This window comes from Streptomyces sp. RK62 (genome assembly GCF_018070255.1).
GTDB classification, from domain to species: domain Bacteria; phylum Actinomycetota; class Actinomycetes; order Streptomycetales; family Streptomycetaceae; genus Streptomyces; species Streptomyces nigra.
This window is the reverse complement of the sequence record NZ_JAGPYD010000020.1, coordinates 1-107,301: the sequence shown is the minus strand read 5'-3', so window position 1 is coordinate 107,301 and position 107,301 is coordinate 1. Positions and strand designations below refer to the sequence as shown.

Sequence of the window (107,301 nt, the reverse complement as noted above, 5' to 3'; positions counted from 1 at the left end):
GGTGGGGTGGGCGCGGTTGTCCACAGGCCCTCGCGTCCGGAGCCCGGCGGGGTGATCGTGGGTTGTCCACAGGCTCCGACGTCCGGGTCTGTGGCGACGTACGCTGGAACACCCGGCCCGTCCCCACGTGTCGGGCCCTTCGTGTTGCCCATCCCTTTGGACGGAAAGCGCCCTCCATGAGTCTGCACGGTCTGCTCGACGCCGTAGTCAAGGACACCGCCCTGGCGGAAGCGATCACGGCGGCCGCGGACGGCAACCGCATGCACGTCGACCTGGTCGGCCCCCCGGCGGCCCGCCCCTTCGCGATCGCGGCCCTCGCGCGCGAGTCCGGCCGCACCGTCCTCGCCGTCACGGCGACCGGCCGGGAGGCCGAGGACCTCGCGGCGGCGCTGCGCTCCCTGCTGCCCGAGCAGGGCGTCGTGGAGTACCCGTCCTGGGAGACCCTGCCGCACGAGCGCCTCAGCCCCCGCAGCGACACCGTGGGCCGCCGCCTGGCCGTGCTGCGCCGGCTCGCCCACCCCCGGCCCGACGACCCGGAGACCGGACCGGTCTCCGTGGTGGTGGCGCCCGTGCGCTCCGTGCTCCAGCCGCAGGTCAAGGGCCTCGGCGATTTGGAGCCGGTCGCGCTGCGCAGCGGCCAGACCGCCGATCTGAACGCCGTGGTGGACGCCCTGGCGGCCGCCGCCTACGCGCGCGTGGAGCTCGTCGAGAAGCGCGGCGAGTTCGCCGTGCGCGGCGGCATCCTCGACGTCTTCCCGCCCACCGAGGAACACCCCCTGCGCATCGAGTTCTGGGGCGACGACGTCGAGGAGATCCGCTACTTCAAGGTCGCCGACCAGCGCTCCCTGGAGGTCGCCGAGCACGGCCTGTGGGCGCCGCCCTGCCGTGAGCTGCTGCTCACCGACGAGGTGCGCGAGCGGGCGCGGGTGCTCGCCGAGCAGCATGCGGAGCTGGGCGAGCTGCTCGGCAAGATCGCCGAGGGCATCGCCGTCGAGGGCATGGAGTCCCTGGCGCCGGTCCTCGTCGACGACATGGAGCTGCTGCTCGACGTCCTGCCCAAGGGCTCCATGGCCGTCGTCGCCGACCCCGAGCGGGTCCGCACCCGCGCCGCCGACCTGGTGGCGACCTCGCAGGAGTTCCTGCAGGCGTCCTGGGCGGCCACCGCGGGCGGGGGCGAGGCCCCCATCGACGTCGGCGCGGCCTCCCTGTGGTCCATCGCGGACGTCCGCGAGCGGGCGCGCGAGCTGGACATGATGTGGTGGTCGGTGTCGCCGTTCGCCGCCGACGACGAGCTCGACACGGACACCCTCAAGCTGGGCATGCGCGCCCCCGAGGCCTACCGCGGCGACACCGCGAAGGCGCTCGCCGACACCAAGGGCTGGCTCGCCGACGGCTGGCGCACGGTCTTCGTGACCGAGGGCCACGGCCCGGCGGCCCGCACGGTCGAGGTGCTCGGCGGGGAGGGCGTCCCGGCCCGCCTGACCATCGACCTGGACGAGATCTCCCCGTCCGTCGTGCACGTCGCCTGCGGCTGCATCGACTACGGCTTCATCGACCCCGCGCTCGGCCTGGCCGTCCTCACCGAGACCGACCTGACCGGGCAGAAGGCCGCCGGCCGCGAGGGCGCCCGGATGCCGGCCCGCCGCCGCAAGACCATCGACCCGCTCACCCTGGAGACGGGCGACTACATCGTCCACGAGCAGCACGGCGTCGGCCGCTACATCGAGATGGTGCAGCGCACCGTGCAGGGCGCCACCCGCGAGTACCTGGTCGTCGAGTACGCCCCGGCCAAGCGCGGCCAGCCCGGCGACCGGCTCTACATCCCCACCGACCAGCTGGAGCAGATCACCAAGTACGTCGGCGGCGAGGCGCCCACGCTGCACCGGCTCGGCGGCGCCGACTGGACGAAGACGAAGGCCCGCGCGAAGAAGGCCGTGAAGGAGATCGCGGCCGACCTGATCAAGCTGTACAGCGCGCGCATGGCCGCGCCGGGGCACGCGTTCGGCGGTGACACCCCGTGGCAGCGCGAGCTGGAGGACGCCTTCCCGTACGCCGAGACCCCGGACCAGCTGACGACGATCGCCGAGGTCAAGGAGGACATGGAGAAGTCGGTCCCGATGGACCGCCTGGTCTGCGGCGACGTCGGCTACGGCAAGACGGAGATCGCGGTGCGCGCGGCGTTCAAGGCCGTCCAGGACGGCAAGCAGGTCGCCGTGCTCGTGCCGACGACCCTGCTGGTGCAGCAGCACTTCGGCACGTTCTCCGAGCGCTACTCGCAGTTCCCGGTGAACGTGCGCGCGCTGTCCCGCTTCCAGACCGACACCGAGGCGAAGGCGGTCCTGGAGGGGCTGCGCGAGGGCTCGGTGGACGTCGTCATCGGCACCCACCGGCTGTTCTCGTCCGAGACCAAGTTCAAGGACCTGGGCCTGGTCATCGTCGACGAGGAGCAGCGCTTCGGCGTCGAGCACAAGGAGCAGCTGAAGAAGCTGCGCGCCAACGTCGACGTCCTGACGATGTCCGCGACCCCGATCCCGCGCACCCTGGAGATGGCGGTCACCGGCATCCGTGAGATGTCCACGATCACCACCCCGCCGGAGGAGCGGCACCCGGTCCTCACCTTCGTCGGGCCGTACGAGGAGAAGCAGATCGGCGCGGCGATCCGCCGTGAGCTGCTGCGCGAGGGCCAGGTCTTCTACATCCACAACCGCGTCGAGTCGATCGACCGGGCCGCCGCCCGGCTGCGCGAGATCGTCCCCGAGGCGCGGATCGCCACCGCCCACGGGCAGATGTCGGAGCAGGCGCTGGAGCAGGTCGTCGTGGACTTCTGGGAGAAGAAGTTCGACGTCCTCGTCTCCACGACGATCGTCGAGTCCGGCATCGACATCTCCAACGCCAACACCCTGATCGTCGAGCGCGGCGACAACTTCGGCCTCTCCCAGCTGCACCAGCTGCGCGGCCGTGTCGGCCGGGGCCGTGAGCGCGGCTACGCCTACTTCCTGTACCCGCCGGAGAAGCCGCTCACGGAGACCGCGCACGAACGGCTGGCCACCATCGCCCAGCACACCGAGATGGGCGCGGGCATGTACGTGGCCATGAAGGACCTGGAGATCCGCGGCGCCGGAAACCTGCTGGGCGGCGAGCAGTCCGGGCACATCGCGGGCGTCGGCTTCGACCTCTACGTCCGTATGGTCGGCGAGGCGGTGGCGGACTACCGGGCCTCGCTGGAGGGCGGTGTGGAGGAGGAGCCGCCGCTGGAGGTCAAGATCGAGCTCCCCGTCGACGCGCACGTCCCGCACGACTACGCGCCCGGCGAGCGGCTGCGCCTCCAGGCGTACCGCGCCATCGCCTCCGCCAACACGGAGGAGGACATCAAGGCCGTCCGCGAGGAACTCGTCGACCGCTACGGCAAGTTGCCCGAGCCGGTGGAGAACCTGCTGCTGGTGGCCGGGCTGCGGATGCTGGCGCGTGCGTGCGGGGTCGGCGAGGTCGTGCTGCAGGGCAGCAACATCCGGTTCGCGCCGGTGGAGTTGCGCGAGTCGCAGGAGCTGCGCCTCAAGCGGCTGTACCCGGGCACGGTCATCAAGCCGTCGGTGCACCAGGTGCTGGTGCCGCGCCCCAAGACCGCGAAGGTCGGCGGAAAGCCGCTGGTCGGGCGGGAGTTGCTGGGCTGGGTCGGGGAGTTCCTCACGTCGGTGCTGGGGTCCTGACCCAGGGGGATCCGGTCTGGCTGCCTGGCTGCCTGGCTCAGTCGGTGTGACGGAAGAGGGTCGCCGCGAGGGCCGCCCTCGCCTCCGCCCCCGCTGGCGCCGGCGCTCCCGCTCACGCGAAGCCGTCCGCGGAAGTCGACTGGGTCCGCGGACGGCTCTCTCGGGCTGGGCGTGGGTCTACGGCCTCACGGCTGGTCGGGCTTGTCGCGGTCCATGCCTGCCTGGCGCTCGATCCGCTGCTGAGCGTCGTCGACCTGGCTCTCGTACTTGTCGCCCGTCTTCTCGTTGACCTTTCGCTCCGCGGCGTCGGACATGCCCCCGGCCTTGTCCTGCGCCTGGCGGTTGCTCTTGAACCTGTCGAAGATGCCCATCCAGAGCTCCTTCCCGAGTGACTCACGATCGACGATACGCCCGACTTGCGTGCAATGCGCATTTGGCCGGTTTCTGGTCTGGACCTCCCGGATACCCCGATGCGCCGGGCGGTTACCGTGTGCACGCCCGGAAATCCGGGGAAGAGAGTCATGGCCCCGGGGCGTCCGGGCAGGCCAGGGGAGGGACCGCACGGTGAGGCGTCTGAGGGGTGGGGCGGCGACCGCCGCGGCGGTGCTCGGCACGGCACTGCTGCTGGGAGGCTGCGAGAACGTCGAGCTGCCCGCACCGGACGGTACGTCCGGCGCCGGCCCGGCCGCGGGATCGGGCCGCGCCACGAGCCCGCTGGACAACCCGGACGGCACGAAACCGGGCCTGGCGCCTCTCACGTCGGACGCGGACCGGGCCGAGGCCCGCGCCCTCATCGAGAAGGTCACGACCAAGGGCCGCGGCCCGAGAACCGGCTACGACCGCGAGGCGTTCGGCTACGCGTGGATGGACTCGGCGCCCGGCGGGGTCCCGTTCTCCCGCAACGGCTGCGACACCCGCAACGACCTCCTGAAGCGCGACGGCCAGGATGTCCGCTTCCGTTCCGGCTCCGACTGTGTGGTGATGTCGATGACGCTGGACGACCCGTACACGGGCCGGACCATCGAGTGGACCAAGTCCAAGGCCACCAGTGTGCAGATCGACCACGTCATGCCGTTGTCCTACGACTGGCAGATGGGCGCCTCGCGGTGGCCGGAGGGCAAACGGCAGGACATCGCCAACGACCCGCTCAACCTGCTCCCGGTCGACGGCCCCACCAACAGCTCCAAGGGCGACTCGGGGCCCGCCTCCTGGCTGCCGCCGAGCAGGCCGATCCGGTGCTCGTACGCGGTCCGCTTCGCCCAGGTCTCCCTCAAGTACGAACTGCCGGTGACGAAGGCGGACAAGGAGATGATGCTGCGCCAGTGCGGCGGCTGAGACGGCCCTGAATCAGCCCCTGAAACGGCGCCGCGGAAAAGGACTTTGCCGCCCTCATCCCCCGCCTTACCGTGACCCGCATGGAGACCAAGGTGTGGAGTCTCGCCGAGCGGCCCGAGCGGGTGGCGGCGGTGCTGGGGATGGCGGACAGCTGGCCGGAGGTCGTGCTGCACGATCTCGTGGGGAACAGCCATTACGGGCGGATACTCGCCGAGTTCCCCGAGTACGTGCTGTTCGCCGAGGACGAGGGGGGCGAGGTCGTCGCCCACGCCTTCAGCGTGCCGTTCGCGCTGGATGTCGAGGGGCGTGGCGCCCTGCCGGCGCGTGGCTGGGACCAGGTGCTGGCGTGGGCCTTCTCCGACCTGCGGTCCGGGACCCGCACCGACACGGTCAGCGCCATCTCCGTCGTCGTCGCGCCGCAGGTCCAGGGCGGCGGGCTGTCCGCCCGGATGCTCGGCGCGATGCGCGACCAGGCCCGTGCGCACGGCTTCACCGAGGTCGTCGCGCCGGTCCGCCCCAGCGCCAAGCACCTCGAACCGCGCACCCCCATCGAGGAGTACGCGCACCGTGTACGCCCCGACGGGCTGCCGTACGACCCGTGGATGCGCGTCCACGCCCGCGCCGGGGCCACCGTGGAACGCGTCGCGCCCGCCTCGATGACCGTCGTCGGGTCGCTGGAGATGTGGCGCGGCTGGACCGGGCTGCCGTTCGACACCGAGGGGGACGTGGAGGTGCCGGGGGCGCTGGTGCCGGTGCGGTGCGAGCCCGAGCGGGACCTCGCGGTGTACGTCGAGCCCAACGTGTGGATGCGCCACGCGCTCTGAACCGGCGCCCGGAAGCCCCGCCTCCGCCACCTGCGCCGTCGTACGAGGTGATCAGCACGACAACGATCCGGTACAACCGGTGACCGGACCTCGGTGTCGACCTATACGCTCGAAGCGACCCTCACACGACCGGGATTGCGCCATCGGGCAGGATCGGTCGGGTCCGTCCACCTCGTCAGGCATCAGGAGCAGCCATGCAAGGCCACGGCTACACACAGCCGGTGAAGCAGCCGCCGTCCAACGGGACGCTGGTCTTCCTGCGCGTGCTGTTCGTCGCGGTCACCGTGTTCAGTTTCGGCCTGCTGACCTTCGCGATGATGCTGCGCCTGGCCATCGTGACCCGCCGGGCGCTCGACTGGTGCCTGTTCGTGGCCTCGATCGTGGTGCCCTACTTCGGGTTCTACCTCATCGGCTCCGAGCCCGGAGACGAGATCAACACCGGGGGCGGCTACTTCGGCCTCCTCCTGGTGCTCGGCGGCATCGTGGCCGGAATCGCCTACTACCTCGCCGCGGACATCCGCCACTTCCAGCAGGCCCGTCTCACCGGCGGCTACGTCCAGCGGCCGCCGGTCGGCCCGGCGTACGGCTATCCGCGGCCCGCGTCGCCGTACACCGCGACGACCGTGCCGTCCACGCCCCATACGCCGGTGCCGTCGACGCCGCACACCCCGGTGCCGCCCGTTCCCCGCGACACTCCCGTGCCGCCGCCCCCGCAGCGCCCCGCGCCCGCCCGTATCGACCAGGTGCGCGCCGAACTCGACGAGCTCAGCGACTATCTGCGCCGCCAGGACGGACGGCCCGACGACACCCGTGAGGGCGGGCAGTGACCGCGACGACCGGACATGTCGTCTCCGGCCGCTACGAGCTGTCCACCCTCATCGGGCAGGGTGGCATGGGCCAGGTCTGGACGGCCTACGACCAGCGGCTCGACCGGCGCGTGGCGGTGAAGCTGCTGCGCCCCGACAAGGTCGCCGGGCAGGAGGCGGACGAGCTGCGCCGCCGCTTCGTGCGCGAGTGCCGGGTGACCGCGCAGGTCGACCACCCCGGCCTGGTCACCGTGCACGACGCGGGCAGCGAGGGCGAGGAGCTGTTCCTCGTCATGCAGTACGTCGACGGCGTCGACCTCTCCGCCCACCTCGCCGAACGGGAGGCGTACCCGTGGCCCTGGGCGGTCGCGGTCGCCGCGCAGCTGTGCGCCGTGCTCAGCGCCGTGCACGCGGTGCCGATCGTCCACCGCGACCTCAAGCCGCGCAACGTGATGGTGAAGCAGGACGGCACCGTCACCGTCCTCGACCTGGGCGTCGCCTCCGTCATGGACACCGACACCACGCGCCTCACCCACACCGGCTCCCCGATCGGCTCACCCGCCTACATGGCTCCCGAGCAGGCCATGGGCGGCGCCGTCGGCCCGTACACCGACCTGTACGCGCTCGGCGTCCTGATGCACGAACTGCTCAGCGGGGACGTGCCGTTCTCCGGCTCGACCGCGCTCGGCGTGCTGCACCGGCATCTGTACGAGCCCCCGCAGCCGGTGCGCCAGTCCCGCCCCGAGGTCCCCGAGGCCCTGGAGGCACTGGTCCTGCGCCTGCTCGCCAAGGACCCCCAGCACCGCCCGGCCTCCGCTCAGGAGGTCTACGAGTCCCTGGCGCCGCTGCTGCCCGCGCGCGGCATACCCAGCGGGGAGCCCCTCGACCCCACCCGCCCCTTCCTGCGCCCGCACGCCCCCTGGCCGGACCGCGCCCGCACCCCCGCGCCCCAGCCGGCGCCCGCCGCCCCGGCGCCGCCCGCCGACGAGAAGGCCGACGTGGCACGGGCCGTCGACGAGGTCAAGCGCCTCCTCGGCGAGGGCCGGATCACCCAGGCCGTCGACATCCTCGGCGCGATCCTGCCCGTCGCGGCCGAACAGCACGGCGGCAACTCGCCGGTCGTGCGCACCCTGCGCAAGCAGTACGCGGCCACGCTCATGGACGACGGCCAGTACCGGCGCGCCCTGCCCGAGCTGCGCCGCCTCGCCGACGAGCGGGCCTCCGAGGCCGGCCAGGCCGACCCGCAGTCCCTGCGCTTCCGCTACGACGTCGCCCAGTGCCTCGAACAGCTCGGTGAACCGGCCGCCGCCCTCGCCGAGTACCGCTCGCTGCTGCCGTACTACGAGAACCAGTACGTCTCCGGCGACCCCGTGCTCGCCCACGACGTGCGCCGCCGTATCGGGCATCTGCTGCTCGCCCTCGGCGACCGTCCCGCCGCCCACGACACCCTCGCCCGGCTCCTGATGGACGTCGAGCGCCTGCACGGCCCCGCCCACCCCCTCGCCGCCGAGGTCCGCCGCACCCTCCAGTGGCTGGGCCAGGTCCGAGGCTGACCACGCGGAGATCGCGCCGCGCCGGGTGGCGGGTGCCCGAAGCGCACGCGAATCGTTGGTCGAATGGGTTGGCCAGAGCTTGCCCACTGCCTACCATCGATCACCGCAAGACTTTGTGCACCGACGCACAAGCGCCCCTCGGGAGGTCTCCTTGCACCGCCGCCGTCGTACCGCGCTCCTGCTCTCCGCCGTGCTCGCCGCGGCACCCCTGCTCACCGCGTGCGGAAGCGACGCGCATCCGGGCGCGGCCGCCGTCGTCGGAGACCAGCGGATCACCGTCGCCCAGCTGGAGAACCGGGTGAGCGAGGTACGCGACGCCCAGCGCGCCGCCGTCCCCGACGAGGCCGCCTACGCCCAGGTCATCGCCAAGTCCGGCACCCTCCCGCGCGACGTGCTGCACACCATGGTCCTCGACCGGGTGCTGCACCGGGCCGCCCTCGACCACGGCGTGAGCGTGACCCGCAAGGAGGTCCAGGAGATGCGGGAGGGCCTGGAGAAGCAGGTCGGCGGCGCGAAGGCGCTCGAGACGTCCTGGCTCCAGCAGTACGGCGTCCCGCCGCAGCGCCTCGACGACAACCTCCGCCTCCAGCTGGAGGCCCAGAAGCTCGCCACCGCGCTCGGCACCGACACCGGCAAGCCCGCCTTCTGGGACGCGCTGGCCGCGGCCTCCAAGAAGCTCGACATCGACCTCAACCCCCGCTACGGCACCTGGGACACCCGCCAGAGCGCCCGCACCGACGCCAAGGCCCCCTGGCTGCGCGAGGTCACCGCGCCGCAGCAGCCCGCGTAGCCGGCCGGACCGGGGACGGCCGAAGAGCCGCACCCGGGACGTGGGTTACGTTCGGAGCGTGAACGCAACCAGTCCCGAAGCCGCCCCCGGCCGTATCGTCCTGCTCACCACCAGCCACCGCGTCGCGCCCGGCCTGCTGTCCTGGCCCGCCTGGCAGGCACTGCGCACGGCCGACCGGGTGCTGTGCGCGGACGGCGCGCACCCGCAGCTGCCGTATCTGCGCGAGGCCGGGATCACCGTCGACGAGGCCGCCCCGACCGCCGAACAGCTGGTCGAGGCGTGCTCCGGCGGCCGGACCGCCGTCGTCGTGGCCACCGGCGAGGGCGAGCCCGCGCTCACCGACGGCCTCGCCCGTCTCGCCGGGACCGGCAGGGTCCGGATGCCCGAGCTGGAGTTGCTGCCCGCCTCCTACGACCTGCCCGGTGCCCGCCTCCTCGACCTGGTCCAGGTCATGGACCGCATCCGCGCCGAGTGCCCCTGGTCCTCCCGGCAGACCCACGAGGGCCTGGCCAAGTACGGCATCGAGGAGGCGTACGAACTGGTTGAGGCGATCGAGGACGGCGACCGCGACGAGCTGCGCGAGGAACTGGGCGACGTCCTGCTCCAGGTCGTCTTCCACGCCCGGATCGCCGAGGAGCACCCCGACGCCCCGTTCTCCATCGACGACGTGGCCGGCGGCATCGTCGCCAAGCTGATCCACCGCCACCCCCATGTCTTCGGCGACGCGACCGCGACGACCCCCGAGGAGGTCCGCGAGCACTGGCTGCGGACGAAGGCGGAGGAGAAGCGGCGGGAGTCGGTCACCGACGGCATCCCGCTCGGCCAGCCCGGCCTCGCCCTCGCGGCGAAGCTGGCGTCCCGCGTCCACACGGCCGGACTCGACGTCCCGCTGCCCGCCGGGGAGGGGGTCGGCTACGACCTGCTCGCGACGGCGGTGCGGGCGGCGGAGGCCGGCGTCGACCCGGAGGCCGCCCTGCGGGTCGCCGCCCGGGCCTACCGGGACGCGGTCCGGGCAGCGGAGGGCGTGTCGGCGTAGGCCGGTACGGCCTATACGGTCGAGGCGTGACCGACCAGCCCCGATGCCCCGCCTCCGCTCCCGAGCTGTTCACCTGGGAGTTCGCCACCGACCCGTACCCGGCGTACGCCTGGCTGCGGGAGCACGCGCCCGTGCACCGGACCCGGCTGCCCAGCGGCGTGGAGGCCTGGCTGGTCACGCGGTACGCCGACGCCAAGCAGACGCTCGCCGACAACCGGCTCTCCAAGAACCCGGCCCACCACGCCGAACCGGCCCACGCCAAGGGCCGCACCGGCATCCCCGGTGAGCGCAAGGCCGAGCTGATGACGCATCTGCTGAACATCGACCCGCCGGACCACACCCGGCTGCGGCGCCTGGTCAGCAAGGCGTTCACACCGCGCCGCGTCGCCGCGTTCGCGCCCCGGGTGCAGGAGCTGACCGACCGCCTCATCGACGGGTTCGCCGGGAAGGGGGAGGCCGACCTCATCCACGAGTTCGCCTTCCCGCTGCCCATCCACGCCATCTGCGACCTGCTCGGCGTCCCCCGCGAGGACCAGGACGACTTCCGGGACTGGGCGGGCATGATGATCCGGCACCAGGGCGGCCCGCGGGGCGGCGTCGCCCGGTCCGTGAAGAAGATGCGCGGCTATCTGGCCGACCTCATCCACCGCAAGCGCGAAGCGCTGCCCGACACCCCGGCCCCGGACGAGGACCTCATCTCCGGTCTCATCCGGGCCTCCGACCACGGCGAGCACCTCACCGAGAACGAGGCCGCCGCCATGGCCTTCATCCTGCTGTTCGCCGGTTTCGAGACCACCGTCAACCTCATCGGGAACGGCACCTACGCCCTGCTCACCCACCCCGGGCAGCGCGCCCGCCTCCAGGACTCCCTGACCGCCGGCGACACCGCCCTGCTGGAGACCGGCGTCGAGGAACTCCTGCGCTACGACGGCCCGGTGGAGCTGGCCACCTGGCGGTTCGCCACCGAGCCGCTGACCATCGGCGGGCAGCACATCGCCGCCGGTGATCCGGTCCTGGTCGTCCTGGCCGCCGCCGACCGGGACCCGGAGCGGTTCGCCGACCCCGACGTCCTCGACCTTTCCCGCCGGGACAACCAGCACCTGGGCTACGGCCACGGCATCCACTACTGCCTCGGCGCCCCGCTGGCCCGGCTGGAGGGACAGACGGCCCTCGCCACCCTCCTCACCCGGCTCCCAGACCTCCGACTGGCCGCCGATCCCGCCGAGTTGAGGTGGCGGGGCGGTCTCATCATGCGGGGGCTGCGCACCCTGCCCGTGGAGTTCACCCCGGTCGGAGTCAAGAGTTCCGCTCCGCAAACATGACATGCGCTCATGTCTGTGATCTTCACGTGATCTGCGCGGCATTAACTTGTGACAAGTGATCGTCTGCCTATACGTTCACCCATCAACGAAGGGACGCGGATTCCGCATCCCTTGGTCACCGCTGTCTCGCGAAAGGTCCCCGCATGCTCTCCGGGAACGGTCGTCACCGTCGCCCCCGCCAGGCTCCGGCTCTTCTCGTCGCGGCCGGAGTGACCGGCTCCGCCATCGCCATCCCGCTCCTCGGCGCCTCGGGCGCGAGCGCGGCGGACGGGAACGTGTGGGACAAGGTCGCCGAGTGCGAGAGCGGTGGCTCCTGGAGCGCGGACACGGGCAACGGGCACTACGGCGGGCTCCAGTTGACCCAGGCGGACTGGGAGGCCTTCGGCGGTCTCGACTACGCCGCGAGCCCGGATCTGGCGAGCCGCTCGCAGCAGATCGCCGTGGCGCAGAAGGTCCTCGCCGAGCGCGGGACGGCCCCCTGGGGCACCTGCGCGGTGCTCAACGGGCTCAGCAAGAAGTCGGGTGCCATCGACCTCGACACCGGTGTCTCCGGGGACTCCCCGAGCGAGGTGTCCGGGTCGTCCGGCTTGCTCGATTCCTCTGATTCCTCCGACTCGTCCGATTCTTCCGGTTCTTCGGACGGTTCGGGCTCCTCCGGCGGTGCGTCGAGCACCCCGAGCGGCTCGTCGTCCGCGTCGCCGGAGAGCTCCGCCCCGTCCTCACCCGAGGCGGAGAAGTCCGGAAAGCCCGAGAAGGCCGAGAAGTCCGGCGCCACCGCCACCGCCTCCCCGGACAGCTCCCCGGTGGAGAGCCCCGAGATCACGAACCAGGACAACTCCGGGCAGAGTGCCGGATCCTGGAGCCTCGTCGACACCGCCGCGATCGAGGACGTACCGGCCGGTTCCGGGCGGCACCGCGGCGCCAGTGCCGAGGAGACCAAGTCCGCGGACGGCGACTCCGCCTCCTCCGGCCGCCACGCCTCCTACCGGGTCCGCGCGGGTGACACGCTCGCCTCCATCGCCGACTCCCTTGACGTCGACGGCGGATGGCGCGCGCTGTACGAGGCGAACAAGGCGGCCATCGGCGCCGACGCCGACAACATCGCTCCCGGTCAGACGCTGGACGTCCCCACCGAATAAGGGCCGAACAGGGCCAAATGAAGCGGCAGTTCATGCCCCGCTTTCATGGTGAATGTCCGTTTTAGATGGACTGAGAGATAGATCTCAGAAGCCTTGATCGTCTTTGAAAATCCCCGAGCGGCGTGTCTACGGTCGTGACCGCTCGCCTCCAGTGCGAGCCCCGACAGCCGTCACGCCGAATCCTGCCGGCGGCCGTCCGGGAACAGTCGTCGCGTCATGCGCCGTAGGCAGGAGCGGGGGACCCAAGGTAAGCGCCGGGTCCGGAAGTCGAGGCCCTCCGGGGACTCACGGCCGGAACCGGCTTGGGGTGAAGTCGCGCACCACGCACCAGTGGTGGGCGACCGGGCAACTCAACCGGCCCGAACCCGACAGCTCACCTCGTAGGCGTCGGTGAGGGGATCTCTCCATGCTGTTCTCCAGCAAGGGCAAGCACCGTCGTCCGTCCAAGGCCGCCCGCGCCATCGCCGTCGTCGGCGTCACCGGCGCCGCCGCCGTCGCCGGCCCGCTGATGGCCGCCGGCAGCGCCTCGGCCGCCACCGCCTCCGAGTGGGACACCGTCGCCCAGTGCGAGTCCGGCGGCAACTGGTCGATCAACACCGGCAACGGCTACTACGGCGGTCTGCAGTTCTCCGCCTCGACCTGGGCGGCCTACGGCGGCACGCAGTACGCCTCCACCGCCGACCAGGCCACCAAGGCCCAGCAGATCGCGATAGCCGAGAAGGTCCTCGCGAGCCAGGGCAAGGGCGCCTGGCCGCACTGCGGCACCGGCCTGTCGAGCGCGGCCTACAACGGCTCCGCCGCCACCGGTGGCGAGCAGAGCACCCGCTCCACCGAGGAGAAGCCGGCCTCCCGCTCCGCGGACCGTCCGGCCGCCGAGAAGAGCACCAAGACCGTCACCACCCCGACCGGCAAGAAGGTCAAGAAGGGCGACGGCGAGTACAAGGTCGCCAAGGGCGACACCCTCAGCACCATCGCCGCCGACCACGACGTCAAGGGCGGCTGGGAGAAGCTCTTCGAGCTGAACAAGGACATCGTCCAGGACGCCGACCTGATCTACCCGGGTCAGCAGCTCCACCTGAAGTAGGACCCCCACAGGCTCCCCGCCCCGGCGCGTGTTCCCCCGTGCGCGCCGGGGCGGGGTTCTGTGTAGATGTACGCGCCCGCTTTTTGTTCCGTTCGGAAACAATTCGCTCTCGGTTCCGTCCACAGGGCGGTCGACCGCTGGCCGAACCTCCGGAGCCGGTTAGGCTCGTCTCGCAGCACCCACGCGGGCTGCGTAAAGGCTTCACATCCACGAAGGAGATGCTCGTGCCGTCCATCGACGTCGTCGTAGCCCGGGAAATCCTGGACTCCCGAGGCAATCCCACGGTCGAGGTCGAGGTCGGCCTCGACGACGGCAGCACCGGTCGTGCCGCCGTCCCGTCCGGCGCCTCCACCGGCGCCTTCGAGGCCATCGAGCTGCGCGACGGTGACACCAACCGTTACCTCGGCAAGGGCGTCGAGAAGGCCGTCCTCGCCGTCATCGAGCAGATCGGCCCGGAGCTCGTCGGCTACGACGCCACCGAGCAGCGCCTGATCGACCAGGCCATGTTCGACCTGGACGCCACCGACAACAAGGGCTCCCTCGGCGCCAACGCCATCCTCGGCGTCTCGCTCGCCGTCGCCCACGCCGCCTCCGAGGCCAGCGACCTGCCGCTCTTCCGCTACCTGGGCGGCCCCAACGCGCACCTGCTCCCGGTGCCGATGATGAACATCCTGAACGGCGGCTCGCACGCCGACTCCAACGTGGACATCCAGGAGTTCATGATCGCCCCGATCGGCGCGGAGTCCTTCTCCGAGGCCCTGCGCTGGGGCGCCGAGGTCTACCACACCCTCAAGAAGGTCCTGAAGAACAAGGGCCTGGCCACCGGCCTCGGCGACGAGGGCGGCTTCGCCCCGAACCTCGGCTCCAACCGCGACGCCCTCGACCTCATCCTCGAGGCGATCAAGGAAGCCGGCTACACCCCCGGCGAGCAGATCGCCCTGGCCCTGGACGTGGCCGCCTCCGAGTTCTACAAGGACGGCGTCTACACCTTCGAGGGCAAGGAGCGCTCGGCGGCCGAGATGACCGAGTACTACGCGGAGCTCGTCGACGCGTACCCGCTCGTGTCCATCGAGGACCCGCTGTTCGAGGACGACTGGGACGGCTGGAAGACCATCACCGACAAGCTCGGCGACAAGGTCCAGCTCGTCGGCGACGACCTGTTCGTCACCAACCCGGAGCGCCTCGCCCGCGGCATCGAGGAGGGCGCCGCCAACGCCCTGCTGGTGAAGGTGAACCAGATCGGTTCGCTCACCGAGACCCTGGACGCCGTCGAGCTGGCCCAGCGCAACGGCTTCAAGTGCATGATGTCCCACCGCTCCGGCGAGACCGAGGACGTCACCATCGCCGACCTGGCCGTCGCCACCAACTGCGGCCAGATCAAGACCGGCGCCCCGGCCCGCTCCGAGCGCGTCGCCAAGTACAACCAGCTGCTGCGCATCGAGGAGATCCTCGACGACGCCGCCGTCTACGCCGGCCGCAGCGCGTTCCCCCGCTTCAAGGGCTGAGGCACGCGCCTGTAGGAAGCGTCGTACGTACGTCCCCGTACTCGGTCCCGTACCGTGTGCGGGGACGTACGCGCGTTGAGACGGGAGGCGGGACATGGCCGTGAAGGACCGGGACCGGTTCTCCACCGCGACCAGGATCCGGTTGCTCGGGGAGCAGACGGCGGCCCGTGTCTACCGTTCCCAGACCAAGCGGCAGGCCCGGCGCTCCCGGCTCACCAGCCGCGCCGCGCTGCTCGCGCTGGTCGTCTGCACCCTCGTCGTGGCGATGGCGTATCCGATAAGGCAGTACGTCTCCCAGCGCGCCGAGATCGCCGACCTCCAGCGGGAGAAGGCGGCGACCGCCCGGCGCGTCGAGGAACTGCGCGACCTCAAGGCCCGCTGGCAGGACGACGCCTACGCCGAGCAGCAGATCCGGCTGCGGCTGCACTATGTGATGCCCGGCGAGACCGGCTACGTCGTCGTCGACCCGGACGCGGCCAGGCAGTCCCGGACCGACCTGGGCGCGGCCCACCGCCCCTGGTACACGAACCTCTGGGAGGGCGTCGACAAGGCCGACGCCGCCCGCAGCGAACAGAGACGATAGAAAGACAGGCATGGAAACGCCCCCGCCGCCCACCCCGCGCACCGAGCCCACCGACGCCGACGTCGAGGCCTTCAAGCAGCAGCTCGGCCGCCCCCCGCGCGGGCTGCGCGCGATCGCCCACCGGTGCCCCTGCGGCCAGCCGGACGTGGTCGAGACGGCCCCCCGCCTGCCCGACGGCACGCCCTTCCCGACGCTGTACTACCTGACGTGCCCGAAGGCGTCGTCGGCGATCGGCACGCTCGAGGCCAACGGCGTGATGAAGGAGATGACGGCGCGGCTGGAGAGCGACCCCGAGCTGGCGGCCGCGTACCGCGCGGCGCACGAGGACTACATCCGGCGCCGGGACGAGATCGAGGAGCTGAAGGGCTTCCCCAGCGCGGGCGGCATGCCCGACCGCGTGAAGTGCCTGCATGTGCTGGTCGCGCACTCGCTGGCCGCCGGACCCGGCGTCAACCCGCTGGGCGACGAGGCGCTGGCGATGCTGCCGGAGTGGTGGCGCAAGGGCGCGTGCGTGACGCTGCCCGCCAAGGAGGAGGACCGATGACCCGGGTCGCGGCCGTCGACTGCGGCACCAACTCCATCCGGCTCCTCGTGGCCGACGTGCACCCGGACTCCGGTGAACTCGTAGAGCTGGACCGGCGGATGACGATCGTGCGGCTCGGCCAGGGCGTCGACCGCACGGGCCGGCTGGCGCCCGAGGCGCTGGAGCGCACCTTCGCCGCCTGCCGCGCGTACGCCTCCGTCATCGAGGAGCACGGCGCCGAGCGGGTCCGCTTCGTCGCCACCTCCGCGTCCCGGGACGCCGAGAACCGCGACGACTTCGTCCGCGGTGTCGTGGACATCCTGGGCGTCGAGCCCGAGGTCGTCACCGGCGACCAGGAGGCCGAGTTCTCCTTCACCGGCGCCACGCGCGAACTGACCGGGCGGGCCGACCTGAAGCGGCCGTACCTCGTCGTGGACATCGGCGGCGGCTCGACCGAGTTCGTCGTCGGCGAGGAGCATGTGCGCGCCGCGCGCTCCGTGGACGTGGGCTGCGTGCGGATGACGGAGCGTCACCTGGTCCGGGACGGCGTGGTCTCCGACCCGCCCTCCGCCGCGCAGATCGCGGCCATACGGGCCGATATCGAGGCGGCCCTGGACCTCGCCGAGGAGACGGTGCCGCTGCGCGAGGCGAGGACGCTGGTCGGGCTGGCCGGCTCGGTGACCACGGTGTCGGCGATCGCCCAGGACCTGCCGGAGTACGACTCGGCCCGTATCCACCACTCCCGGGTCACCCTGGACCGGGTCCGCGAGATCACCGAGTGGCTGCTGCGCTCCACGCACGCGGAGCGGGCGGCCGTGCCCTCCATGCACCCGGGCCGGGTCGACGTCATCGGGGCGGGCGCCCTGGTCCTCCTGGCGATCATGGAGCGCGTCGGCGCCGACGAGGTCGTGGTCAGCGAGCACGACATCCTGGACGGCATCGCCTGGTCGCTGGTGCGCTGAGGCGTCGCCGCTTTTCCTTGGCGTTGAGTTGGGTTCCGAGGGCGTCGGCGGCCAGAGGTGCCGGCGCCCGTCGGACTGCCGGGGCGGATACCCGTACCGGTGAACGACGCTGGTCAAACCGCCTCCGCTGAGCGCCGGACGGCACGGTTGAGCGGGGTATCGGGCGCCCTGAAGTCCCACCCGGGGACCCTCTTCGAGAAAGTTCGTGAAGTTCTTCACAAGGATTTCCGTCAAGTCCGGGGGTGAAGAGGGGCCGGTTGGCCCTTCCGAGGGGTGAACAGGCCCTTGAACATGTTCAGATAAACGGTGTAAGCAGGGTGTCGACAGGTCGTTCCGGGTGGTGTTTCGGACCCCTCACGGGAGGCTCCCAGGGGTAGAGAGGCAGCTCACGCGGCATTGACAACGGGGCACAGTGGACCCGGGTTCCCTCTCGCGGGCATGACCTGCGTCACGCGGGCCGGGGAGTGTAGCACAGCCCCTGCAAGAGCTTGTGAAGGGGCGCACGAGCGACCCCCCTGAGGCGGGTGGATACTCGATGGCATGAGCACCACGGAGCGTCCCAGGATCCTCGTAGTAGGCGGTGGGTACGTAGGCCTGTACGCAGCTCGGCGCATTCTCAAGAAGATGCGCTACGGCGAGGCGACCGTCACGGTCGTCGACCCCCGGTCGTACATGACCTACCAGCCCTTCCTCCCCGAAACCGCCGCCGGCAGCATCTCCCCGCGCCACGTCGTCGTCCCGCTGCGACGCGTGTTGCCGAAGGCGGAGGTCCTCACCGGCCGGGTCACCACCATCGACCAGGACCGCAAGGTCGCCACGATCGCCCCCCTCGTGGGCGAGGCGTACGAGCTGCCGTTCGACTACCTGGTCATCGCGATGGGCGCGGTCTCCCGCACCTTCCCGATCCCCGGCCTCGCCGAGCAGGGCATCGGCATGAAGGGCATCGAGGAGGCCATCGGCCTGCGCAACCACGTCCTCGAGCAGCTGGACAAGGCCGACTCCACCACCGACGAGGAGATCCGCCGCAAGGCGCTCACCTTCGTGTTCGTCGGCGGCGGCTTCGCCGGTGCCGAGACCATCGGTGAGGTCGAGGACATGGCCCGCGACGCGGCCAAGTACTACTCCAGCGTCAAGCGCGAGGACATGCGGTTCATCCTCGTCGACGCCGCCGACAAGATCCTCCCCGAGGTCGGCCCCAAGCTCGGCCAGTACGGCAAGGAGCACCTGGAGGCCCGCGGGGTCGAGGTCTACCTCTCCACCTCCATGGACTCCTGCGTCGACGGCCACGTCGTGCTGAAGAACGGGTTGGAGGTCGACTCCAACACCATCGTGTGGACGGCCGGCGTCAAGCCCAACCCGGCGCTCTCCCGCTTCGGTCTGCCCCTCGGCCCGCGCGGCCACGTCGACTGCGAGCCGACCCTCCAGGTCGTCGGCACCGACTACATCTGGGCCGCCGGCGACAACGCCCAGGTCCCGGACCTCGTCGGCCGCAAGGCCGGCAACCCCAACGCCTGGTGCCCGCCGAACGCCCAGCACGCGCTGCGCCAGGCCAAGGTCCTCGGCGACAACGTGATCTCCGGTATGCGGGGCTTCCCGCAGAAGGAGTACAGCCACGCCAACAAGGGCGCGGTCGCGGGCCTCGGCCTGCACAAGGGCGTGGCGATGATCGTCATGGGCAAGATGAAGATCAAGCTCAAGGGACGTCTCGCCTGGTACATGCACCGTGGCTACCACGGCATGGCGATGCCGACGTTCAACCGCAAGATCCGCGTCTTCGCCGACTGGACCCTCGGCATGTTCCTCAAGCGCGAGGTCGTCTCCCTCGGCGCCCTGGAGACTCCGCGCGAGGAGTTCTACGAGGCCGCCAAGCCCGCTCCGGTGCCCGCCGCGAGCGCCGCCGACAAGGGCGAGAAGGCCAAGGCCTCCTGACCCTCCCGGTCGTCCACCGACCCCCGGGCCGACCGAAGGACCTCCCGCCATCCGTGGTGCGGGAGGTCCTTCGGCGTTTGCGGACTCCGTAGCGGTTGTTTGCCCAGCCGTGACGCGCGTGGGGGACTGCGCACGCCCCCCTCAGGTGTTTACGTGGTGTTGGACATTCCGGGATTCGGAGGTGTGCGCCATGGCTGACGCCGCGCTGCGGCTGCAGGTCCTTCTGGAACAACTGCTGGGAACGCCCCTCCCGGTGCGCATCCGCGCCTGGGACGGCTCCCGGTCCGGGCCGCCGGGAGCCCCGGCGCTCGTCGTCCGCAACCGCCGCGCCGTGCGCCGTCTGCTCTACCGGCCCGGCGAACTCGGCCTGGCCCGCGCCTGGGTGGCGGGGGACCTGGACATCGAGGGCGACCTCTACACGGCCCTCGACCTGCTCGCCGGACTGGTCTGGGAGCGCGGCGAGGACGCCCGGGGCACGCTGGAGATCCTGCGTGATCCCGAGGCGCGCGCCGCGGTCGCGGGACTGGTGCGGCTCGGCGGTCTGCCGCTGCCGCCCGCGCCCCCGCCGGAGGAGGTGCGCCGGCCCCGGCACCGCCACACCAAGCACACCGACCGGCGCGCCATCAGCCACCACTACGACGTGGGCAACGACTTCTACGAACTCGTCCTCGGCCCGTCCATGGTCTACTCCTGCGCCTACTGGCAGGCCCCGCCCCCCGAGGGCACCCTCGAGGACGCCCAGCGCGACAAGCTCGACCTGGTCTGCCGCAAGCTGGGGCTGAGAGCCGGGATGCGGCTCCTCGACGTCGGCTGCGGCTGGGGCTCGATGGCCCTCCACGCCGCCCGCGAGTACGGCGTGGAGGTCGTCGGCATCACCCTCTCCCAGGAGCAGGCGGCGTACGCCCGCAAGCGGGTCGCCGACGAGGGGCTGACCGACAAGGTGGAGATCCGCGTCCAGGACTACCGGGACGTCTCCGACGGCCCCTACGACGCCATCTCCTCCATCGGCATGGCCGAACACGTCGGCGCCGAGCGGTACCTGGAGTACGCGGACGTCCTGTTCCGGCTCCTCAAGCCCGGTGGACGGCTGCTCAACCACCAGATCGGCCGCCGCCCGCAGCGCGACGAATCCTCGTACCAGGTCGACGAGTTCATCGACGCCTACGTCTTCCCCGACGGGGAGCTCCAGCCGATCGGCGTGACCGTCGCGCAGCTGGAGCGCGCCGGGTTCGAGGTGCGGGACGTGGAGGCGCTGCGGGAGCACTACGCCCTGACGCTGCGCCGCTGGGTCGCCAACCTGGAGGAACGGTGGGACCGGGCGGTGAAGCTGACCGGGCCGGGGCGCGCCCGGGTCTGGCGGCTCTACATGGCCGCCTCGGCGCTGGCGTTCGAGCGCAACCGCATCGGCGTCAACCAGGTGCTGGCGGTACGCACCCCCGACTCCGGCGAGTCCGGGATGCCGCTGCGCGCCCGCGTCTGGGGCGGCTGAACCGCACACGGCAGACGGAAGGGCCGGGCTCCCCGTGACGGGGGCCCGGCCCTTGCGGTGCCGCTGGTGCCGTACGGCTACTCGGCCTTGATCGCGTTCAGCATGTTCAGGCGGGCCGCGTTGCGGGCCGGCCACATCGCGGCCAGGACGCCGACCAGACCGGCCAGGACGAGGAAGACGCCGATCCGGTCCCAGGGCAGGACCAGGGCGTACCCCGGCACCTGGTCCGCGAAGGTCTCGCCGATCGCCCAGCCGAGGAACGCGCCGAGACCGATGCCGACGACCGCGCCGAACACCGAGATGACGACGGCCTCCAGACGCACCATCCGCTTCACCCGGCGCCGGTCGAGACCGATCGCGCGGAGCATGCCGATCTCCTGCTGCCGCTCGAACACCGACATCGCCAGGGTGTTGACCACACCCAGCACCGCGATGATCAGAGCCATCGCCAGCAGGCCGTACATGACGTTCAGCAGGGTGTTGATGGCGCCGCCGAACTCGTCGCGGATGTCCTGCCGGTCCATGACCGTGATCGCGGGGTTGTCGCCGAGCGCGTCGATGAGGACCTGCTCGTTGGCGCCGGTCTGGCCGCCGTCCATCTTCACGAAGATCTCCCGGATGTACGGCCGGGTCTCGTGCGGGCCGACGACGTCCGTGGAGACGACGACGGGGGAGAGGAACTCGCTGTCCTTGAAGACGGCGCCGACCTTCAGGGTCTGCTTCTTCTCGTCGCCGAAGGTGACGGGGACGCTGTCGCCGGGCTTCCAGCCCTTGCCGCGGGCCGTCTTCTCGGCGACGGCGAGCTGCCCGTCGCCGAGGGTGCCGAGGTCACCGCTGACCAGGTCCATCCGCAGGACCTTCTCGATGTCGCCCGGCGTGACCGCCGAGACGGAGACGAAGTCGTCGTCACCGGCCTGGAAGTAGACGCTCTGCTGCGGCGAGACCGCCGAGACGCCCTTGGCCTTCTTGAGCGCGGTCAGCGCGGACCGGTCGAGGTCGCCGCCGTTCGCCATCGAGACCATGTAGTCGGCCTTGATGTTGTCCGTGGTCATCTTGTCGATGGCGGTGCCGACCGTGATGCCGAGCACCGACAGGCCGGTGACCAGCGTCAGCCCGATCGCCAGCGCCGAGGCGGTGGCGCCGGTGCGGCGCGGGTTGCGGACCGCGTTCTGCCCGGCCAGCTTGCCGGCCACGCCGAACGGGCCGGCGAGCAGCGGACGGACGAGGGCGATCACGGGCCGCGACAGCAGCGGGATCAGGACGATCACACCGATCAGCGCGAGGAACGCGCCCGCCCCGATGAGCATCCGGCCGTCGTCGCCGCCGGAGGAGGCGCCCGCGACGATGCCGGCGGCACCGACGGAGGTGATGGCCGCGCCCAGCGAGTTGCGCAGCACCAGCGACTTGGTGGTGGCCACCGCGTGGACGCTGTTCATGGCGGCCACCGGCGGGATCTTCGCGGCCCGGCGGCCGGGCAGCCAGGCGGCGAGCATCGTGATCAGCACGCCCACGCCGAGCGCGGAGAGCACCGGGGTGGCGGTCACGACCAGCGGGCCGTCCGGCATCTTCATCTCGAACGCGGCCATGCCGGAGCGCAGCCCGACCGCGAGCCCGATGCCGAGGACGAACCCGACGACCGAGGCGACCAGGCCCACCAGCGCGGCCTCCGCCAGCACCGAGCGGGTGATCTGCCGGCGGGACGCGCCGACCGCCCGCATCAGGGCGATCTCCTTGGTGCGCTGGGCGACCAGCATCGTGAAGGTGTTGGAGATCAGGAAGATCCCGACGAACAGCGCGATGCCCGCGAAGCCCAGCAGCACCTGCTTCAGGTTGCTCATGCCGCGCTCGATGTCGTCGGCCTGCTCGTCCGCGAGGGCCTGGCCGGTACGGGCCTCGGCGTGCTCCGGCAGCAGCGGCTTCACCGCGGCGAGGATCTTCGCGTCGGACGCGCCGGGCGCGGCGGTGACCGTGACGCTCTCGAAGTAACCGGGCTTGAGGTACTGCTTCTGGGCGACGGCGGTGTCGAACAGGACCAGGCTGCCGCCGGCGTTCACGGCGCCGTCCTCGGTGGTGAACACCCCGCTGAGGGTGTACTCCTTCACCGGGCCGTTGGTCGCGACGCGCACCCGGTCGCCGACCTCGTACTCGCCCTTGGCCGCGGACTCCTCGTCCAGGGCGATCTGGTCGTCCTTCACCGGGCCGGAGCCCTCGGTGAAGGTGTACGCGGCGTCCTTGCCGTCCTTGCCGGGCGAGAAGTTGGAGCCCTTGTTCGACCAGCCGACGCCGATCAGCTTCCCGTCGGGGTCGGCGACCCCGGCGAAGCCCTCGACCCGGCCGTGGGCGGCGGCGACACCGTCCACGGCGGCGATCCCGTCGAGCGTCTTCCGGGACAGTCCGGGTTCCTGCTCGGGGTCGTCCGTGGAGGCGTAGGAGGTGACGGCGACGGCGACGTCGTCGTAGCTCTTCGCCGACTGGTTGCGGAAGGCGTTGGAGAGCGTGTCGGCGAAGACCAGGGTGCCGGAGACGAAGGCCACGCCGAGCATCACGGCGAGGACGGTCATCAGCAGGCGGGCCTTGTGCGCCAGTACGTTGCGCAGGGCGGTGCGGAACATCAGGAGGTGCGGCCCTTCGCGTCGAACTGCTTCATGAAGTCCAGCACGTTGTCCGCGGTGGGCTTGTACATTTCGTCGACGATCCGGCCGTCGGCGAGGAACACCACGCGGTCCGCGTAGGAGGCGGCGACCGGGTCGTGGGTCACCATGACGACCGTCTGCCCCATCTCCCGCACCGAGTTGCGCAGGAAGCCGAGCACCTCGGCGCCGGAGCGCGAGTCCAGGTTGCCGGTCGGCTCGTCACCGAAGATGATCTCCGGCTGGGAGGCGAGGGCGCGGGCCACGGCCACCCGCTGCTGCTGGCCGCCGGAGAGCTGGGCGGGGCGGTGCTTGAGCCGGTCGGCGAGGCCGACCATGCCGATCACCTTGTCCAGCCACTGCTTGTCCGGCTTGCGGCCCGCGATGTCCATCGGGAGCGTGATGTTCTCCAGCGCCGTGAGCGTCGGCAGCAGGTTGAACGCCTGGAAGATGAAGCCGATCTTGTCCCGGCGCAGCTGGGTGAGCTGCTTGTCCTTCAGGGAGCCCAGCTCGGTGTCGCCGATGCGCACCGATCCGGAGGAGAAGGTGTCCAGGCCCGCCACGCAGTGCATCAGCGTCGACTTGCCGGAACCGGACGGGCCCATGATCGCGGTGAACTCGGCCTGCCGGAACTCGACGGAGACCCGGTCGAGGGCGACCACCTGGGTCTCGCCCTGTCCGTAGATCTTCGACAGATCCGTGGCACGTGCGGCCACGGCGGTGGCGCGGCCGGCGATGGATGCGGTGGTCACGAGAAGGACGCTCCTGAGGGGGTGACGGGTGTTCGAAGGACACGTCCATCGTCCCGGCCGTCCGGGGCCGTGTAGTCCATCGCTGTTCCGGTTCCGGGGGCAGACTGCGGATGGACCGGAGGCCGTCGCGTCATACCTGAGGATGACGGGGCGCCCCGAGGAGCGGGTCGCGCGAGAACAGGTGGGGCGTCCTTGTTCGGACGGTGAAATTCCGTCATTCCGCATACGGCGCCGGCGCCCGCACGCAAGGCTATTGGCAAGTGCGGATGGCCCGTTCCACGGGCTGATGCTCCCTCAGACGCCAATAAAATAAGACAACATCGGTCCGCCCGGGCCCTGTTGGTCAGGCGTCTCCCGATAGGCTCGGGACTTCGATGCGGAGCCCATGGCCTGCCCAGATGGTGGAATGCAGACACGGCGAGCTTAAACCTCGCTGCCCCTTCGCGGGCGTGCCGGTTCAAGTCCGGCTCTGGGCACTTCCGATCTTCCTCGTCCCCACCCCTCGCTCTCCGTGGGCGCACCCCGAGCCGTGCCCCGCCCCGCGCCGACGCCGGGCGCAGGGTGAAGCGGACGCCACCTCGCGAACGCTCCGGACGGGTGTCCGGCAAGCGGGTGATCTCCGTCCGATCCCGGGCACGTGTCAGTCTGGTCATGAACGCTCACGGTCATGGCCGGGAATCACCCGGACGCGTAGCGTGTTGGCCAGCACGAAGAGGGAAAGATCCTCCCCAAGTATTAGGGTCAATCCTTTGCCAACCTATTACTCTTGAGCCAAGGCCGCGCACGGCGGCCATGGAGGAGTGAAATGAGGAGCAGCAACCCGGTCTTCTCGCGACGGGGGTTCAGCCGCGACAACGGCTACGCGGGCTTCAACGCCGCGCCGCAGGCCGGGGGCGCCGCTGTCGGCACGCAGGGCAACCCCTACGCCCAGCCGCAGGCCGGCAACCCGTACGCGCAGAACCCTTACGCCCAGCAGGACCTTCAGTACGGGGCGCCGCAGGCCCCGGCCACCGCCGACCGCATGACGATGGACGACGTCCTCATGCGCACCGGCACCACGCTCGGCGTGCTGATCGTCACGGCGGCCCTCGCCTGGGCGACGCTGCCCGTCGACGACGCGAACATCAGCCGTTCCTACGGCATCGCCATCGGCGCCGGCCTCATCGGCATGGTGCTGGGGCTCGTCCAGTCCTTCAAGCGCAAGGCCTCGCCCGCGCTGATCCTGGCGTACGCCGCGTTCGAGGGTGTCTTCCTCGGCGTCGTCTCCAGCGTCGTGGACAACCGCATCGCGAGCGGTGCGGCCATGCAGGCGGTGCTCGGCACCATGGCGGTCTTCGCCGCGGTCCTGGTGGCCTACAAGGCCGGCTGGATCCGGGTGAACCGGCGCTTCGTCGGCTTCGTGATGGCGGCCGCCCTCGGCTTCATCGCGCTGATGGCGATCAACCTGCTGTTCGCGGTGTTCGGCGGCGGTGACGGCCTCGGCTTCCGCAGCGGCCCGCTCGGCATCCTCTTCGGCGTCATCGGCATCCTGCTCGGCGCCTGCTTCCTCGCCCTGGACTTCAAGCAGGTCGAGGACGGCATCGCCTACGGCGCGCCGCGCGAGGAGTCCTGGCTGGCGGCCTTCGGTCTGACGCTGACGCTGGTCTGGATCTACATGGAGTTCCTGCGGATCATCGCGATCCTCAACAGCAACGACTAGCGGTAACAGCAACGACCAGCCGTCTTCGCGTGCGTACAAGTGCCCGGGCCTACGGCCTCAGAGCAGGTTGCGCGCGGCCCTCCTCAGGTCGTACTCGTGGATGATCGCTTTCGCGTGGCCGTACGCGAGGTTGTGCTCATGGCGGAGCCAGCTGACCTTCTCCTCGAAGTTGAAGAGGGCCGGGCCCTCCTCGACGGCGCGGAGCCAGTCGGACACTTCACGACCGGTGCAATGGGGGATACGGGCGAGCAGGTTGCGATGGGTCTCCTCGGAGAAGACTTGGGACATCGGCGCCTCCGAACGCAGGGGATACAAGCCGGTCCTTCAGGTCACCGTGCCTGAGCGTCCGCGTGTTGGCAACAGTCCCGTCGCGCCGCGTAGGTTGGGGGCGTGGTTGATACGACGCCCCTCACCCGTGCCGTGGATCACTTCGCCGATCGTCTGAGGGCCGCTCCGCAGAGCCGGCTGCAGCGGGGGGCGGCGAGCGAGGCCCTCGGCCTGGCCCGGGAGCTGTCCCGGCGGGCCCAGCTGCTGGAGGAACCCGGCGCCGAGCCCCGGGAGATGCCGGACGCCGGCATGTTCGCCGCGGCCGACCAGATCACCGTCGCCGTGCACGACCTGGAGGTCGTCCTGACGTCCGACGCCGAGGTCGAGGACGCGGTACGGCTGGTGGAGGAGGCGCAGAAGCGCGCGGGCGTCTGAGACGCGCCCTACAGGGACGCGATGACCCGGTCGGCCAGGATGTAGACGTTCTCGTCACCGCAGGCGAACGTCAGCGTGTACGCCCCGGAGACGCCCGAGCCGCCCAGCAGGACCGGGGTCTCGCCGGCGCGCAGGGCCGCCGCCAGCCGTTCGGCCGTCTCACGGTGACCCGGGGTCATACAGAGCGTGGTGCCGTCGGCGAAGACATAGACGTCCAGCGTGCCCAGCGGGCCGGGGCGGACGTCCGTCAGCTCGATGGCCGAGGCGGCCAGGTCCTCCAGGGTGGCCACGGTGCGCTCGTGGTCGTTGACGACCGGGGACTGCACCGGGACGAAGTCCGGGTGGGAGGGGTGCCGGCGGCGGGCGGCGGCCAGCTCGGGCGACTCGGTCGGGGTGCCCGGCTGGACGAGGTCCTTGGCGGAGAACTCCTCGGCGTCCGCGGCGGGCTCGGCGACCGGCTCCAGATGGTCGAGACCCGCGAGGTCGGCCTGCCGGGGCAGGAACAGCTCGCTGTCGGCCAGACCCAGCAGCGTCGGACCGTCGGAGCCGTCACGGGCCTCCTGCGCCGCCCAGAAGGCGCGCGCCTCGGCCAGCTCCCGCTCCCGCTCCTCGGCGAGGGCCTCGGCGACCGCGGCGCGTATCTCGTCGGCGTCGGCGGCGAGCCGGGCCTGCGGAATGCGGCCCGCGGCACGCGCGGCATTGCCCTGGGCGAGCTCGGCGTGCAGGGCGGCGACCTGTCGACGCAGCACCATGAGGGTGCGCAGGACGGCGACGCCCACGGCGCCGGTGGCGGCCGTGATGAGCAGCAGGGCGATCGGCATGGCGCTCACTGACGTACTCCCGGTTCAAAGTCGACCCCCGACTTCCTACATCAGCTTGAAGGGCGGACCATCCAGCTGTCAGTGCGTAACGTCACGAACCGGACAGGTCTTTGGGTCGGGGGTCAGGTGGTGCAACGGCTCTGAGCTGCGAGAATCCCTCAACCGAGGGAGATAGGTCACATCCTGAGGGAGATTGGATCACAAATCGGCCCAGAACCAAGGGGTTTCCCGGGTTCTGGGCCGACGGCTCACAGTGGGTCGTGAGGCGACTACGCAGGGGTCGTCGGCGGGGTCAGCTGAGGCGCTCGATGACCATGGCCATGCCCTGGCCACCGCCCACGCACATCGTCTCCAGACCGAACTGCTTGTCGTGGAACTGCAGGGAGTTGATCAGCGTGCCGGTGATGCGCGCGCCGGTCATGCCGAAGGGGTGGCCGACCGCGATGGCGCCGCCGTTGACGTTCAGCTTCTCCAGCGGGATGCCCAGGTCGCGGTAGGAGGGGATCACCTGCGCGGCGAACGCCTCGTTGATCTCGACCAGGTCGATGTCGTCGATGGTCAGGCCGGCGCGGCGCAGCGCCTGCTGGGACGCCTCGACCGGGCCGAGGCCCATGATCTCGGGGGACAGGCCCGAGACGCCGGTGGAGACGATGCGGGCGAGCGGGGTCAGGCCCAGCTCGCGGGCCTTGGTGTCGCTCATGATGACGAGCGCGGCGGCGCCGTCGTTCAGCGGGCAGCAGTTGGCGGCGGTGACCATGCCGTCGGGGCGGAAGACGGGCTTGAGGCCCTGCACGCCCTCCAGGGTGACGCCGGCGCGCGGGCCGTCGTCCTTGCTGACGACGGTGCCGTCGGGGAGGGTCACCGGGGTGATCTCGCGCTCCCAGAAGCCGTTCTTGATGGCTTCCTCGGCGAGGTTCTGCGAGCGGACGCCGAACTCGTCCATGTCCTGACGGGTGACGCCCTTCCAGCGGGCGAGGTTCTCGGCGGTCTGGCCCATCGCGATGTAGGCGTCCGGCACGAGGCCGTCCTCGCGCGGGTCGTGCCAGGTGGTGCCCTCCTGCTGGGCGACCTCGGCGGTGCGGGCCTCGGCCTCGGCGAAGAACGGGTTGTGCGTGTCCGGCAGGGAGTCGGAGTTGCCCTTGGTGAAGCGGGAGACCATCTCGACACCGGCCGAGATGAAGACGTCGCCCTCGCCGGCCTTGATGGCGTGCAGCGCCATGCGCGAGGTCTGCAGCGACGAGGAACAGTAACGGGTGATCGTGCAGCCGGGGAGGTGGTCCATCCCCATCTGGACGGCGACGATCCGGCCGAGGTTGTTGCCCTGCTCGCCGCCGGGCAGACCGCAGCCGAGCATCAGGTCGTCGATGTCACGCGGGTCCAGCTCGGGCACCTTGGCGAGGGCGGCCTGGATGATCGTGGCGGTGAGGTCGTCGGGACGGAGGTCCTTCAGGGAGCCCTTGAAGGCGCGGCCGATGGGGGAGCGGGCGGTCGAGACGATGACGGCTTCGGGCATCACGGCTCCAGTCGAAGGGCGCGGCGCGCGGCGCCTCGTTTGCGGGGGCGTCGGCGGAGGGTGCGCGTACCGGTGGGTCGGGCAGGGCTGTGAGGGAAGTTACCCGTCCGTACGCAGAGGGTCACGGGTGTCGGGGTGTGACCCTGACCGCAATTTTCTAAGCGCTTGCTTGGCTCGCGGGGCCGCTGCGTGGTTTCACGGCCCCGCCTGGCTCACGGAGCCTCGTGCACACCGGCCGGGCCGGCCGGCGAGGGCTCCGCCGTTTCCAGCCTGCGCCTGCGCCGGCGCTTGAGCAGTGCCCAGGGCCCCTTCGGTCCGGTCGGCATCGCCGCCGTGACCTCCGTGCCCGCCTCCGACGCGGCCTCGGCGGCGGCGCGGGCGACCGGCAGGAAGCCCTCGCGGCGGGTGGCGTCCGGGCGCTCCTCCTCGGCCGGCCACAGGCCGAGCGCCGCGCACACCGTCGGCAGGACCGCCATCGCCGCCGTGGCGTACCCCTCCGCCGAGGGGTGGTAGTGGTCCGGGCCGAACAGCTCGCGCGGGTTCGCCTCGAACTCGGGGCCCAGCAGATCGCCCAGCGACACCGTGCGCCCGCCCTGTTCGACCACGCCGATGGTCTGCGCGGCCGCCAGCTGACGTGAGGCCCGCCGGGCCAGCCACCGCAGCGGCTGCTGCACCGGCTCGATCGTGCCCAGGTCGGGACAGGTGCCCACGACGACCTCCGCGCCGGCCGTGCGCAGCCGCCGTACCGCCGCGGAGAGATGCCGGACCGAACGCGTCGGCGGCATCCGGTGGGTGACGTCGTTGGCGCCGACCATGATCACGCAGATGTCCGGCGGCGCGGACGGGTCGGCGAGCAGCAGGGCCACCTGCCGGTCGAGATCGTCCGAGCAGGCCCCCGGCAGCGCCACGTTGCGCAGCACCACCGGGCGCTCCGCCACCGCGGCCAGCCCCGACGCCAGCAGCGCCCCCGGTGTCTGTCCCGCCCGGTGCACCCCCTGCCCGGCGGCCGTCGAGTCGCCCAGGAGCGTCAGGCGCAGCGCGGTCTCACCCGGGGTGTCGTACAGGCGGCCGTACCGGCCGTCGGCGCTCGGGACGTGGTTGTTCGTGCCGTTGCCCACATGGCGCCTGGCCATCCGCACCTCGGCGAGCAGCAGACCGACCGTCGCCGCCCCCGCCAGACCGATGCCGCCCCCGCCGTACGCGGCGCCCGCCGCGATCCGTCGGGCCACCCGTGCCCTGGACATGCTCGTCATGCGTCGCCGCCACCTCCTCGTAGCCGTACATCAACTGCTTGCCCCGCACGGACGGTGGCCCAATCCCCACGGGGCGTGAACGACCTTCACGGGTCTCGTGCAGGCCATAGGCTGGCGGAACCACTACGACCGCATCTTTTGCAGCTACCGGAGACAACGGTGCATTTCCACGACTCGATGATCAGCCTCGTCGGCAACACCCCGCTGGTGAGGCTCAACCACGTGACCAAGGGCATCCAGGCCACCGTCCTGGCCAAGGTCGAGTACTTCAACCCGGGCGGCTCCGTGAAGGACCGCATCGCCCTGCGCATGATCGAGGCGGCGGAGCAGAGCGGCGAGCTGAAGCCCGGGGGCACCATCGTCGAGCCGACCAGCGGCAACACCGGCGTCGGGCTGGCCATCGTGGCCCAGCAGAAGGGGTACAAGTGCATCTTCGTGTGCCCCGACAAGGTGAGCACCGACAAGATCAATGTGCTGCGCGCGTACGGCGCCGAGGTCGTCGTCTGCCCCACCGCGGTCGACCCCGAGCACCCCGACTCGTACTACAACGTCTCCGACCGGCTGGTGCGCGAGACGCCGGGCGCCTGGAAGCCGGACCAGTACTCCAACCCCAACAACCCGCTCTCGCACTACCACTCGACCGGCCCCGAGCTGTGGGAGCAGACCGAGGGGCAGATCACCCACTTCGTGGCGGGCGTCGGCACCGGCGGCACCATCTCCGGCACCGGCCGCTATCTGAAGGACGTCAGCGACGGCAAGGTCAAGGTCATCGGCGCGGACCCGGAAGGCTCGGTGTACTCCGGCGGCTCCGGACGGCCGTACCTGGTCGAGGGCGTCGGTGAGGACTTCTGGCCGAGCGCCTACGACCGCACGGTCGCCGACGAGATCGTGCCGGTGTCCGACAAGGACTCCTTCCAGATGACCCGCCGCCTCGCCAAGGAGGAGGGGCTGCTCGTCGGCGGCTCCTGCGGCATGGCGGTCGTCGGCGCGCTGCGGGTCGCCGAGCGGCTCGGTCCGGACGACGTCGTGGTGGTGCTCCTGCCGGACAGCGGCCGCGGCTATCTGTCGAAGATCTTCAACGACGAGTGGATGGCCGACTACGGCTTCCTGGAGGACGAGGGCCCCAACGCCCGCGTCGCCGACGTCCTCAACGACAAGGAGCACGGCGCCATCCCGTCCCTCGTCCACATGCACCCCGACGAGACGGTCGGCGAGGCCATCGAGGTGCTGCGCGAGTACGGCGTCTCGCAGATGCCGATCGTGAAGCCGGGCGCCGGTCACCCGGACGTCATGGCCGCCGAGGTCGTGGGCTCCGTCGTGGAACGCGAACTGCTGGACGCGCTGTTCACCAAGCGGGCCTCGCTGGAGGACCCGCTGGAGAAGCACATGTCGGCCCCGCTGCCCCAGGTCGGCTCCGGCGAGCCGGTCGGCGACCTGATGTCGGTGCTGGGCGCGGCGGACGCCGCGATCGTGCTCGTCGAGGGCAAGCCGACCGGAGTGATCAGCCGTCAGGACCTGCTGGCCTTCCTGGCCAAGGGCGGGAAGTAGCGGCGGATCCACGGCGAACGGGCCGGGCCGGCGGCGAACCTTCGGTCACCGGCGGCCCCGGCCGTCGCCGAAGTGGTACGAGGGTGTCACGTCCACGCAGCACACGCTTAACACGCGTCCGGCACATTGATGGGTGTCGGCAAGCGGGCGGGAGCGGCTCCCCGCCCGAGCCGGCACCGAACGTCCAAGGACCTCCGGAGCGGCTCCCGGACCTCCAAGGACGCTGGACGCGGCCAGGCCCTGACCCGGTCGACGTCCCTCGCGGGGACCGCCGTCGTCCCGCCCCCCGGCAACGGGGGTGCGGCGGTCCCCGCGCAATCCCTCTCAGTCCTCCCAGGCGTCGTCGCCCTTGCCGGACTTCCCGCGTCCGCCCCGGAACAGCCCCGGGTGGGTGCGTGCGACCTGCACGACGTTCACGCCGACGATCCCGGCCCAGGCCACCAGCAGCCCCGGCAGATGGGCGACACCGCCGCCGATGGCGGACAGCGGGATCGCCAGCACCAGGGAGACCAGGCCGAAGCCGAAGCGCTCGCCCCAGGTGTCCGTCGCCCTCGGCGACCGGGCGTCCCGGGCCGCCGCCATCTGCTGCTCGGCCAGATGCCGGCGCAGCCGGCGCTCGACCGCGCCGTCGATGCGCTGGTCGACCTTCTCCAGGAACGAGTCGACCAGCGCGGACTCGTACTCCTCACCCAGCTCCCTGCGGGCCTGCAGCGTGGCGTCGAGTTCCTTCTTGAGCTCGGGGCCCTGCGCGTCCATTGCCGTCATACGCCCACGGTAGGGAGCGGCGGGGGCCGTACGCACTGGGGACAACCCCCGTTTCCCGGCGGGGGCAGCCCCGCCCGCCGCCCGGGCGCACGAGCCGGGCCGCGAGACGTCCCTTGCCCGGCTGCATAGCGTCATGCAGAGTTCTTTCTAGCTGAATAGCGGCGTGAGGGGAGTGCTGGTCGATGGGGTCGCGGTTCGTGGACCTGCCGGGTGTCGCGTCTCCCGGGCACGCCGGGCCGGTCGTCCTCGACGGGGCCGGGCTCGGCGTCGAGGACGTCGTGCGCCTCGCCGACGCCGCCGCGCGCCCGGTGCCCGCGCCCGAGGCGCTGAAGCGGGCCGAGGTGTCCTGGGACGCCGCCCGTCTCATCGCCGCGACCGGACGCGTCTACGGCCGCTCCACCGGCGTCGGCGCCAACCGCAACGAACCCGTGCCCACCGAGGCCGCCGCCGAGCACGGGCTGCGGCTGCTGCGCAGCCACGCCGGCGCCATCGGCGAGCAGGTGCCCGCCCGGCAGGTGCGGGCCATGCTCGCCATACGGGCCAACCAGGTGCTCGCGGGCGGCGCCGGACTGCGCCCCAGCGTCGTCACCGCCCTGTGCGAGGCCCTGGAGAGCGGCGCCCACCCGGTCGTCAACGAGTTCGGCTCCGTCGGCACCGGGGACATCGCCGCCCTGGCGCAGGCCGGGCTCGCCCTCGCCGGCGAGCACCCCTGGCGCGGTCCCGGGGCGCCCGCGCCGCAGCCGCTCGACAACAACGACGCCCTCGCGTTCATCAGCAGCAACGCCCTCACCCTCGGCCAGGCCGCCCTCGCCCTGCACGAGCTGCGCGGACTCGTCGGCGCCACCGAGGTCGTCGCCGCCCTCTCCCTGCTCGCCGTCGACGGCTCCCACGAGGCGTACGCGGCCCCCGTGCACGCCGCCCGGCCGCACCCGGGCACCGTCGGGGTCGCCCGCCGGATGCGCCGCCTCGTCGGCGCCGACGACCGGCCGACCCCGCCGCTCGGCCGCATCCAGGACCCGTACGGCTTCCGCTGCCTGCCGCAGATCCACGGCCCCGCGCACGACGCCGCCGACGCCCTGGAGCGGGTGCTGACGGTGGAGATGAACGCCGCCGCCGAGAACCCCCTCATCAGCCCCGAGGACATGGCCGCCTACCATCACGGCGGCTTCTACCAGGCCCAACTCGCCCTCGCCCTCGACCACTTCCGGCTCGCCCTCACCCAGGTCGCCCGGCTGTCGACGTCCCGGCTCTCCACCCTCAACGAACCCGCCTACACCCGGCTGCGGCCGTTCCTCGCCGACTCCGCGCCCGCCGCGTCCGGCGTGATGATCCTGGAGTACGCCGCCGGGGCCGCCCTCGGCGATCTGCGCGCGTTCTCCGCTCCCGCCTCCCTCGGGCACGCTGTACTCTCCCGGGGCGTGGAGGAGCAGGCCAGCTTCGCCTCGCTCGCCGCCCGGCAGACACTGCGCGCCTGTGCCGCGTACCGTCTCGTCGTCGGCTGTGAACTCGTCGCCGCCGTACGGGCGTTGCGTCAGCGCGACCTGCGGCCCGACCCCGCGCTGCCGGCGGGCCGGGCACTGGCGCTGGCCGAGGCGGTGCTCGACGACGACCCGGCCGACCGCCCGCTCACCGACGACGTGACCGAGGCGGCGGCACTGCTCGACCGGTTCACCGAGATCTGGAGGGGAAGCGCGGCATGAGCGCCGACAGGAACACGACGGGGACGGACAGTCCCGCCGCGCGGCTCCAGACGCTGTTCGAGGGGCACCGGCTGACCCCGACCCAGCGGCGCATCGCGCACAGCATGGTCCGCCGGGCCGCCGACGTGCCGTTCCTGTCCAGCGTGGAACTGGCCGAACTGGCAGGGGTCAGCCAGCCGTCCGTGACCCGCTTCGCCGTCGCCCTCGGCTTCGACGGCTACCCGGCGCTGCGCCGCCATCTGCGGGAGGTCGCGCCCGCCGAACCGGCCCCGGACACCGGTGCCTACAACGAGTACCAGCAGGCCGTCGAGGCGGAGATCGAGAACCTGCGGCATCTGGCCGAGGTACTCGCGGACCCGCGTCCCGTGCAGCGCGCCGGGCGCGTCCTCGCCGCCTCCCGCCCGCTGCCCGTGCTCGGACTGCGCGCCGCGGCCGCCCAGGCGTACGGCTTCTCCTACTTCGCCGCCAAGGTGCACCCGGACGTCCGGCTGCTCGACGAGGGCGGCACCATGCTCCAGGACCGGATCGACGCCGCCGTACGGGCCGGTGCGAGCGCCCTGCTCTGCTTCGCGCTGCCCCGGCATCCGCGCGAGGTCGTCGACACCCTCGTCTACGCGAAAGAGTCCGGGCTGACCACGGTGACCGTGGCGGACTCCGCGTTCGCGCCCGTCGCCCGCGCCTCCGACCTGCTGCTGCCCGCGGCCGTCGGCACCGGTCTCGCCTTCGACACCGCCTGCGCGCCGATGCTGCTGGGCCGGGTCCTGCTGGAGGCCATGTGCGACGACCTGCCGGACGCCCAGGCGCGTCTGGAGGAGTTCGACACCCGGGCGGCGGCGCGGGGGCTGTTCGTCGAGTGAACCGGTCCCCGCGTTCTTAAGGCTCATCTCACGTTGGCTGGCTAATCTGCCCGCAACGGACGTCTGGACGACACGAGACGGGAGGCTGAACGTGGTGCGCGGTGGAGGACATGGGCTGGCTCGGGTGGCCGTCGTCGTACGGGCCGGGGCCGCGCCCCTTTTCTGGGCCGGGGTGTGCGCCGCCGGGATCGGGGCGCTGGTGCCGGGTCTGACGGGGCGCCGGATCGGCGGGCTCGCCGGGGCGGCGCTGTTCCTCGTCGCCCTCGCCGTCGTCTTCTATGCCCGCCGCGGCCGCTATGCCGCGCTGGTCGGGTCGGCCACGCGGGCCGCCAAGCTGGACGTGCTGCAGGACCGGGCGGTGAGCGTGCGCGCCTGGCGCCGGGGCCACCGCTGGTGGCTGCTGCTCGCGCCGGCCGCGGCGGTGGCCTCCGCGTTCGCGGTGCCGATCGCCGGTGGGCTGCTGCTGGCGGGCTGCGGGGCGGGGCTGTGGCTGAAGGCGGCCTGGGTGGGCCGCCGGGAGCTGGCCGGCGGGGTCCTGCTGTGGGTGCGGGTCGACTGGCTGGACGCCCGCGCGGGCCGCCCGGCCGGCAAGACCGTGAAGGGCTACCGCACCACCGGTATCGCCGCGGGCGACGCGGCCCCGGGCGGGGCCCGCCGCCGCACCGCGGCGCTGGTGTAGAGATCCTCCGGGGCAGGCTCTAGACCTCCAACTCCTCCTCGATCTTCTTCAGCTGGTGCCGGGCCATGGCCAGGTTGGCGCGCTTGGCGTCGAGCACCAGGTACATGAAGAGACCGTTGCCGCCGCGTCCGGTGAGCAGCCGGATCAGGTGGTACTGGTCGCTGAGGGTGATCAGGATGTCCTCGATGCCGCCCTTGAGGCCGAGGTGCTCCATGGTGCGCATCTTGGCCCGGATGACGTCGGTGTTGCCCGCGGCGGCGACGTTGAGGTCGAAGGTCTTGGTGCCGCCGAGGGTGCCGAGGGCCATTCCGCTGGTGTAGTCGACGAGCGCGACGCCGGTCGCCCCCTCGATCGACGCGAGGCATTCCTTCAGAGCGGTCTCGGTGTTGGCCATGACGTGGTGTCCTCTCAACTTTCGGTAGTGGTGCGCGCGTTCGCGGCGGTGCGCGCGGCGCGTGTGCTTCTCGTACGGGTGGGCATGGGTTTGGCGGGCTCCTTCGCGGAGCCCCTGGCCGGACTCGGCTTCGGCAGCGCCGCGTCGTCGTCGACGAGCTCGCCGATGCGGGCGCCGGCGCGGCGGCCCTCCAGATGCAGCCGGCCGACGTTGACGCCGTCCTGGGCGAGCAGCGTCAGTACGGCGGTGCGTCCGGCGGCGTAGGTGGCGACATAGCCGTCGGTGCCGCGCATGAGCAGTTCGCGGAAGTCGCCCCGGCCGGTCGCGTCCGTCACGCGCATGGCGACGCCGAGCGCCGCCGCGGTGAGCGCGGCCAGACCGTCCGGCTCGACGCCGGGGGTGTCGTGGGCGAGGACGAGGCCGTCGACGCCGGCCGCCAGGGCCCCGGTCAGCTGGGGCACCCGGGCTCTGAGCCGGCGGAACTCGTCGAGTAGAGCGGCCTCGGCCGCCATCAGTTTTCTCCTCTCGGCACGGGACCGCTGGGGCGGGCGGGGCAGCCCGTCCGCCGTGTCGCGGTCCTCGAAGGGTTTGCGGTCAAAGGGCCTCCAGCGCATCCCTGACCCTCTTCAGCAGCGCGACATAGGGATCGCCGGCGGCGTCGGACGGATGGTCCTGGTGGGGCGGTGTCCGGGTGGCGACGAGGCCCGCCGCGGCCAGCCGCCGCAGATGCACCAGGGTGTGGAAGGCGGGCCTGCCCAGCTCCCGCGCGATGTCCACGGCCTTGCGGACGCCGTCCACCCGGGCCAGTACGGCCGCCTGCCGGGACGGCACCGCGGGCGCGGCGACCGGGTCGGCCCGCACCAGCGGCGCGCCGTCGATCGCCGGGTCCGGCCAGATCCGGCGCAGCAGCGCCCGGCGGCGCAGCGTCTCGCGCTCCAGATCGTCCACCGGTACCGGGTGCACGGCGGCGAGCCAGTGCGCACCGCCGTACCGGAAGCGGCCGGGCGTGCTGCTCGGGGCGAGCGCGAAGTACGCCGCGTCGTACAGGGCGCTGACCTGGGCCAGCTCCAGCACGCCCGGGGTGAGGCCGTGCCGCAGCAGATGGGCCTCGTCGGCGCTGTCCTCGGCGTCCCGCCACGCGGTGGCGTCGAGACCGCCGTGGGCGGTCAGCAGGGTGCCGAGGCTGGGGGCGAGCGGGCTCTCCGCGTGCACCACCCGGCCCTGGACGAGGTGGAGCGTGCCGTGCTCGCGGTGCAGGACACCGGTGGCGCGCTCGTCCGCGAGCCGGGTGAGCATCGGGGAGACCACCCCCCGGGCCTCCCGGAGGGCGGCCTGCCGGTCCCGGACCGGCAGCCGGGGCGGCGGGGTGCCGGCGACGACGGTCATCCCAGCACCAGCCGTTCGGCCATCTCGCCGAGCCGGATACGGGCCAGCGCGAGATTGCCGTCCGAGCGGGCCAGCCACAGGTACAGGCACACGCTGCTGTCGAACGACGTCGGCACGAACCGCAGCACGTGATAGCTGTCGCGGTTGCTGAGGATCACGTCCTCGACCGGCGGATCCGCGGCGTCGCCGCCGTCCTCCGGGCCGAACGCCTGCTGCTCGGCGGCCAGCCTTGCCAGTTCCGCCGCCTCGGCCGCCGCCGTCTCATGGTCACCGCCCGGAGGATCGCCCACCGTGCCCAGGGCCAGCCCGCTCGTCCAGTCCACGAGCGCCGCTCCCCGGGCACCTGGCAGTCGCATCGTCTCCAGCAAGCACTCGTCGATTCCGGGCACCGTCGCTCCCCTCCCGCCTGGGGTCCGGCTGAGTGACCGCCAAACTACGCAACGTGTGTGCGGCGAGTGAGCGTTCGGGCATTTTCCGGTGGAACATGCGCCGAGTGGCTAGGGTGGGTCAACTGACCTCATGCACGGGCGGGTTGACCTCCCCTGTTCACAGCGTGCAGCGGGGGTGCGTCAACGGCGCCCGGGCTCGGTGAGGGTGGTGAGCGCCGAGGCGTGCGCCCCTCCGGACTCGGCGACGATCTCCTCGACGGACTGCGGCTCCCGCACGGTCGCGAACGCGACCTCCCCGTCGGCGCCGGCCGCGTAGCCGTACACCCCGGGCCGGGCCAGCGAGTTGTACGCGTAGTGGTGCGCGAAGTAGTACGCGCCGGTGTCCAGCGCCGCCGCGAGATCCCCCTGCTCCAGCAGCGGCAGCGAGGCCCGCTCGGCCAGCAGGTCGCCGGAGAAACAGGCCGGTCCCGCGACGTCCTGGACGACGTCCGGCCCCTCCTTGGGACGCCCCTTGGCGTCGTACGCGGCGATCCGCAGCGGCCAGCTGCCCGGCATGTAGACCGTCCGGGTGGCGACCTGCACGCCCGCGTGCGTGATCGCGACCGGCCGTCCGCCCGCGCTCTTGGCGTACTCGACACGGGCCACGATCGTGCCGTGCTTGGCGAGCAGGGACCGGCCGAACTCGGTGACCAGCCCGTAGCGCCCGTCGAACAGCCCCGGCACCGACTCCGCGAGCAGCCGCGCGTACTGCGCGTAGGTCGGTGTCGTCGCGTCCGACGCGAAGTTCACCGGCAGTCCGCCGCCGATGTCGAGGGTGTCGATCTGCTGCCGTCCCACCGCCCGGTTGATCTCCTCCGCCAGCGCGTACGTCTCCGCCACACCCCGGGCCATCAGGGACAGCGGGACTCCCTGCGACCCGGTGTGCGTGTGCAGCCGGGTCAGCCACGGACGGTCCCGGTACGCCTGGACGACCCACTCGCGCGCCCCCGGATCGCGCAGCGCCACCCCGAACTTCGAGGTCGGTGTCGAGGTCGACGTCGCCCCGATGGAACCCCCGCCGACCTGCGGGTTCACCCGCAGCCCCAGCGGGGAGCGGCTCGTGGCTGAGCGTGTGAGGGCGTCGAGCCGCGCCAGCTCCTGCGGATTGTCGGCGTTGACGGCGATGCCCAGGGCGAGCGCCTGCCGCAGCTCGGCCGGCGTCTTCGCGGGCGAGTCCAGCACGGTCGCCTCCGGACGCAGCCCGGCAGCCCGCGCCAGCGCCAGCTCACCGGGGCTGGCCACCTCGGCGCCGATGCCCTCCTCGCGCAGCAGCCGCAGCACCGGCACCAGCGGGCTCGCCTTGACGGCGAAGGCGTGCAGCACGGGCGTGCCCGGCGCCACCACGTCCTCGAAGGCCGCCCGCAGCGCCGCCGCCGACTCCCGTATGCCCGTGACGTCCAGCAGGCCGACGACGGGGGAGTCCGGGCCCAGCAGCCCCCGCTCCACCGCCGCCCGCACCGCCTCGTCCCGCCGTGCCGCCCGCCGCCCGTCGTCCGCCGCCGTCCCCGCTGCCTCGCCCACCGCGTCCTCCGTCCTCTCGTCGTCCGTACCGATGCATCCAGCCAAACACCGACCGCGCGCCCGTGCTGGCGCGCGCATGTATTGACTAGCTCTATTCATGAAGCCAGGATGTGAATAGCAACCTCAACAGTCACCGTCGTCCGCTGGAGGCAGACCATGTCAGGACCCCGCACCGTCCGAGCCCCGCGCGGTACGGAACTGAGTGCCCTGGGATGGCAGCAGGAAGCCGCCCTGCGGATGCTCCAGAACAACCTCGACCCCGAGGTCGCCGAGCACCCCGACAAGCTCGTCGTCTACGGCGGCACCGGCAAGGCCGCCCGGGACTGGCGCTCCTTCGACGCCATGGTCCGCACGCTGAGGACCCTCAAGCAGGACGAGACGATGCTGGTCCAGTCCGGCCGCCCCGTCGGCGTCATGCAGACCCACGAGTGGGCGCCGCGCGTCCTGATCGCCAACTCCAACCTGGTCGGCGACTGGGCCAACTGGGAGGAGTTCCGCCGGCTGGAGGCCCTCGGCCTCACCATGTACGGCCAGATGACCGCCGGCTCCTGGATCTACATCGGCACCCAGGGCATCCTCCAGGGCACCTACGAGACCTTCGCCGCCGTCGCCGCGAAGAAGTTCGGCGGCACCCTCGCCGGGACGATCACCCTCACCGCGGGCCTCGGCGGGATGGGCGGCGCCCAGCCCCTCGCCGTCACCATGAACGACGGCGTCGCCATCTGCATCGACTGCGACCCGCGCGCCATCGAGCGCCGTATCGAGCACCGGTACCTGGACGTGAAGGCCGACAGCCTCGACCACGCGCTCCAGCTCGCCACCGAGGCCCGCGACGCCCGCCGCCCGCTGTCCATCGGCGTCCTCGGCAACGCGGCCGAGCTGGTCCCGCAGCTCCTCGCCATGGGCGCGCCCATCGACATCGTCACCGACCAGACCTCCGCCCACGACCCGCTCGCCTACCTGCCGCTCGGCATCGCCTTCGAGGACATGGCCGACGCCGCCGCCAAGGACCCGGCCGGATTCACCACCCGGGCCCGCGAGGCGATGGCCCGGCACGTCGAGGCCATGGTCGGCTTCATGGACGCAGGGGCCGAGGTCTTCGACTACGGCAACTCCATCCGCGGCGAGGCCCAGCTCGCCGGGTACGACCGGGCGTTCGCCTTCCCCGGCTTCGTCCCCGCCTACATCCGCCCCCTCTTCTGCGAGGGCAAGGGCCCCTTCCGCTGGGCCGCCCTCTCCGGCGACCCGGCCGACATCGCCAAGACCGACAAGGCGATCCTCGACCTCTTCCCGGAGAACGAGTCCCTCGCCCGCTGGATCAAGATGGCCGGCGAGCGCGTCCACTTCCAGGGCCTGCCCGCGCGCATCTGCTGGCTCGGCTACGGCGAACGCGACAAGGCCGGCGAGCGGTTCAACGACATGGTGGCCTCCGGCGAGCTGGCGGCGCCGCTCGCCATCGGGCGCGACCACCTCGACTGCGGCTCCGTCGCCTCCCCGTACCGCGAGACCGAGGCCATGCTCGACGGCTCCGACGCGATCGCCGACTGGCCGCTGCTGAACGCCATGGTGAACGTGGCGTCCGGCGCCTCCTGGGTCTCCCTCCACCACGGCGGCGGCGTCGGCATGGGCCGCTCCATCCACGCGGGGCAGGTGACCGTGGCGGACGGTACGAAGCTGGGCGGCGAGAAGATCCGCCGGGTGCTGACGAACGACCCGGGGATGGGCGTGATCCGGCACGTCGACGCCGGCTACGACATCGCGGAGTCGGTCGCGGACGCCAAGGGTGTGCGGGTGCCGATGCGTGAGGGTGACTCCGCGTGACCTTCCACAGCATGTGGGCGGAGCTGCTGCCGATCGGCCGCAGCGCCGCCTCCGGCGGCTACCGCCGCTACGCCTGGACCGGGGCCGATCTCGAGTGCCGGGCCTGGTTCGAGGAGCAGGCGCGGACCCGGGGTCTCGCCTACGAGGTGGACCGGAACGGGAATCAGTGGGCGTGGCTGGGCGACCCCGCCGCCGGGGACGCCGTCGTCACCGGGTCGCATCTGGACTCCGTGCCGGACGGGGGCGCCTTCGACGGCCCGCTCGGCGTGGTGTCGTCATTCGCCGCGCTCGACGAACTGCGCGCCCGCGGCACGGACCTCGCCAAGCCGCTCGCCGTCGTCAACTTCGGCGACGAGGAGGGCGCCCGCTTCGGGCTCGCCTGCGTCGGCTCCCGCCTCACCGCCGGAGCGCTCACCACCGAGGAGGCGCACCGCCTCACCGACGCCGACGGCACCAGCCTGCCCCGCGCCATGGAGGCCGCCGGATACGACCCCGACTCTCTCGGCGCCGACCCCGAACGGCTCTCCCGTATCGGCGCTTTCGTGGAGCTGCACGTCGAGCAGGGCCGCGCCCTGGACCTGACCGGCGACCCGGTCGGCATCGCCAGCGCCATCTGGCCGCACGGTCGCTGGCGGTTCGACTTCCGGGGCGAGGCCAACCACGCCGGGACCACCCGCCTCACCGACCGGCGCGACCCCATGCAGCCCTACGCCGAGACGGTGCTCGCCGCCCGCCGCGAGGCCGAGCGCGCCGGCGCGGTCGCGACCTTCGGCAAGATCGCCGTCGAGCCCAACGGAGTCAACGCCATCCCCTCCCTGGTGCGCGGCTGGCTCGACTCCCGCGCCGAGGACCAGGCCTGCCTCGACACCGTCGTCGGCGGCATCGAGAAGGCGGCCCGCGCCCACGCCGACGCGCACGGCGTCGCACTCGACGTGGTCCGCGAGTCCTTCACGCCCGTCGTCGAGTTCGACCACTCCCTGCGTGACGAACTGGCCCGCATCCTCGGCAAGGACACCGGCACCGGCATCACCGTGCCCGTCCTGGGAACCGGTGCCGGACACGACGCCGGAATCCTCTCCGGGCGCATCCCGACCGCCATGCTGTTCGTACGCAACCCCACGGGCGTCTCGCACTCCCCGGCCGAGTTCGCCGCCGAGGACGACTGCGTGGCCGGGGTGCTCGCACTCGCCGACGTACTGGAAGGGCTGGCCCGCAGGTGACAGCGAAGACGTACTGGCTGGAGCACGCGTGGCTCGACCCGCAGGTCGAGCCGGGCGTGGCGCTGGACGTGGCCGACGGACGCATCGCCGCCGTCCGTACCGAGGTCCCCGCCCCGCCGCCCGGCGCGGAGGTGCTGCGCGGGCTCACCCTGCCCGGCCTCGCCAACGCGCACAGCCACGCCTTCCACCGCGCCCTGCGCGGCACCGTCCAGGTCGGCTCCGGCACCTTCTGGACCTGGCGCGAGGTCATGTACTCGGTCGCCGAGCGGCTGACCCCGGAGAGCTACCACGCGCTGGCCCGCGCGGTGTACGCCGAGATGGCGCTCGCCGGCGTCACCGCGGTCGGCGAGTTCCACTACGTCCACCACGCGCCCGGCGGCACCCCCTACGCCGACCCCAACGCGATGGGCGAGGCGCTGATCGCGGCCGCCGCCGAGGCCGGCATCCGGATCACCCTCCTCGACACCGCCTACCTCTCCTCCGGCTTCGGCCGCCCGCCCACCGCCCACCAGCTGCGCTTCTCCGACGGGGACGCCGACGCCTGGGCCGAACGCTGTTCACTTCTCAAGGAACACGATCACGCGCGGATCGGCGCGGCCGTCCACTCCGTGCGGGCCGTGCCCGCCGGGCAGCTGTCGACCGTCGCCCACTGGGCCGAGGAGCGGCGCGCGCCGCTCCATGTGCATCTGTCCGAGCAGACCGCCGAGAACGACGCCTGCCGCGAGGCCCACGGGTGCACGCCCACCCAGCTGCTCGCCCTGCACGGGGTCCTCGGTCCGCGCACCACCGGTGTGCACAACACGCACCTCACGCCCGAGGACATCTCGCTCATCGGCGGCAGCGGCACCGGCACCTGTATGTGCCCCACCACCGAACGGGACCTCGCCGACGGCATCGGACCGGCCACCGCCCTCCAGAACGAGGGCTCCCCGCTGTGTCTCGGCTCCGACAGCCACGCCGTCATCGACCTGCTCGAAGAGGCCCGCGCGATGGAGCTGAACGAGCGGCTGCGCACCCGCACCCGGGGCCACTGGACGGCTGCGGCCCTGCTGCGGGCGGCCTCCGCCGACGGCCACGCCGCCCTCGGCTGGGACGGCGCGGGCACCCTGGAGCCCGGTGCGCTCGCCGACTTCACGACGATCGCGCTGGACTCCGTCAGGACGGCAGGGCCGCTTCCGCGGCTCGGGGCCGAGACGGCCGTATTCGCCGCGTCGGCAGCGGACGTGTCGCATACGGTCGTGGCCGGCCGGCACGTCGTGCGGGACGGGGCCCACACCCTCGTACCGGATGTGCCGCGGGCCCTCGCGGACGCCGTCGGAGCCCTGCGCGGATGACCCCGGGCCGCTCCGCCCCCCACCCCACCGCAGAGAAGGCAACCGAGGACGCCATGAGCAACGCGACGACCGTCAGCCCCGCCCACTCCGCGAGCACCGCCAGCACGCTCATCACCAACATCGCCGCCCTGGTCACCAACGACCCCTCCCTAGGTGACGGTTCCCCCCTCGGACTGGTCCACGACGCGGCGGTCGCCATCGAGGGCGACCGCGTCGTGTGGACCGGTGATCAAAGGAAAGCACCCGCCACTGACAACCGGGTCGACGCCGGCGGCCGGGCGGTGATCCCGGGCTTCGTCGACTCCCACTCGCACCTCGTCTTCGCGGGCGACCGCACCGAGGAGTTCAACGCCCGGATGTCCGGGCGGCCCTACAGCGCGGGCGGCATCCGCACCACCGTCACCGCCACCCGCGCCGCGAGCGACGCCGAGCTGGAGGCGAACCTCACCCGGCACCTCGCCGAGGCCCTGCGCCAGGGCACCACCACCTTCGAGACCAAGTCCGGCTACGGCCTGACCGTCGAGGACGAGGCCCGCGCCCTGCGCATCGCCGCCGCCCACACCGACGAGGTCACCTACCTCGGCGCCCACATCGTCTCCCCGGACCACGCCGACGACCCGGCGGCCTACGTCGACCTCGTCACCGGCCCGATGCTGGACGCCTGCGCCCCGTACGCCCGCTGGATCGACGTGTTCTGCGAGAAGGGCGCCTTCGACGGCGACCAGGCCCGCGCGATCCTCACCGCCGGCAAGGCCAAGGGCCTGCACCCGCGCGTCCACGCCAACCAGCTCTCGTACGGCCCCGGCGTCCAGCTGGCCGTCGAGCTGGACGCGGCCAGCGCCGACCACTGCACCCACCTCACGGACGCCGACGTCGACGCGCTCGCCCACAGCCGTACCGTCGCGACCCTGCTGCCCGGCGCCGAGTTCTCCACGCGGGCCGAGTGGCCGGACGCCCGCCGGCTGCTGGACGCGGGGGTCACCGTGGCCCTGTCCACCGACTGCAACCCGGGCTCGTCGTACACCTCGTCGGTGCCGTTCTGCGTGGCGCTCGCCGTGCGGGACATGGGGATGACCCCCGACGAGGCGGTCTGGTCGGCCACCGCGGGCGGCGCGGCGGCCCTGCGCCGGGACGACGTCGGCCGGCTCACCCCGGGCGCCCGCGCCGACCTGCTGCTGCTCGACGCCCCGAGCCATGTGCACCTGTCCTACCGGCCCGGCGTGCCCCTCGTGAGCGAGGTGTGGCGGCGCGGCGTGCGCGTGGCCTGATCAGGCCGCCCCGGCCCGCCACCGCTGGCCGGCGCCGCCGCCCACGGGCTCCAGGGCCAGCCCGTCGCCCACGCCGCCGTCCGGGGTGAGGGCCGTCCCGAAGGCGATGACGGGGCGGATCAGGCCGTCGCCGTCCACCACGAACCTCAGGTTCCGCCCGTTGCGGCCGTCGACCGAGTCGCAGTCCCAGATCCCGACGCCCCGGTCCGTGTCACCCCGGCTGTCCAGGCAGAAATCCGGGTCGGCGGCGGACTGGAGCACACCGCGGTCCCTGTCGACGCGCCAGCGCTGGGTGCGCGACCCGGAGCAGCGGGTCGTGATCACGTCGGTCCCGTCGAAGAACGCGCCGCCCACGTCCAGGCACAACCCCGAACCGGCGTTCACGACCTGCGCGAACGACGAGGACGGCGGACGCGCGTCGGCCGTCGGCGACTTCGAGGGCGACGAACTCTTCGAAGGCGACGGGGACTTCCGCGAGGGGGACGGCGACGGAGACGGAGACGGAGAGGCCGATTTCGACGGCGGAGGGGACGACGTGGAGGAGGTCGTCGGCTCGTTCACCGCGCTCGTCACCGCCACCGGGGGAACGCTCACGCCCGCGCCGGCCGGGTCCCCCGCCTCCGAGCCCGTCTGGGCCGCCAGGAACAGCACCAGCGGCAGGAGCGCCACCCCGAGTGCCGCCGACACCAAAACCACCTGACGCCGGTCCGGGCGTGGCTCCCGGGCGCGCCCCGGCCGTGCCCGCTGGGCCCCGACGGACGCCGTCCGCCCTTCCGCCGCGCCACCGGTGTACGCCGTCCCGCCCCACGGCAGCAGCCCTTCCGCGAGGGCCGCGCGCGGGGTGTCCCGCAGCGCCGACAGCTCGGCGTGCGCGGCGGCGCAGTGCGGGCAACGCGCTCTGTGCGCCTGCAGATCGGCGCTGTCGCGCGGGTTGTCGGGCCGTACGGACTCCTCGATGAGACGGCCGAAGTCGGGGCAGTCGGGGTCGTCGGACGCGGCGAGACGGGTGCGCAGACAGGCGCGGGCGAGCTGCTGGAGCGCCGGGCCGGTGCCGTATGTGACGTCCTCGGGCGTGAGGCCGAGCAGGGCCGCCGTGCGCGCGGGCGGCTCCTCCTCGACGATCCCGTACCAGATCAGGCCCTGGGTGCGGTCGGGCAGCGACGAGAAGGCGGTGAGCATGGGCGGCACGGGACCGTCGGGGCCGGTCGAGCGCAGCAGGAGCAGCAGCGCGGGGTCGAGGCCCGCCGCCCGTTCGTCCGTCGCCCAGGTCCTCGCCGTCTTGGCGGCGAGGAGCAGGAGGTGGTGCCGCCAGGGCAGGCCCGGGTCGAGGCCGCGCGCGGTCCGCCGGGCCGCCGACGTGACGGCCTCGGCGGCCAGTTGGCGGGCCAGGGCGTCGTCGGGGGCGCACAGCCGCGCGTACTTGAGGACGTGCGCGTGGTGGCGGGCGCGCAGCTCCTGGAGGGCGGGGTACGCCGTCGTCGTGTGACCCCGCAGGAGCTCGGCCAGCCGGGCGTCGGAGACGTCCGCGTGGATCCGGTGACCGGGGTCCTCACGGTCGGGGCCTGTGTCGTCGTCCCCAGCCATCACGCCGCCTCCTCGCAGCCGTACGACCCGCACGGTGAACGGGCTACCGGCGGGTTCGACGGCTCATAGTGGAGGAACGGAGGCGTCGGGGAAAGGGTTTCTGACGGTAACCCCCGACGGTCCCCAGACCCGCACAGCACTGTGCCCGGTGCCCGGCCGACTGGTTTCGGCGGGGCACCGGGCACAGTCCCGGTGTCGTCAGAGGCGCGAGGACGGCCTCCGACGGACCGTCACTCCTCGACCGTCAGACCCTTTCTGAGCCGCACCAGCGTGCGCGACAGCAGACGGGAGACGTGCATCTGGGAGATGCCGAGCTCTTCGCCGATCTCGGACTGGGTCATCCCGGCGACGAAGCGCAGGGACAGGATCTTCCGGTCGCGTGGCGGCAGTTCGGCGATGAGCGGCTTCAGGGAGGCGACGTACTCGATGCCCTCGATGCCGTTGTCCTCGTAGCCGATCCGGTCGGCCAGAGCGCCCTCGGCGTCGTCCTCCTCGGGCTGGGCGTCCAGCGAGGAGGCGGTGTAGGCGTTCGACGCGGCCATGCCCTCGACGACCTCGTCGCGGCTGAGACCGAGACGCTCGGCGAGCTCGGCCACCGTGGGGGCGCGGTCGAGCTTCTGGGCGAGTTCGTCGCCGGCCTTGGCCAGGTCGAGCCGGAGCTCCTGCAGTCGGCGCGGGACGCGCACGGACCACGAGGTGTCCCGGAAGAAGCGCTTGATCTCGCCGATGATGGTCGGCATCGCGAACGTGGGGAACTCCACGCCGCGGCTGAGCTCGAAGCGGTCGATCGCCTTGATCAGGCCGATCGTGCCGACCTGGATGATGTCCTCCATCGGCTCGCTGCGCGAGCGGAAGCGGGAGGCGGCGAACTTGACCAGGGCGAGGTTCAGTTCGACCAGGGTGTTGCGGACGTACGCGTGGTCGTGGGTCCCTTCCTCCAGCGACTCCAGCCGCTCGAAGAGGGTCTTCGACAACGCCCGCGCGTCCACGGGTCCCACCTCGTCGTACGGGGGGATGTCCGGGAGGTCGGCGAGTACGTCGTCCGGGGCGTGGTCGTGAGCGAGGTCCTGGCCGGGGGCCAGTTCGGCGGGTACGTCGCCGCGCTCGATGGGATCCAGATGTTCCGGTCGGGGTGCCGACGTCGCGACATGGGTATGCGATGCGTCGAGCCGGGGTGACATGATGTCCTCCATCGTTCTCGGCATATGGCTGCCGAAGCCTTTGCGTGCACTGCGGTGTGCGGCGCCTCCAAAGCCGGCCGAGTCGGTTGCGTGTCTCTACTAGCCCTATCGGCTTTCCGGAGCCCACCGCAAGTGCGTTCTGTTCCGAAATGTCCGTTTGTGGGTGGATGTTCGGGTGTTGGAGGGCGTAGGGAAGGCGTAGTGTTCGACAGCGTCAGTCAGCAGCCACGACGTCGGGAGTGAGAGACGGCATGGACCGCGGGACGGTCGGCAGCGCACAGTCTGGCCGACTTCTGGTGGAGGTTCGCGAAGAGGGCTCCAGTGCCGTCGTGACCCCGGTGGGTGAGTTGGACCACCACACGGCCGATTTGTTGCGTGAGCCACTCGAGGAGTGCCTCACGAAGGGCTTCAGCCGGCTGGTGGTCGACTGCTCCCGGTTGGAGTTCTGCGACTCCACGGGTCTGAACGTCCTGCTCGGGGCGCGCCTGAAGGCGGAGGCCGCCGGCGGTGGCGTGCACCTGGCCGGGATGCAGCCCGTTGTCGCGCGCGTGTTCGAGATCACGGGCGCCGAGGCGGTCTTCACGGTCCACGACACCCTCGAGGACGCCCTCGCCGACGGGTCGGCCGGCTCCGGCTGACCCCGTATGTCGCCGGCGCAACGGACGTCACATCATTCGGCCGAAGAGAAGGGGTGTTCCCCCGCCCGGGTCGGGCAGGAGACATCCTGGAACAGTCGGCTGTGACGTCGGCCACCTGCGCTGGGGCGGTGACCGGGCGCACCGGGCAAGGATCGTGTACTGGTGTACTGACTCTGCGTACAGACCAAGAAGAGTTGAACGTTGAACTGGTGAATCGGTGAGGTGAAGCGCTGATGAGCACCACCCGGCCTTTCTCGCCGGGCGACCGCGGCCCAGAGCCCAGCGGCGCTTCCGGGGTGTCCGGGGCCGCCGCTCCGGCGCCGGAGGGCTCCTCGGGGGACTCGGCGGCCGCGGAGGCGCCCACGGGGGGCATCGCGCCGCCCCTGGCGCCCGTGGAGCCCGCACAGCCGTCCGGCGGGCGTCAGGCCCGCACGCTGGACTTCGCGGACCAGAGCGGCGTCGTCCCGCTCGCCCGCGACTTCGCCCGTCAGGCGCTGTACGCGTGGGGCTGGCTGCCCGCCCCCTCCGCCGACAAACGGGCGGCCGCCGAGGACGTCCTGCTGGTCGTCTCCGAGCTCGTCACCAACGCCTGCCTGCACGCCGAGGGCCCCGACCGGCTGCTGATCGCCTGGGACAACAAGGTCATCCGCGTCGAGGTGGCCGACAAGGGCACCGGCCAGCCCGCCCCGCGCACCCCGCACCGCGCGGGCCGCCCCGGCGGACACGGCATGTTCATCGTGCAGCGGCTGTGCCTGGACTGGGGCGTGCAGCGCGCGCCGGGTCAGGCCGGCAAGACCGTGTGGGCGGAGCTGGGCGCACCCGCCTAGCCCTGTGAGACCGCGGGAAGAATCGGTTCCTCCCGCGGACGGCGGCCGACCTCCGCCCTCGCCTCCCTTCTCCGGCCCCTCGGTTTGCCTCTCCGGAAAGCACCCCCTTCTCCGACCCCGCCTTACCCGGGGTCACTCCCTTCATCCGGCGCGCCCAGGATCGCCACAACTCCGGTGTGCGCCGTGTCTTCCTTCCTCACGGCCCCGGGCGTACCTTGACGGCCGATCTGATACGCCGTCAGGAATGAGGGGACCGTGTCGAAGCAGAAGCGAACCGCCGCGCTCGCGACGGCCGCGGCCCTGGCCGGCTCGGCGGTGCTGCTGGCCGCCCCCGCGGCCCGGGCCGAGGTCGTCGACGTCGACTACGCCTGCAAGACGCCGATCGGCGACAAGAGCGCCGTCTCGCCCATCGACATCAAGGGCGTCCGCAGCGGCTCCGGTTACCGGATCACCATGTCGTGGCAGAAGGGCGTCTCCTCCAGCCCGGTGGAGCTCGGCAAGGGCGCGATGAGCCCGAGCGCGACCATCAAGGTGGGCGGCGCGGACAGCGGCACCCTGAAGGTGACCGGCCCGGCCAACCAGGAGGCCATCCCGGCCAACACCCCCATCAAGATCAACGACCTGACGGGTACTTACACACCGGGGAAGAGCGGCAAGGTCACGTTCACCGCGGGCGTGCTCACCATCAAGGCACTCGGCACGACCACCACCTGCACGCCCACCAACAATCCCGGACCCTCGCTCACGCTCGACGTGAAGGCCGCGGGCGGCGGGGGAGGGGCCGGCACCTCCGGTGGCACCTCTTCCGGCGGCTCCGCGTCCGGCGGCGACAGCGCGACCGGGCTGCCGCGCACCGGCCCCGAGGACTCGGCGATCGCCCTCGGCACGCTCGGCGCCACCGTCCTGCTGACGGGCGCGGCGGGCGCCCTGTGGCTGACGCGGCGGCACCGGCCCGCCGGCCGCTGACGGCTCGCCCGAGAGGCCCGGAGCCCCCGATGCCGTCAGCCGTCCGCGTCCTGTGCCTGTCCCTGCTCGCGCTGACGGCGGCCACCCCGCCGGCCGCCGCCGACGCGTCCTGGTCGGTCGCGCCCTCCGGCGGCGGACGGCCCTCCTTCTACGCCGAGGGCGCGCCCGGCACGGTCCTGGAGGACACGGTGTCCGTGACCAACCGGGGCGGCCGGCCGCTCACCGTCCGGCTGACCGGCGACGGAGTCCCGCTCGCGTTCGCCGGGCGGACGGTACGGATCCCGGCCCGCACCCGCGCCGACGTCCCGTTCACCGTCACCGTCCCGGCGTCCGCCGCCCCCGGTGTCCGCTCCGGCACGGTCGTCGCCCGCGACCCGGACGGCCGTACCCGGACCGTCCCGCTCCGGCTGCGCGCCACGGGCCCGGAACTGACCGCGCTGACCGTCGAGCGCGTGACGGTGGACCGCGACGGCATCACGTACGACCTGGTCAACCGGGGGACCGTCCCCCTCGTCCCCCACCTGGCGATCCGCGCCGACGGCCTCTTCGGCCCCCTCCTCGACCGCCCCGCACGCCCCCTCGACACCACGTTGCTCCCGGCGAGCCGCACCCGCCTCACCGAGCCGTGGCCCGACCGCCCCGCTCTCGACGCGGTCGACGTGCGCCTGACGGTGACCGCCGAGGACGGGACGGCCGACACGGCGAGCGCGTCCGCCCGGTTCGTGCCGTGGGGCCCGGTGACGGGGACGGCGGGGGCCCTGACGGCGGGGCTCGCTCTGGGGGTCGTACGACGGCACAGGCGGGCGGGGCTGAGGGGAGTGAGGGGATGAGCGGCACAGGGCGGTGGGCCTCGGTCGGGGTGGTGCTCGGGCTGCTGCTCGGGGCGATGGTCGGGGCGGCTTCGGCGGCCGACTCGCCCACCGTGCGGCTCTCCGCGTCGCAGGCCGGCACCGGCGGGTCCGTCACCGTCACCGGCGGCGGGTGGCGGCCACGCACCCTGCTGATGCTGCTCGTGTGCGGGCAGGCCGTGCCGTCGACCGGGGTGCGCGGCGGCACCAACTCCTGCGCCAACGCCGACGGCAGGGCCGTCACGACCGACGTCGAGGGGAGCTTCCGGCGGAAGCTTCCAGTGGCCGAGCCGCCGGTGCCGTGCCCGTGTGTGGTGCATGTGGCGACGGCGACCGGGCCGAAGGAGGAGGCCGACGCCGTCTTCCAGGTCGCCGGGCACGCCGTGGAACCGCTGCCCGCCGAACCGCTCGGCGGGCGTCTGTCGGTGCTCACCGACACCCGTCTCGACGGCTCGGACGGGCTGCTGACCTGGTTCGGCGCCCCGGCGCAGCGCACGCTGGTCTTCACCGTCGGCAACGTGGGCACCACGCCCGTGCGCGACCCGGTCTTCCAAGTGGGCACCTCCCACGGCGTGTTCGCCCCGCAGTGGGAGGAGCAGCGGTGGCGCGGCACGATCCGGCCCGGCGCCAAGGCCCGGATCGAACTGCCCGTGGAACTCGCCGCCGGGGCGCACGGCGCCTACACGGTCTCCCTGAAGTACGGCGGCCGGGTGCTGGCCGAACAGCCCTGGGACGTGGGCCGCCCCTGGGGCGTGACCCTGTTCTGGATCCTCACCGCGATCGTCGTACCGGCGGCGCTGTTCCGGGCCGGGATGGCCGTCGTGGACCGGGTCCGGCCTCGGCGGACCGCCCGTCGGCCCCAACTCGCCCTCCACCTGCCACTGTTCCGGCCGCGCGCACAGGCGCGGCACTCCTCGCACCCGCCCTCGGCCCTGCCGTGGTTCACCCCGGACCGCGATCCGGGCACGGCCGGCCGGCGGCTCTCCGCACCGCGCGACGACAGCCCGACGAGTCCTGCGACTCCCACCAGGAAGGGACCCCCGTGAGCAAGCCGAGGAGAGTCACACCGGCCCGGCCCCGAAGAGCGGGCGCGGCGGGCGCCGCCCTGATGCTCGGCGGCGCCGGCCTGCTGCTGGGAGTGTCCGCCGCCCCCGCACAGGCGGCCGAGGTGTCCTACGCGACCGAGTGCGTCCCGCCCCCGATCTCGGGGCTGCCGCCGGTCCAGGGCACCACGGCCGTGGCGATCACCGCGCCCGCGCGGGCGAAAACGGGGGACGAGGTGGAGATCGTCTGGACGTTCGTCAAGGCGGCGTCGAAGAACCCGGACATCCTCGACCTGGGCGAGGACACCGTCCAGCCGACGGGCACCCTGAAGGCGGCCGGCGCGCAGACGGCGGACGTCGTCCTGCGCGGGCCCCGGGAGAACCCGCCGATCCCCAAGGGCGGCGAGATGAAGCTGTCCGCGATGAAGGGCACGCTGAAGCTGACGTCGCCCGGCGAGGTCACGCTGACCCCGGACGCGTACACCATCAACGTGAACAAGCCGATCTCGACGGACACCGCGTGCGCGCCGAAGGAGGCCGTACGGCCCGCGGCGACGATCACCGTGACCGACGGCGGCGAGCCCACGGACGACCCGACCGACCCGACCGACGAGCCCACGGACGAGCCGACCGACCCGACGGGCGAGCCCACCCCGACGCCCAGCGAAAGCACACCGGGCGCGGTCACCGGCAAGGAGGTACGGGTCCCCTACGCCTGCAAGACGCCCATCGGGGACAAGAACGCCACCTCGCCGGTCCGTATCGACGCCAGGCGGGACGGCGGCGGCTTCGCCCTCACCGTCCGGTTCCGCGGATCGGTGATGGACAGCCCCGCCGACATCCCCAGGGGCTCGGTGAAGCCGTCGATGCAGGTGGTCCTGGGCGGCGCCGACCGGGGCACGGTCCGGGTGGAGGGACCCGCCAACGCCGAGGACATCAAGGCCGGCGACCCGATCGAGATCCCCGACCTGGCCGGCGTGTACCGGCCGGGCGCGAGCGGGAGGTCGACGCTGTCGCCGGGCGTGCTGACGGTGGAGGCGCTCGGCACGACGACGACCTGCACGCCGGAGAAGTCCGAGGTCTCCCTGACCCTCGACACCACGCAGCAGGAGGGCGGCGCCTCCGGCGGCGGCTCGGCCGGGGGCACCGCGGGCGGAGCGGGCGCAGCGGCGGGCGGTGCCGCGGCGGCCGGCGGACTCGCCGCGACCGGCGCCGACGACCACGGCACCCTCAAGGCCCTCGGCCTGGTCGCGGGCACGGCCCTGCTCCTGGGCGGCGCGGTGTTCACGTTCCTGCCGGGGCGCCCGCGCTGAGCCGGACGTCCCGGAAACGCCGGAGGGCCACCGCACGCGATGCGCGCGGTGGCCCTCCGGGCGGACTCGGGGACGGGCGTCAGTTGACGCTGCCCATGAGCTCCTTGACCTTGCGGCGGTACATCCAGACCGCGAAGCCCGCGACCACGGCGAGCGTGGCCTCCAGGGCGACGATGCCGGTCTTGTTCAGGTCGACACCCGCGATGGAGAGCAGACCGGTGGTGGCGTCACCCGCGGTGACGGCGAGGAACCAGACACCCATCATCTGGGAGGCGTACTTGGCCGGGGCCATCTTCGTGGTGACCGACAGGCCCACCGGGGAGACCATCAGCTCGCCGACGGTCTGCACGAAGTAGATGCCCGCCAGCCACAGCGCGGCCGCCTTGTGACCGCCGTCGGCGATCGACAGCGGGGCCAGGAAGAGGAAGAAGGACGCGCCGACCAGGATCAGGCCCATGGCGAACTTCGTCGCGGTGCTCGGCTCCTTGCCCCGGCGGGCCAGCGCGAGCCACGCCCAGGCGAAGACCGGGGCCAGCGCCATGATCATGACCGGGTTGACCGACTGGTACCAGGAGACCGGGAACTCCCAGCCGAAGACCGAGTTGTCGGCCGAGGACTCCGCGAACAGGGAGACCGTGGAGCCACCCTGGTCGTAGATCATCCAGAACACGGCGGCGGCGACGAAGAACCAGATGTAGGCGGTCAGCTTCGACTGCTCGCCGCGGTCGAGCTGCTTGTCGCGCTTCATCCGGCCGATGACCATGACCGGGATGATCAGACCGGCGACGGTGATCGGGACCAGCAGCCAGTTCAGCGTGTAGACACCGGAGAACCCGACGATCGCGTAGAACACGGCGGCGACGGCGGCCCAGAAGAACGCCTTGCGCAGGGTCGTGGCCTTCTGCTCGGCGGTCAGCGGCGTGGGGACGACGTCCGACTGGGGGCTCAGGTGACGGCTGCCCAGCAGGAACTGCGCCAGACCCAGGGCCATGCCGAGCGCGGCGAGCGCGAAGCCCAGGTGCCAGTTGACGTTCTCACCGATGGTGCCGATGACCAGCGGGGCGGCGAAGGCACCGAGGTTGATCCCGATGTAGAAGATCGTGAAGCCGCCGTCGCGGCGCGGGTCCTCGGGGCCCTTGTAGAGGTGCCCGACCATCGTCGAGATGTTGGCCTTGAGCAGGCCGGACCCGATCGCCACCAGGCCGAGGCCGGCGAAGAAGCTGCCGGACCAGGGGAGGGCCAGCGTCAGGTGGCCGAGCATGATGACCGCACCGGCCACGGCCACCGTCTTGCGCGGGCCGAGTACACGGTCCGCGAACCAGCCGCCCGGCAGGGCGAGCAGGTAGACGAGCGAGAGGTAGACCGAGTAGATCGCCGTGGCCGTCGTGGCACTGAGGCCCAGGCCCGCGGGGGCGACGAGGTACAGCGGGAGCAGAGCCCTCATGCCGTAGTAGGAGAAACGCTCCCACATCTCGGTCATGAAGAGAGTGGCCAGTCCGCGGGGGTGGCCGAAGAAGGAGCGCTCGGAACCGGGGATTCCGGTGGGGGCCGAGTCCTTCGTCAGGCTGGACGCCATGGTCGTTCCTTGCTGTCGGGACGCGCATGCGACATGGAGGGGTCACGCGCCCGGTGGGGGGCGGCCGGCACCGGCGGACGAGACCGTCGCCCCCACGCCCTCGGGGGGTCCGCCCTGATGCGGAGCGGAAGACGGCGACCGCCGGGATCCACGCCCCCGCCTTCGGGGGCCCGGCCACAGGTCATCGCTGCTGCGGGGCCTGAGCGGCCCCGACGCAAGAGAGACCCCCGGCGTCAAGTGGCCGGAGGTCCCGCAGTGCTAATGCGTGGATTCACCATACGTCACGACACCGCCCCATATGGAAGGACTTGAGACGCGAATCACAGGTTTCACTGCAACCGGACAGCGGTTTCGAAGGTCTCTCCAGGGTCGCACCCGTAGAGACGTGGTCTGTACCACGCCCCCGAGAAGGTAAGAAGTGCGACGGAGAACGGTAAGAACCCAAGGGGCCGATCCCACACCGGCGCCCGACGTGGGCGGACTACCATCAGCTCATGACCCGAGTACTGCTCGCCGAGGACGACGCGTCCATTTCGGAGCCGCTGGCCCGCGCACTGCGCCGGGAAGGGTACGAGGTCGAGGTCCGTGAGGACGGGCCCACCGCCCTCGACGCCGGGATGCAGGGCGGCATCGACCTCGTCGTGCTGGACCTCGGGCTCCCCGGCATGGACGGCCTCGAGGTCGCCCGCCGGCTGCGGGCCGACGGTCACGCCGTGCCCATCCTGATCCTCACCGCGCGCGCCGACGAGGTCGACACCGTGGTGGGCCTCGACGCGGGCGCCGACGACTACGTCACCAAGCCGTTCCGGCTCGCCGAGCTGCTCGCGCGCGTCCGGGCCCTGCTGCGGCGCGGCTCCGCCGAACCCCAGCAGCCGCCCGCCACGCACGGCGTGCGGATCGACGTCGAGTCCCACCGGGCCTGGATGGGCGACGAGGAACTCCAGCTCACCGCCAAGGAGTTCGACCTGCTGCGGGTGCTGGTGCGCGACGCCGGCCGGGTGGTCACCCGCGACCAGCTGATGCGCGAGGTCTGGGACACCACCTGGTGGTCCTCCACCAAGACCCTCGACATGCACATCTCCTGGCTGCGTAAGAAGTTGGGCGACGACGCGGCCAACCCGCGCTACATCGCGACGGTGCGGGGCGTGGGCTTCCGCTTCGAGAAGAGCTGAGCCACGGGCCCGTACCGGTTCCCGAGCCCGACAGGTGAGTAACACGCCATGCGCCGCCGACTGATCCAGTCCACCCTCGCCGTCGTCCTCGTCGTGATCGCCGTGTTCGGTGTGTCGCTGGTGATCGTGGAGACGCGGACGATCACCAGCACCGCGCAGGAGCGGGTGGACACCGAGGCGGTACGGCTGGCCAGCATCGTCGACAGCCGGCTGCTCGGCGACGAGACCGTCAACGCCTCCGTGCTGCGCGAGCAGATCCAGGGCGACCGCTACGCCGAGATCCGCATCCCCGGCAAGCCCGTGATCCAGGTCGGCGACAAGCCCGACGGCGACGTCATCAGCGCCCGGGAGCGGGGCGAGGAGGGCGAGACCGTCACCGTCCAGGAGCCCCGCTCCTCCGTGACCCGCGAGGTCGGCCGAACCCTGCTGATCATCGCCGCGGTGGCCCTGCTCGCCGTGATCGCCGCCGTCCTGCTCGCGGTGCGCCAGGCCAACCGGCTGGCCTCGCCGCTCACCGACCTCGCCGAGACGGCGGAACGCCTCGGCTCCGGCGACCCGCGCCCCCGGCACAAGCGCTACGGCGTCCCCGAGCTGGACCGGGTCGCGGACGTGCTGGACGCCTCCGCCGAGCGCATCGCGCGGATGCTGACGGCCGAGCGCCGCCTGGCCGCCGACGCCTCGCACCAGCTGCGCACCCCGCTGACCGCGCTGTCCATGCGGCTGGAGGAGATCACCCTCACCGACGACCCGGACACGGTGAAGGAGGAGGCGACCATCGCGCTGACGCAGGTGGAGCGGCTGACGGACGTGGTGGAGCGGCTGCTGACCAACTCCCGCGACCCCCGCAGCGGCTCCGCCGTCACCTTCGACCTCGACGAGGTGATCCAGCAGCAGCTGGCGGAGTGGCGCCCGGCGTACCGCAGCGCGGGCCGGGCCATCGTCAGCTCGGGCAAGCGGCATCTCACGGCGGTCGGCACCCCGGGCGCGGTCGCGCAGGTACTGGCCGCCCTGATCGAGAACTCGCTCATGCACGGCGGGGGCACGGTGGCGCTGCGCACCCGTGTCACCGGCAACCAGGCGGTCATCGAGGTCACGGACGAGGGGCCGGGCATTCCCGCCGACCTGGGCGCCCGGATCTTCGAGCGGGCCATCAGCGGCCGCAACTCCACCGGCATCGGTCTCGCCGTCGCCCGCGACCTCGCCGAGGCGGACGGGGGACGGCTGGAGATGCTGCAGACGAACCCGCCGGTCTTCGCGCTGTTCCTGTCCCGCACGGCCCCGCCGAAGAAGTCCGGGGGCGACTCGGGGACGACGGTCCGGTAGCGGGCCGCGGGGGAGGGCCGGTCAGCCGACGGTCCGATGACGGGCCGCCGGGGGAGGCCGGTCAGCCGACGCGCTGGCGGGCCGCCTTGTCCGCGCCGCGCCGGGTCTCCAGGAACGATTCCCCACCGGCCACGGGGTCCTCCCGCACCGGCAGCGCGCGGAACACCCAGGTGCGGTAGGACCAGAAGCGGAACAGCGTCGCGATGCCGATGCCGAGGAACTTGAAGATGTTGCTCTGCAGCGGGCTGTCCCAGCCGAACCCGTACGTCGCCGTGTAGAGCACGCCGTTCTCGATGACCAGGCCCGCCGCGCTGAACAGCAGGAAGAGCGTCATCTCCTTGGTGCGCCGGCTCTTGTCGCGGTCGCGGTAGGTGAAGTACCGGAAGCCGATGTAGTTGAAGATGATCGCGACGACGGTCGCGATGACGCTCGCCCGCACCACCTGCAGATCGGTGACCTGCCGTACGAGGTTGAACACGAGCAGGTTGACCAGCAGCCCCGCCCCGCCGACCGCGCCGAACTTGGCGACCTCGCGGCCGAGGCGGTCCAGGCGCTGCCGCACCGAACCGCGCGCCGCAGGCGCCTCCTGAAGCCCCGAGGAACCACGTTCCATGGTCGTGAAGGCTCCTGTCGGTCGGTGGTCGTCAACTCAGCCATGCTAACCACCCCCCTCTGTGATCGCCCGTGCGTGACGTCCCGGGTCGGGAAGAGCCCCGGAAAAGTCCGGTAAGAGGGGTCACCCCGAGCGGCCGATACCCTAGGGGCGTGACGTTCCCGGTAGTCGGCATGGTCGGCGGGGGTCAGCTCGCTCGTATGACACACGAGGCGGGCATCCCGCTCGGCATCAGATTCAAGCTCCTCAGTGACACCCCGCAGGATTCCGCGGCGCAGGTCGTCGGTGATGTCGTCGTCGGCGACTACCGCGATCTGGACACGCTGCGCGAGTTCGCGCGCGGGTGCGATGTGATCACCTTCGATCACGAACACGTACCCACCGAGCACCTCAGGGCCCTGGAGGCGGACGGCATCCCCGTGCGCCCCGGCCCCGACGCGCTCGTGCACGCCCAGGACAAGGGCGTGATGCGGGCGAGGCTCGACGCGATCGGGGTGCCCTGCCCCCGGCACCGCATCGTGAGCGACCCGCAGGACGTCGCCGCGTTCGCCGCCGAGGGGGACGGCTTCCCCGTCGTCCTGAAGACGGTCCGCGGCGGCTACGACGGCAAGGGCGTCTGGGTCGTCGACTCCGCCGAGGAGGCCGCCGAGCCGTTCCGCGCCGGCGTCCCCGTCCTCGCCGAGGAGAAGGTCGACTACGTCCGCGAGCTCGCCGCCAACGTGGTCCGCTCCCCGCACGGCCAGGCCGTCGCCTACCCGGTCGTCGAGTCGCGGCAGGTGAACGGCGTCTGCGACACCGTCATCGCCCCGGCCCCCGGCCTGGACGAGAGCCTCGCCCTGCACGCCGAGGAGATGGCGCTGCGGATCGCGAAGGAGCTCGGTGTCGTCGGGCACCTCGCGGTCGAGCTGTTCCAGACCCGCGACGGCCGCGTCCTCGTCAACGAGCTCGCGATGCGTCCGCACAACTCCGGCCACTGGAGCCAGGACGGCGCGATCACCAGCCAGTTCGCCAACCACGTCCGGGCCGTCCTCGACCTCCCGCTGGGCGACCCGCGCCCCCGTGCCAAGTGGACCGTCATGGTCAACGTCCTCGGCGGCGACTACCCGGACATGTACTCCGCGTACCTGCACTGCATGGCCCGCGACCCCCAGTTGAAGATCCACATGTACGGCAAGGACGTGAAGCCCGGCCGCAAGGTCGGTCACGTGAACACCTACGGCGACGACCTCGACGACGTGCTGGAGCGCGCCCGTCACGCTGCCGGCTATCTGAGAGGCACGATCACCGAATGAGCCCTGTTGTTGGCATCGTCATGGGGTCGGACAGCGACTGGCCCGTCATGGAGGCCGCCGCCAAGGCCCTCGACGAGTTCGAGATCGCCTACGAGGTCGACGTCGTCTCCGCGCACCGGATGCCGCGCGAGATGATCACCTACGGCGAGCGGGCGGCCGGGCGCGGACTCAAGGTGATCATCGCGGGCGCCGGCGGCGCCGCCCATCTGCCGGGCATGCTCGCCTCCGTCACCCCGCTGCCCGTCATCGGTGTCCCCGTCCCGCTGAAGTACCTGGACGGCATGGACTCCCTGCTGTCCATCGTGCAGATGCCGGCCGGCGTGCCCGTGGCCACCGTCTCGGTCGCCGGCGCCCGCAACGCCGGTCTGCTCGCCGCCCGCATCCTCGCCGCGCACGACGAGGAGCTGCTGCAGCGGATGAGCGAGTTCCAGCAGGAGCTGAACGACCAGGCCACCGAGAAGGGCAAGCGTCTGCGCTCCAAGGTCGAGGGCGCGGCCGGCTTCGGCTTCGGCTCCGGGAAGTGACGCCGATGAGCTCCCTGGAGACCGCCCGGGACCTGCTGCGCGAGTTCCCCGTCGTCGACGGCCACAACGACCTGCCGTGGGCGCTGCGCGAGCAGGTCCGCTACGACCTCGCGGCCCGCGACATCGCCGCCGACCAGAGCGCCCATCTGCACACCGACATCCCGCGGCTGCGCGAGGGCGGCGTCGGCGCCCAGTTCTGGTCGGTGTACGTCCGCTCGGACTACGCCGGCGACCAGGCGGTCAGCGCCACCCTGGAGCAGATCGACTGCGTACGGCAGCTGCTCGCCCGCCACCCCGCCGACCTGCGCCCCGCGCTGACGGCCGCGGACATGGAGGCGGCCCGCGCGGAGGGCCGTATCGCCTCCCTGATGGGCGCCGAGGGCGGCCACTCCATAGCCGACTCCCTGGCCACCCTGCGGGCGCTGTACGCGCTCGGCGTCCGCTACATGACGCTCACGCACAACGACAACATCGCGTGGGCCGACTCGGCGACCGACGAGCCCGGCGTGGGCGGCCTGTCCGCCTTCGGACGCGAGGTCGTGCGGGAGATGAACCGCGAGGGCATGCTGGTCGACCTCTCGCACGTGGCGGCCACGACGATGCGCGACGCGCTCGACACCACGGCCGCCCCGGTGATCTTCTCCCACTCCTCGTCCCGCGCGGTCTGCGACCACCCGCGCAACATCCCGGACGACGTCCTGGAGCGCCTGCCCGCCAACGGCGGCGTCGCCATGGTGACGTTCGTGCCGAAGTTCGTCCTCCAGGCGGCCGTCGACTGGACCGCCGCGGCCGACGAGAACATGCGGGCGCACGGCTTCCACCACCTCGACACCACCGCCGAGGCGATGAAGGTGCACCGCGCCTTCGAGGAGAGCAACCCGCGCCCGGTCGCCACCGTGTCCACGGTCGCCGACCACCTCGACCACATGCGCGAGGTCGCCGGGATCGACCACCTCGGCATCGGCGGCGACTACGACGGCACCGCGTTCACGCCCGACGGCCTGAACGACGTCACCGGCTACCCGAACCTGATCGCCGAGCTGCTGGACCGCGGCTGGTCCAAGGCGGACCTGGCCAAGCTGACCTGGCGCAACGCCGTCCGCGTGCTCGGCGCCGCCGAGAACGTGGCCCGCGACCTGCAGGCCACCCGCGGACCGTCCAACGCGACCCTCGCGGACCTGGACGCCTGAGCATGGGAGGGCGGGGCCGGCCGGCCCCGCCCGCTACCCCCGAACGCCCGCCCCACCAGGAAGCCCCCGCGCCCCCGTGCGACGGTGACCGTACTGCTGATCAGGACGCCGATCACCTACGGAGACCGCCATGGCAGAGCTCAAGTACGACGCCGGTGCCGGGGCCGGCGCGACGGACGATCTGCCCGCGCCCCTCACCGGGGACGGTCCCGCGCCCGCCCCCGGACCGGTCCACGACCCCGCCGCGGCCGACCTCCTGGCACGCGCCCGCACGCTGCTCGACGCCCACCCCGTAGCCGACGGCTACAGCGGCCTGCCGTGGGCACTGCGGCACCTGTCCTGGTTCGACCTGGACCTCGGCGAGAGCGCCGTCGACACCGATGTGCCGCGGCTGCGCGAGGGCCGCGTCGGCGCGCTGTTCTGGGCGCTGCACCTGCCGGAGGGCCTGACCGGCGACCGGGCCGTCGGCGCCACCCTGGACCAGCTGGACCTCGTCAGGACCGTCGTCCGCGCCCACCCGGACGGGCTGCGCCTGGCCTGCGACCCCGGGCCGATCACCGACGTCCACCACAGCGGCCGGATCGCCGTCCTGCCCGGACCCGCCGGAGCCGCCGCCCTCGGCGACTCCCTCGGCATCCTGCGCTCCCTGCACGGGCTGGGGCTGCGCGCCCTGACGCTCACCGGGGTGTCCTGGGCCGGCGAGACCGGCCTCACCCGGTTCGGCGAGGAGGTGCTGCGCGAGATGAACCGGCTCGGTGTGCTCGCCGACCTCTCCGGCGCCGGCGCCGAGACGGTCCGCCGGGCCTGCGCGGTCTCCAAGGCACCCGTGCTGTGCACCCGCTCCGCGGCCCGCGCCCTGCGCCCGCATCCCACGAACCTCCCCGACGACCTGCTGGCCGTGCTCGGCGCCGCCAAGGGGCTGTGCATGGTGCCGCTCACCGCCGAGCAGACCGGCCCGTCCGTCCGGGATGTCGCCGACCACCTCGACCATGTGCGCGCGGTGGCCGGGGCGGACTGCGTCGGCCTGTCCGGCACCTACGACGCAGGACCCGCCCACCCCCAGGACCTGCCCGACGTCTCCGGCTACCCGCGACTGATCGCCGAGCTGCTGCGCCGCGACTGGTCCGAAGCCGATATCGCACTGCTGACCTGGGGCAACGTCCAGAGGGTGCTGCGCGAGGCCGACTTCGCGGCCCGAGAGGCGCAGCGCCGCAGGGAGCCGTCGACGGCGACGATCACCGACCTGGACGGCTGAGGCGCCGGCCGGCTCAGCCCTGGATGCCTCTAGGCCCTTTCGTTTGGATCATGCCGGGCTCGCGGGGTCTGGGGCCGCACCTCGCCGCGTTGTCGTCGGTTGCCATGGCTCCGCCATGGCGCCCTCCTCCGCCTTGCGATGCACGGCCCCAGACCCCGCTCCCTGATCCGGCCTGATCCAAACGAAAGGCCCTAGTCGATCCGGCACAGGCAGAACGGATGGCCCACCGGGTCGGCGTACACCCGGAAGCCCTCCTCGTCCTGGGCCTGAAGCAGCCGCGCGCCCAGCTCCAGCACCTTCTCCTGGGCCGCGTCGACCTCCTCCCAGGTCGCCCCGGCGTCGAAGTCGAGGTGGAACTGCTGGGAGTCGCGGTCGGCGCGCGGCCAGTCCGGCGGGGCGTACCCCGGCGCCCGCTGGAAGGCCAGCCGCGGCCCGTCCGGGAGCCGCAGCACGACCCAGTCCGGGTCCTCGTCCTCCGGGGTGCCGCCGCCGACGCCCGCGTAGAAGCGGGCGAGAGCCCGCGGGTCGGGGCAGTCGACGACGACGGAGCGCAGACGCGCCGCGGGTGCCATGGGAGTCCTCCTCGCTCAGCAGGCGCACAGGCAGAACGGGTGCCCCGCCGGGTCCGCGTAAACCCGGAAGGTCCGCTCGCGGTCGTCGGTCTCCAGCGGCCGGGCGCCCAGCTCCAGCACCGCCTTCTCGGCCGCGTCCAGGTCCTCGACCGTCAGGTCCAGATGGAACTGCTGCGAGTGCTCCGCCGACGGCCACCGGGGCGGCACATGGCCGGGCGCCGCCTGGAAGGCCAGCGTCGGCCCGCCCGGCACCTTCAGGTCCACCCACTCGCCCTCGTCCACGATCGTGCCGTCCAGGAGCTGGGCGTAGAACTCCGCGAGCGCGCGCGGGTCGGGACAGTCCAGGACGACGGAGCCCACTTCGGCGATGGCCATGACTTCCTCCTCGAAGCCTCGGTTACCTGCAGACCGTGTTTACCGGTAACTGCGTTACCCCATGCTTGCCTATAGGAGGTAACGTCGCAAGGGGATATGCGGAAGCGGGGATAGCGTGCAGCCATGAGTGACAGATCGCCCGCGCCCGGGGCCCTGGAGCTGGTCGAGGCCCTGGTCAACACGGTGGACCTGGAGTCCGGCGCCGACGCGCTCGACACGGTCGAGGGCCGGGCGCGCTTCGGGCTGGCCGAGGCCGACCTGGCGGGCGCGCGCGAACTGCGGGAGTCCCTGCGGGCGGTCCTCCTGGCGCACGCCGGGCATCCGCCGCACCGCGCGGTCACCCCGCTCGGCGAGCTGCTCGCCGCCGCCCCGCTCGTGGTCGCCGTCGACACCGCCGACGGCTCGGCCGCCCTCACCGCCGCGTCGGGCGGGCCCCTGGCCTCCCGGGTGGCCGCCGCCGTCGCCCAGGGCCTCGTCGACGGCACCTGGATGCGCCTCAAGGCCTGCGAGGCGGCCGACTGCCACTGGGCGTACTACGACCGCAGCCCGGCGGGCCGTGGCCGCTGGTGCTCGATGCAGGTGTGCGGGGCGCGCGCCAAGATGCGCCGTTACCGCGCGAAATGAGCCACCGGGCGCACCTTTTAGCAAGGTTGTTGAAGATTCATTCGGCAATGCGCGGTGGTGTGCGGCAGAATGCGAAGGACGCCGTTTCGGCCGACTGAGCCTCGGCCGAAACGGCGTCCTTCGTCTCCAGGTCGTGAAGGGTCAGGCTGTCGGCCGGCCCATCGCCCGGTACGTCCAGCCCGCGCCCCGCCACAGCTCCGGGTCCAGCGCGTTGCGGCCGTCCAGGATCAGCCGGGTCGCCGCGACCTCGCCGAGCTCCCGCGGGTCCAGCTCGCGGAACTCCCGCCACTCCGTCAGATGCAGCACCACGTCCGCGCCGCGCACCGCCTCGATCGCGGTGTCCGCGTATCCGAGCGTCGGGAACAGCCGGCGGGCGTTGGTCATGCCCTTCGGGTCGTACACCGTCACCTGGCCGCCCTGCAGATGGATCTGCCCGGCGACGTTCAGCGCCGGCGAGTCCCGCACGTCGTCCGAGTCGGGCTTGAACGTGGCGCCGAGCACCGCGACCCGCTTGCCCAGGAAGGGCCCGCCGCCCAGCGCCTCACGGGCCAGCTCCACCATCTGACCGCGCTGGCGCATGTTGATCGAGTCGATCTCGCGCAGGAACGTCAGCGCCTGGTCCGCGCCCAGCTCGCCCGCGCGCGCCATGAACGCCCGGATGTCCTTGGGCAGGCAGCCGCCGCCGAAGCCGATGCCGGCCCGCAGGAACTTCTTACCGATCCGGTCGTCGTGCCCGATGGCCTCCGCCAGCTTCGCCACATCGCCGCCGGCCGCCTCGCAGACCTCCGCCATCGCGTTGATGAAGGAGATCTTCGTGGCCAGGAAGGAGTTCGCCGAGGTCTTCACCAGCTCGGCCGTCGGGAAGTCCGTCACGACGAAGGGGGAGCCGGCCGCGACCGGCGTCGCGTACACCTCGCGCAGCAGCTTCTCGGCGCGCTCGCTGCGCACGCCCACCACGATCCGGTCCGGGTGCAGGGTGTCCTGCACGGCGAAGCCCTCCCGCAGGAACTCCGGGTTCCAGGCCAGCTCGACCTCGGCCCCGCCCGGCGCCAGCTCCAGCAGCCGCGCCGCGAGGCGGTCCGCGCTGCCCACCGGCACCGTCGACTTGCCGACGACCAGGCACGGCCGGCTCAGATGCTTGGCCAGCGACTCGACGGCCGCGTCGACGTAGCTCATGTCGCAGGCGTACTCGCCGTGCTTCTGCGGGGTGTTCACACAGACGAAGTGCACATCGCCGAACTCGGCGACCTCCGCCCAGTCCATCGTGAACCGCAGCCGTCCCGTCGAGCCCTCGATCCCGGCGACATGCTTGCGCAGCAGGTCCTCCAGGCCCGGCTCGAACATCGGCACCTCGCCGCGGCCCAGCATCTCGATCTTCTCGGGCACCACGTCCAGGCCCAGCACCTCGAACCCGAGCTCGGCCATGGCCGCGGCGTGGGTGGCGCCGAGATAGCCGGTGCCGATCACGGTGATCTTGAGGGCCATGGGGGGACTCCGTAAGTGAGGACGGGCGGTGCGCGCCCGAGCATAGTCAACGGGCCCGGCGGGCAGATTCCCCGCTGTCGCCAAGCTCACGTATCAGTCCTCGGGGGCGACCTCTAAAATTTGAGTTACTTAACGGTAATTAGCGTCGGCATCACCCTTGCCAACACGAGCGTCCCTGGAGCGTGAGAGACCTTGGCCGGATCGGCTGACTTCGACCTGTACCGCCCGACCGAGGAGCACGACATGCTCCGCGACGCGATCCGCTCGCTGGCCGAGGCGAAGATCGCGCCGTACGCCACGGCGGTGGACGAGGAGGCGCGCTTCCCGCAGGAGGCGCACGACGCCCTCGTGGCCAACGACCTGCACGCCGTGCACGTCCCCGAGGAGTACGGCGGCGCGGGCGCCGACGCCCTCGCCACGGTCATCGTGATCGAGGAGGTGGCCCGCGTCTGCGCGTCCTCCTCCCTCATCCCGGCCGTGAACAAGCTCGGCTCGCTGCCGGTCATCCTCTCCGGCTCCGAGGAGCTGAAGAAGAAGTACATGGCCCCGCTCGCCAAGGGCGACGGCATGTTCTCCTACTGCCTGTCCGAGCCCGACGCGGGCTCCGACGCGGCAGGCATGAAGACCAAGGCCGTCCGTGACGGCGACCACTGGGTCCTCAACGGCGTGAAGCGCTGGATCACCAACGCCGGCGTCTCCGAGTTCTACACGGTCATGGCCGTCACCGACCCGACCAAGCGCTCCAAGGGCATCTCCGCCTTCGTGGTCGAGAAGGGCGACGAGGGCGTCTCCTTCGGCGCCCCGGAGAAGAAGCTCGGCATCAAGGGCTCCCCGACCCGCGAGGTCTACCTGGACAACGTCCGCATCCCCGCCGACCGCATGATCGGCGAGGAGGGCACCGGCTTCGCCACCGCGATGAAGACGCTGGACCACACCCGCATCACCATCGCGGCCCAGGCCCTCGGCATCGCCCAGGGCGCCCTCGACTACGCCAAGGGCTACGTCCAGGAGCGCAAGCAGTTCGGCAAGCCGATCGCCGACTTCCAGGGCATCCAGTTCATGCTCGCCGACATGGCGATGAAGATCTCGGCCGCCCGCGCCCTGACCTACCAGGCCGCCGCCGCCTCCGAGCGCGGCGACGCCGACCTCACCTACCTCGGCGCCGCGGCCAAGTGCTTCGCCTCCGACGCCGCCATGGAGGTCACCACCGACGCCGTCCAGCTCCTCGGCGGCTACGGCTACACCCGCGACTACCCGGTGGAGCGCATGATGCGCGACGCCAAGATCACCCAGATCTACGAGGGCACCAACCAGGTCCAGCGCATCGTGATGGCGCGCAACCTGCCGTAGCCCCGCGGGACTTGACGAGGAAGGGCGTCCGGGTGCTCCGGGCGCCCTTCACTCGTTCGGGCCCGAAGAGACGGGGACGGTGGAATGGGGGAGTGTGCACCCTGTGCGCGTTCTGTCGGGAATTGTTGCGGTCGGTCCGATGGCGCCCCGCTTCGGGCGGGCGTAGGACAGAAGGGCACGGGGCCCGCCCCGGGCTCCCGCGTCCCCAGGAGGAGTCATGACCCAGCCCGGAACCATGCCCGCCATGACCAAGGAGATGCAGGACTGCGTCGACGCCTGCATGACGTGCCACAGCGTCTGCGAGGAGACCATGAGCTCCCTCATGCAGATGGGCGGCCAGGGCCAGATGCAGGTCATGCGGGCGCTCATGGACTGCGCCGAGACGACCCGCATGTGCGCCGACATGATGATGCGCCGCTCGCCGATGTCGGCCGAGATGTGCGCGATGTGCGCCAGGGCGTGCGAGATGTGCGCGGAGGCGTGTATGTCCATGCCGGACGATCCGCAGATGATGCGGTGCGCCGAGGCGTGTCGCCGCTGCGCCACGACCTGTCGCGCGATGGCCGGCGCCACCATGTGACACCGCCCGGCACACGCACGAGGGCACCCCGGCCGGGGTGCCCTCGCTCGCGTGCGGGTGCGCTACTTGCCGGTGACGGTCACCGTCTCGTCGTTCTTCAGCTCCTGCACCAGCTTCTTCACCTTGGCGGTGTCCCACTGGAGGTTGCCGTTGCCGGCGTTCCCCGAGATCGGCATGTTCATCGAGGTGCCGTCGCCGCCGCTGACGCCCTTCATCGCCCAGAACATCGAGGCCAGGTCCCACAGGCCCATGTCCTCGTCGACGATCAGGGAGTCCAGGCCGGCGCCCATCGTCGGGTAGAGCTTGAAGGGGTTCAGGACCGTGCCCGGCGTCGCCACCTGGTTCGCCAGGGCCGACAGGAACTTCTGCTGGTTCTTGGTGCGGTCCAGGTCGGAGCCGGGCAGTGCGTACCGGGTGCGGACGAAGGCCAGGGACTCCTCGCCGTTCAGGGTCTGCTTGCCCTTCTTGAAGTCGGCGCCGGACTTGGTGTCCTTGATGTCCCGGGGGATGTCGATCTCGACGCCGCCGACCGAGTCCACGATGTTCGCGAAGCCCGCGAAGCCGATCTCGACGTAGTGGTCGATGTGCAGCCCGGTGTTGGCCTCGACGGTGCGGACCAGCAGCTCGGGGCCGTCCTCGGCGTAGGCCGCGTTCAGCTTCGTCTGCCGCCCGGTGCCCTGGTAGAGCTTCCCGGAGTCCGAGCCCTTGTACGAGGGGATCGTGACGTTGGAGTCACGCGGCAGCGATATCAGCGTGGGGCTGCCGCCGCCGGTGTGCAGGATCATCATCGAGTCCGTGCGCTTGCCCTCGGCGGACCCGGTGTGCAGGTTCTTCTTCTGCTCGTCGGTCATGCCCTCACGGCTGTCGGAGCCGACGATGAGGTAGTTGGTGCCCTCGCCCGCCTCCGGCCGGTCGATGACCTTGGACAGGTCGACGTCGCGGTTCAGCTTGGAGTCGGCCCAGAAGTACGTGGCGACGCTCGTCACGACCAGCAGTGTGACCAGGGTGATCGAGGTCACCTTGATCCGGCGCCGCCAGTTCGGCGCGGGCCGCCCACCGCGGGGTCCGCCGCCGTCCCCGGCGCCGCCTCCGCCGCCGTACACCTGTCCGGTGTTGTAGCCGCTGTCGTACCCGTCGTCATAGCCGCCGTGGCCCTGTCCGTCCACGTACGAGGGCTGGCGCGGCACACCGCCGTAGCCCTGGCCGGGCGGCGCCCCCTGGCCGCGGCGGACCTGCCGCATCACGCGGGCGCTCTCCGGCTGCGCGTCAGCGCTGCCGCGCCCGTACCGGGTGCCGCGGTCGTCGTCGGACCATCGCTGGGGCCAGTCATTCATGGGCTTAAGTGTGCAGGGCGCGACCGGGTCCCCCACAAGGTTCGAAGGAAAATAGAGGCACGGCTGTTGCGAACCCAACACAAAGTCCGCGATTCCCACCTCGGCATAAGGTGGAGGACATGACAGACCAGGCCACCACCGCGGAAGCGGACACCGAGGAGATCCCGGGCAAGCCGATCTCCGCGTCCCGCACCACCCTCAGCCACATCATGACCCACAGCGACACCAACCTCCTGGGGACCGTGCACGGTGGCGTGATCATGAAACTGGTGGACGACGCCGCGGGCGCGGTGGCCGGCCGGCACAGCGGCGGTCCCGCCGTCACCGCCTCGATGGACGAGATGGCCTTCCTGGAGCCGGTCCGCGTCGGCGACCTGGTCCATGTGAAGGCGCAGGTCAACTGGACGGGCCGGACCTCGATGGAGGTCGGCGTACGGGTCCTGGCCGAGCGCTGGAACGAGTCGACGCCGCCCACCCAGGTGGGCTCCGCCTACCTCGTCTTCGCCGCGGTCGACGCCGACGGCAAGCCGCGCCGCGTCCCGCCGGTGATACCGGAGACGGACCGCGACCGGCGCCGCAACCAGGAGGCGCAGATCCGCCGCACCCATCGTCTGGCCCGTCGGCGGGCCATCATGGAGCTGCGCGCGAAGCGGGCGGCGGAGGGCTTCGACGACTGACCCCCGGCCGGGCCCGGCTCAGGCGCAGCCGGCCTCGTCGCCCCTGAGGACCACGGTGTCCCGGGTGGGGTCCGCGGCCCGCACCTTGCGGACCGTGCCGAAGTCCGTGCCGACGATCACCTTCAGGGTCGGGCCCAGCCCCTTGACCGCCCGCAGCTCGCTGCCGGGCAGGGCCGCGGCGAGCGACTTCGCCGAGCGGTCCCAGCCGGGGTCGTGGGCGACGACCGTCCGCTTCACCGAGCGGTCGGCCGCGTCCACCGGCTGTCCCGTCGTACGGAACCCGGCGGCCGCGAGCGCCGTGTCGGCGCGCTTTCCGAGGCCGGTGCGATGGGTGCCGTTCTCCACCTGGACACGGATCTGCTGGGGGGCGACCTCGACGGTGACGGCCTTGCGCTTCGTGCGGTGCGCGGCCAGCGGGCGGTCCTCGCGCAGCGCGCGGAACAGGCGCTCGGCGCGTGCGGTGTCCCACTTCACGGTGGAGCCGAGGCCCTTCACCAGGTAGCCGAGCTGCCCGATCGGGACGGTGGCGAACTCCGACGACGACGGGGAGAAGTTCCGCATCGCCCGCCCCAGGTCCAGCAGCTCGCCGGTGCCGAAGCCTTTGTCGGCGCGGACCGAGCCGAGCACGGCGCGGGTCACGTCCCGGAACCGGATGGGGTTCAGCAGGATGCCGGACGACGTCGCCCGTTCGATCAGGGCCGCCATGAAGCGCTGCTGGCGCTGGACCCGCCCCAGGTCGGCGTCGCCGTCGATGTGCCGGGCGCGCACGAACTGCAGCGCCTCGCCGCCCCTCAGCCTGTGGTCGCCGGCGGGCAGATCCAGGCCCGTGTAGGAGTCCTTCAGCGGGGTGGAGGTGCAGATCCGCACCCCGCCGAGCACGTCGACCGTCTTCATGAAGCTGGTGAAGTCGACCTCCAGATAGTGGTCGATCTTGACGTGGGTCATGTGCTCGACCGTGCGCACGGTCAGTCGCGGGCCGCCCTCCGCGTACGCCGCGTTCAGCTTGATGGGGTGGGCGGGCCGGCCGTCGGCTGCGGGCACCTCGGCGTAGGAGTCGCGGGGCAGGCTCACCACGCTCGCCCGCTCCCGGTCCTCCGAGATGTGCACGAGCATGATCGTGTCGGTGCAGTGGCAGGGGGCGCCGCCCAGCCGGTACTTGCGCCGCTCCTGCGGGGTGATGCGGTCGCGGCCGTCGGTGCCGACCAGCAGGACGTTCATCCCGTGCCCGCCCTGCGGCCGGTTCTTCATGTCCTTGAACGGGTCCACCCGCGCGATCTTCGCGTCCAGGCTGGTCACCACCGCGTGCCCGATCCCGGCGGAGGCCAGGACGACGACGGAGAGCGTGGTCACCGCCCGCATGGCCCAGCGGGGCCGCCTGCGCCGAACGGGCGCGACCGGCCGCGCCCCGCCGCGGGACGGCTGCGGGCTGCGCTGCGGGGAGCCGGAGGAGCGGCGGGGCGGCGTGGGCATGAAGGGATACCTCCGCTGGGGCGTGCCCTGGGGGCCGTACGTGGGATCCGTGAGCACCGTAGGCCCATACGATCTGCTGCCCGGTGCACCGGACACGGCGGGGCGCACCCGTGTCCCCCGTTCGCGGTAACGTGAGCCCCCTATGAACGCCAATCCCGACGTGCAGCTCCCCGCCGTGTCCGTCATCATGCCCGTCCTCAACGAGGAGCGGCATCTGCGCGGAGCCGTCCAAGCGATCCTCGCGCAGGAGTACGCCGGCGAGATGGAGGTCGTGATCGCCCTCGGTCCGTCCACGGACCGCACGGACGAGATCGCCGCCGAGCTCGTGGCCGAAGACCCGCGCGTTCACACCGTCCCGAACCCGACCGGCCGGACGCCCGCCGCCCTGAACGCGGCGATCAAGGCGTCCCGCCACCCGATCGTCGTCCGCGTCGACGGGCACGGCATGCTCTCGCCGAACTACATCGCGACCGCCGTACGGCTCCTGGGGGAGACCGGCGCGCAGAACGTCGGCGGCATCATGCACGCCGAGGGTGAGAACGCCTGGGAGCAGGCCGTCGCCGCCGCGATGACGTCGAAGATCGGCGTCGGCAACGCCGCCTTCCACACGGGCGGTGAGGCGCAGGCCGCCGAGACCGTGTACCTGGGTGTCTTCCGGCGCGAGGCGCTGGAGCAGCAGGGCGGCTACAACGAGGAGTTCATCCGCGCCCAGGACTGGGAGCTGAACTTCCGGATCCGCGAGGCGGGCGGCCTGATCTGGTTCTCGCCCGAGCTGAAGGTCTCGTACCGCCCCCGTCCGTCGGTGAAGGCCCTCGCCAAGCAGTACAAGGACTACGGCCGCTGGCGCCATGTCGTCGCCCGCTACCACGCCGGTTCCATCAACCTGCGCTATCTGGCCCCGCCGACGGCGGTCTGCGCGATCGCGGCGGGCCTGGTGCTGGGCGCCGCGGTGACCCCGTGGGCGCTGGTCGTCCCCGGCGGCTACCTCGCGGCCATCACCGCGGGCTCGCTGCCGGCCGGCAAGGGCCTGCCGCTGAAGGCCCGGCTCCAGATCCCGGTCGCCCTGGCCACCATGCACATGTCCTGGGGCTACGGCTTCCTGACCAGCCCGCGCTCCCTGGCCCGCAAGGTCATAGCCTCCCGCCGCCCGGCGGTCCACAACGCCGAAGCGACCTCCTGACCCAACGGCCTTTATGCGAACGAGGGTTGCCGCAGCACTGCGGCAACCCTCGTTCGCATACGGACGTCAGCCGCAATGGAACCGGCCCGACGGCGGGACGTGGTCCTGCAGGAAGTCGGCGCCGCCGTTGGGACGCCCCATGTCCAACTCGAAGTTGATACGGGTGTTCTCTCGGGTGGGGGCGGTGGCCGGTGGCTACCAGCGGTACGGTGCGTAGACCTCCATGCACTGGTCCTCGTCCGAGCCGTTGATGGCGTCGGAGTTCTCCGGGAGGCTGCCCGCCGACGGCTTGGACTCCTTCGGGTACGCCGTGCCCGTACGCCAGTCGGAGCCGACGACGACCGTGACGCCCGAGACGTCCGTGGTCCGGCGTACCGAACTCTCCGGGATGCCCAGCGCCTTGGCGACCTGCAGCGCCTCGCCCTTGAGGTCCTCGCTCGGGTAACGCACCACCGTGCGCTCCACGGAGACCGCCTGTGACGAGTCCTGCAGCGCCTGGGTGAACCCCTGGCCGACCAGGTGCCGGGCGATCGCGTGGGCGCGGCCGGAGACGGGGGCGAGGGTGGCGGTCCGGGTGCCGTTCACCACGGAGACGCCGATGCTCTCCGGGGCGGACGTGGGGGCGGCGGAGGCCGCCTTCTCCTCGCCGGCGTCCTTGCCGGCGTCCTTGCCCTTGCCGTTCTTGTCGAAGGGCACGTCCTCGCGGAGCATCTGCCACATCTTGTCGGCACCCGACCCCGGGACCAGATGGTTGGCGTTCTGCGGATCCTGGACGTTGGGCATCGTCGTCATCGTGATCCGGTCCGTCGGCACGGACTTGAGTTGCATACCGAGGTCGTACAGCTTCTTCACGGTGCCGATCTCCTCGGACACCGTCAGCGACTTCGTCGCCGCCTCGGCCAGGTCCATCAGGCGCCCGGTGTCGGTGAAGACGTTCTGCTTCTTCAGCGTGCGGATCATCGAGTTCATGTACATGTGCTGGGCGCGCGCCCGCAGCGGATCGCTGCCCCACGCGTGCCGGGTGCGCAGCCACTGCAGCGCCTGCTTGCCCTCGACGTCCTTGCGGCCGGCCTTCATCTTCAGCCCGGAGCCGCCGGGCACGCCCGGCAGCGGACGGTCCCACACGTTCTGCTTCACACAGACCTCGACGCCGCCGATGGCGTCCGCCATGCTCACCACGCCGGCGAAGTCGATCGTCATCCAGTGGTCGATGTAGACCCCGGTGAGGTTCTGCCAGGTGGCCAGGGTGCAGCCGGCGCCGCCGCGGGCCAGCGACGAGTTGATGATGTCGTTGGTCGCCGGGTACTTCTTGCCCGTCTCGGGGTCGGTGCACGCGGGGATGTCCACGCGGGTGTCCCGCGGGATGCTCACCACCGCGGCGCTCTCGCGGTCCGCGGACAGATGGATGAGCATCTGCACATCGCCCAGCGGCGGATTGCCCCGGTTGTCCCGGCTGCCGCCCAGCGCGACGTTCGCGTCGGAGTTACGGCTGTCCGAGCCGATCAGCAGGATGTTCACCGGGGTCTGGCCGGCCGCGTTGGGCTCGGCCTTCTTCGCCTTGGAGTCGCCGCTGGTGCGCTCGCCCTTCTCGATGTTGGCGTTCAGATGCCGGTAGTACAGATACCCGGCACCGGCCGTCCCGAGTATGACGACCGCCAGGATCGTCGCCGACCAGCGCAGCGCACGCCGCTTGCGGCGCCCGTCGCCGGGCCGCCCCGAGCCGCCCTCACGTCCCCCGCCGTGCAGCCCGCCGCCCGAGCCGTCCGGTTCGGCCGGCGTGCCCTGACCGGGCTGCCGGGTGAGCGACATCGTGTCGTCCACAGCGGGGACCTCCCCCCGCACACCGCTCTGCGCCAACTCTCTGCCCTTCCCCACCCCTGGCCCGCACACCGTCGCTCCGCGCCGGACCTCCCTGTCCGCGGCGGAGCGAACCTCTGTATCGAGCCAACCTGTCCGACATCCGGTCCGCGAACTGTCAGACCGCTCGGGGCCCGATCAGGGTTCGCCATGTGTCGGCAAAATCACGTCCGGCACGGCCGCACGGTGTGCCGGGCGACACCGCCCGGCACACCACGTCCTGTGTCAGACCAACGAGAGCCCGGCACAGTTGCGTTCCCGGCCGGAAACCGTGGCTACTTCGCGCACTGCACCTGGTCCGCGGTGGACTTCTCCACGTCCGGCGCCTTGGTCGGAGCCGTCAGGGGGACCCCCGCCCCCTTGAAGTCCTTGCCCAGCGTCAGCGTCATCGTGGGCAGGCCCTGGGAGTTCTCCACGCTCTCGCCGGGCTTCATCGCCGACCCGGAGAGCCCCATGATGGCGGCGAGCCGGCGGGCCTGGTCGGCCTGGTCCGGCGCGTACTCCAGCGTCGTCTTCTTCAGCTCCGCCGGGGCGTTGCCCGCGTTCTCCGACTTGGTCACGTTCTCCTCGGTCTGCAGCCAGGAGAGCGTCTCCTGGGCGCTGCCCGCGGGGGCACCGCCGTTGAAGATACGCACCCGGACCTCGGAGGCGTCGGCCTTGGAGCCCTTGAGCCGGGCCGCCACCGCGGACGCCTCCTTCTTCTTCTGCTGCTTGATGTCGGAGAAGGAGACGTCGTTCTGGATCGCCTGGAAGACCTCCGGCGCCTTCGTCGGGTTGAGGACGACGGTCACCTTGACCTTCTCGGCCGGGTTGTCGATGACCGGGACCGTCGTGAAGGTCAGATTCTTGACGTTGAGCTTGCCCAGCTCCAGACCGAGGTCCTTCAGCTTGTCGATGCTGTCGAGCTGCGAGTCGACGGTGAGCGCCTTGGTGCCCGCCTCGGCCAGCTTGAACATCTTCGTCGGGCTCGTGAGCGTGTCGTTGGACTTCAGCTGGCGCATCAGCGCGCTCAAAAACTGCTGCTGGAGCCCGATCCGGCTCAGGTCGCCGCCGAGACCGACGGAGTGCCGGGTGCGGACGAACGCCAGCGCCTGCTCGCCCTCGATGATGTGCTTGCCCTTCGGTAGATCCAGGTGCGAGTCCGGGTCGTCGATGTCCTTGGCCAGGCACACCTCGACACCGCCCACGGCCGACGTCAGCGTCTTCACCGCGTTGAAGTCGGCCACCATGAAGTTGTCCGGCTTGACCCCGGTCAGCTCCGTCACCGTCCGCATCGTGCAGCTGGGCGTACGGCCCGACTGGCCGAGGCTCTCGTTGAAGCGGGCGCCGGCCTTGCCCTGGATGACCTTCTGGCTGCCGTCCTCCTGCTCCGTGGGGCAGTCGGGGATGTCGACGATCAGGTCGCGCGGGATGCTCAGCGCGGTCGCGTTCGAGCGGTCCTTGGAGACGTGCAGCAGGATCGTGGTGTCGGCGTGGCCGGCGCTGCCGGAGTCGCCGTACTTGTCGTTGCCCGCCCCGGTGCGCTTGTCCGTGCCGATCAGCAGGATGTTGATGGCCTTGTCCTTGCTGAAGCCACCGGTGCTCGCGCCGTCGTCGGAGACGGACTGGATGTTGTCGTTGAGGTGCTCGAGATAGAGGTAGGCACCGGCCGCGGCGGCGACCACCACGAACGCCATCACGCCACCCGTCCACAGCACGGCCTTCTTGGCCCGGCTCTTCTTCTTCAACGGCCGCCGCGAACGGCGTCCCGGTGGCGGCTCCTCCGACTCGCTCCGGCGCCTGCGCTGGACCGGGACCTCACGGCCCGGCGCAGGGCGCTGCTCGGGCGCGGCCGCGCGGTCGCGGACGGCACCCCCCGGCCGCCCGCCGCCACCGGGGCCCGCGGGCCCTCCGGCGCGCGAGGCAGGCCTGCGCGGCCCCGGGACCGGTGATTGCGGTCCGGAAGGGGTCAGTCGCAGTTCGTATTCACCGGTGTTCGGATTGAGCACCCACTGGTCTGCGGGGTCGATGTCGTCCGCCCGCCCACGGCCTTGCGCGTCCACGGTTGTCTGAATCCTCCGTCGGGGCCACGCGGCGCCTACCCCTCCAAGGCGCTCGGGTCTCTCGGTCAAACAGTGCGCGAGCCTAAGTACGGCAGGGTGCACCGGATCGCTCACACTATCCGCCCAGTTCAGCGTCGAGCGAGAACGGTGACAAATTCCACGTCCCTACAACTGGGCAATTCCGCCCAATCCCCTGGACAGGCCTCCTTGACTTGGGAAGCGCTTTACTCGCAGGAGTTCTCGGCGGCTGTGTTGCCGCGGAACGTGGGGGCCGGGGAAGCGGGTCCGGCGGGTTCGTCCGGGCGCCCCGGAACGGCTTTCGCGTCGCCGTCCGCGGAACTCCCCTGGGTGGATTCGCCCCGGGAAGCCGGGGATTTCCCGCGTGAATCCGCGACCGCCACCGGCAGATCGAGACGCAGCCGCTCGAAGAGACGCTGCGCCTCGGGTTCCACCAGCTGGTCACGATTGGCGTTGTAGACGTAGGACTCGCGCGGGACGGTGAGGAATTGCACGCGTTCGGTGGGGATGTCACGCACGCTGCGCACGAGGTCGTACAAACCGCGCAAACTGGCCAGCGCCGGGTCGGTGGTGAGGGAGGACGTCGCCGCGTCCAGCACCGGATAGAGCCGCACCGGGTTCAGCAGGACGTCGTTGCTCCGCACCTTGTGCACGAGGGCCGCGAGGAAGCGCTGCTGGCGCTCCATGCGGTCGGTGTCGCTGCCGTCGCCGAGGGACTTGCGGGCGCGGACGTAGCCGAGGGCCTGCTCGCCGTCGAGCGTCACCTTCCCGGCCGGCAGGCGGAGCTTGGCCGCCTTGTCGCGGATGGGCTTCGTCAGGCAGATCTCCACGCCGTCGACGGCGTCCACCATCTCCTTGAAGCCGTGGAAGTCCACGACCATGTGGTGGTCCACACGGATGTTGGTCATCCGTTCCACCGTGCGGATCGTGCAGGCCGAACCGCCCACTTGGAACGCGTAGTTGAACATCGCGAACATGGGCCGGCTGCGTCCGCCCTCCGTCCGCCGGCAGCCGGGGACGTCGACCATCAGGTCCCGGGGTATCGACATGGCGGTCGCGCTGCGGTGGTCGGCGGACAGATGCAGCAGGATCGTGGTGTCGGACCGCTCGGTGCCCGAGTCGCGGCCGTAGCGCCGGTTGCCGTCGCCGGCCCGCGAGTCCGAGCCGATGACGAGGATGTTCTGCGCCCCGCGCACGGCCGCGCTCGGCCGCTCCTTCTCGTACCGGGCGAGTTCGGCGGCAGCGGCCTCGTCCGGGGTGATGTTCCCGTCGAGCTTCGCGTACACCAGCCAGCCGGTACCGGCGGCGGCCAGGAGCAGCACTCCGGCCCCGACGGCCCCGCGCCGCACCCATGTCCTCCTGGCCGACGCCCCCCGGCGCGAGCCTGCGGTCTCGGTCACGGCTGGGTCCACCCCTCATGACATGGCGCGTGCGGTGTGGGCTGCTCCTACGACCATGGCGCCGATGCCGTCCGGGCGGCGGATGGTGCTGCGCCGAACGAGTGACGGGAGGGGGTGGCTCCGCCGGGCTTCCACGTGGCGGGGGCCGCTGGTGATGGGGCTTTCAGGTGGCGGGGCCCCTGGTGTCGGGGCCGTCGGGGGCCGGCCCCGGCTCAGCGGGCGGTGGTGGTCACCCGTTCCGCCTCGATCCGCCGGGCCAGCGCCTCCTCGTCCAGCGATTCGGCGTTGCGGCAGAGCACGACCGAGCCACCCGTCGCCAGCGCCGCGTACAGCCCGGCGTCGAGACCCTCCCAGGTGTCGTACGGCAGCGTCGACAGGATGCGCGAGCCCGGTCCGGTCAGCCCCAGGCCCGGTGCCTCGGCGCGGGCCCGCTCCACCACCTCGGCGGCGCTGAACTCCCGCCCGGCCACGATCAGCGCCGGCTCGTCGGGGTCCACCGGCGCGAACGGCGCGAAGCGGTCGCCCTGGCTCGGCACCTCCACCGCGTAGTCGGCGAAGCCCTCCGGGGGCTGCGGGAAACGGCCGCCGAGCGGCCGCAGCGCCAGCGCCACCCGCTCGCCCCGGCAGGCCCGCGCCGCCTCCAGCGTGTCCGGGCCGCTCACCACCACGTCGGCCGCAGCCGGGTCCCCGCCCACGTCCGCGATCGCGCCCACCGACGAACAGGCCAGCAGCCACACGGCGGTCTGCCAGTGCGCGGGCAGCAGCAGCGTGACCCGGTCGCCCGGACCGGCGTTCAGATCGCCCTGGAGCAGGTTCGCCGTCTTGGACACCCAATTGGCGAAGGTGGCCACGGACAATTCGACGCGCTCCCCGGTGGCGTCGTCGTAGAAGGTCACCAGGGGACGTCCGGGATCCGCGGCGAGCGCGGAACGCAGCAGGTCGGCAGGGGTGCGGTCGGTGGCGTTCACCCGCGCAAGCCTACGCGGGCGCCGTCGCCCGCACCCCCACCGGCACCAACGCCCGGCCACCGGTTCGGGCGAACCCCCGCCGACGCCCCGTCAAGTCCTCGATGGACAGGTTTGTATGGCTATGTTCAACATCAGGGGTATGCGTGGATTCCTTGCTTCCTCGATCGGTGTCACGTGTGCGGCCGCTCTCGCTCTCCCGCTCACCCCACCCGCCGTGGCCGCGACCGCGAGACCGGCGACCGGTGCGGAAGCGGCCACGAGCGCGGCCCTGTCGGCCGGCCCGTCGGCGCGCCGGGAGAGCACCGCCGGCAGCACCCAGTCCCTGCCCCTCGTCCCCCTCACCCGTGACCGTGCCGTGGACGGCCCCGCCGCACAGGGGCTGACCCGCCGGACCGTACGTCCCTTCTCCCTCGTCGGCGTCGTCTGGGACGACCCGGCCGCCGAACTCCACGGCCGGGTGCAGATCCGCACCCGGGAGGTGGCCACCGGCGTCTGGTCCGGCTGGCAGGACGTGGAGACCCACAACGCCGACCACGCGGCCGACCCGGACACCGAGGAGGGTGCCGACGGGCGGCTGCGCGGCGCGACGGCCCCCCTCTGGGTCGGCGCGTCGAACGGCGTCGAACTACGGGTCGTCCCGGAGGGTGCCGAACCTGTCCCGGAGGGCCCCGGAACCGCCCCTAAGGGCACCGAACCCGCCCCGGCCGGCGCCGACCCCGCCCCGGACAAGACCCCGGCCGACGGGACTCCGACCGCCGCCGACGGCACCGCGACCGCCGCCGACGGCACCGCGACCGCCACCGACGGCACCCCGGCCGCCGCCCCCGCGGCCGCCGCCCCCCTGCCCACCGGCCTGCGCCTCGAACTCGTCGACCCCGGCGAGGCCGCCCCCCAGGACGAGACGCTCGGCGCGGCCCGGCCCGGCGCCCTGCAGCCCGAGACCGCCGACGCCGTCGCCGGCTCCACCGTCAACGCCGACGTCGCCGCCCTGAGCGCCGCCGAGATCCCCGCCCTCGGCCGGGCCGAGACCGAACGCGAGCTGCTGACCCTGCGCGGCAGCGAACTGACGGCGGCCCAGAAGGCGAAGCCGTACATCGGACCGCGGCCGCGCATCGTCACCCGGCGCGGCTGGGGCGCGAACGAGCGCTGGCGCGAGAGCCGGTTCGTCTACACGAGCAAGGTGAAGGCGGCCTTCGTCCACCACACGGCCACCGGCAGCAAGTACACCTGCGCGCAGGCCCCTTCCGTCATCCGCGGTATCTACCGCTACCACGTCGTGAGCATGGGCTGGCGCGACATCGGCTACAACTTCCTCGTCGACAAGTGCGGAAACATCTACGAGGGCCGGGCCGGGGGCGTCGCGAAGGCCGTCCTGGGCGCCCACACCCGTGGTTTCAACACGAACAGCATGGGGATCGCCGTCCTCGGCAGCTACGGCTCCACCAAGCCGTCCAAGTCCGCCCTGAAGGCCGTCGCCCGCCTCACCGCCTGGAAGCTCGGCCTCTACGGCGCCAATCCGCGCGGAAAGACATATCTGACGTCCGGCGGTGGCAATCTCTACCGAAAGGGAAAGAACGTACGACTGAATGTGATCTCCGGTCACCGGGACGGCTTCTCCACGGAGTGCCCGGGGCTCCAGCTCTACCGCAAGCTCGGCTCGGCCCGTTCGACGGCCGCCCGTTACCAGGGCCGCTGACCACGGGAGGAGCCGACGGGCAAGGACGTCCAGGGAACCCGATCGGACCGGTTGAGGTCTGACAGGGGGCCCTGGACGTCGTCCGGTCGAAGGGGGACTCATGGGGGGCCATGGGGTCGCGTTCACCGCCCTCGGGGCGGGACACGAGGCACCGCACTGCCGTCGAGGGCACCGCGCAACGGTCTGCATACACTGGCCGGCCGAAAGACAGTTCGGGCCGGTCCCGGCAGGAAGCAGAGACGACAGGTGACAGAAGCGATCCTCCTGGTCGGCGGCAAGGGCACTCGGCTGCGTCCGCTCACCGTGCACACGCCGAAGCCCATGGTCCCGGCGGCCGGGGTCCCGTTCCTCACGCACCAGCTGGCGAGAGCGAGAGCGGCGGGCGTCGACCACATCGTGCTGGCGACGTCCTATCTGGCCGAGGTCTTCGAGCCGTACTTCGGCGACGGCTCCGCGCTCGGACTGCACTTGGAGTACGTGACGGAGGAGGAGCCCCTCGGCACCGGCGGCGCGATCCGCAACGTCGCCTCCCGGCTGCGCTCCGCGCCCGACGACCCGGTCCTCATCTTCAACGGCGACATCCTCACCGGCCTGGACATCGCCGCCCTGGTCCGCACCCACGGGACCAGCGGCGCCGACGTCTCCCTGCACCTGACGAAGGTCACGGACCCGCGGGCGTACGGCCTCGTCCCCACCGACGACACCGGCCGGGTCACGGCGTTCCTGGAGAAGCCGCAGACCCCCGAGGAGATCGTCACCGACCAGATCAACGCGGGCGCCTACGTGTTCCGCCGCTCGGTCATCGACACCATCCCGGCCGGCCGCCCCGTCTCCGTGGAGCGCGAGACCTTCCCCGAACTGCTGTCGGCCGGCGCCCATCTCCAGGGCATGGTCGACTCCACGTACTGGCTCGACCTGGGCACGCCCGCGGCCTTCGTGCGCGGCTCCGCCGACCTCGTCCTCGGCCGCGCCCCGTCGCCCGCGGTGCCCGGCCGCTGCGGCGACCGGCTCGTCCTGCCCACGGCCACGGTGGCCGCCGACGCCAAGCTGACCGGCGGCACGGTGGTGGGCGAGGGCGCGTTCGTCGCCGAGGGGGCGCGTGTCTTCGGCAGCACGATCCTGCCGGGCGCCGTCATCGAGCCCGGAGCGGTCATCACCGACTCGCTCATCGGCACCCGCGCCCGGGTGGGCGAGCGCTCGGTCCTCACCGGCACGGTCATCGGGGACGGCGCGGTGGTCGGCGCGGACAACGAACTGCGCGAGGGCGCGCGGATCTGGTGCGACGCCCGTATCCCGGCGGGCGCGGTGCGCTTCTCACCGGACCTGTAGCGGCTGCCGGGTGACGGTGGGCCCGGCCCGCCGTCACCAGCGGCCGATGTCCACCCGCGGCATCTTCGGCACCCGCCGCTTGGGCACCCGTCCGCTCAGCAGGATCAGCCGGGCCGCCCGGTGCCGCTGCCCCGCGTACGGCTCCAGCAGCTCCAGCATCGCGGCGTCGTCCGCGTCCCGGTCCCCGGCCAGCGCGAACCCCACGATGCCCGGCAGATGCACGTCCCCCACGGTGACCGCGTCCGCCGCGCCGTGACTGCGCTGCACGACCTCGGCCGACGTCCAGGGCCCGATCCCCGGCACCAGCTCCAGCCGGGCCTGCGCCTCGGCCGGAGCCATCCGGACCGCCTCCTCCATGCGCGCGGCGACCCGCACGGCCCGCAGGACCGTCGACGCCCGCTTGTTGTCCACGCCGGCCCGGTGCCACTCCCAGGACGGGATCAGCGCCCAGGTCCGCGGGTGGGGCATCACACACATCCGCTCGGGCGCGGGCCCGGGCGCCGGTTCGCCGTACGCGCGCACCAGCAGCCGCCACGCCCGGTACGCCTCGTCGGTGGTGACCTTCTGCTCCAGGATCGACGGGATCAGCGACTCCATCACCAGACCGGTGCGGGTCAGCCGCAGTCCCGGCCGCCGGTGCCGGGCCTCCGCGACCACCCGGTGCCGGGGCACGAAGACGGACGGGTCGTCGGCGGCGCCCAGCATCTCCGGCAACTGCTCCAGCAGCCACTCGGCGCCCGGCCCCCACGCCTCGCCGCGCACCTCGGTGCCCCGCGCGGCGACCCGCAGCGTGCCGGGCCCGGCCGGGGTCAGCGCGGTCCGCCACACCGAACCGTCCGGTGTCGCCCGGAACGTCGGATCGCCCGGCCCGCGCCGCAGCGGCCCCAGGACCAGCCCGAGATCGAGCGGCCCGTCCGGCACCCAGGTCCGCACGCGTCCCGGCGCCGGGGCCTGACGCGGCACGCCCGCGGGCACGGCGACCTGCCCGCCGCGCACGGTCGTACGCGTGGGCCGCTGGGGGAATCGTCCTGCCACGGTGTCCTCGGGGTGGGGAAGGGGCGTGCGCCTGAAGGATGGGCGCGCCCTACGAGCGTAGGCGCTTCGCGCGCTGCGTCAGCGCACCTCGATGAAGGCCGCCGCCTCCCGCTCGGGCCGGGGCCGGGGCTCCTGCGCCGGATGCCCGACCGCCACGGCCCCCATCGGGTCCCAGTCGTCCGGCAGTCCGAGCACCTCGCGCACGACGTCCCGGCAGAACATCGTGGACGACACCCAGGCCGAGCCGAGCCGCTCACCGGCCAGGGCGACCAGGAAGTTCTGCACGCCGGCGCCGGTCGCGACGACGAACATCTCCCGCTCGGCGGCGTCCCGCCGCGCGTCGCCGTAGCTGTGCGCCCCGTCCATGACGAGACACGGCACCACAAGATAGGGGGCGTGGCGCAGCACGTCGCCGCGCCGCACCCGCTTGGCGATGGACTCCTCGCTCTTGCCGTCCCGGCGCAGATCGGCGATCCACGCCTCCTTCATGGCGTCGAGCAGCCGGGTGCGCGCCCCGGCCGACTCCAGCAGCACGAACCGCCACGGTGTCGTGTGGTGCGGGGCCGGCGCGGTGACGGCCGCCGCGACCGCGCGGCGCACGGCCCCCGGGTCGACGGGCTCGTCCGTGAACGCCCGCACGGTCCTGCGCTGGGTGACGGCCTCCCGTACGGCCTCCGAGGTGCCGAGCCGGAACATGTCGTCCCGCGCCTCGCGCACCAGGGGCCGCGCGCCCGCGCCGTCGTCCTCGGTCACGGTGTGCGCGAGGCCGCGCACCACGGCGACGGGCAGCCCCTCGGCCTTGCCCTTCACCAGGTCGCCGGCGGCGGCGAGTTCGTCCGCGGTCGCCACGACGGTCGCGCTCAGCGGGTTGCCGTGGGCGTCCCGGCCGCCGCGCAGATCGTCGAGCACCCGGACACCGGCGGCGCCGATCGCGACATCGGTGAGCCCGGTCCGCCACGGCCGCCCGAAGGTGTCGGTGACGAGGACGCCGACGTCGACGCCGAGCGTGGCGCGCAGTCCTTCGCGGATCGCGCGCGCGGAGGCGTCCGCGTCCTCGGGCAGCAGCAGTACGGTCCCGGGGCGGGTGTTGGAGGCGTCGACCCCGGCCGCCGCCATGACGAGCCCCTGGCGGTTCTCCACGATGCGCAGGGGGCCGCGGCGCGCCACGACCCGGACGGTCTCCGCGTCGATCGCGGCCTCCCGGTCGGCGGCCTCGATGATCCGGCCCTCGGCCTTGGACACGATCTTCGAGGTGACCAGCAGGACGTCCCCGTCGACGAGCCCGGGCTCTGCGGCGGCGATCAGCTTGGCGAGGTCGTCGCCCGGCCGGACCTCGGGCAAGCCCGGCACGGCCCAGACGCGGTACCCCTCGGCGGACGGCCCGCTCACGCGCCCCGCACCTCCTCCGCCAGCGCCAGCGCCTCGCGGGCCATCTGCGCGGCGGCGTCCGGGTCGGTCATCATCAGCGGGACGGCCCGGCAGCGGATCCCGGCCGCCTCGACCCGCTCCACGGCCTCCGCGTCCACGGTGTCGACGAGCCAGCCGTCCAGCAGCCCCGAGCCGTAGTGCTCGGCGACCGCCGCGGCCGTCGACTCCACGCCGACCGCCGCGAGCACCTTGTCGGCCATCCCGCGCACGGGCGCGCCGCCGACGATGGGGGAGAGCCCCACGACCGGCACGCCCGCGTCGGCGATGGCCTCGCGGATGCCGGGCACGGCCAGGATCGTGCCGACCGAGACGACGGGGTTGGACGGCGGGAACAGGACGACGTCCGCCTGCGCGATCGCCTCCAGGACACCCGGCGCGGGCTTCGCCTGCTCGGCGCCGACCGGGACGATCGCCTCGGCGGGCACCGAGGCGCGCAGCCGCACCCAGTACTCCTGGAAGTGGACGGCCTTGCGCTCGCCGTCGATCTCGACGGCGACATGCGTCTCGACGCGGTCGTCGGTCATGGGGATCAGCCGCACCCCGGGCTGCCAGCGGTCGCACAGCGCCTGCGTCACCGCGCTGAGCGGGTACCCGGCGCCGATCATCTGCGTCCGCACGATGTGCGTGGCGAAGTCCCGGTCGCCGAGGCCGAACCACTCCGGGCCCACCCCGTAGGCGGCGAGCTCCTCCTTCAGATGGAAGGTCTCGTCGGCCCGGCCCCAGCCCTGCTCCTCGTTGATGCCGCCGCCGAGCGTGTACATCACCGTGTCGAGGTCCGGGCAGACCTTCAGCCCGAAGAGGTGGATGTCGTCCCCGGTGTTGCCGATGACCGTGATGTCCGCGTCCGGCGCGGCCCGCTTCAGACCACGCAGGAACCGGGCACCGCCGATGCCGCCTGCCAGAACCACAATGCGCATGGCCCAAGTCTGGCAGGCGGGTACGACAACGCGTCAGGCGGACACCGGGCGCGCCTCGCAGGCCGCGGGCGCCGGGGCGGCGCGCAGCTGGGAGCGGGGGACCATCGGCATCTCGGTGAGGCCCGGGTAGTAGACGTGCAGGCTGACCGCGGGCTCCAGCGCGTCGTTGACCACGTCGTGGGTGTAGCCGGGCGCGAAGACCCGCTCGTCGCCGGGGCGCAGGACGCGCGTGCCGCGCTCGGTGTGCTCGGTCAGGGTGCCGTCCAGCACCGTCAGCACGCCGGAGGACGGGCCGTGGTCGTGCGGGCCGCTGCCCTGTCCGGGCACCCAGGACAGCAGCCACACCTCGTAGCCGGGTCCGGTGCGCAGCCGGTGGTACCAGCGGGTCGTCGCGTCGTACTGGACGAGGTGCTCCCACTGCGACCGGTCGACGGCGAGGGAGCGGGCCAGGCCGACGAACTCCGCCACGGTGGACGGGTGCTCGCGCGGGGCCTGGAGGAGGTGCGGGACTTCGAGGATGTCGCCGGCGATCTGGAGGTCGCTGTCGCTGTTCATGGGGTGCGGTGGTTCCTCAGTGAAGAAGGTCAGAGGGAACGGCAGCCGCGCCGGGGACGACGCGGCCTTCAGCCGGAGCGGAAGAGGCTCAACAGCTGGGACAGCAACAGCTACAGAACGCGCGGGCGGCACCGAGGGACCCGGCGGTGCGGGTCGAGGTGAGTGCCGGATTCGCGAGCATGCCCACAAGGACAGCGGTTCATACGTATGCCTGTCAACTCGACGCCCGGTGATGTGGCACAGCTTTCACCCCATCCGGTTCATCTGTCTGGCGAAAGGTTTGTGCACGGGGTTGCCGGGACACATGGCGCACATCCGGGCGCACGGGCGTCGTTGTGATCCTGTGATCGGACTGTGATCCGGTTCGCATCCGCGCGCGTGTGCAACGAGATCGAACGACTGGGCGTCTTGTTCCGTACAGGCCTTGCGCGGGAGTGCGCTCCCGTTCGGGCTCTGTCCGGTTGTCAAGGTTTAGGACGATTTGAACACTTTCCGCTAGGCCTTGGTTCCGCAGAGTGAATAAGGGGCCCAATAGCAGATCTCGGCTTGACTCGCCCGGAGCAGCACACTTGTAATTTCACTCGTGTCGTTCAGCCGAAATCGGTAACGGCTACATCACGGGGACGCGAAAGACGGACGAGGGGCGCACATGACCGAGCTGGTGCAGCAACTGCTGGTCGACGACGCGGACGAGGAGCTCGGCTGGCAGGAGCGCGCGCTGTGCGCCCAGACCGACCCCGAGTCCTTCTTCCCCGAGAAGGGCGGCTCGACCCGGGAGGCCAAGAAGGTCTGCCTCGCCTGCGAGGTCCGCTCCGAGTGCCTCGAGTACGCCCTCGCCAACGACGAGCGGTTCGGCATCTGGGGCGGCCTGTCCGAGCGCGAGCGGCGCCGGCTGAAGAAGGCCGCCGTCTGACGGACCGCCGACGGCCCGGCCGTCACCACCCGCCGCGGGACCGCGCGGCGGGGCGCGCGAGGGCGAATCCGTCCGTACCTCCGCATCTCCCAACGTCTCGAACAGATCTCGAACGGCCCGTCGCGGGTGGGTTGTCCACAGGCGGCGGGCCGCTGTGATGCCCAGCCAGTAGTGTGGGCGCTCGTCCGAGACGTCCCGCTGTCCCCCGGGGACACAGGCGTCCACCGCAGTCCATCGAACCGGGGCCTGTACCTCGATGTCCGTGCACAGCCACACGGCGGCGCAGCACGACGCCGCTGCCACACCTGAGTTCCCGCGTCATGTGGTGACCGCGGTCCTCGTCTCCCACGACGGCGCCCGCTGGCTGCCCGACGCGCTCGCCGGGCTGCTGAGCCAGGAGCGCCCGGTGCAGTTCGCCGTAGCGGCGGACACCGGCAGCGCCGACCAGTCCGCGCAGCTGCTCACCGACGCCCTCGGCGACGACCGCGTCCTGCACCTCGCCCGGCGCACCGGCTTCGGCCAGGCCGTCGAGGAGGCCAACCGCACGGCTCCCGTCCTCACCCCGGACGAGCTCACCTATCTCAAGCGCCCGAGCGGCTGGGACCCCGTCACCCGCACCTGGCGCGACGACGCCTACGACCTGCCCGAACTGCCCCACGGGGAGCCGGTGCAGTGGCTGTGGCTCCTGCACGACGACAGCGCCCCCGAGCCCGACGCCCTCGCCCAGCTGCTCCGCGTCGTGGAGAACGAACACGAGCTGGGCCGCGGCGACGACATCGCCGTGGTCGGCCCCAAGCTGCGCGGCTGGTACGACCGCCGCGCGCTCCTGGAGGTCGGCGTCACCATCGCCAACTCCGGCCGCCGCTGGACCGGTCTGGACCGCCGCGAGCAGGACCAGGGGCAGCACGACCATGTGCGCCCGGTCCTGTCCGTCTCCACCGCCGGCATGCTGGTCCGCCGCGACGTCTTCGAGGAGCTCGGCGGCTTCGACCGCCACCTGCCCCTGATGCGTGACGACGTCGACCTGTGCTGGCGCGCCACCGCCGCCGGCCACCGCGTCCTCGTCGCCCCCGAGGCCGTCGTCCGGCACGCCGAGGCCGCCTCCCGCGAGCGCCGCGCCGTCGACTGCGTGGGCCGCACCGCCGCCTCCCCGCACAAGGTCGACAAGGCCGGCGCCGTCTACACCCTGCTCGTCAACACCCGCAGCGCCGCGCTGCCCTGGGTGCTGCTGCGCCTCGTCGTCGGCACCGTCCTGCGCACCCTCGCCTACCTCGTCGGCAAGGTCCCCGGCCAGGCCCTCGACGAGATCCGCGGCCTCATGGGCACCCTGCTGCGCCCCGAGCGGATCATCGCAGGCCGCCGCCGGCGCGGTGCCCCCGTCATCGACAAGGGCGAGCTGCGCGCGCTGTTCCCGCCGCCCGGGGCCACCGTGCGCGCCACCGTCGAGCAGGCCGCGAGCAGCCTCGTCGGCCGCTCCGACCCCGAAGTGGCCTCCGGCGCGGGCCGGCACGGCAGCGCGATCGAGTCCGGGCCCGGCGGCGACGACGCCGACTTCCTGGAGATCGAGCAGTTCGCGCGCCTCAAGCGCGTCGCCCGCAAGCCCGCCCCGGTGCTCTTTCTTGTCCTGCTGCTCGTCTCGCTGATCGCCTGCCGGGAGCTCCTCGGCGGCGGCGCCCTCGCGGGCGGCGCGCTGCTGCCCGCCCCGGCCGACGTCGGCGAGCTGTGGTCGCACTATGTGGACGCCTGGCACCCCGTGGGCGCCGGCGGCACCGCGTCCGCGCCGCCGTACCTCGCGATCGTCGCGACCCTCGCCTCCCTGCTGCTCGGCTCCACCGGGCTCGCCGTCACCGTGCTGCTCGTCGGCTCGGTGCCGCTGGCCGGGCTCAGCGCGTACTTCGCGTCCCGCCCGCTCGTCGAGTCCCGTCTGCTGCGCGCGTGGGCGGCCGTCGTCTACGCCTTCCTGCCCGCCGCCACCGGGGCCCTCGCCGGCGGCCGGATCGGCACCGCCGTCCTCGCCGTGCTGCTGCCGCTGATCGCACGCGCCGGCATCGCGGCCAGCGGCCTGGCGAACGCCTCCGGCACCCGCGGCAGCTGGCGCGCCACCTGGGCCTACGCCCTGCTGCTCACCGTCACCACCGCCTTCACGCCGATCGTGTGGCCGATCGCGCTGGTCCTCGGCATCGCCCTGCTGGCGCTGCGGCGCACCGACATCACCGCGTACGGCCTGCGCTTCCTCGCCCAGCTCGGCGTCCCCCTGCTGGTGCTCGCCCCCTGGTCGCTGACGCTGCTGCCGTTCGGCTTCTTCCAGGAGGCCGGCCTGGACTACGGCGCCTCGGCCGCGTCCGCCCTCGACCTGCTCAACGCCAGCCCCGGCGGCCCCGGCACCGTCGACGGGCTCATGCTCGTCGGCATCGTCCTGGCCGCGCTGGCCGCCCTGCTGCGCTCCGAGCGTCAGCTGGGGATCAGGACGGCGTGGGCGGTCGCCCTGCTGGGCCTCGTCTTCGCGGTCCTGTCCAACCGCTCGGCCTGGGCCGGGCCCGCGACCCTCGTCTACGGCCTCGCGCTGCTGGCCGCCGCCCTGCTCGGCGCCGACGGGGCACGCGCCCGCGTGGCGGAGCAGAGCTTCGGCTGGCGCCAGCCGGTCGCCGCGCTGGTCGCCTTCGCCGCCGCGGCGGGCCCGTTCCTGCTCGCCGCCGGCTGGATGATCCGCGGCGCCGACGGTCCTGTGGAGCGCCGCAACCCCGTGCAGGTGCCCGCGTTCGTCGCCGAGGAGAGTCGCACCAGCGACCAGGCCCGCACCCTCGTCCTCGACAGCGACTCCCCGGCCCGCGTCGGCTATGTGCTGGTCCGCGGCTCCGGCGCCCGCCTGGGCGACGCCGAACTCGCCCTGGCCGACGGGGAGAACACCCGGCTGGACAAGATCGTCGCGAACCTCGTGGCCGGCTCCGGCGCCGACCAGGCCGACCAGCTCGGCTCGTTCGCGGTCCGCTACGTCCTCGTCCGCAAGGGCGCCCCGCGCGAGGTCGCGCGCGTGCTGGACGCCACGCCCGGTCTGTCGCGGCTCAGCGAGCAGAAGGGCAGCGCGCTGTGGCGGATCGACCGGGAGGTGTCCCGCGCGGCGATCGTCGCCGGGTCCGGTGCCGCGTCCGCCGCTCCGCAGCCCGTCGCCGCGGGCCCCGTGGACATCCACACCACGATCGGGTCCGGCGCGGACGGCCGCGTCCTGCGGCTCGCCGACACCGCCGACGACGGCTGGACGGCCACTCTGGACGGCGCGCCGCTCACCCCGACGACGGTCGACGGCTGGGCGCAGGGCTTCGAACTGCCCGCCTCCGGCGGCCGGCTCGACGTCACCTACGACGACCCCTTCACCCACACCCTCTGGCTCTGGGCGCAGGGCTTCCTGGCCGTCGTCCTCGTCGTCATGGCCCTCCCGGGCCGCCGCCGCGACATCGACGACGACCTGCCCGAGGAGCAGCCCGTCCCCGCCGAGGCCATGGCCGGCGAGGGCCGGCGGGCCCGCCGGCTGCGCGCCCAGGCGGAGGCCGAAGCCGAGGCGGCCGGTCAGGGCACGGACACCCCGGAGACGCAGGCACCCGAGGACGACGGCTTCCCGCCCGCGCCCCCACAGCCCCCGGCCGCCCCGGCGGACATCCCGCAGCAGGGCTCCTACGGCGAGTGGGACACCCCCGGCTACCAGAGCCCCGAGTACGGCGGCTACCAGGGCGAGCAGTACCAGGACGCCCAGCAGTACACGGGCGGCGGCTACGACCAGACGTACCAGGCCGACCCGTACCAGGGCGGCCAGTACGACCCGTACACCTACGGCGGGCAGGACCAGACCGGGGCCTACGACGCCTCCTACGACCAGACCTACCAGCAGGGCTACGACCCCGCGTACGACCCGGCGCGGCAGGACCCGCACGGCAGCGGACGTTCCGACGGGAGCCAGCAGTGAACCGCACGACCCTGTCCCTGATCGCCGGTGCCACCGCCCTCGCCGCCGTCACCGGGTTCGCGGCCGTCACCTCCCCGGACACGTCCGCTCCGGACACCACGGCCACGGCCGCCGAACTCCCGGTGGAGCGCACGAGTCTGACCTGCCCGACGCCGAGCGTCTCGGACCTGGCGGAGACGACGTACACCTCGTTCACACCCGTCACCAAGGGCACCGGCAGCGACGGCAAGGCCGAACTGCGCCCGGCCGTCACGGAGTCGACGGACGGCGAGGACGCGAAGGACGGCAAGGGTGGCAAGGACGGCAAGACCGGCAAGGCCTCGGGCAAGGGCGACAAGGACGGCAAGGGCGAGAAGGAAGCCAAGGCCTTCCTGACCGCCAAGGAGCCCGGCAAGCCCCTCGCCGAGGACGTCTCCGGATCGGACTCCCCGGCGCTCGTCGGGACCGCCGACGGGAAGTTCGCCCCCGGCTGGACCGTGCAGCAGACCACCGAGGTCGCCGCGGGCACCGGCCGCGGTCTGCTCGGCGCCGCCTGCACGGCCCCGGACACCGACTTCTGGTTCCCCGGCGCCAGCACCGCCGCCGACCGCACCGACTACGTGCACCTGGTGAACCCGGACGACTCGGCCGCCGTCGTCGACATCGAGCTGTACGGCAGGGACGGCGCCCTGGAGACGACCACCGGCGAGGGGATCACGGTCGCGCCGCACTCCGACGACCCGGTGCTGCTGTCCACGCTCACCACCGAGAAGCTGGACAACGTCACCGTGCACGTCAGCGTGCGCAGCGGCCGGGTCGGCGCCTCGGTGCAGGCGCTGGACGACAAGCTCGGCGGCGACTGGCTGGGCGCGTCCGTCGACCCGGCGGGAAGCCTCGTGATTCCCGGCATCCCGAAGGACGCCACGGCGGTGCGGCTGATCGCGTTCGCACCGGGTGACGCCGACGCGGACCTGACGGTGCGCCTCGCCTCGCCCACCGGCCAGATCACCCCGGCCGGGAACGAGACGCTGCATCTGAAGGCGGGCATGACCGGCGCCGTCGACCTCGGCGACGTCATGCGCGGCGAGCCGGGCTCGCTGGTGCTGACCCCGACGGGCCGCTCGGTGCCGGTGGTCGCCGCGGTGCGCGTGGTGCGCGGCAAGGGCGCCGGGCAGGAGACGGCGTTCATACCGGCGACCCGGCCGGTCGGCACCCGGGCGACCGTCGTGGACAACCGCGCGAAGGGCACGACGCTGTCGCTGACGGCGCCGTTCGGCGCGGCGGAGGTCAAGGTCACCGCGTCCGCGGGCAGCGAGGGCGGCACTCCGGCCACGAAGTCGTTCACGATCAAGGCCGGTACGACCCAGCAGGTCGAGGCACCGGTGCCGAGCGGCCTGAAGGGCACGTACGCGCTGACGGTGGAGTCGGTGTCGGGCGGCGAGGTCCACGGCGCCCGGACGATCACGGACGCGCAGGACGGTGTCTCCGCCTTCACGGTGCAGACCCTGCCCGACGACCGCGGGACGGTGGCCGTGCCGAAGGCCGACCAGGACCTCTCGGTGCTGCAGCAGTAGGGGGCGGGCCCGGCCGCGGAGGTCAGTCCTCGCCGTAGCGGGGGTCCACGGTCTCCGGGGTCAGCCCCAGCACCTCGGCCACCTGTTCCACGACCACCTCGTGCACCAGGGCCGCGCGCTCGTCCCGGCCCTTGGTGCGGATCTCCACCGGCCGGCGGTAGACGACCACCCGGGCCGGCCGCCCGTCGCGGGCGGCGATGGTGCCGCCGAGCGGGACCGCCTCGTCGTTCCAGGTGCCGTCCAGGCGCGGCACCTCCAGGACGAGGAAATCGATGTCGGCGAGCTGCGGCCAGCGGCGTTCCAGGCGCTCCACGGAGTCCTGGACCAGGTCGGCGAAGGCGTCGGCGCGGCTGGCGGCCAGGGGGACCTGGGGCGGTGCGATCGGGCCGCGCATGCCCCGGCCGTGGCGATCACGGCGGCGGGGCCCGGGGCCGACGGCACGGGGCGGTACGGGGGTGTCCATCACTGACGAAGCGTAGTCCCCGTGGCCGCCGCCCGTCGGATCTCCGTGCGCCGGTCGGGGCGGTGTGCGCCGGGCCGTACCGCATGTCGGCAGATGACCATTCCAGCCAAGCTTGGGCTCGTTTCCGTATCTCTCCGAGACCGCCGACGTGGTGGTAATTGACGGGATTTGTGGGGAGAGGTGACCACTTCCGGCCGGAGCCGGTTTCCGGGGCCGCCCCGTCCTCGCAGGTCACAGAGGTGGGGTGAAAGGGGCGTGTGGGGTGTTTCACACCACGACACGGTGGGGTGACCTGGGGGAGAGTCGTCGCGGCCCGCTCAAGAGTGCGGTACCGTCCAACGTCGTGAGCCCTGTACGTCGCTGTTCGCGCACCGCTTGCGGCCGTCCCGCCGTAGCGACGCTGACGTACGTCTACGCCGACTCGACCGCGGTCCTCGGCCCGCTCGCCACCTACGCCGAACCCCACTGCTACGACCTGTGCGCCGAGCACTCGGAGCGCCTCACCGCCCCGCGCGGGTGGGAGGTCGTACGACTGCTGGACGGCTCCGCTCCGGCCCGCCCCAGCGGGGACGACCTGGAAGCGCTTGCCAACGCAGTGCGTGAGGCGGCCCGTCCGCAGGAGCGCGCCGCCCAGGCCGGCGGTGGCGGTGGACGCGGGGCCGACCCGATGGAGGTCGCGCGCCGGGGGCATCTGCGCGTGCTGCGCTCGCCCGACAACTGACGTCCGCCTCCCCGGACGCCTTCCTTCCGCCTTCTCGTGATCTCCTCACGGCAAGTGCTGCACGCCCATTGACGCCACGTTGTCGCGGACACGACCATTCCTAGGCCGGAACGAGAAATCGCTTTCCGTATGGCGGAATCCGGGGAGGCGTCGTGTACGTGCAGGAACTGGAGCCCGTCGGAGGCTCCCTCGGTCTGTCCGCCCTGGTGGCGGCACTACCGCTGGTGATCGTCCTGGTCCTGCTGGGCGCGGTCCGTATGAAGGCCCATCTGGCCGGGCTCACGGGCCTCCTGGCAGCCGTTCTGGTCGCCTGGCTCGCCTACGGCATGCCGCTCGACCAGACGCTCTCCAGCGCCGCCCAGGGAGCCGTCTTCGGCCTCTTCCCCATCCTGTGGATCGTCGTCAACGCCCTGTGGGTGTACCGGATGACGGTCCGCACCCGGCACTTCGACATCCTGCGGCGGTCGTTCGGCCGCCTCTCCGACGATCCCCGTATCCAGGCGCTCGTCGTGGCCTTCTGCTTCGGCGCCCTGCTGGAGGCCCTCGCCGGGTTCGGCGCCCCCGTCGCCATCTGCTCGGTCATGCTCGTGGCGCTCGGCTTCGACCCGGTGCGGGCGGCGGTCGTCGCGCTCGTCGCCAACACCGCGCCCGTCGCCTTCGGCGCCATGGGCACCCCGGTCGTCACCCTCGCCCAGGTCACCGGGCTTCCATTGGACGACGTCGCCTCCGTGGTGGGCCGTCAGACACCGCTACTGGCCCTCGTGGTGCCGCTCGTGCTGGTCGGCCTGGTGGACGGCCGGCGCGGTCTGCGGGAGACCTGGGTGCCCGCCCTGGTGTGCGGAGTCGCCTTCGCCGTCGCCCAGTTCGCCGCCTCCAACTACGTCTCCGCCCAACTCGCCGACATCGGCGCCGCCCTGGCGGGCGCCGGCGCCCTGGTCGCCGTACCGCACGCGCGCGTGCCCGCCACGGAGGCCGTACGCGCGTCCGTGCTGACCGGGACGCGCAGCGAGGAACTGGACGAGCACGACCCGCGCGGCGAGGTCGTCCGGGCCTACGCCCCCTATGCGCTGATCGTCGTGATCTTCTCCGTCGCCCAGATCCCGCCGGTCAAGGACTTCCTGGCCCGGGCCACCCGGACCTTCGACTGGCCCTTCCTGGACGTCGCCGACGCCTCCGGCGACCCGGTCGGCGCCAACGTCTACAGCTGGCCGATCGTCTCCACCGGGGGCACGCTCGTGCTCCTCGCCGGGGTGTGCACGGCCGTCGTGCTCGGCGTGCACGCGCGCGTGGCCGTCAAGGAGTGGCTGGCGACCGTCCACGAGCTGCGGTACGCCATCCTCACGGTCACCTCGGTGCTGGCCCTCGCCTACGTCATGAACCTCTCCGGACAGGCCGCCACCATCGGCCACTTCGTCGCCGCGGCCGGCGCCGGGCTCGCCTTCCTGTCGCCGGTGCTGGGCTGGTTCGGTGTCGCCGTCTCGGGCTCCGACACCTCCGCCAACGCCCTGTTCGGCGCGCTGCAGGTCACCGCCGCCGGTGAGTCGGGGCTGTCACCGGAACTGCTGGCCGCCGCGAACAGCTCGGGCGGTGTGCTCGGCAAGATGATCTCGCCGCAGAACCTCACCATCGCGTGCGCGGCCGTCGGACTCGCGGGCCGCGAGGGCGACCTGCTGCGCAAGGTCCTGCCGTGGAGCCTGGGGCTCCTGCTGGTCATGTGTCTGATCGTGGTCGGCCAGAGTTCACCCGTACTCGGCTGGATGCTGCCCTGACCCTTTGGCCGACCACCGGGTTACGACTGTGGGTCCACTCGGGACCGAGGCACCGCGCTGTCAGTGGCTACGGGTAGTTTGGGGTCCCGGTGAGGACTTTCAGGAGGGTTGCCCGTGGCTGCTGATCTGTCGCAGATCGTCAAGGCGTACGACGTGCGCGGAGTGGTCCCGGACCAGTGGGACGAGCCGCTGGCCGAGCTGTTCGGCGCGGCCTTCGCCCGGGTGACCGGCGCGAGCGCGATCGTGATCGGCCACGACATGCGGCCCTCGTCCCCGGGTCTGTCGGGCGCCTTCGCGCGCGGGGCCGCCCGGCTCGGCGTGGACGTCACCGAGATCGGCCTGTGCTCCACCGACCAGCTGTACTACGCCTCGGGCGCGCTGGACCTGCCCGGCGCCATGTTCACCGCCTCGCACAACCCGGCGCGGTACAACGGCATCAAGATGTGCCGCGCCGGCGCCGCCCCCGTCGGCCAGGACACCGGCCTCGCCGACATCCGCGCCCTGGTCGAGGAGTGGACCGCGTCCGGAGCCCCGGCCCCGGCCGCCACGACCGGCGCCGTCACCCGGCGCGACACCCTGGACGACTACGCGGCGCATCTGCGCTCCCTCGTCGACCTCACCTCGATCCGCCCCCTGAAGGTCGTCGTCGACGCGGGCAACGGCATGGGCGGCCACACCGTCCCGACCGTGTTCGCGGGGCTCCCGCTGGACGTCGTCCCGATGTACTTCGAGCTGGACGGCACCTTCCCGAACCACGAGGCCAACCCGCTGGACCCGGCGAACATCGTGGACCTGCAGAAGCGGGTCCGCGAGGAGGGCGCCGACCTCGGCATCGCCTTCGACGGCGACGCCGACCGCTGCTTCGTCGTCGACGAGCGCGGCGAGCCCGTCTCGCCGTCCGCCGTCACCGCACTCGTCGCCGCCCGCGAACTCGCCCGCTACGGCGGGCAGGGCACCGTCATCCACAACCTGATCACCTCGTGGTCCGTCCCCGAGGTCGTCCGGGAGCACGGCGGCACACCCGTGCGCACCCGCGTCGGGCACTCCTTCATCAAGGCCGAGATGGCGACGTCCGGGGCGATCTTCGGCGGCGAGCACTCCGCGCACTACTACTTCAAGGACTTCTGGAACGCCGACACCGGCATGCTGGCCGCCCTGCACGTCCTCGCGGCGCTCGGCGGCCAGGTAGGCACCCTGTCCCGGCTGGTCGCCCAGTACGACCGCTACGCCGGCTCCGGCGAGATCAACTCCACGGTCGCCGACCAGGCCGGCCGCCTCGCCGCGATCCGCGCCGCCTACGAGGGCCGGGACGCCGTCACCCTGGACGAGCTCGACGGCCTCACGGTGACGTCCGCCGACTGGTGGTTCAACGTCCGCCCGTCCAACACCGAGCCCCTCCTGCGGCTCAACGCCGAGGCCCGCGACGAGGCCATGATGGCGAAGGTGCGGGACGAGGCCCTGGCCATCATCAGAGCCTGAGCCCCCGCGCGCGGGGCGGCCCGGCGCACCTGCGGGGCAGCGCCCGCGAGCCGCCCGCACCGGCGGTACGCTGACCAGGCACATCCGACAAGCACACGGACCACCGAAACCCGCCCCGAAGGGACCCGCCATGCCGCTGGAAGCCGGCCTCCTGGAGATCCTCGCCTGCCCGGCCTGCCACGCCCCTCTGGAGGAGCAGGACACCGAGCTGGTCTGCACCGGTCAGGACTGCGGCCTGGCGTACCCGGTCCGCGACGGCATCCCCGTCCTCCTCGTCGACGAGGCCCGCCGCCCCGCCTAGGACCGCACGGCATGGCCCAAGCCGGGCCACACCTGCACCCGGCGGGCGCGAGCCCGGCCCGCACCGCATGACGTAACCGCACGAAGCACCCGCACGAAGCACCCGCACCGACGCACGGCACGACAGAGCCGCCAGAGGACCCGGCGATCGGAGGCCTTCCGCCCATGCTCGACGAATCGCTGCTCGACGCGCCGGAAGCGCTCGCGGAGGCCGACCGCCGGGCCCTGCTCCGCGGCGCGGCGGAAGCAGGCGCCCGCGTCCGCACCGCGGCCCGGCACGCCACCGAGGCAGGCGTCCACGACCTCAAGCCCGACGGCCGCCCCCGCGCCCTCCTGATCGCCGGACCCGGCGCCGCCGCCATCTGCGTCGCCGACCTCCTCGGCACCCTCGCCGGCGCCACCAGCCCCGTCACCCGGCTCGCGCCGACCGGCGTCGCACCGGCCGGCGGAGCCCTGCGCTGGGAGCTGCCCGGCTGGGCCGGCTCCGTGGACCTGCTGCTGATCGCCACCCCCGACGGCACCGAGCCCGGCCTGTCGCTCCTCGCCGAGCAGGCCTACCGGCGCGGCTGCACCGTCGTCGCCGTCGGCCCCGCCGGCTCCCCGCTCACCGAGGCCGTGCACAACAACCACGGCCTGTTCGTCCCGATGGCGACCGCCCCCTACGACGAGGACATCCCGCTCGCCGCCTCCGCGCCCGGCGTGCTGTGGGCGCTGCTCACCCCCCTGCTCGCGCTCCTCGACCGCACCGGCGTCCTCGCGGCCCCGCCGGACGCCGTGCAGAAGGTCGCCGACCGCCTCGACCACATCGCCGAGCGCTGCGGCCCCGCCGTCGCGACCTACAGCAACCCGGCCAAGACGCTCGCCGCCGAACTCGCCGACGCCCTGCCGCTGATCTGGACGGAGGGCGTGTCCGCGGGCCCGGCCGGCCGTCGCTTCGCCGCCGCGCTCGCCGAGCTCTCCGGCCACCCCTCGCTCGTCGCCGAACTGCCCGAGGCCCTCTCCGCGCACAGCGCCCTGCTCGCCGGCCGGCTCGCCGCCAGCGCCGACCCCGAGGACTTCTTCCGCGACCGCGTCGAGGAGCCCGCCGCCCTGCACGCGCGCGTGGTGCTGCTGCGCGACCGGCCCATCGGCGGCCTCACCGCCGCGCCCGCCGCCCGTGACCTGGCCCTCAGCCACGACACGCCGATCAGCGAACTGGAGCCCGAACCGGGCGGCGAGTTGGAGACCCTCGCGGAACTGATCGCCGTCACGGACTTCGCCGCCGTCTATCTGGCGCTCGCCTCCCGCGCCTGAGCCGTCCTAGGGCGCCCGCGCGCGAACCGCCGTACGCGCCGCCGCTGTTGGGCGGGCGCCCCGTCCCACCGAAGAAGACCCGCGCTCGTACGCGCCGGCACGCACGCACAGAGAGCAGGCAGAACCCGCATGGACCGCCTCGACAACACCGTCCGCCCCTACGCCTGGGGTTCCACCACCGCCATCCCGCGGCTCCTCGGCGTCGAGCCGACCGGCGAACCGCAGGCGGAGATGTGGATGGGCGCCCACCCCGGCGCCCCCTCGCGCACGGCCCGCGGCACGCTCGCCGAGGTGATCGAGGCCGACCCCGAGCGGGAACTCGGCGCGGCCACCGTCGCCAAGTTCGGCCCCCGCCTGCCCTTCCTGCTCAAGCTCCTCGCCGCCGGCGCCCCGCTCTCCCTCCAGGTCCACCCCGACCTCACCCAGGCCCGGCAGGGCTACGAGGACGAGGAGCGCCGCGGAATCCCTATCGACGCCGGACACCGCAACTACAAGGACGCCAACCACAAGCCCGAACTGATCTGCGCGCTCACCGAGTTCGACGGCCTGTGCGGCTTCCGCGACCCCGTCCAGGCCGCCGGTCTGCTGGACGCCCTCGGCGTCGACTCCCTCAAGCCGTACGTCGACCTGCTGCACGCCCGCCCCGAGGAGGCGGCCCTGCGCGAGGTGCTCACGGCGATCCTCACCGCCGACCGCGACGCCATGGCCCACACCGTCGCCGAGGCCGCGGCCGCCTGCACCCGCCTCGGCGGCGAACACACCCCGTACGCCGGCATCGCCCACCACTACCCCGGCGACCCCGGCGTCATCGCCGCCATGCTCCTCAACCACGTCCGGCTCCAGCCCGGCGAGGCCCTGTTCCTCGGCGCCGGCATCCCGCACGCCTACCTCTCCGGACTCGGCGTCGAGATCATGGCCAACTCCGACAACGTCCTGCGCTGCGGCCTCACCCCGAAGCACGTCGACGTCCCCGAACTCCTGCGCATCGTCCGCTTCGAGGCCGGCGACCCCGGCGTGCTGCGCCCGGAGGCCGCACCCGACGGCGAGGAGGTCTACGAGACCCCGATCGACGAGTTCCGGCTGTCCCGGTACGTCCTTCCGGAGGGCACCACCGCCCACGACCTCACCCACGCGACCCCGCAGATCCTGCTCTGCACATCGGGTTCCGTCCGTGCCGGGGAACACGACCTGACGCCGGGCCGGTCGGTCTTCGTACCGGCGGGCGAGAAGGCCGAAGTGTCCGGTGCCGGCACGGTGTTCCGGGCCACGGTCGTCGTCTGACCGAGGCATCCGGCGCCCCGGGACACCGGGCTCCGGCCGGGCTGCGACAATGGCCCACCGGCAAAGGCCGGGCAAAGTCGGGCGGGGGTCGCGCGCCCCCGCCGACGAGGCCCGGCGGTCGTACGTACGAAGGCTCCGAAGGTGAAGGGACAACGCGACACATGAGCGCGTCAGGCGGGACCAAGGCGATCGTGGCGGCACTCGCCGCCAACCTCGCAATCGCGGTATCGAAGTTCGTGGCGTTCCTGTTCAGCGGCTCGTCCTCGATGCTCGCCGAATCGGTGCACTCGCTCGCCGACTCCGGCAACCAGGCCCTGCTGCTGGTCGGCGGCAAGAAGGCCCAGCGCGAGGCGACCCCGCAACACCCCTTCGGCTACGGCCGCGAGCGCTACATCTACGCGTTCCTCGTCTCGATCATCCTGTTCTCGGTCGGCGGCATGTTCGCCCTCTACGAGGGCTACGAGAAGATCAAGCACCCCCACGAGATCGACCACTGGTACTGGCCGGTCGGCGTCCTCGTCTTCGCGATCATCGCCGAGAGCTTCTCCTTCCGGACCGCCATCAAGGAGTCCAACACCCTGCGCGGCAGGAAGTCCTGGAAGGAGTTCATCCGCCACGCCAAGGCCCCCGAGCTGCCCGTCGTCCTCCTCGAGGACCTCGGCGCGCTGGTCGGTCTGATCCTGGCCCTCGGCGGCGTCGGCCTCGCCCTGCTCACCGGCGACGGCGTCTGGGACGGCGTCGGCACCATCTGCATCGGCGTCCTGCTCGTCCTGATCGCCGTCGTCCTCGCCATCGAGACGAAGTCGCTGCTGCTCGGCGAGTCCGCGGGCACCGAGGAGACGAAGCGGATCGAGGCCGCGATCGTCGACGGCGACACCGTCACCGGCATCATCCACATGCGTACGCTCCACCTCGGCCCCGAGGAGCTGCTCGTCGCCGCCAAGATCGCCGTCCAGCACGACGACACGGCCGCCGAGATCGCCGGCGCGATCAACGCCGCCGAGACCCGCATCCGCGAGGCCGTGCCGATCGCCCGCGTGATCTACCTCGAGCCCGACATCTACAGCGAGGCCGAGGCGGCCAAGGGAGCCGACCCCGAGGCCACCCCGGGCGGCCCCACCCAGCACGACCCCGCCCACTGAGACCCGCTCACCCCGCGGGGCCCGCCGGATCACTTCCGGCGGGCCCCGCGGCATGTGGTCCCCCGCTAACCGACCTCGCGCAGCACCTCCACGACGGCCGCCTCGTCCGGCGCGGCCAGCAGCCGCTCCCGGAACCCCGCGTCCATCAGCCTGCGCGACAGCAGCGACAGGATCCGCAGATGCTCGTCCCCGGCGGCCGCCTCCGGTACGGCGATCATGAACACCAGCCGGGCCTTCGTCCCGTCCGGGGAATCCCACTCGACGCCCTCGTCGGACCGCGCGAACCCCACGACCGGCGCGCTCACCGCGTCCGTCTTGGCGTGCGGGACCGCGATCTCCTCCCCGAGCCCGGTCGTGCCCTGCTCCTCCCGCCGCAGCGCCGCCGCCACCAGCTCGTCCGCGTCCACGACCCGGCCGCCGCGCGCCAGCAGGCCGGCCATCTCCCGGATCGCGGCCTCCTTGTCCGTGGCATCAAGCCGCACCCGCACGGTCCGCTCGCTCAGATGCCCGGACAGCACCTCGCCGGCCTCCTCGGCCTCCTCGACGGACGACCCGAGGCCGGCCGCCGACTTCGCCGACTCCGTGGCCCCACCGACACTCGCACCGACCAGCACGGGCTCCGGTACGGCCGCACCCGCCCCGGCGAGGGCCGGCACACCGCGCCGCTCGCTCACGTCGACGAGGGCGACCGTCGTCAGCGCGGTCACGACCGAACCGATCACCACGGCCACGAAGAACATCGGCACCCCGCTCACCGCGCCCAGCACGGCCACGATCGGCCCGCCGTGCGGCACCGCGTCCTCGACACCGGCGACCCCGGCGATCGCACCGGCGACCGCGCCGCCCAGCATGTTGGCCGGGATGACCTGCGCCGGCCGGGCCGCCGCGAACGGGATCGCGCCCTCGGAGATGCCGAAGCACCCCATGAACAGCGCGGCGAACCCGGTCTCCCGCTCCTGCTCGGAGTACAGCCGCCTGCGCAGCAGCGTCGCCAGGCCCTGGCCCAGCGGCATGACCGGGATCGCGGCAGCGCACATGCCCATGACCGTCTGGTTGCCGGTCGCGATGAGCCCGGCGCCGAACAGGAACGCCGTCTTGTTGACCGGCCCGCCCATGTCGAACGCGATCATCAGGCCCAGGATCGCGCCGAGCAGGACCGCGCTGGTCCCGGTCATCCCGCTCAGCCAATCGGTCAGGTGCTCGAACACCCAGGAGATCGGCTTGCCGATGACGTAGATGAAGAACAACCCGAGCGCCGTGGTCGCCACGATCGGGATCACGATGATCGGCATGATCGGCTGGACGAACTTCGGGACCTTGACCTTCTTGATCCACAGCACCAGATACCCGGCGAGGAACCCGGTCACGATGGCCCCGATGAACCCGGCCCCCGCCTTGGAGTCGTACAGCTCCCCGGTGTTCGCGATCCAGCCGCCGATCATGCCCGGCACGAGCGCGGGCCGGTCGCCGATGGCGTAGGCGATATAGCCGGACAGGATCGGCACCATCAGCGTGAAGCCGATGACGCCGATGTTGTTCACGTCCATCCAGAAGGAGTCCTTCGGGATGACCAGGCCGCCCGAGGGGTCCGTGTGCCCGCCCAGCGACAGCGATATCGCGATCAGCAGCCCGCCGACCACGACGAACGGGATCATGTAGCTGACCCCGTTCATCAGCGCCTTGTACCCGGCGCTCCGCTTCTTGCCGCCGCCGGACGCGAGGGCGGTGGGGGCGCCCCCACCCGTGTGCACGGGCGCCGACAGCACCCGCTCGATCAGCTGCTCGGGATGCCGGATGCCCTCCGCCACCCCCACGGTCAGGACCCGCTTGCCCGCGAAACGGCTCAGGTCCACGTCCTTGTCGGCGGCGACGATCACCCCGTCCGCCTGCCTGACATCGTTGTCGTCGAGGACGTTCTCCGCCCCGATGGAGCCCTGCGTCTCCACCTTCATGTCGATGCCGCGGCTCTCGGCGGCCTGGGCGAGCTTCTCGGCCGCCATGTACGTGTGCGCGATGCCGGTCGGGCAGGCGGTCACCGCGAGCAACCTCACACGCCGCTGCTCGCCACCGCCGCCCGTGGGGGGAGGGCCGGCTGGACTGGTCACGTCGATCTCCTTACGCCACTGTCCCGCGCCCACCGTCCCGGGTGCCGCGCGGGCCTGTCTGGGTCCCGGTCTGCCGGGCATCCTGCATCACCGCACGGCCGGCTCAAAGGGCCGGCCGCCCCTCGCCGAACTCCCGCCCCCGCCCTCCGCACGGCCTTCACCCGCTCCGCGCACCCGCCCGGGGATGGCGCGAACCATTCGGAGGCGGGCTGGGGACCGCGGCGCATCCCGGTGTAGCTTGGAGGAGAGCCAGACGTCGCTGCTGATGGCGGTCGGGCGGTCCCGACACGGACCGGCCGAGGGAGAGAGGGCCTCCGACGACTGCGCTGCGCGCACGCGGGCATGCCTGTGCCCTCTTCGGGGCACCCCGGTGTCCGCCGCCGCGCAGAACAGCCGTACCCACCCTCGCCCCGATACCGAGGAGCAGCCCGTAATGACGACTGTCGACAACCGACAGGACTTCAAGGTCGCCGACCTCTCCCTGGCCGAGTTCGGCCGCAAGGAGATCACCCTCGCCGAGCACGAGATGCCCGGCCTGATGGCGATCCGCAAGGAGTACGCCGAGGCGCAGCCGCTGGCCGGCGCCCGCATCACCGGCTCGCTGCACATGACCGTGCAGACCGCCGTCCTCATCGAGACGCTGGCCGCGCTCGGCGCCCAGGTCCGCTGGGCCTCCTGCAACATCTTCTCCACCCAGGACCACGCCGCCGCCGCGATCGCCGTCGGCCCGAACGGCACCCCGGACAACCCGCAGGGCATCCCGGTCTTCGCCTGGAAGGGCGAGACGCTGGAGGAGTACTGGTGGTGCACCGAGCAGGCGCTGACCTGGCCGGACAGCCCCACCGGTGGCCCGAACATGATCCTCGACGACGGCGGTGACGCGACCCTCCTCGTCCACAAGGGCGTCGAGTACGAGAAGGACGGCAAGGTCCCGGACGTCGACACCGCCGAGTCCGACGAGCACCGCGTCATCCTCGAGCTCCTGCACCGCACCATCACGGACGGCTCGCAGAAGTGGACCCAGCTGGCCTCCGAGATCCGCGGCGTGACCGAGGAGACCACGACCGGCGTCCACCGCCTGTACGAGATGCAGCGCGACGGCACCCTCCTGTTCCCGGCGATCAACGTCAACGACGCGGTCACCAAGTCGAAGTTCGACAACAAGTACGGCTGCCGCCACTCGCTCATCGACGGCATCAACCGCGCCACCGACGTCCTGATCGGCGGCAAGACCGCCGTTGTGTGCGGCTACGGCGACGTCGGCAAGGGCTGCGCGGAGTCCCTGCGCGGCCAGGGCGCCCGGGTGATCGTCACCGAGATCGACCCGATCTGCGCCCTGCAGGCGGCGATGGACGGCTACCAGGTCACGACCCTCGACGAGGTCATCGACAAGGCCGACATCTTCATCACCACGACCGGCAACAAGGACATCATCATGGCCTCGGACATGGCCAAGATGAAGCACCAGGCGATCGTCGGCAACATCGGCCACTTCGACAACGAGATCGACATGGCCGGCCTCGCCAAGGTCCCCGGCATCGTCAAGGACGAGGTCAAGCCGCAGGTCCACACTTGGACCTTCCCGGACGGCAAGGTGATCATCGTGCTGTCCGAGGGCCGCCTGCTGAACCTGGGCAACGCCACCGGTCACCCGTCCTTCGTGATGTCCAACTCGTTCGCGGACCAGACCCTGGCCCAGATCGAGCTGTTCACCAAGCCCGACGAGTACCCGACCGGCGTCTACACGCTGCCCAAGCACCTGGACGAGAAGGTCGCCCGTCTCCACCTGGACGCGCTCGGCGTGAAGCTCACCAAGCTCCGCCCCGAGCAGGCCGCCTACATCGGCGTCGAGGTCGACGGCCCCTTCAAGCCGGACCACTACCGCTACTGAGCCGAGCGCCCCGCGCTCCCTCGGCAGCAGCCGATCCATCGAGGCAGGCCCCCGCACCCCCGTGCCGGGGGCCTGCCCCTTTGGCCCGTACGTCCCCTCGCGCGTACGGGCCTCGGCCCGCGCGGCCGGACCAGCCCGTCACGACCGGACCGCTCGCGAGACCGGACCGCCCGTCAAGCCCCAGGACCCCGATGCCCCGCGGCCGTTATTCGCTCCTCGATCCGCACGATCACACTCCTTTCGCCCACGAACACTTCCAGTGCGCCCCCGGCCCCTCCGGCTGGCGCTACGTCGCCCGGCGCACCACCCCCGCCGGCGACGACATCGGCTCCGTCGACCTCACCCTCGACGCCCTGGGCCGCCCCCTCCGCCTGGAACTCCACGCCGGGGACTGGCAGGTGCGCGGCGCCGCCCTCGACGGCGTCACCTGGGTCCGCACCGACCCCAGGGGGACCGAGGCCACCGAAGGCAATGTGCCGGCCCACGCCTTCACCGGGACGTCCCCCGCGTTCCTCGTCGCCACCACCCGTCTGCTGCGCCTCACCCCTTCCGCCTCCGCGACCCGCGTACGCCTCGTGGCCCTCACGGACCCGGTCCTCGCCCCCCGCACCGTGGACCAGTCCTGGGCACTGGTGAACAGCGAAACACACGCCACTGACAACGGGCCCCTGACCGTGGACGAGTACCAGGTCACGGCCCTGGACACGGGCGAGCAGCACACGGTGCACATCGCCGGCGACGTGGTCCTCGCGGCCCCCGGCATCGAGCTCGAGGACCTGGACTCACCCCCGTCGACGTTCAGTTGACCGAGCCGGACAGGGCGGACCGGGCGGACTAGGCGGGCGGCACGAACCCGGTGGACGGCCGCGAGCCGGACCGATCTTCTACGGGCGGCGGGTCCTGCGGCACCGGGCGATACGGCACCGGGGGCTCGGGGCGATAGGGCGCGGCCCCCTGGGGCATGGGCGGGGGCATCGCGCCGGGAGCGGCGCCCGGACGGTCGCCGGCCGGCGGCGCCGCGGCGAAAGCACGGCGAGCCTCTCGTGTCTGCCGCTCGTGCAGCACCGCCGCGAGATAGGGGGCGGGCGGGACACCCGGCGGCACCGGCGCACCCGTCCGGGCCGCCAGCTCCGCCGCGAGCCGCTGCGCCATGCCCCAGCCCACCTGCGGGTCCAGCGACCGCATCCGCGTGAGGTACTGCCGGACCTCCAGCCACAACCCGTCCGGCACCGCCGACAGATCGAGCGCCGAGAACCGCCCCGCCAGCCACGGCGGCGGAGGCGGCACGAACCCCGTCCGCCCCTCCGGCACCCGCTCCCGTACGACGAGCGTCCCGGCGAACACGTCACCGAGCCGTCGCCCGCGCGCGGAGACGAGCGAGGCGGTGACGGCGATCACGCCCAGCGTCAGCAGGATCTCGATCACCCCGATGAGCCCCCGCACCAGGGCGTGTCGGAACCGGATCGGCCCTCCGTCGTCCCGCACCACCCGCAACCCGCAGGCCAGCTTCCCCAGCGAACGCCCATGACTGAGCGTCTCGACCGCGATCGGCCCGCCGACCAGCAGCAATACGAACAGCGCGACCGACAGCGCGGCCTGCGCCGCCTCGTCCAGAGACGCCGTCGCGGCCACCACGGCGATCGTCACGACGATGTACGCCACCACCGCCACCGCCAGATCGAGCAGCACGGCCAGGGCCCTGCTGGGCAGCTTCGCGGGACGCAGCTCCAGCGCCACCGCCTCGCCCGTCACGAGCTCACTCACGCCGTCCGTCCTTCCCTGACCTGCCCCTTGAGTGGCCAGTCTGCCAAGCTGAGGGCGCGTCGCGCCGCAGTACGACAAGCTGACGTCCACCAGGAACCGCCGACGAGCAGCCGGGGAGCAGAAAAGCAGATGGACCTCGACGTCTTCGTCACCGCCCACCGCGCGGAGTGGGACCGCCTCGACACCCTGCTCGGCCGGCAACGCCGCCTCACGGGTGCCGAAGCCGACGAACTCGTCGTCCTCTACCAGCGTGCGGCCACCCATCTGTCCCTGATCCAGTCCAGCGCCCCCGACCCCCAGCTCACCGGCCGCCTCAGCCAGCTCGTGGCCCGAGCGCGCAGCGCGGTGACCGGCACCCGGCGCGCGTCATGGCGCGACGTGACCCGCTTCTTCGCCCACAGCTTCCCCGCCGCGGTCTACCGCTCCCGCCACTGGTGGGTGCCGACCGCGCTCCTGTCCACACTGGTGGCGGCCCTCTTGGGCTGGTGGATCGGCACGCACCCGGAAGTGCAGGCCACCATCGCTGCCCCCAGCGAACTCCGCGAGCTCACCCGCCCCGGCGGCCAGTACGAGACGTACTACTCCAGCCACCCGGCGGCGTCGTTCGCGGCCCAGGTGTGGACGAACAACGCGTGGGCGGCCGCGCTCTGCCTGATCCTCGGTGTCTTTCTCGGTCTGCCCGTCCTCTGGATCCTCTTCCAGAACATGCTCAATCTCGGCGTCGGCATCGGCCTGATGTCGTCGGCGGGACGCCTGGACACCTTCCTCGGCCTGATCCTGCCGCACGGCCTGCTCGAACTGACGGCGGTCTTCGTGGCCGCCGGCACCGGCCTCCGCCTCGGCTGGACCCTGATCGACCCGGGCCCCCGCACCCGACGCTCCGCCCTGGCGGAGGAAGGCCGCGCCGCGCTCGGCATGGCGATAGGACTGGCGCTGGTCCTTTTCGTGTCCGGCGCCATCGAAGGCTTCGTGACCCCTTCGGGCCTGCCCACCTGGGCCCGCATCACCATCGGCGTCCTCGCCGAACTGGTCTTCCTCGTCTACGTCTATGTCGTCGGCGGACGTGCCGCGCGTGAGGGCGAGACGGGTGATGTCGAGCAGGCCGAGCGCAGTGCGGCCGTGCCGACGGCCGCTTGATGTGCGTACGGGCCTGATGAGCTGCTAGTCTCCTCTTCGCCCCGTAGGAGCCGTTGACACGGCGCGAGCGGGGAGGTAGATTCGAACAGTTGCCTGGAGGCGGACTCAGTCCGACCGGGCAGGTGGGAACCTATCTGCTTCAGTGGAACATTGATTCCCGAGAAGCCTCTCCCGATGAATCGGAAAAGAGCGGCCGGTCAGTCCGGTCCAAAACTTCTGATAAAGTCGGAACCGCCGGAAAGGGAAACGCGGAAGCGGGAACCTGGAAAGCACCGAGGAAATCGGATCGGAAAGATCTGATAGAGTCGGAAACGCAAGACCGAAGGGAAGCGCCCGGAGGAAAGCCCGAGAGGGTGAGTACAAAGGAAGCGTCCGTTCCTTGAGAACTCAACAGCGTGCCAAAAGTCAACGCCAGAT

General features: G+C 72.2%; 91 protein-coding genes, 1 tRNA gene and 1 riboswitch. Of the genes, 59 read left to right on the top strand and 33 right to left on the bottom strand.

All coding sequences use genetic code 11. From position 1 onward, the window contains the following. Nucleotides 1–176 precede the first annotated feature (176 nt). The gene (gene mfd / locus KBY32_RS31575) at nucleotides 177–3,707 is read left to right on the top strand and encodes a transcription-repair coupling factor (RefSeq protein WP_210982483.1); all 3,531 of its coding nucleotides are present in this window, start codon (nucleotides 177–179) and stop codon (nucleotides 3,705–3,707) included. 185 nt (nucleotides 3,708–3,892) lie between these two features. Here the strand turns inward: mfd and KBY32_RS31570 are convergent, their stop codons facing one another. Continuing rightward, entirely contained in the window at nucleotides 3,893–4,078 is a 186-nt protein-coding gene (locus tag KBY32_RS31570) for an Rv0909 family putative TA system antitoxin (RefSeq protein WP_055624197.1), read from the bottom strand. A 193-nt stretch (nucleotides 4,079–4,271) separates the two neighbouring features. On the opposite strand from KBY32_RS31570, the gene KBY32_RS31565 reads away from it, so the two are divergent. From KBY32_RS31565 to KBY32_RS31495, 15 genes are all read left to right on the top strand, one after another. Next, the gene (locus KBY32_RS31565; RefSeq protein ID WP_210982482.1) at nucleotides 4,272–5,042 is read left to right on the top strand and encodes an HNH endonuclease family protein; all 771 of its coding nucleotides are present in this window, start codon (nucleotides 4,272–4,274) and stop codon (nucleotides 5,040–5,042) included. 80 nt (nucleotides 5,043–5,122) lie between these two features. Then, the gene (locus KBY32_RS31560; protein WP_210982481.1) at nucleotides 5,123–5,866 is read left to right on the top strand and encodes a GNAT family N-acetyltransferase; all 744 of its coding nucleotides are present in this window, start codon (nucleotides 5,123–5,125) and stop codon (nucleotides 5,864–5,866) included. A gap of 194 nt (nucleotides 5,867–6,060) precedes the next feature. Then, nucleotides 6,061–6,693 (top strand): hypothetical protein, encoded by a 633-nt coding sequence (locus KBY32_RS31555; RefSeq protein WP_055624199.1) that lies wholly within the window; start codon nucleotides 6,061–6,063, stop codon nucleotides 6,691–6,693. A 38-nt stretch (nucleotides 6,694–6,731) separates the two neighbouring features. Further along, the gene (locus tag KBY32_RS31550) at nucleotides 6,732–8,225 is read left to right on the top strand and encodes a serine/threonine-protein kinase (RefSeq protein ID WP_267890992.1); all 1,494 of its coding nucleotides are present in this window, start codon (nucleotides 6,732–6,734) and stop codon (nucleotides 8,223–8,225) included. Nucleotides 8,226–8,376: 151 nt separating this feature from the next. Beyond that, entirely contained in the window at nucleotides 8,377–9,015 is a 639-nt protein-coding gene (locus KBY32_RS31545) for a SurA N-terminal domain-containing protein (protein ID WP_055624201.1), read from the top strand. A 58-nt stretch (nucleotides 9,016–9,073) separates the two neighbouring features. Then, nucleotides 9,074–10,051, top strand: a complete 978-nt coding sequence (locus KBY32_RS31540) for a nucleoside triphosphate pyrophosphohydrolase (protein ID WP_055624202.1) — start codon at nucleotides 9,074–9,076, stop codon at nucleotides 10,049–10,051. 26 nt (nucleotides 10,052–10,077) lie between these two features. After that, nucleotides 10,078–11,373 (top strand): cytochrome P450, encoded by a 1,296-nt coding sequence (locus KBY32_RS31535; RefSeq protein ID WP_210982480.1) that lies wholly within the window; start codon nucleotides 10,078–10,080, stop codon nucleotides 11,371–11,373. A 143-nt stretch (nucleotides 11,374–11,516) separates the two neighbouring features. Then, nucleotides 11,517–12,512 carry a transglycosylase family protein gene (locus KBY32_RS31530; protein WP_210982479.1) on the top strand — a complete coding sequence of 332 codons (996 nt, stop codon included), beginning with the start codon at nucleotides 11,517–11,519 and terminating at the stop codon, nucleotides 12,510–12,512. Between the two features lie 209 nt (nucleotides 12,513–12,721). Continuing rightward, nucleotides 12,722–12,914, top strand: a riboswitch (cyclic di-AMP (ydaO/yuaA leader). A gap of 4 nt (nucleotides 12,915–12,918) precedes the next feature. Next, nucleotides 12,919–13,596 carry a transglycosylase family protein gene (locus KBY32_RS31525; RefSeq protein ID WP_210982478.1) on the top strand — a complete coding sequence of 226 codons (678 nt, stop codon included), beginning with the start codon at nucleotides 12,919–12,921 and terminating at the stop codon, nucleotides 13,594–13,596. Nucleotides 13,597–13,820: 224 nt separating this feature from the next. Beyond that, nucleotides 13,821–15,101 carry a phosphopyruvate hydratase gene (gene eno, locus KBY32_RS31520; protein ID WP_107096845.1) on the top strand — a complete coding sequence of 427 codons (1,281 nt, stop codon included), beginning with the start codon at nucleotides 13,821–13,823 and terminating at the stop codon, nucleotides 15,099–15,101. Nucleotides 15,102–15,195: 94 nt separating this feature from the next. Further along, nucleotides 15,196–15,684: a septum formation initiator family protein gene (locus tag KBY32_RS31515; protein WP_055624207.1), complete on the top strand. Its 489-nt coding sequence runs from the start codon at nucleotides 15,196–15,198 to the stop codon at nucleotides 15,682–15,684. A gap of 10 nt (nucleotides 15,685–15,694) precedes the next feature. Further along, nucleotides 15,695–16,228 (top strand): DUF501 domain-containing protein, encoded by a 534-nt coding sequence (locus KBY32_RS31510; protein WP_055624208.1) that lies wholly within the window; start codon nucleotides 15,695–15,697, stop codon nucleotides 16,226–16,228. After that, the gene (locus KBY32_RS31505; protein ID WP_210982477.1) at nucleotides 16,225–17,169 is read left to right on the top strand and encodes a Ppx/GppA phosphatase family protein; all 945 of its coding nucleotides are present in this window, start codon (nucleotides 16,225–16,227) and stop codon (nucleotides 17,167–17,169) included. Before KBY32_RS31510 ends, KBY32_RS31505 begins: the two co-directional genes overlap by 4 nt. Nucleotides 17,170–17,709: 540 nt before the next feature. Further along, nucleotides 17,710–19,098: an NAD(P)/FAD-dependent oxidoreductase gene (locus KBY32_RS31500; RefSeq protein WP_115508360.1), complete on the top strand. Its 1,389-nt coding sequence runs from the start codon at nucleotides 17,710–17,712 to the stop codon at nucleotides 19,096–19,098. A 190-nt stretch (nucleotides 19,099–19,288) separates the two neighbouring features. After that, the gene (locus KBY32_RS31495; RefSeq protein WP_210982476.1) at nucleotides 19,289–20,587 is read left to right on the top strand and encodes a cyclopropane-fatty-acyl-phospholipid synthase family protein; all 1,299 of its coding nucleotides are present in this window, start codon (nucleotides 19,289–19,291) and stop codon (nucleotides 20,585–20,587) included. Between the two features lie 77 nt (nucleotides 20,588–20,664). Here KBY32_RS31495 and KBY32_RS31490 read toward each other — a convergent pair whose 3' ends face one another. Both KBY32_RS31490 and KBY32_RS31485 read right to left on the bottom strand, forming a co-directional pair. Then, on the bottom strand, nucleotides 20,665–23,199 hold the full coding sequence (locus tag KBY32_RS31490) for an ABC transporter permease (RefSeq protein ID WP_210982475.1): 2,535 nt from the start codon (nucleotides 23,197–23,199) through the stop codon (nucleotides 20,665–20,667). Beyond that, a complete protein-coding gene (locus KBY32_RS31485; protein ID WP_055624213.1) occupies nucleotides 23,199–23,969 on the bottom strand; it encodes an ABC transporter ATP-binding protein in 771 nt (256 codons plus the stop codon). Before KBY32_RS31485 ends, KBY32_RS31490 begins: the two co-directional genes overlap by 1 nt. A gap of 392 nt (nucleotides 23,970–24,361) precedes the next feature. On the opposite strand from KBY32_RS31485, the gene KBY32_RS31480 reads away from it, so the two are divergent. Next, nucleotides 24,362–24,445 (top strand) — tRNA-Leu (locus KBY32_RS31480). 329 nt (nucleotides 24,446–24,774) lie between these two features. Next, the gene (locus KBY32_RS31475; protein ID WP_115508363.1) at nucleotides 24,775–25,668 is read left to right on the top strand and encodes a Bax inhibitor-1/YccA family protein; all 894 of its coding nucleotides are present in this window, start codon (nucleotides 24,775–24,777) and stop codon (nucleotides 25,666–25,668) included. A gap of 57 nt (nucleotides 25,669–25,725) precedes the next feature. Here KBY32_RS31475 and KBY32_RS31470 read toward each other — a convergent pair whose 3' ends face one another. Then, nucleotides 25,726–25,956 (bottom strand): DUF4287 domain-containing protein, encoded by a 231-nt coding sequence (locus KBY32_RS31470; protein WP_055624215.1) that lies wholly within the window; start codon nucleotides 25,954–25,956, stop codon nucleotides 25,726–25,728. Between the two features lie 102 nt (nucleotides 25,957–26,058). Between KBY32_RS31470 and KBY32_RS31465 the strand changes: the two genes are divergently transcribed. Beyond that, nucleotides 26,059–26,370: a hypothetical protein gene (locus tag KBY32_RS31465; RefSeq protein WP_079033824.1), complete on the top strand. Its 312-nt coding sequence runs from the start codon at nucleotides 26,059–26,061 to the stop codon at nucleotides 26,368–26,370. Between the two features lie 8 nt (nucleotides 26,371–26,378). On the opposite strand, the gene KBY32_RS31460 is transcribed toward KBY32_RS31465, so the two are convergent. From KBY32_RS31460 to KBY32_RS31450, 3 genes are all read right to left on the bottom strand, one after another. Then, nucleotides 26,379–27,200: a hypothetical protein gene (locus tag KBY32_RS31460; RefSeq protein ID WP_055624217.1), complete on the bottom strand. Its 822-nt coding sequence runs from the start codon at nucleotides 27,198–27,200 to the stop codon at nucleotides 26,379–26,381. A 283-nt stretch (nucleotides 27,201–27,483) separates the two neighbouring features. Further along, entirely contained in the window at nucleotides 27,484–28,704 is a 1,221-nt protein-coding gene (locus tag KBY32_RS31455; protein WP_055624218.1) for an acetyl-CoA C-acetyltransferase, read from the bottom strand. A 212-nt stretch (nucleotides 28,705–28,916) separates the two neighbouring features. After that, on the bottom strand, nucleotides 28,917–29,957 hold the full coding sequence (locus tag KBY32_RS31450; protein ID WP_210982474.1) for an SGNH/GDSL hydrolase family protein: 1,041 nt from the start codon (nucleotides 29,955–29,957) through the stop codon (nucleotides 28,917–28,919). 159 nt (nucleotides 29,958–30,116) lie between these two features. Here KBY32_RS31450 and KBY32_RS31445 point away from each other — a divergent pair, with 159 nt between their 5' ends. After that, the gene (locus KBY32_RS31445; protein ID WP_210982473.1) at nucleotides 30,117–31,505 is read left to right on the top strand and encodes a cystathionine beta-synthase; all 1,389 of its coding nucleotides are present in this window, start codon (nucleotides 30,117–30,119) and stop codon (nucleotides 31,503–31,505) included. 324 nt (nucleotides 31,506–31,829) lie between these two features. Here KBY32_RS31445 and KBY32_RS31440 read toward each other — a convergent pair whose 3' ends face one another. Then, complete coding sequence (locus tag KBY32_RS31440) at nucleotides 31,830–32,261, bottom strand: hypothetical protein (protein WP_055624221.1); 432 nt, start codon at nucleotides 32,259–32,261, stop codon at nucleotides 31,830–31,832. A 191-nt stretch (nucleotides 32,262–32,452) separates the two neighbouring features. Here KBY32_RS31440 and KBY32_RS31435 point away from each other — a divergent pair, with 191 nt between their 5' ends. The 3 genes from KBY32_RS31435 (at nucleotide 32,453) to KBY32_RS31425 (ending at nucleotide 35,506) form a co-directional block, all read left to right on the top strand. Beyond that, entirely contained in the window at nucleotides 32,453–33,970 is a 1,518-nt protein-coding gene (locus KBY32_RS31435) for an aromatic amino acid ammonia-lyase (RefSeq protein WP_210982472.1), read from the top strand. Continuing rightward, nucleotides 33,967–34,827 (top strand): MurR/RpiR family transcriptional regulator, encoded by an 861-nt coding sequence (locus KBY32_RS31430; protein ID WP_055624223.1) that lies wholly within the window; start codon nucleotides 33,967–33,969, stop codon nucleotides 34,825–34,827. Before KBY32_RS31435 ends, KBY32_RS31430 begins: the two co-directional genes overlap by 4 nt. Nucleotides 34,828–34,951: 124 nt before the next feature. Next, a complete protein-coding gene (locus tag KBY32_RS31425; RefSeq protein ID WP_308293814.1) occupies nucleotides 34,952–35,506 on the top strand; it encodes a hypothetical protein in 555 nt (184 codons plus the stop codon). Nucleotides 35,507–35,525: 19 nt separating this feature from the next. Here KBY32_RS31425 and KBY32_RS31420 read toward each other — a convergent pair whose 3' ends face one another. The 5 genes from KBY32_RS31420 to KBY32_RS31400 all read right to left on the bottom strand — a co-directional run bounded on the left by KBY32_RS31420 (nucleotide 35,526) and on the right by KBY32_RS31400 (nucleotide 39,334). After that, entirely contained in the window at nucleotides 35,526–35,900 is a 375-nt protein-coding gene (locus KBY32_RS31420; RefSeq protein ID WP_055624225.1) for a hypothetical protein, read from the bottom strand. A 14-nt stretch (nucleotides 35,901–35,914) separates the two neighbouring features. Then, the gene (locus KBY32_RS31415; RefSeq protein ID WP_210982470.1) at nucleotides 35,915–36,412 is read right to left on the bottom strand and encodes a roadblock/LC7 domain-containing protein; all 498 of its coding nucleotides are present in this window, start codon (nucleotides 36,410–36,412) and stop codon (nucleotides 35,915–35,917) included. Nucleotides 36,413–36,494: 82 nt separating this feature from the next. Beyond that, on the bottom strand, nucleotides 36,495–37,286 hold the full coding sequence (locus tag KBY32_RS31410; RefSeq protein WP_055624227.1) for a hypothetical protein: 792 nt from the start codon (nucleotides 37,284–37,286) through the stop codon (nucleotides 36,495–36,497). Next, nucleotides 37,283–37,675: a hypothetical protein gene (locus tag KBY32_RS31405; RefSeq protein ID WP_055624228.1), complete on the bottom strand. Its 393-nt coding sequence runs from the start codon at nucleotides 37,673–37,675 to the stop codon at nucleotides 37,283–37,285. Before KBY32_RS31405 ends, KBY32_RS31410 begins: the two co-directional genes overlap by 4 nt. Nucleotides 37,676–37,855: 180 nt before the next feature. After that, nucleotides 37,856–39,334 (bottom strand): diaminopimelate decarboxylase, encoded by a 1,479-nt coding sequence (locus tag KBY32_RS31400; protein ID WP_210982469.1) that lies wholly within the window; start codon nucleotides 39,332–39,334, stop codon nucleotides 37,856–37,858. 57 nt (nucleotides 39,335–39,391) lie between these two features. Here KBY32_RS31400 and hutU point away from each other — a divergent pair, with 57 nt between their 5' ends. Genes hutU through hutI form a run of 4 tightly spaced genes read left to right on the top strand, consistent with a single transcriptional unit; the run spans nucleotide 39,392 to nucleotide 44,878 of the window. Further along, on the top strand, nucleotides 39,392–41,056 hold the full coding sequence (gene hutU, locus KBY32_RS31395; RefSeq protein WP_055624230.1) for a urocanate hydratase: 1,665 nt from the start codon (nucleotides 39,392–39,394) through the stop codon (nucleotides 41,054–41,056). Beyond that, the gene (locus tag KBY32_RS31390) at nucleotides 41,053–42,276 is read left to right on the top strand and encodes an allantoate amidohydrolase (RefSeq protein WP_210982468.1); all 1,224 of its coding nucleotides are present in this window, start codon (nucleotides 41,053–41,055) and stop codon (nucleotides 42,274–42,276) included. The genes hutU and KBY32_RS31390 overlap by 4 nt, the downstream gene beginning before the upstream one ends. After that, entirely contained in the window at nucleotides 42,273–43,610 is a 1,338-nt protein-coding gene (locus tag KBY32_RS31385) for a formimidoylglutamate deiminase (protein WP_055624232.1), read from the top strand. Before KBY32_RS31390 ends, KBY32_RS31385 begins: the two co-directional genes overlap by 4 nt. Further along, entirely contained in the window at nucleotides 43,607–44,878 is a 1,272-nt protein-coding gene (hutI, locus tag KBY32_RS31380) for an imidazolonepropionase (protein WP_210982467.1), read from the top strand. The genes KBY32_RS31385 and hutI overlap by 4 nt, the downstream gene beginning before the upstream one ends. On the opposite strand, the gene KBY32_RS31375 is transcribed toward hutI, so the two are convergent. Continuing rightward, nucleotides 44,879–46,462, bottom strand: coding sequence for a ricin-type beta-trefoil lectin domain protein (locus KBY32_RS31375; protein WP_210982466.1), 1,584 nt, complete (start codon nucleotides 46,460–46,462; stop codon nucleotides 44,879–44,881). 230 nt (nucleotides 46,463–46,692) lie between these two features. Continuing rightward, complete coding sequence (locus KBY32_RS31370) at nucleotides 46,693–47,655, bottom strand: RNA polymerase sigma factor SigF (RefSeq protein ID WP_210982465.1); 963 nt, start codon at nucleotides 47,653–47,655, stop codon at nucleotides 46,693–46,695. A gap of 239 nt (nucleotides 47,656–47,894) precedes the next feature. Here KBY32_RS31370 and KBY32_RS31365 point away from each other — a divergent pair, with 239 nt between their 5' ends. The 6 genes from KBY32_RS31365 (at nucleotide 47,895) to KBY32_RS31340 (ending at nucleotide 53,278) form a co-directional block, all read left to right on the top strand. Further along, on the top strand, nucleotides 47,895–48,281 hold the full coding sequence (locus tag KBY32_RS31365; protein WP_055624236.1) for an STAS domain-containing protein: 387 nt from the start codon (nucleotides 47,895–47,897) through the stop codon (nucleotides 48,279–48,281). A gap of 233 nt (nucleotides 48,282–48,514) precedes the next feature. After that, nucleotides 48,515–49,108: an ATP-binding protein gene (locus KBY32_RS31360; RefSeq protein ID WP_210982464.1), complete on the top strand. Its 594-nt coding sequence runs from the start codon at nucleotides 48,515–48,517 to the stop codon at nucleotides 49,106–49,108. 255 nt (nucleotides 49,109–49,363) lie between these two features. After that, nucleotides 49,364–50,074 carry a peptidase gene (locus KBY32_RS31355; protein WP_210982463.1) on the top strand — a complete coding sequence of 237 codons (711 nt, stop codon included), beginning with the start codon at nucleotides 49,364–49,366 and terminating at the stop codon, nucleotides 50,072–50,074. 29 nt (nucleotides 50,075–50,103) lie between these two features. After that, the gene (locus KBY32_RS31350) at nucleotides 50,104–50,904 is read left to right on the top strand and encodes a hypothetical protein (protein ID WP_210982462.1); all 801 of its coding nucleotides are present in this window, start codon (nucleotides 50,104–50,106) and stop codon (nucleotides 50,902–50,904) included. Then, on the top strand, nucleotides 50,901–51,968 hold the full coding sequence (locus KBY32_RS31345; protein ID WP_210982461.1) for a hypothetical protein: 1,068 nt from the start codon (nucleotides 50,901–50,903) through the stop codon (nucleotides 51,966–51,968). The genes KBY32_RS31350 and KBY32_RS31345 overlap by 4 nt, the downstream gene beginning before the upstream one ends. A gap of 62 nt (nucleotides 51,969–52,030) precedes the next feature. After that, on the top strand, nucleotides 52,031–53,278 hold the full coding sequence (locus tag KBY32_RS31340; RefSeq protein ID WP_210982486.1) for a hypothetical protein: 1,248 nt from the start codon (nucleotides 52,031–52,033) through the stop codon (nucleotides 53,276–53,278). A 79-nt stretch (nucleotides 53,279–53,357) separates the two neighbouring features. Here the strand turns inward: KBY32_RS31340 and KBY32_RS31335 are convergent, their stop codons facing one another. Beyond that, on the bottom strand, nucleotides 53,358–54,854 hold the full coding sequence (locus KBY32_RS31335) for an oligopeptide:H+ symporter (protein WP_055624242.1): 1,497 nt from the start codon (nucleotides 54,852–54,854) through the stop codon (nucleotides 53,358–53,360). 494 nt (nucleotides 54,855–55,348) lie between these two features. On the opposite strand from KBY32_RS31335, the gene KBY32_RS31330 reads away from it, so the two are divergent. Both KBY32_RS31330 and KBY32_RS31325 read left to right on the top strand, forming a co-directional pair. Further along, nucleotides 55,349–56,026, top strand: coding sequence for a response regulator transcription factor (locus KBY32_RS31330; RefSeq protein WP_055624243.1), 678 nt, complete (start codon nucleotides 55,349–55,351; stop codon nucleotides 56,024–56,026). Nucleotides 56,027–56,074: 48 nt separating this feature from the next. Beyond that, the gene (locus KBY32_RS31325; protein ID WP_055624244.1) at nucleotides 56,075–57,349 is read left to right on the top strand and encodes an ATP-binding protein; all 1,275 of its coding nucleotides are present in this window, start codon (nucleotides 56,075–56,077) and stop codon (nucleotides 57,347–57,349) included. 61 nt (nucleotides 57,350–57,410) lie between these two features. Here KBY32_RS31325 and KBY32_RS31320 read toward each other — a convergent pair whose 3' ends face one another. Next, nucleotides 57,411–57,962 (bottom strand): GtrA family protein, encoded by a 552-nt coding sequence (locus tag KBY32_RS31320; protein ID WP_210982460.1) that lies wholly within the window; start codon nucleotides 57,960–57,962, stop codon nucleotides 57,411–57,413. Between the two features lie 152 nt (nucleotides 57,963–58,114). Between KBY32_RS31320 and KBY32_RS31315 the strand changes: the two genes are divergently transcribed. From KBY32_RS31315 to KBY32_RS31300, 4 genes are all read left to right on the top strand, one after another. After that, nucleotides 58,115–59,254: a 5-(carboxyamino)imidazole ribonucleotide synthase gene (locus KBY32_RS31315; RefSeq protein ID WP_115508384.1), complete on the top strand. Its 1,140-nt coding sequence runs from the start codon at nucleotides 58,115–58,117 to the stop codon at nucleotides 59,252–59,254. After that, nucleotides 59,251–59,778 (top strand): 5-(carboxyamino)imidazole ribonucleotide mutase, encoded by a 528-nt coding sequence (gene purE / locus KBY32_RS31310; protein WP_079033826.1) that lies wholly within the window; start codon nucleotides 59,251–59,253, stop codon nucleotides 59,776–59,778. The genes KBY32_RS31315 and purE overlap by 4 nt, the downstream gene beginning before the upstream one ends. A 5-nt stretch (nucleotides 59,779–59,783) precedes the next feature. Further along, the gene (locus KBY32_RS31305) at nucleotides 59,784–60,968 is read left to right on the top strand and encodes a dipeptidase (protein WP_210982459.1); all 1,185 of its coding nucleotides are present in this window, start codon (nucleotides 59,784–59,786) and stop codon (nucleotides 60,966–60,968) included. A 130-nt stretch (nucleotides 60,969–61,098) separates the two neighbouring features. Then, nucleotides 61,099–62,223, top strand: coding sequence for a dipeptidase (locus KBY32_RS31300; protein WP_210982458.1), 1,125 nt, complete (start codon nucleotides 61,099–61,101; stop codon nucleotides 62,221–62,223). A 191-nt stretch (nucleotides 62,224–62,414) separates the two neighbouring features. Here the strand turns inward: KBY32_RS31300 and KBY32_RS31295 are convergent, their stop codons facing one another. Together KBY32_RS31295 and KBY32_RS31290 are read right to left on the bottom strand one after the other, a co-directional pair. Next, a complete protein-coding gene (locus KBY32_RS31295; protein WP_210982457.1) occupies nucleotides 62,415–62,795 on the bottom strand; it encodes a VOC family protein in 381 nt (126 codons plus the stop codon). Nucleotides 62,796–62,810: 15 nt separating this feature from the next. Continuing rightward, nucleotides 62,811–63,170, bottom strand: a complete 360-nt coding sequence (locus KBY32_RS31290) for a VOC family protein (protein ID WP_210982456.1) — start codon at nucleotides 63,168–63,170, stop codon at nucleotides 62,811–62,813. A 123-nt stretch (nucleotides 63,171–63,293) separates the two neighbouring features. On the opposite strand from KBY32_RS31290, the gene KBY32_RS31285 reads away from it, so the two are divergent. Next, on the top strand, nucleotides 63,294–63,794 hold the full coding sequence (locus KBY32_RS31285) for a CGNR zinc finger domain-containing protein (RefSeq protein WP_210982455.1): 501 nt from the start codon (nucleotides 63,294–63,296) through the stop codon (nucleotides 63,792–63,794). 141 nt (nucleotides 63,795–63,935) lie between these two features. Here the strand turns inward: KBY32_RS31285 and KBY32_RS31280 are convergent, their stop codons facing one another. Then, on the bottom strand, nucleotides 63,936–65,279 hold the full coding sequence (locus tag KBY32_RS31280) for a UDP-glucose/GDP-mannose dehydrogenase family protein (RefSeq protein ID WP_108707229.1): 1,344 nt from the start codon (nucleotides 65,277–65,279) through the stop codon (nucleotides 63,936–63,938). A gap of 192 nt (nucleotides 65,280–65,471) precedes the next feature. Here KBY32_RS31280 and KBY32_RS31275 point away from each other — a divergent pair, with 192 nt between their 5' ends. Both KBY32_RS31275 and KBY32_RS31270 read left to right on the top strand, forming a co-directional pair. Continuing rightward, entirely contained in the window at nucleotides 65,472–66,629 is a 1,158-nt protein-coding gene (locus KBY32_RS31275; protein ID WP_055624254.1) for an acyl-CoA dehydrogenase, read from the top strand. 217 nt (nucleotides 66,630–66,846) lie between these two features. Then, entirely contained in the window at nucleotides 66,847–67,209 is a 363-nt protein-coding gene (locus KBY32_RS31270) for a four-helix bundle copper-binding protein (RefSeq protein ID WP_210982454.1), read from the top strand. Nucleotides 67,210–67,271: 62 nt separating this feature from the next. Here the strand turns inward: KBY32_RS31270 and KBY32_RS31265 are convergent, their stop codons facing one another. After that, complete coding sequence (locus tag KBY32_RS31265; RefSeq protein ID WP_210982453.1) at nucleotides 67,272–68,543, bottom strand: LCP family protein; 1,272 nt, start codon at nucleotides 68,541–68,543, stop codon at nucleotides 67,272–67,274. A gap of 119 nt (nucleotides 68,544–68,662) precedes the next feature. Between KBY32_RS31265 and KBY32_RS31260 the strand changes: the two genes are divergently transcribed. Beyond that, nucleotides 68,663–69,220, top strand: a complete 558-nt coding sequence (locus KBY32_RS31260; protein ID WP_055624260.1) for an acyl-CoA thioesterase — start codon at nucleotides 68,663–68,665, stop codon at nucleotides 69,218–69,220. Between the two features lie 18 nt (nucleotides 69,221–69,238). On the opposite strand, the gene KBY32_RS31255 is transcribed toward KBY32_RS31260, so the two are convergent. Beyond that, nucleotides 69,239–70,690 carry an LCP family protein gene (locus KBY32_RS31255; protein ID WP_079033827.1) on the bottom strand — a complete coding sequence of 484 codons (1,452 nt, stop codon included), beginning with the start codon at nucleotides 70,688–70,690 and terminating at the stop codon, nucleotides 69,239–69,241. A 142-nt stretch (nucleotides 70,691–70,832) separates the two neighbouring features. Between KBY32_RS31255 and KBY32_RS31250 the strand changes: the two genes are divergently transcribed. Beyond that, entirely contained in the window at nucleotides 70,833–71,870 is a 1,038-nt protein-coding gene (locus KBY32_RS31250; protein WP_210982452.1) for a glycosyltransferase family 2 protein, read from the top strand. A 195-nt stretch (nucleotides 71,871–72,065) separates the two neighbouring features. Here the strand turns inward: KBY32_RS31250 and KBY32_RS31245 are convergent, their stop codons facing one another. From KBY32_RS31245 to KBY32_RS31230, 4 genes are all read right to left on the bottom strand, one after another. Next, complete coding sequence (locus tag KBY32_RS31245) at nucleotides 72,066–73,679, bottom strand: LCP family protein (RefSeq protein ID WP_210982485.1); 1,614 nt, start codon at nucleotides 73,677–73,679, stop codon at nucleotides 72,066–72,068. Nucleotides 73,680–74,002: 323 nt separating this feature from the next. Further along, the gene (locus KBY32_RS31240; protein ID WP_210982451.1) at nucleotides 74,003–75,769 is read right to left on the bottom strand and encodes an LCP family protein; all 1,767 of its coding nucleotides are present in this window, start codon (nucleotides 75,767–75,769) and stop codon (nucleotides 74,003–74,005) included. A 224-nt stretch (nucleotides 75,770–75,993) separates the two neighbouring features. After that, on the bottom strand, nucleotides 75,994–77,187 hold the full coding sequence (locus tag KBY32_RS31235; RefSeq protein ID WP_374225006.1) for an LCP family protein: 1,194 nt from the start codon (nucleotides 77,185–77,187) through the stop codon (nucleotides 75,994–75,996). A gap of 212 nt (nucleotides 77,188–77,399) precedes the next feature. Further along, a complete protein-coding gene (locus KBY32_RS31230; protein WP_115508393.1) occupies nucleotides 77,400–78,155 on the bottom strand; it encodes a TIGR03089 family protein in 756 nt (251 codons plus the stop codon). Between the two features lie 139 nt (nucleotides 78,156–78,294). On the opposite strand from KBY32_RS31230, the gene KBY32_RS31225 reads away from it, so the two are divergent. Both KBY32_RS31225 and KBY32_RS31220 read left to right on the top strand, forming a co-directional pair. After that, entirely contained in the window at nucleotides 78,295–79,851 is a 1,557-nt protein-coding gene (locus KBY32_RS31225; protein WP_210982450.1) for a peptidoglycan recognition protein, read from the top strand. Nucleotides 79,852–80,097: 246 nt separating this feature from the next. Beyond that, on the top strand, nucleotides 80,098–81,180 hold the full coding sequence (locus KBY32_RS31220) for a sugar phosphate nucleotidyltransferase (protein ID WP_055624268.1): 1,083 nt from the start codon (nucleotides 80,098–80,100) through the stop codon (nucleotides 81,178–81,180). A gap of 33 nt (nucleotides 81,181–81,213) precedes the next feature. Here KBY32_RS31220 and KBY32_RS31215 read toward each other — a convergent pair whose 3' ends face one another. The 4 genes from KBY32_RS31215 to KBY32_RS31200 form a co-directional block, all read right to left on the bottom strand. Beyond that, nucleotides 81,214–82,215 carry a DNA-3-methyladenine glycosylase gene (locus KBY32_RS31215; RefSeq protein ID WP_210982449.1) on the bottom strand — a complete coding sequence of 334 codons (1,002 nt, stop codon included), beginning with the start codon at nucleotides 82,213–82,215 and terminating at the stop codon, nucleotides 81,214–81,216. A 78-nt stretch (nucleotides 82,216–82,293) separates the two neighbouring features. Beyond that, entirely contained in the window at nucleotides 82,294–83,604 is a 1,311-nt protein-coding gene (locus tag KBY32_RS31210) for a coenzyme F420-0:L-glutamate ligase (RefSeq protein WP_210982448.1), read from the bottom strand. Then, nucleotides 83,601–84,560, bottom strand: coding sequence for a 2-phospho-L-lactate transferase (gene cofD, locus KBY32_RS31205; RefSeq protein WP_115508397.1), 960 nt, complete (start codon nucleotides 84,558–84,560; stop codon nucleotides 83,601–83,603). Before cofD ends, KBY32_RS31210 begins: the two co-directional genes overlap by 4 nt. 33 nt (nucleotides 84,561–84,593) lie before the next feature. Then, on the bottom strand, nucleotides 84,594–85,115 hold the full coding sequence (locus KBY32_RS31200; RefSeq protein WP_210982447.1) for a cysteine dioxygenase family protein: 522 nt from the start codon (nucleotides 85,113–85,115) through the stop codon (nucleotides 84,594–84,596). 649 nt (nucleotides 85,116–85,764) lie between these two features. On the opposite strand from KBY32_RS31200, the gene KBY32_RS31195 reads away from it, so the two are divergent. The 3 genes from KBY32_RS31195 to KBY32_RS31185 all read left to right on the top strand — a co-directional run bounded on the left by KBY32_RS31195 (nucleotide 85,765) and on the right by KBY32_RS31185 (nucleotide 91,539). Next, the gene (locus KBY32_RS31195) at nucleotides 85,765–86,028 is read left to right on the top strand and encodes a WhiB family transcriptional regulator (protein WP_003975777.1); all 264 of its coding nucleotides are present in this window, start codon (nucleotides 85,765–85,767) and stop codon (nucleotides 86,026–86,028) included. A 256-nt stretch (nucleotides 86,029–86,284) separates the two neighbouring features. After that, on the top strand, nucleotides 86,285–89,986 hold the full coding sequence (locus KBY32_RS31190) for a glycosyltransferase (protein ID WP_210982446.1): 3,702 nt from the start codon (nucleotides 86,285–86,287) through the stop codon (nucleotides 89,984–89,986). After that, nucleotides 89,983–91,539, top strand: coding sequence for a DUF5719 family protein (locus KBY32_RS31185; protein ID WP_210982445.1), 1,557 nt, complete (start codon nucleotides 89,983–89,985; stop codon nucleotides 91,537–91,539). The genes KBY32_RS31190 and KBY32_RS31185 overlap by 4 nt, the downstream gene beginning before the upstream one ends. A 22-nt stretch (nucleotides 91,540–91,561) precedes the next feature. Here the strand turns inward: KBY32_RS31185 and KBY32_RS31180 are convergent, their stop codons facing one another. Then, entirely contained in the window at nucleotides 91,562–92,002 is a 441-nt protein-coding gene (locus KBY32_RS31180; RefSeq protein ID WP_108707211.1) for a metallopeptidase family protein, read from the bottom strand. A gap of 343 nt (nucleotides 92,003–92,345) precedes the next feature. Between KBY32_RS31180 and KBY32_RS31175 the strand changes: the two genes are divergently transcribed. From KBY32_RS31175 to KBY32_RS31145, 7 genes are all read left to right on the top strand, one after another. After that, a complete protein-coding gene (locus tag KBY32_RS31175) occupies nucleotides 92,346–92,723 on the top strand; it encodes a DUF3499 domain-containing protein (RefSeq protein ID WP_030053098.1) in 378 nt (125 codons plus the stop codon). Between the two features lie 152 nt (nucleotides 92,724–92,875). After that, nucleotides 92,876–94,492 (top strand): L-lactate permease, encoded by a 1,617-nt coding sequence (locus tag KBY32_RS31170; protein ID WP_210982444.1) that lies wholly within the window; start codon nucleotides 92,876–92,878, stop codon nucleotides 94,490–94,492. Between the two features lie 114 nt (nucleotides 94,493–94,606). After that, nucleotides 94,607–95,971 carry a phosphomannomutase/phosphoglucomutase gene (locus KBY32_RS31165; protein WP_210982443.1) on the top strand — a complete coding sequence of 455 codons (1,365 nt, stop codon included), beginning with the start codon at nucleotides 94,607–94,609 and terminating at the stop codon, nucleotides 95,969–95,971. Nucleotides 95,972–96,101: 130 nt separating this feature from the next. Then, complete coding sequence (locus tag KBY32_RS31160; RefSeq protein WP_078883827.1) at nucleotides 96,102–96,272, top strand: Trm112 family protein; 171 nt, start codon at nucleotides 96,102–96,104, stop codon at nucleotides 96,270–96,272. Nucleotides 96,273–96,436: 164 nt separating this feature from the next. Next, nucleotides 96,437–97,564, top strand: coding sequence for an SIS domain-containing protein (locus tag KBY32_RS31155; RefSeq protein WP_210982442.1), 1,128 nt, complete (start codon nucleotides 96,437–96,439; stop codon nucleotides 97,562–97,564). Between the two features lie 129 nt (nucleotides 97,565–97,693). Beyond that, a complete protein-coding gene (gene manA / locus KBY32_RS31150) occupies nucleotides 97,694–98,845 on the top strand; it encodes a mannose-6-phosphate isomerase, class I (protein WP_210982441.1) in 1,152 nt (383 codons plus the stop codon). Between the two features lie 161 nt (nucleotides 98,846–99,006). After that, nucleotides 99,007–99,987, top strand: a complete 981-nt coding sequence (locus tag KBY32_RS31145; RefSeq protein WP_055624280.1) for a cation diffusion facilitator family transporter — start codon at nucleotides 99,007–99,009, stop codon at nucleotides 99,985–99,987. Nucleotides 99,988–100,052: 65 nt separating this feature from the next. Here the strand turns inward: KBY32_RS31145 and KBY32_RS31140 are convergent, their stop codons facing one another. Further along, nucleotides 100,053–102,092, bottom strand: coding sequence for a fructose-specific PTS transporter subunit EIIC (locus tag KBY32_RS31140; protein WP_308293813.1), 2,040 nt, complete (start codon nucleotides 102,090–102,092; stop codon nucleotides 100,053–100,055). A gap of 433 nt (nucleotides 102,093–102,525) precedes the next feature. Here KBY32_RS31140 and ahcY point away from each other — a divergent pair, with 433 nt between their 5' ends. Together ahcY and KBY32_RS31130 are read left to right on the top strand one after the other, a co-directional pair. Further along, nucleotides 102,526–103,983: an adenosylhomocysteinase gene (gene ahcY / locus KBY32_RS31135; RefSeq protein ID WP_210982440.1), complete on the top strand. Its 1,458-nt coding sequence runs from the start codon at nucleotides 102,526–102,528 to the stop codon at nucleotides 103,981–103,983. A 191-nt stretch (nucleotides 103,984–104,174) separates the two neighbouring features. Then, entirely contained in the window at nucleotides 104,175–104,789 is a 615-nt protein-coding gene (locus KBY32_RS31130) for a hypothetical protein (protein WP_210982439.1), read from the top strand. 28 nt (nucleotides 104,790–104,817) lie between these two features. Here KBY32_RS31130 and KBY32_RS31125 read toward each other — a convergent pair whose 3' ends face one another. Beyond that, entirely contained in the window at nucleotides 104,818–105,747 is a 930-nt protein-coding gene (locus tag KBY32_RS31125; protein WP_210982438.1) for an RDD family protein, read from the bottom strand. A 129-nt stretch (nucleotides 105,748–105,876) separates the two neighbouring features. Between KBY32_RS31125 and KBY32_RS31120 the strand changes: the two genes are divergently transcribed. Then, on the top strand, nucleotides 105,877–106,884 hold the full coding sequence (locus KBY32_RS31120) for a stage II sporulation protein M (RefSeq protein WP_115508408.1): 1,008 nt from the start codon (nucleotides 105,877–105,879) through the stop codon (nucleotides 106,882–106,884). Nucleotides 106,885–107,301 lie beyond the last annotated feature (417 nt).

Excerpts from the sequence above, each read along its gene's own strand:
- KBY32_RS31470 (WP_055624215.1), bottom strand. The coding sequence starts at position 25,956 with ATGTCCCAAGTCTTCTCCGAGGAGACCCATCGCAACCTGCTCGCCCGT.
- KBY32_RS31340 (WP_210982486.1), top strand. The coding sequence starts at position 52,031 with ATGCTCGGCGGCGCCGGCCTGCTGCTGGGAGTGTCCGCCGCCCCCGCA.
- KBY32_RS31295 (WP_210982457.1), bottom strand. The coding sequence starts at position 62,795 with ATGGCACCCGCGGCGCGTCTGCGCTCCGTCGTCGTCGACTGCCCCGAC.
- KBY32_RS31430 (WP_055624223.1), top strand. The coding sequence starts at position 33,967 with ATGAGCGCCGACAGGAACACGACGGGGACGGACAGTCCCGCCGCGCGG.
- KBY32_RS31285 (WP_210982455.1), top strand. The coding sequence starts at position 63,294 with ATGAGTGACAGATCGCCCGCGCCCGGGGCCCTGGAGCTGGTCGAGGCC.
- KBY32_RS31500 (WP_115508360.1), top strand. The coding sequence starts at position 17,710 with ATGAGCACCACGGAGCGTCCCAGGATCCTCGTAGTAGGCGGTGGGTAC.
- KBY32_RS31410 (WP_055624227.1), bottom strand. The coding sequence starts at position 37,286 with ATGACCGTCGTCGCCGGCACCCCGCCGCCCCGGCTGCCGGTCCGGGAC.
- KBY32_RS31400 (WP_210982469.1), bottom strand. The coding sequence starts at position 39,334 with ATGAATAGAGCTAGTCAATACATGCGCGCGCCAGCACGGGCGCGCGGT.
- ahcY (WP_210982440.1), top strand. The coding sequence starts at position 102,526 with ATGACGACTGTCGACAACCGACAGGACTTCAAGGTCGCCGACCTCTCC.
- KBY32_RS31450 (WP_210982474.1), bottom strand. The coding sequence starts at position 29,957 with ATGACGAGCATGTCCAGGGCACGGGTGGCCCGACGGATCGCGGCGGGC.
- KBY32_RS31130 (WP_210982439.1), top strand. The coding sequence starts at position 104,175 with ATGCCCCGCGGCCGTTATTCGCTCCTCGATCCGCACGATCACACTCCT.
- KBY32_RS31560 (WP_210982481.1), top strand. The coding sequence starts at position 5,123 with ATGGAGACCAAGGTGTGGAGTCTCGCCGAGCGGCCCGAGCGGGTGGCG.
- KBY32_RS31200 (WP_210982447.1), bottom strand. The coding sequence starts at position 85,115 with ATGAACAGCGACAGCGACCTCCAGATCGCCGGCGACATCCTCGAAGTC.
- KBY32_RS31415 (WP_210982470.1), bottom strand. The coding sequence starts at position 36,412 with ATGGCGGCCGAGGCCGCTCTACTCGACGAGTTCCGCCGGCTCAGAGCC.
- KBY32_RS31375 (WP_210982466.1), bottom strand. The coding sequence starts at position 46,462 with ATGGCTGGGGACGACGACACAGGCCCCGACCGTGAGGACCCCGGTCAC.
- mfd (WP_210982483.1), top strand. The coding sequence starts at position 177 with ATGAGTCTGCACGGTCTGCTCGACGCCGTAGTCAAGGACACCGCCCTG.
- KBY32_RS31290 (WP_210982456.1), bottom strand. The coding sequence starts at position 63,170 with ATGGCCATCGCCGAAGTGGGCTCCGTCGTCCTGGACTGTCCCGACCCG.
- KBY32_RS31300 (WP_210982458.1), top strand. The coding sequence starts at position 61,099 with ATGGCAGAGCTCAAGTACGACGCCGGTGCCGGGGCCGGCGCGACGGAC.
- KBY32_RS31490 (WP_210982475.1), bottom strand. The coding sequence starts at position 23,199 with ATGTTCCGCACCGCCCTGCGCAACGTACTGGCGCACAAGGCCCGCCTG.
- KBY32_RS31250 (WP_210982452.1), top strand. The coding sequence starts at position 70,833 with ATGAACGCCAATCCCGACGTGCAGCTCCCCGCCGTGTCCGTCATCATG.
- KBY32_RS31515 (WP_055624207.1), top strand. The coding sequence starts at position 15,196 with ATGGCCGTGAAGGACCGGGACCGGTTCTCCACCGCGACCAGGATCCGG.
- hutU (WP_055624230.1), top strand. The coding sequence starts at position 39,392 with ATGTCAGGACCCCGCACCGTCCGAGCCCCGCGCGGTACGGAACTGAGT.
- KBY32_RS31365 (WP_055624236.1), top strand. The coding sequence starts at position 47,895 with ATGGACCGCGGGACGGTCGGCAGCGCACAGTCTGGCCGACTTCTGGTG.
- KBY32_RS31475 (WP_115508363.1), top strand. The coding sequence starts at position 24,775 with ATGAGGAGCAGCAACCCGGTCTTCTCGCGACGGGGGTTCAGCCGCGAC.
- KBY32_RS31225 (WP_210982450.1), top strand. The coding sequence starts at position 78,295 with ATGCGTGGATTCCTTGCTTCCTCGATCGGTGTCACGTGTGCGGCCGCT.
- hutI (WP_210982467.1), top strand. The coding sequence starts at position 43,607 with ATGACCCCGGGCCGCTCCGCCCCCCACCCCACCGCAGAGAAGGCAACC.
- KBY32_RS31420 (WP_055624225.1), bottom strand. The coding sequence starts at position 35,900 with ATGGCCAACACCGAGACCGCTCTGAAGGAATGCCTCGCGTCGATCGAG.
- KBY32_RS31360 (WP_210982464.1), top strand. The coding sequence starts at position 48,515 with ATGAGCACCACCCGGCCTTTCTCGCCGGGCGACCGCGGCCCAGAGCCC.
- KBY32_RS31525 (WP_210982478.1), top strand. The coding sequence starts at position 12,919 with ATGCTGTTCTCCAGCAAGGGCAAGCACCGTCGTCCGTCCAAGGCCGCC.
- KBY32_RS31370 (WP_210982465.1), bottom strand. The coding sequence starts at position 47,655 with ATGGAGGACATCATGTCACCCCGGCTCGACGCATCGCATACCCATGTC.
- KBY32_RS31435 (WP_210982472.1), top strand. The coding sequence starts at position 32,453 with ATGGGGTCGCGGTTCGTGGACCTGCCGGGTGTCGCGTCTCCCGGGCAC.
- KBY32_RS31530 (WP_210982479.1), top strand. The coding sequence starts at position 11,517 with ATGCTCTCCGGGAACGGTCGTCACCGTCGCCCCCGCCAGGCTCCGGCT.
- cofD (WP_115508397.1), bottom strand. The coding sequence starts at position 84,560 with ATGCGCATTGTGGTTCTGGCAGGCGGCATCGGCGGTGCCCGGTTCCTG.
- KBY32_RS31345 (WP_210982461.1), top strand. The coding sequence starts at position 50,901 with ATGAGCGGCACAGGGCGGTGGGCCTCGGTCGGGGTGGTGCTCGGGCTG.
- KBY32_RS31260 (WP_055624260.1), top strand. The coding sequence starts at position 68,663 with ATGACAGACCAGGCCACCACCGCGGAAGCGGACACCGAGGAGATCCCG.
- KBY32_RS31510 (WP_055624208.1), top strand. The coding sequence starts at position 15,695 with ATGGAAACGCCCCCGCCGCCCACCCCGCGCACCGAGCCCACCGACGCC.
- KBY32_RS31325 (WP_055624244.1), top strand. The coding sequence starts at position 56,075 with ATGCGCCGCCGACTGATCCAGTCCACCCTCGCCGTCGTCCTCGTCGTG.
- KBY32_RS31120 (WP_115508408.1), top strand. The coding sequence starts at position 105,877 with ATGGACCTCGACGTCTTCGTCACCGCCCACCGCGCGGAGTGGGACCGC.
- manA (WP_210982441.1), top strand. The coding sequence starts at position 97,694 with ATGGACCGCCTCGACAACACCGTCCGCCCCTACGCCTGGGGTTCCACC.
- KBY32_RS31280 (WP_108707229.1), bottom strand. The coding sequence starts at position 65,279 with ATGGCCCTCAAGATCACCGTGATCGGCACCGGCTATCTCGGCGCCACC.
- KBY32_RS31335 (WP_055624242.1), bottom strand. The coding sequence starts at position 54,854 with ATGGCGTCCAGCCTGACGAAGGACTCGGCCCCCACCGGAATCCCCGGT.
- KBY32_RS31570 (WP_055624197.1), bottom strand. The coding sequence starts at position 4,078 with ATGGGCATCTTCGACAGGTTCAAGAGCAACCGCCAGGCGCAGGACAAG.
- KBY32_RS31145 (WP_055624280.1), top strand. The coding sequence starts at position 99,007 with ATGAGCGCGTCAGGCGGGACCAAGGCGATCGTGGCGGCACTCGCCGCC.
- KBY32_RS31495 (WP_210982476.1), top strand. The coding sequence starts at position 19,289 with ATGGCTGACGCCGCGCTGCGGCTGCAGGTCCTTCTGGAACAACTGCTG.
- KBY32_RS31180 (WP_108707211.1), bottom strand. The coding sequence starts at position 92,002 with ATGGACACCCCCGTACCGCCCCGTGCCGTCGGCCCCGGGCCCCGCCGC.
- KBY32_RS31195 (WP_003975777.1), top strand. The coding sequence starts at position 85,765 with ATGACCGAGCTGGTGCAGCAACTGCTGGTCGACGACGCGGACGAGGAG.
- KBY32_RS31505 (WP_210982477.1), top strand. The coding sequence starts at position 16,225 with ATGACCCGGGTCGCGGCCGTCGACTGCGGCACCAACTCCATCCGGCTC.
- purE (WP_079033826.1), top strand. The coding sequence starts at position 59,251 with ATGAGCCCTGTTGTTGGCATCGTCATGGGGTCGGACAGCGACTGGCCC.
- KBY32_RS31305 (WP_210982459.1), top strand. The coding sequence starts at position 59,784 with ATGAGCTCCCTGGAGACCGCCCGGGACCTGCTGCGCGAGTTCCCCGTC.
- KBY32_RS31320 (WP_210982460.1), bottom strand. The coding sequence starts at position 57,962 with ATGGAACGTGGTTCCTCGGGGCTTCAGGAGGCGCCTGCGGCGCGCGGT.
- KBY32_RS31190 (WP_210982446.1), top strand. The coding sequence starts at position 86,285 with ATGTCCGTGCACAGCCACACGGCGGCGCAGCACGACGCCGCTGCCACA.
- KBY32_RS31255 (WP_079033827.1), bottom strand. The coding sequence starts at position 70,690 with ATGCCCACGCCGCCCCGCCGCTCCTCCGGCTCCCCGCAGCGCAGCCCG.
- KBY32_RS31270 (WP_210982454.1), top strand. The coding sequence starts at position 66,847 with ATGACCCAGCCCGGAACCATGCCCGCCATGACCAAGGAGATGCAGGAC.
- KBY32_RS31330 (WP_055624243.1), top strand. The coding sequence starts at position 55,349 with ATGACCCGAGTACTGCTCGCCGAGGACGACGCGTCCATTTCGGAGCCG.
- KBY32_RS31440 (WP_055624221.1), bottom strand. The coding sequence starts at position 32,261 with ATGGACGCGCAGGGCCCCGAGCTCAAGAAGGAACTCGACGCCACGCTG.
- KBY32_RS31245 (WP_210982485.1), bottom strand. The coding sequence starts at position 73,679 with ATGTCGCTCACCCGGCAGCCCGGTCAGGGCACGCCGGCCGAACCGGAC.
- KBY32_RS31155 (WP_210982442.1), top strand. The coding sequence starts at position 96,437 with ATGCTCGACGAATCGCTGCTCGACGCGCCGGAAGCGCTCGCGGAGGCC.
- KBY32_RS31455 (WP_055624218.1), bottom strand. The coding sequence starts at position 28,704 with ATGCCCGAAGCCGTCATCGTCTCGACCGCCCGCTCCCCCATCGGCCGC.
- KBY32_RS31350 (WP_210982462.1), top strand. The coding sequence starts at position 50,104 with ATGCCGTCAGCCGTCCGCGTCCTGTGCCTGTCCCTGCTCGCGCTGACG.
- KBY32_RS31265 (WP_210982453.1), bottom strand. The coding sequence starts at position 68,543 with ATGAATGACTGGCCCCAGCGATGGTCCGACGACGACCGCGGCACCCGG.
- KBY32_RS31555 (WP_055624199.1), top strand. The coding sequence starts at position 6,061 with ATGCAAGGCCACGGCTACACACAGCCGGTGAAGCAGCCGCCGTCCAAC.
- KBY32_RS31160 (WP_078883827.1), top strand. The coding sequence starts at position 96,102 with ATGCCGCTGGAAGCCGGCCTCCTGGAGATCCTCGCCTGCCCGGCCTGC.